Genomic DNA, 113513 nt, shown 5'->3' on the forward strand with positions numbered 1-113513 from the left:
CGGCTGCCCTTCTTCAGAGTCTCGGCCACCCGTGCCTCCTCGTGGGAAGTGCGCTCTGGACTTCTCATGATCACCCCTCCCCGGCTTCCTGGCCACCCATTCAGCAAGGTCGGTACGACGGCATTTCCCGAGCCGTGGACACCCGAGCAGAACGGAATCTCCCCTTCCGCTGCATGACTTCCGTCACACTCCGTCGACCGCCCGAGGAATCTCCAGGTCAGGGGCCGGACCGCGGAAGACCGACGACCCCGGCCGCGCACCCTCGCGGGCGCGGCCGGGGCCGTCGTACGACGCGCAACGGTACGAGACCGTCTCACTCAGATGACGGATCACCCCTGAGCCGAATGATCCATAAGGAACTGGATCAGTACCTCGGCGGGTCAGGCGAGGGCCACCAGGTCGCGGTAGTCCGGTCCCCACAGGTCCTCGACACCGTCCGGCAGCAGGATGATCCGCTCCGGTTCGAGGGCCTCGACGGCGCCCTCGTCGTGCGTGACCAGGATGACGGCGCCCTTGTACGTGCGCAGCGCTCCCAGGATCTCCTCACGGCTGGCCGGGTCGAGGTTGTTCGTGGGCTCGTCGAGCAGGAGCACGTTCGCCGAGGAGACGACCAGCGTGGCCAGGGCCAGGCGGGTCTTCTCGCCGCCGGAGAGCACGCCCGCGGGCTTGTCGACGTCGTCGCCGGAGAAGAGGAAGGAGCCGAGCGTCTTGCGCACGGCGACCAGGTCCAGGTCGGGTGCGGAGGAGCGCATGTTCTCCAGGACCGTGCGCTCCGGGTCCAGGGTCTCGTGCTCCTGGGCGTAGTAGCCGAGCTTGAGGCCGTGGCCTGCGACGACGGTGCCGGTGTCGGGCTTCTCGGTGCCCGAGAGCAGGCGGAGCAGGGTGGTCTTGCCGGCGCCGTTGAGGCCGAGGATGACGACGCGGGAGCCCTTGTCGATGGCCAGGTCGACGTCGGTGAAGATCTCCAGGGAGCCGTACGACTTCGACAGGCCCTCGGCGGTCAGCGGGGTCTTGCCGCAGGGCGCCGGGTCGGGGAAGCGCAGCTTGGCGACCTTGTCGGAGACCCGGACGGCCTCCAGGCCGGACAGCAGCCGCTCGGCCCGCTTGGCCATGTTCTGCGCGGCGACCGTCTTGGTGGCCTTGGCGCGCATCTTGTCGGCCTGCGAGTTCAGGGCCGCGGCCTTCTTCTCGGCGTTCTGGCGCTCGCGCTTGCGGCGCTTCTCGTCGGCCTCGCGCTGCTGCTGGTAGAGCTTCCAGCCCATGTTGTAGACGTCGATCTGGGCGCGGTTGGCGTCCAGATAGAACACCTTGTTCACGACCGTCTCGACGAGGTCGACGTCGTGGGAGATCACGACGAAGCCGCCGCGGTAGTTCTTGAGGTAGTCCCGCAGCCAGACGATCGAGTCGGCGTCGAGGTGGTTGGTGGGCTCGTCGAGGAGCAGGGTGTCGGCGTCCGAGAAGAGGATCCGGGCCAGCTCGACGCGGCGGCGCTGACCGCCGGAGAGGGTGTGCAGCGGCTGGCCGAGGACCCGCTCGGGCAGGCTGAGCGCGGCCGAGATCGTCGCGGCCTCGGACTCGGCGGCGTACCCGCCCTTGGTGAGGAACTCGGTCTCCTGGCGTTCGTACTGCTTGAGCGCCTTCTCGCGGGTGGCGCCGGAGCCGGTGGCGATGCGCTCCTCGTTCATCCGCATCTTCTTGATGAGGACGTCGAGGCCGCGCGCGGAGAGGATCCGGTCGCGGGCCAGTACGTCGAGGTCGCCGGTGCGCGGGTCCTGCGGCAGGTAGCCCACCTCACCCGAACGGGTGATGGAGCCGCCGGCGGGCTGGCCCTCCCCCGCGAGGCACTTGGTGAGGGTGGTCTTGCCGGCGCCGTTGCGGCCGACGAGGCCGATGCGGTCGCCCTTGGCGATGCGGAAAGAGGCGGACTCGATGAGGACGCGTGCGCCGGCGCGCAGCTCTACGCCGGTGGCGGTGATCACGGAAATACTCCAGGGCGGGTGGGGACGGCGGAAGGGGGCGGGACGCGAGGCTTCGACGCCGCTAATCCGCGAGGAGATTTGCCATGGGAGACATTCTACCGGGGGTGTGCAACTGGTTTCCGGGACGGCCGTGCCCGGGGAGGGCCGGGGCGCGGGTCCGGACGAATGGGTCGATACTCGCCGCAGGGCGGTCGCGCGACCGCGCCGGCTCCACGGCCGGCCGGATGGAGGGCGGTGCGGGTTGCAGTTCGACGACAACGCCGGTCTGGACACGTCCGAGGTCAAGGACGTGCGGGGCAGTCGCATCCCGGGCGGGAAGGCCACCGTCGGCGGCGGCCTCGTCGGCATCCTCGCGCTCGTCATGGCCCTGCTCTTCGGAGTGGGGCCCGAGCAGCTGGGGCTGTCCACCGGGGACGAGGAGCCGGCGCCGGCCGCGTCCTCCCTCAACCAGGTGCAGCAGGCGTGCAGGACGGGCCGGGACGCGAACGCGCGCGAGGACTGCCGGATGGTCGCGGTGGTGAACAGCACGCAGGACTTCTGGCGGCAGGAGTTCGCCCGGCGCGGCGGACAGTACGGTCCGGCCTCGACGGTCTTCTTCACCGGCCGGGTGAACACCGCCTGCGGGACCGCCACCTCGGCCGTGGGGCCCTTCTACTGCCCCGCCGACCGGCAGGTCTACCTGGACCTGAACTTCTTCGACGACCTGCGGACGAAGTTCGGGGCGAGCGGCGGCCCCTTCGCCCAGGCGTACGTGGTCGCCCACGAGTACGGGCACCACGTCCAGAACCAGCTGGGCACCCTCCAGCGGGCCCAGGACGGACGGCAGGGGGCCGACAGCAACGCCGTCAGGGTCGAGCTGCAGGCCGACTGCTACGCCGGGGTGTGGGCGCACAACGCGACGCGGACCCCGGACGAGTCGACCGGGCGGCCCCTGATCACGGACGTGACAGACGAGGACATCAGGGACGGTCTGAACGCGGCGGCGGCGGTCGGCGACGACCGCATCCAGGAGAAGCTCCAGGGCCGGGTGACCCCGGAGGCCTGGACGCACGGCTCGGCCGAGCAGCGCCGGCAGTGGTTCTACGAGGGCTACCGGACGGGCGACATGGCCCGGTGCGACACCTTCCGCTGACCGTCGCCGACGCCTGCCATGCTGTGTGACGCGGGTCACCGTCACGAGAGGGAGTGATCGTCATGGCAGGCGTTCCGTCCATCTGCCCCACACTGGTCTACCGCGACGCGAAGGCGGCGATCAAGCTGCTGACCGAGGCCTTCGGCTTCAGCCAGGTCGCGGTGTACGAGGGGGACGACGGCTCGGTCGTGCACGCGGAGCTGGCGTACGGCAGCGGTGTGGTGATGCTGGGCAGCAAGGGCACGGGCGGGGCCTTCGACAAGGCCATGGAGGGCGCCGGCCCTTCGGGGGTCTACGTCGTGGTCGACGACGTGGACGCCCACCACGGGCGGGCCGTCGAGCACGGGGTGGAGATCCTGATGGGACCCACCGACCAGGACTACGGCTCCCGTGACTACATGGCACGGGACGGCGAGGGCAACATCTGGAGCTTCGGCACGTACGCGCCGCAGGTCTGAGACCGATGGCCGGCGGCCGCGCGTACGACGGTGCGCCGGGCGCCGCGGGCCCGCCCGACGGGACCCCGCGGCGCGTACGGACGCGCGTAGCGTCAGGCGCCGCCGGTGTGCACCTGGAAGGCGGCCCGCCGGACCGCCTTGGCCAGGGCCGGGTCCGGGTGGGCCGCGGCCAGCGCGACGAGCACCTGCACGGTGCGCGGGTGGCCGACCGCCCTGACCTCGTCGAGCAGCCGCGGGACGGTGGTGCGCACCGCCGAGTCAAGGTGGCGGGCCAGCAGCTCGGCCTCGCCGTGGTCGGCGATGGCGGCGGCGGTGTCCACCCAGAGCCAGGTCGACTCCTCGGGGGTGAGCACGTCCTGGGCCTCGTCGGGGTCGACGCCGTCGTGCTCGGCGAGCCAGAGCAGCGCGTACGGCCGCAGTGCGGGCTCGCGTACGGTGGCGCGCACCTCGGGCTCCGCGGGGGCCCCGACCACGCGCAGCGCCTCGAAGGCGAGGCCGCGCAGCAGGGCGTCCTCACCCCGGGCGGCCTGGAGGAGCTCGGCCACGGCGTGGCCGACGGGCCGGGCCGCCAGCCAGGCCCGGTACTCGGCGCGGGCCGGTCCTGGGGTGAGCCGGGCGCAGCCGTGCAGCATGGCGGCGGCGGACTGCTCGATGTTCCCGGCGGGGCTCTGCGCCGCGACGCAGATCTGCTCCAGCTTGACCCAGACGGCCCAGCTGCCGAGCGGGGTCAGGGCCGCCCGCGCGGGGCCGAGGGTGACGGCGTCCACGGCGGCGAGGCCGCCGAGCGCCCAGCGCAGCAGCCGGGCGAGCGGGGCCTGGCGGGCCTCCGCGGAGGTGGGGGCGGCGGCGGGCGTTCCGGCCGCGGAGGTCCGCGCCGCCGCGGGCTCCGCGTCGTAGGGGATCTCGCAGCGCTCGTCGCGCAGTTCGGTGACGCGCTGCCCGAGCAGGTCGAGCAGGTCGGGGACGGTCACCGGGCCCGCGGACAGCTGGAGCAGGGAGAGGAGCTGGGGCATGGCCTCGACGACCTCGGCGACGGCCGCGGGGGCGATGTCGGCGGGGGCCGGGTGCACCAGGGACCAGGCGTCGAAGAGGGCGACCCAGCCGCGCAGGACGGCGGTGTCGTCGCGGTCCCAGGCGCGCAGCCGCCAGCCGGGGCGGGCGTGGCCGCCGTGCACCTCGACCAGGCCGGCGAGGCGGGCTCGGTCCCAGCCGACGCGGATCTGGCCGTGCGTCAGGCCCAGTTCGTCGGCGGCGCGTTCGACGTCGGCGGCGGGCAGGGCTCCCGAGGGGGCCGGCCGGCCGCCGTCCGCGGCACCGAGGTTGCGCTCGGCCCAGCGTGTCAGGCGCACGGCGTCCGCCAGCGAGGCCCGGGCCCGGTTCGCCAGGTCGGCGGTGGCCGGGGTGCCCGCCGGGGGCCGCGGGGCCGGGCGGGTCCGGCGGTCGGTCACCGCCTTGCGCGCCGCGGCGACGGAGCGCGGGGAGACGAGTCGGAGTCTGGAGTCGCGAGCCAACTGCTCATCAGGCTTTCGGGACGTCACGGAAGCAGTCTCGCCCGTCACTGGCCGAAAGCCCAAACGGAATCGGCTCCTTCCGCCACCTGCCCGAGGGGCAGACCGGGACAACCCGCCCGCAGGGCACGGTCCGTCACACGGCTTTCACATCAGAGGGGTGAGGAAGCGGCGCAGGGCTTCCTCGTAGCCGGCGGGATCGGCGTTCCACATCGCACCGTGTCCGGCTTCCCGCACCGTCTGCAGGGTGATCAGGTCGGGGCGGGCGGCGGCGAGCCTGCGGGAGGGCTCCCAGGGGGCGAGGGCGTCGTCCGGCCCGTGGAAGACGAGCACGGGGACCCGCAGCGCTCCGGGGTCGGCGCCCGGCGGCGGCCGGTCGGCGCGCAGGCCCGCCCGGCCCTCGGCGGCACGGACCGCCAGCGGCAGTACCGGGGCCGGGGTGCGGCGCGCCGCGGCGAGTGCGCGCAGGGTGGCGTGCCAGTCGAGCACGGGCGAGTCCAGCACCAGGCCGGCGATCCGGTCGGCGAGCGCGGAGCGTTCGACGGCGCGCAGGGCCATGGTGGCGCCGGTGGACCAGCCGTGCAGGATCACGCGCCGGGCGCCGTAGCGCAGGGCGTAGCGGATGGCGGCGTCCAGGTCCCGCCACTCGGACTCGCCGAGGTGGCCGAGGCCGTCGGGGGGCAGGGGCGCGCCGAGGTCGCCGCGGTAGCCGAGGTCGAGGACGGGCAGCCGCTGGCGGTGCAGGAAGGGCATGACCACCATCGGGTGCTCACGGCCGGCGCCGAGTCCGTGGACGGTGATCACCCAGGTGTCCCGGCCGGCGGGTACGAACCACGCGGGGAGGGCTCCGAGCTCGCCGGGGATGTCCACGTCGGCGTGGTCGAGGCCGAGCGCGGTGCGCGGGTTCCCCAGGTGGACCTGGGGGGTGAGGGTGACCCGGGCGCCGGGATGGAGCCTGCCGTGGGTGACGGAGAGGAGCCTGCGTACGACGGTGTCCGGGTCGTGGCCGGCGTCGTGGAGCACGGGCCCGACGACGGCGTGCACGCCAGGTGCGGCCAGGCCGTACGTACCGGGGCGCAGGGAGGCGAGGGAGCGGGTCAGCGCGATCCGGCCGTCGCCGGCGGAGTGGACGCTCAGCCGGGCCCCGCCGGGGAGCGGCGCGCCGGGCCGGGGCCGCAGGGCGGCGTCGGCGGCGTACCGGCCGGCCGCCACGGCTGCCACCCCCGCGCCGACGAGGGTCGTGGTGACGGCCGCTGCCGCCGCTGTAACGGTACGCACCGTCCCAGTGTCGTCGCGCAGCGTCGACCAGGCCACCGGAGTGGGCCGTTCCGGGTCTACGCGAGGAGAGTGATCTGGGTCACGTTCGACGGCGAAAGGGGTGGTCGGAGGCATCCGGGGGGACGCGCGGAGGGGTTCGTTCACCCGGCTTTGACATGCATTAATGCTGAAATCCACGCAAGAATCAGGACGAATGTCCCGATCGCGCCCCGTGCCCGTACACCCCTCCACCGGAGCCAGTTCACCTTCCGTTCATCCTGGTTGCCTACGTTCGCCGAGCCACTGACGCCAAACAGAAGCCTGGGTAAATGGAGCACATAACGCTTCTCCTCGGGATCGTGATCATCACCGCTCTCGTGTTCGACTTCACGAACGGCTTTCACGACACGGCCAACGCGATGGCCACCACCATCTCGACCGGCGCCCTCAAGCCCAAGACCGCGGTGGCCATGTCCGCCGTGCTCAACCTCGTCGGCGCGTTCCTGTCCGTGGAGGTCGCCAAGACGATCTCCAAGGGTCTCGTCAACGAGGAAGGCATCCAGCCAGAGGTGATCTTCGCCGCACTGGTCGGCGCGATCCTCTGGAACCTCGTCACCTGGCTGGTCGGACTCCCCTCCAGTTCCTCCCACGCCCTGATGGGCGGCCTGATCGGTGCCGCGGTCGCCTCCGCCGGCCTCGGCGCGGTCGACGGCGGGGTCCTCGTGACCAAGGTCCTCATCCCCGCGATCGCCGCGCCGCTGGTCGCCGGCATCGCCGCGTACGCGGCCGCCAAGCTCACCTACAAGCTGGGTGACAAGGTCGGCGAGAAGACCTCCGCCAAGGGCTACCGCACCGGTCAGATCGCCTCGGCCGGTCTGGTCTCCCTCGCGCACGGCACCAACGACGCGCAGAAGACGATGGGCATCATCACCCTGGCCCTCATCGCCGGCGGCGCGCTCGCGCCCGACGCGGACCCGCCGGTCTGGGTCATCGTCTCCGCCGGTCTGGCCATCGCGCTCGGTACCTACCTGGGCGGCTGGCGCATCATCCGCACCATGGGCAAGGGCCTGACCGACCTCCAGCCGCAGCAGGGCTTCGCCGCCCAGACCTCGGCCGCGTCCGTCATCCTCGCCTCCTCCAACCTGGGCTTCTCGCTCTCCACCACCCACTCGTGCTCCGGTGCGGTCATGGGTGCGGGCCTGGGCCGCAAGGGCGGTGTGGTCCGCTGGTCCACCGCGACCCGCATGTTCGTCGCCTGGGGCCTGACCCTGCCGGCCGCCGCGCTGGTCTCGGCCGGTGCCGAGCTGGTCATGCGCACCGGTGACATCGGCGTCGCCGCCGTCACCGTCTTCCTGGTCGGCTCCTGCCTCGCCATCTGGCTGATCTCGCGCCGCCAGGTCGTCGACCACAACAACGTCAACGACGCCGACGACGCCGCGAGGGCGGACGCCGAGGGACCGGGTGTCGTGACCACGGCCATCGCGGCCGTCACCGTCCCGCCGACCGTCGCCGCGGCCGGCACCACCGCCGCGATCACGGACGAGGACCTCAGGGCCACCATCCCGGCCGCGGCACAGGCCCCGGCGGCTCCGGCCGCCACGGTCTGACCGAGCCAGAGACACTAGAGGAATCGGCAGTATGAAGATCGACTGGGTAGCGCTCGGCTCCGTTTTCGGGGTCAGCCTCTTCGCCACCGTCGCCCTCGTGACCCTCTTCACCCTGGGTCTGGTGGGCCTGTCCAAGCACGAAGCCGCGACCGAGCAGGGCGGCAGCGCCACCCTGGCCCGCGGCGGCGCGTACCTGTGCTTCGCGCTCATCACGGCGGCCGTGACGTACGGGATCTACCTGATCGTCGCCTGACGGTCTGACCGCTTGGCCGCGAAAGCCCCTCCCGGGTCCGTCCCGGGAGGGGCTTTCGCGCCTCCCGGCCCAGCCGCACCGCAGGTCAACGGCGAGTTGACGGGCCTTCCGGCCGCGTGGTGGACTGCCCGAGCCAATACGGCGGCATGGAGAGGAAGTCCGGTGCGATTCCGGCGCGGTCCCGCCACTGTCACCGGGGAACGCACGCCGCGCGCGCGCCCCGGGAGCCAGGAACTCTCGCCGCCGGACACGTCGAACCAGGGCGCGGACCCTGAGTGAGGACATACCTGCCACCATGCGTGCCGATCGCGTCTTCGCGTACGGCGCCACGGCGGGCCTGATCGGCGACCGGATCCTCGGTGATCCCCGCCGAGGGCACCCCGTGGCCGCCTTCGGACGAGCCGCCGCCGCCGTCGAGCGTTCCCTGTGGCGTGACGACCGCGCCCGCGGCGTCCTTCACACCCTGCTGTGCGCCGGGGGCGCGACCGCCGTCGGCGCGCTGGCCGCCCGCTCCCTGCGCTCCCGGCCCGCGGCCGCCCGTATCGCCCTGACCGCCGCCGCCACCTGGGCCGTCGTGGGCGGCACCTCACTGGGCCGTGAGGCGCGTGCCATCGGCGGCGCGCTCGCCGCAGGGGACGTCGAGGTGGCGCGCGAGCGGCTGCCCCACCTGTGCGGCCGCGACCCACACGCCCTGGACGGGCAGCAGATGGCCCGCGCCGTCGTGGAGTCCGTCGCCGAGAACACCTCCGACGCGGTGGTCGGGGCCCTGGTGTGGGGTGCCGTCGCCGGGGTCCCCGGGCTGCTGGCCTTCCGCGCCGTCAACACGCTGGACGCGATGGTCGGCCACAAGTCCCCCCGCCACCTGCGCTACGGCTGGGCCTCCGCCCGGCTCGACGACCTCGCCGGCTGGCCGGGGGCCCGGCTGACGGCCCTGGCCGCCGTCGTGGCCGGACCCGACCGGCGCGGAGCCGTGCGCGCCTGGCGCGCGGACGCCGCCGCGCACCCGAGCCCCAACGCCGGGCCCGTCGAGGCCTCCTTCGCCGGGGCGCTCGGCGTCAGACTGGGCGGAACCCTGGCCTACGGCGGCCGGGTCGAGCACCGGCCGGTGCTGAACGGCGCGGCCGGACGGCCGGTCGAGGTCGCCGACATCGACCGGGCCGTACGGCTGTCACGCCAGGTGACCTGGCTCGCGCTGGGCGCCTGCGTGGCGGCACGGACCCTGGCGGCACGAGCACGAGCACGAGTACGAGGGGGACGCGCATGAGCGGCGCGAAGCGCGGCGGCGGACTGCTGGTCGCCGGAACGACGTCGGACGCGGGCAAGAGCGTGGTCACCGCGGGCATCTGCCGCTGGCTGGCCCGCCAGGGCGTGAAGGTCGCCCCCTTCAAGGCGCAGAACATGTCGCTGAACTCCTTCGTGACGCTGGAGGGCGCCGAGATCGGGCGCGCCCAGGCGATGCAGGCGCAGGCGGCCCGGGTGGAGCCGACGGCGCTGATGAACCCGGTGCTGCTCAAGCCCGGCGGCGACCGCAGCAGCCAGGTGGTGCTGCTGGGCAAACCGGTGGGCGAGATGAGCGCGCGCGGATTCTTCGGGGAGGCAGGGGGGTCCGGGGAGGCCGGGCCCGCGGCGCAGCCGCAATCAGGCGCGGTATCCCCCGGGAAGGCGCTGCGCGGCGGGCGGCAGGAGCAGCTGCTCGGTGTCGTCACGGACTGCCTGGAGCAGCTCCGGGGCACGTATGACGCCGTGATCTGCGAGGGGGCGGGCAGTCCGGCCGAGATCAACCTGCGCCGGACCGACATCGTGAACATGGGCATCGCGCGGGCCGCGCGCTTCCCGGTGGTCGTGGTCGGCGACATCGACCGCGGCGGGGTCTTCGCGTCCTTCTTCGGGACGACGGCGCTGCTCTCCCCGCAGGACCAGGAGCTGATCGCCGGGTACCTGGTCAACAAGTTCCGCGGCGACGTGTCGCTGCTGGAGCCGGGCATGGAAATGCTGCGCGGGCTGACCGGGCGGGCGACGTACGGGGTGCTGCCGTTCCGGCACGGGCTGGGCATCGACGAGGAGGACGGCCTGCGGGTCTCCCTGCGGGGTGCCGTACGCGAGTCCGTGGTGGCACCGCCCGTGGGCGAGGACGTGCTGCGGGTCGCCGTGTGCGCGGTGCCGCTGATGTCGAACTTCACGGACGTCGACGCGCTCGCGGCCGAGCCCGGGGTGGTGGTGCGCTTCGTGGACCGCGCCGAGGAGCTGGCCGACGCGGACCTGGTCGTCGTACCGGGCACCCGCGGCACGGTGAAGGCCCTGGCGTGGCTGCGGGAGCGCGGGCTGGCGGACGCGCTGGCCCGGCGGGCCGCCGAGGGCCGGCCGGTACTGGGCATCTGCGGCGGTTTCCAGGCGCTGGGCGAGCGCATCGAGGACGACGTCGAATCGCGGGCGGGCGAGGTCGAGGCGCTCGGGCTGCTCCCCGTACGGGTCCGCTTCGAGCGGGAGAAGACCCTGGCGCGGCCCACCGGGACGGCGCTCGGCGAGACCGTCACCGGCTACGAGATCCACCACGGGGTGGCCGAGGTCCTGGGCGGGGAGCCGTTCCTCGACGGGTGCCGGGTGGGCGCGGTGTGGGGTACGCACTGGCACGGCTCGCTGGAGTCGGACGGCTACCGCCGGGCGTTCCTGCGGGAGGTGGCTGCGGCCGCCGGGCGCCGCTTCGTACCGTCCCCGGACACCTCGTTCGCCGCGCTGCGCGAGGAACAGCTCGACCTGCTGGGCGACCTGATCGAGGAGCACGCCGACACCGACGCGCTGCTCCGCCTGATCGAGGGCGGCGCCCCGGCGGGCCTCCCGTTCCTCCCCCCGGGCGCCCCGTGAGGCGGCGCGCCCTGCGGGGCCGTCCCCCTGCCCACCCGCCCACCACCCCCAGCGGCCCCACCCCCGACCCGACGCCTCGGACGCCGGCGGGGCCGGAAAGCCGGGGCCGGGCCGCCGGCTCCGTGCCGCGGGCCACGCGCCCGTGGCACTCGGTCACCGCGCGGGCCGGTGCCTCGCTGCCCGGGATCCGCCGCATCCAGCCCAGCGGGCGTTGCAGGTGCGGGGTCCGGGGCGGAGCCCCGGGAAACGGTGAAAGCGCGGGGCGGGGACCGGCTCCGCGCAGCGGCACCCGCACCCCCGGCCGCCCCGCCCGCCGCGCGAGCCCCCGCACCGCGACCCCCGACAGCCCGCGCACGCGTACCCGTACCGGAGGAGTGAGCAACTCATGAGCACGCCCTATCCGTTCACCGCGGTGGTCGGCCAGACCGACCTGCGGCTGGCGCTCCTGCTGAACGCCGTGAGCCCGGCGGTCGGCGGGGTGCTCGTACGCGGCGAGAAGGGGACCGCCAAGTCCACCGCCGTGCGCGCGCTGTCGGCGCTGCTGCCGCAGGTGGAGGTCGTGCCCGGCTGCCGGTTCTCGTGCGCGCCCGCCGCGCCGGACCCGGACTGTCCGGACGGTCCGCACGGGGCCGGTCCGGGAGGCGCCCGGCCGGCGCGCATGGTGGAGCTGCCCGTCGGCGCCTCCGAGGACCGCCTCGTCGGTGCCCTCGACATCGAACGGGCCCTCGCCGAGGGCGTGAAGGCCTTCGAGCCGGGTCTGCTCGCCGACGCCCACCGCGGGATCCTGTACGTCGACGAGGTCAACCTCCTCCACGACCACCTGATCGATCTGCTGCTGGACGCCGCCGCGATGGGCGCCTCGTACGTGGAGCGCGAGGGCGTCTCCGTGCGGCACGCGGCCCGTTTCCTGCTCGTCGGCACCATGAACCCGGAGGAGGGAGAGCTGCGGCCGCAGCTCCTCGACCGCTTCGGGCTGACCGTGGAGGTCGCGGCCTCCCGCGAGCCCGCGCAGCGGGTGGAGGTGGTCCGCCGCCGGCTCGCCTACGAGGACGACCCCGCGGGCTTCGCCGCCCGCTGGTCGGGGGACGAGAGCGAGGTCCGCGCCCGGGTCGTGGCCGCGCGGGCGCTGCTGCCGCAGGTCCGCCTCGGGGACACCGCGCTGCTCCAGATCGCCGCGACCTGCGCCGGCTTCGAGGTCGACGGCATGCGGGCCGACATCGTGATGGCGCGGACCGCGACGGCGCTGGCCGCATGGGCGGGGCGGACGGTCGTGCTGAAGGAGGACGTACGGCAGGCCGCGCTGCTCGCGCTCCCCCACCGTCGGCGCCGCAACCCCTTCGACGCGCCGGGCCTGGACGAGGACAAGCTGGACGAGATCCTCGACCGGTTCCCCGACGAGGAGCCGGAGGACGACCCCGAGCCGGACCCGGAGCCCGACCCGGGCCCGGGTCCCGGCCCCGAGGGCCCCGAAGGCGGCCCGGACGACGGCGGACCCGACGGCGGCGGGGTGCCGCCGCAGGGCAGCGGCCCCCAGGACGCGCAGCCCCCGGCCGAGCCCGCCGAGGCCCCCGCGCACTCCCCCGAGGCGCCGCGGCAGCCCTCCGCCCAGGAGCCCGGCGGGCCCGAACAGGCCGCCGTGGGGGCGGGCGAGCCGTTCCGGACCAGGATGCTGAGCGTTCCGGGGCTCGGCGAGGGCGCCGCCGGTCGGCGTTCGCGCGCCCGGACCGCTCACGGCCGGACGACCGGAGCCCAGCGGCCGCGTGGCCAGCTCACGAAGCTGCACCTGGCGGCCACCGTGCACGCGGCCGCCCCGCACCAGAAGGCGCGCGGCCGCGCCGGGCGCGGGCTGGTGATCCGCAAGGACGACCTGCGCCAGGCCACCCGGGAGGGCCGCGAGGGCAACCTCGTCCTCTTCGTCGTCGACGCCTCCGGCTCGATGGCCGCCCGGCAGCGGATGAGCGCGGTCAAGGGCGCCGTGCTGTCGCTGCTGCTGGACGCCTACCAGCGCCGGGACAAGGTCGGCCTGGTCACCTTCCGCGGCGCCGCCGCCGAGCTGGCGCTGCCGCCCACCTCCTCGGTGGACGCGGCGGCCGCCCGGCTGGAGAAGCTGCCTACGGGCGGCCGCACCCCGCTGGGCCCCGGGCTGCTCAAGGCCCACGAGGTGTTGCGGATCGAGCGGCTGCGGGATCCGAGCCGCCGTCCGCTGCTGGTCGTGGTCACCGACGGGCGGGCCACCTCGGCCGGGGCCGTCGGCGGCGACCCGCGCGAGCTGACGGCGCGCAGTGCCCGGCTGCTGGCCTCCGAGGGGGTCGCTTCGGTGGTCGTGGACTGCGAGTCGGGGCCGGTCCGGCTGGGGCTGGCCGGGGCGCTGGCCGCCGACCTCGGCGGGCCTGCCGTCACCCTCGACGGGCTGCGGGCCGACTCGCTGGCCGGGCTCGTGAAGGACGTACGTACCGCAGTGACAACTCCCGCTTCCCACACCAACAGGAGGGCCGCGTAATGCCTCAGGGACAGCCGTCCGTCGTTCCGGACGACGGGCTCACCACGCGCCAGCGCCGCAACCGCCCGCTCGTCTTCGTCCACACCGGACCGGGCAAGGGCAAGTCCACGGCGGCTTTCGGGCTGGCGCTGCGCGCCTGGAACCAGGGCTGGCCGATCGGGGTGTTCCAGTTCGTCAAGTCGGCGAAGTGGAAGGTCGGCGAGGAGAACGCGCTGAAGGTGCTCGGTGCCTCCGGCGAGGGCGGCAGCGTCGTCTGGCACAAGATGGGCGAGGGCTGGTCCTGGGTCCAGCGGGACGCGCAGCTCGACAACGAGCAGGCGGCCAGGGAGGGCTGGGAGCAGGTCAAGCGGGATCTGGCCGCCGAGACGCACAAGCTGTACGTGCTCGACGAGTTCGCCTACCCGATGCACTGGGGCTGGATCGACGTCGACGAGGTCATCGAGGTGCTGCGCGGCCGTCCCGGCAGCCAGCACGTGGTGATCACCGGCCGCAACGCGCCGGAGAAGCTGGTGGAGTTCGCGGACCTGGTCACCGAGATGACCAAGGTGAAGCACCCGATGGACGCCGGCCAGAAGGGCCAGAAGGGCATCGAGTGGTGACGTCGTCCGACATGCCCCGGCTGGTCGTCGCCGCGCCGTCGTCCGGCAGCGGCAAGACCACCGTGGCCACGGGCCTGATGGCGGCCTTCGCGGAGCGCGGCCTCGCCGTGTCCCCGCACAAGGCCGGGCCCGACTACATCGACCCGGGCTACCACGCGCTGGCCACCGGCCGGCCGGGACGCAACCTCGACGCCTTCATGTGCGGGCCGGAGCTGGTGGCTCCGCTGTTCGCGCACGGGGCGGCGGGGTGTGATCTCGCCGTGGTCGAGGGTGTGATGGGGCTGTACGACGGGGCCGCGGGCCGGGGCGAGCTGGCGTCGACGGCACAGGTGGCGAAGCTGCTGCGGGCGCCGGTGGTGCTGGTGGTCGACGCCTCCTCGCAGTCGCGGTCGGTGGCGGCGCTGGTGCACGGTTTCGCCTCCTTCGACCCTCAGGTCCGCCTGGGCGGCGTGATCCTGAACAAGGTCGGCTCGGACCGGCACGAGGCGATGCTGCGGGAGGCACTGGAGGAGGCGGGGATGCCGGTGCTCGGCGTCCTGCGGCGGGCTCCTCAGGTGGCCACGCCCTCGCGCCATCTGGGGCTGGTGCCGGTGGCCGAGCGGCATGCCGACGCGCTGGCCGCAGTGGCGGCGCTGGCGGAGCAGGTCAGGGGCGGCTGCGATCTGGACGCGCTGATGGCGCTGGCCCGCACGGCGCCGCCGCTGTCCTGCGAGCCGTGGTCGCCTGAGGCCGCGTCGCCGGCGTTCGAGGCGGCGGCTTCGGGGCGCAAGCGCGGCGGCGCCGCAGCGTACGAGCGGCCCGTCGTCGCCGTCGCCGGCGGGGCCGCGTTCACGTTCTCGTACGCCGAGCACGCGGAACTGCTCACCGCCGCCGGGGCCGAGGTCGTCACCTTCGACCCGCTGCGGGACGAGGCGCTGCCCGAGGGGACCGGCGCCCTGGTCATCGGCGGCGGGTTCCCCGAGGTGTACGCGCCCGAGCTGTCCGCCAACGAACCGCTGAGGGCGGCCGTCTCGGCGTTCGCGTCGGCCGGCGGGCCGGTGGCGGCCGAGTGCGCCGGGCTGCTGTACCTGGCGCGGTCGCTGGACGGGAAGCCGATGTGCGGGGTGCTCGACGCGGACGCGCGGATGTCGGAGCGGCTGACGCTCGGCTACCGCGAGGCGGTGGCGGTGTCCGACAGCTCGCTGGCCGCGGCCGGTACGCGGCTGCGCGGGCACGAGTTCCACCGGACGCTGATCGAGCCGGGCGCCGGATCGGCTCCCGCGTGGGGGTTCACGCATCCGGAGCGCCGGGTCGAGGGCTTCGTCCGGCAGGGCGTGCACGCCAGCTACCTGCACACGCACTGGGCGGCCGAGCCGTCGGTCGCCGCCCGTTTCACCGGGGCCGCGGCCGCGTGGACGGCGGCCGTACGGGACGCCGCGGCAGCGCGGCCGTGAACCGTGCCGGCTCACTCCGCGATGCCCACCACGAGCCAGATCCCGGCCACCCCGCCCACCGTGCACATCAGCGTGGACAGGGCGGGGTGCCTGTGGTGTGCCTCGGGCAGGATCTCGGCGGCCGCCAGGTAGAGCAGGAGGCCGCCGAAGAAGCCGAGGTACGCGCCGAGGGGTTCCTCCGGAAGTGTGAACAGCAGAGTGGACGCGGCGCCCACCACGGGGGCGGCAGCGTCCGCGAACAGCATCATCAGGGCCTTGCGGCGGTCGTTGCCGTAGAGGCTGGTGAGCGTGTACGTGTTGAACCCGTCGGCGAAGTCGTGGGTGATCACGGCGAGCGCGACGGCCACGCCCATCCCGCCGCCGACCTGGAATGCCGCGCCCAGCGCCACGCCGTCGGCGAGGCTGTGGCCCACCATCGCGGCGGCCGCGGTGAGCCCGACCTGCGGGGTGCGCCCGCCGTCCTCGGCGCCGTGCGCGGCCTGACGTACGGCCAGGAGCCGCTCGACGACGTGGGCGACGAGGAAGCCGGCCACGAAGAGCAGCAGGGCGAGCGGGACGCCGAACACCTCCCCGCCCGCCGCGTGCAGGGCCTCGGGGAGCAGGTCCAGGCCGACGACGCCGAGCATCAGCCCGCCGGCCAGGCCCAGCACGAGGTGGCGGCGGTCGGTGACGCGCTGCGCCGTCCAACCGCCCAGCAGGGTCATCAGGAACGCGCCCAGCGCCACGATCACGGCCATGTGCCCTTGGATACAGACTCCTCGCCCCGAGCGCACGTCCGCGCGCGGGTGGCGGGCGTCGCGGTGTTGACGACTGACCGGTGTCCGGTGATGTGCCGGTGACCGTGACTACGGAGGGAGGCCCCCCGGTGGGCGAGTACACGACGCGGCTGGTGGTCGGGGTCGGCGGCCGGGCGGGGGTCTCCGCGGAGGAGGTCTGCGCCCTGGTCGAGGAGACGCTGCGGGGCGCGGGTCTGACCGCGGAGGCGGTCACGGCGCTGGCCACGGTGGAGTCGAAGGCGGGCGAGGCGGGGATCGCCGGTGCGGCGGAACGTTTCGGCGTGCCGGTCCTCGGCTATCCCGCGGACCGGCTGGCCGGCATCGACGTACCGCATCCCTCGGAGGCGGCGCGGGCCGCGGCCGGGACCCCCTCGGTGGCGGAGGCCGCCGCCCTCGTGGCGGGCGGGGAACTCCTCGTGCCCAAGCGGCGCTCGCTCTCCGCGACCTGCGCGGTCGCCACGGCGCAGGCGCACGACCTGCGCCACCACGGGGACGCCGAGGTGGTGGACGCGGGCTCCGCCCTGGAGGACCTCGCGGTCAACGTCCGGGCGCACACGCCCCCGCAGTGGCTCAGGCAGCGGATCGCCGCCTCCCTCGGGGACCTCGCCGCGTACCCCGACGGGCGGAGGGCCCGTGCGGCGGTGGCGGCCCGGCACGGCCTGCCGGTCGACCGGGTGCTGTTGACGGCGGGGGCGGCGGAGGCCTTCGTACTGATCGCGCGGGCGCTGGGCGCTGTGCGGCCCGTGGTGGTGCATCCGCAGTTCACCGAGCCGGAGGCGGCCCTGCGGGACGCCGGCCACCAGGTCGGGCGGGTGGTGCTGCGGGCCGAGGACGGCTTCCGGCTGGACCCGGCGGCCGTGCCGGAGGACGCGGACCTGGTGGTCGTCGGCAATCCCACGAACCCGACGTCGGTCCTGCACCCGGCGGCGGACCTGGCGCGGCTGGCGCGGCCGGGCCGGATCCTGGTGGTGGACGAGGCGTTCATGGACGCCGTCCCGGGCGAGCGGGAGGCCCTGGCGGGCCGGACGGACCTGCCCGGGCTGGTGGTGCTGCGCAGCCTGACCAAGACGTGGGGGCTGGCGGGACTGCGCATCGGATACGTGCTGGCCGAGCCCGGGGTGATCGCGAAGCTGGCGGCGGCGCAGCCGCTGTGGCCGGTGTCGACGCCCGCCCTGGTGGCGGCCGAGGCCTGTGTGGCTCCGGCGGCGCTGGCCGAGGCGGAGGAGGCGGCGCGGGGGATCGCGGTGGACCGGGCGCACCTGCTGGCCGGGCTCGCCGAGTTCGACGAGGTGAGGGTCGTGGGCGTGGCGGAGGGGCCGTTCGTCCTGATCCAGGTCGCGGACGGCGCGGAGGTCCGCACCCGGTTGCGGGCCCTCGGCTTCGCCGTCCGGCGCGGGGACACCTTCCCGGGGCTGGACCGGACCTGGCTGCGGCTGGCGGTGCGCGACCGGGCGACGACGGGCCGGCTGCTGCAGGCCCTGGACCGCGCCCTCGCCCTGACGTCGCGCTGAGCTCGCACAGGCGTCGCACTGGCGTCGCACTGGCGTCGCGCTGAGCTTCCGCCGGCCTCGCGCCGGCATCGGGAGGGGCCGGCGCCCGTCTGCCTGACCTGCGGGTTCCCATGAGGCTCCGGCCGGGGGTTCACTCGAACGGCCCACCTACGATGGCCGCGGGGGCGGGGCCGTTCGAGGATCCCCGCACGGGCGAGGAGATCCGGGGGTCGGGATGAAGGCATCCGCAGCGACAGGCGCGGCGCTGGCCGGACTGGTGGTCGTGGCCGGCGCGCTGTACGCCGTACCGCAGCTGCTGGACGGGGGCGGCGAGCCCGCCGCACGGCAGCGGCTGGGCGCCGAGCCCGGCCGGGCGGCGCCGTCCCGGCCGGCGTCTCCGGCCGCTCCCGCGGGGCAGCCGTTCACGCTGGTGGCGACCGGGGACATCATCCCGTACCCGTCGATCATCCAGCGGGCGGGGGACGACGCCGGCAAGGCCGGGGAGTACGACTTCCGGAAGATACTCGCGGGGGTCAAACCCCTGGTCTCCGCCGCCGACCTGGCGATATGCCACCACGAGATACCGTACGGGCGCCCCGGCGGCCCCTACACCGGCTACCCCACCTTCAAGGCCCCGCACCAGCTGGCGGACGCCCTCCGGGACACCGGGTACGACGCGTGTTCCACCGCCTCGAACCACACCCTGGACGACGGCTACGAGGGGCTGGCCCGCACCCTGGAGCACCTGGACCGGGTCGGCATCCCGCACGTCGGCTCGGCCCGCAGCGCGGAGGAGGCCAAGGCGCCGGCCCTGCTCTCGGCGGGCGGCGCGAAGGTCGCCCAGCTGTCGTACACGTACGGCACGAACGGCATCCCGCTCCCCCGGGACAAGCCCTGGGCCGTGAACCTGATCGACAAGGACCGGATCGTCGCCGACGCCCGCACGGCCCGGGCGGGCGGCGCGAACGTCGTGGTCCTCAGCGTCCACTGGGGCACCGAGTGGCAGACGGCGCCCGACGAGCAGCAGAAGGAGCTGGCGCAGGCGCTGACGGCGTCCCGCTCGGCCGACGGCCTCCCCGACATCGACCTGATCATCGGCACGCACAACCACGTCCCGCAGCCCTACGAGAAGATCAACGGCACCTGGGTGGTCTTCGGCATGGGCGACCAGGTCGCCAGCTTCGTGCCGGCCGACAAGCTGCGCGGCAACCAGTCCTCGGTCCCCCGCTTCACCTTCGCCCCGGCGGCTGACCGGCCGGGCCGGTGGGAGGTGGTGAAGGCGGAATTCCTCACGCAGTACTCGGACATGGGCCCGCCCTTCCGTGTCGTCTGCGCCTCCTGCGCGGCCTCGGACGAGGCGCTGCCGGCCGCGAAGCGGGCCGAGTACGCGCGGATCGACCGGCAGGTCACCGACGCCGTGATGTCACGGGGTGCGGACGGACAGGGACTGGCCCACGCCACCCGTTGAGCGGGCCCGGGCCCGTAGTGGTGCCGGGGCGGGGCCGGAGCCGCCCGGCGGTGCTACTGGGTCCTGCCCCGCCGGGTCAGGTAGAGCGCGCCGCCGCCGAGCGCGAGCAGCGTCAGCGCACCGCCCGTGATGAAGGGGGTGAGCGAGCCGCCGCCGGTCTCGGCGAGGTTGGCGCCGGTGGTTCCCGAGCCGGAGCCCGAGCCGGAGCCGCCGGTGGTGCCGGTGGTGCCGGTGGTGCCGGTACCCGTCCCGGTCTGGGCCTTGATGTCGGTCTGGGTCTTGGTGTCGGGCTGCTCGGGCGTCCCGTCCGTCGGCGCCGAGCCCTTCGGGGACTCGCAGTGCGCCTCTGCCAGGACGATCTCGCCGTCCACCCGCGCCACGTTGAGGTCCAGCGGGTTCACGGCCACCTTCAGGCGGAGCGCCGCGGCGGCGGCCGTGGCGGAGGTGGTCTGTGTGCCGGACAGCTGCATGTCGACCGTGCCCACCCCCGGGACCTCGACCTTGGTGGGCCCGCCCGCCGACAGGGTGGTCCTCTTGCCCAGCACGGTCACCTTGCCGAGCACGTTCGCACTGGCCACCGGCTTCTTGCCGGCTTCGCAGACGGCCTTGGAGGTGACCTTCTCCACCTCGATCAGCGAGAGCAGCGGCAGCCCGGGCACGTGCACGCGGGCCTTGGCCAGATTGGCCTCGGCCTCCGCCTTCGCCTTGTCCGCGGTGGCCTTGGAGGTGGCGACGTCCGCCCGCAGGACGCTGACCGGCTTGTTCCCCTCGACTCCGTCCAGGGTGACGGTCAGGGCAGTCTTCTCGGCCGCCGCGGGGGCGCTGACCTCGTTGAGGGTGGCCTTCATCGGGACGTGCACGGCGTTGAGCAGGCGTACGTCCAGCCCGGTGCGCAGGACGACGGCGCCGGACTTGCCCCCTCCGCTCGCGGGGGTGCCTCCCGTGGCGGAGGCGGGCGGCGCCGTGAGCAGGGCGACCGCTCCCGTGGCGAGCAGAACGGCCGCGGGCATGCGGAAGGTGTTGCTGTTCAAGGTGGTGGAACCCCCGGGGAGTTGGGTGCCGTCGGCGCGGCCAATGGGGGACATCGCACGCGCCGACGGCTTCGACCCTCGGAATCCTTACTCAATGTGGGTGACGGGACAGCTACCTGACGTCACTTCACCCCAAAGGGTGGTTTCCGCGCGGGGATTCGAATTGCGGCCCTGCTCGCCGCGCCGCGGTCAGGCCCTGATCGTGCCGTCGACGACCACGCGCCGCGGCTGCGCCAGCACCCGTACGTCGGCCCGCGGGTCGGCGTCGTAGACCACCAGGTCCGCCGGAGCGCCCTCGGTGAGGCCCGGCCGGCCGAGCCATTCGCGCGCCGCCCAGGCCGTCGCCGAGAGGGCGTCGAGCGCCGGGATCCCGGCCTTCACCAGCTCCGCGACCTCCGCCGCGACCAGCCCGTGCGGCAGGGAACCGCCCGCGTCGGTGCCGACGTAGACCTGGATGCCCGCGTCGTAGGCCGCCCGGACGGTGTCGTAGCGCCGCTCGTGGAGCCGGCGCATGTGCGCCGACCAGCGGGGGAACCTGGCGTCGCCGCCCGCCGCGAGCTTGGGGAAGGTCGCGATGTTGACGAGGGTGGGGACGATCGCGACCCCGCGCTGTGCGAACAGCGGGATGGTGTCCTCGGTGAGGCCCGTGGCGTGTTCGATGCAGTCGATGCCCGCCTCGACGAGGTCGCGCAGCGAGTCCTCGGCGAAGCAGTGAGCGGTGACGCGGGCTCCGAGCCGGTGCGCCTCGGCGATGGCCGCCTCGACCTCGGCGCGCGGCCAGCAGGCGGTCAGGTCGCCGGCGTCGCGGTCGATCCAGTCGCCGACGAGCTTGACCCAGCCGTCGCCGCGCCGCGCCTCGCGGCCGACGTACTCGACGAGGTCGGCCGGCTCGATCTCGTGCGCGTAGTTGCGGATGTAGCGGCGGGTGCGCGCGATGTGCCGGCCCGCCCGGATGATCTTCGGCAGGTCCTCGCGGTCGTCGATCCAGCGGGTGTCGGAGGGCGAACCGGCGTCGCGGATCAGGAGGGTGCCCGCGTCGCGGTCGGTGAGGGCCTGCCGCTCGGCGGTGCCGGCGTCGACCGGGCCGTGGGCGTCCAGCCCGACGTGGCAGTGCGCGTCGACCAGCCCGGGCAGCACCCAGCCGGTCACCGTGGCGGCCTCGCGGGCGCCGGGCGGGCGCGAGTAGGAGACGCGGCCGCCGACGACCCAGAGCTCGTCGCGGACCTCGTCGGGCCCGATCAGCACCCGCCCCTTCACGTGCAGCACATCGCTCACATCACTCATGGCGGCACTGTACGCGCGGCCCCGGGCGGGTCAGGAGGCGGAGAGGGCGTCCAGCAGCCGGTCCACCTCGGCCTCCGTGTTGTAGAGGTGGAACGAGGCCCGCAGCAGGCCCGCACGGGCCGAGGTGAGGACTCCGGCCGCCTGCAGGGCGGGCTGCCGGTCCGCCAGGCCCGGCACGGAGACGATGGCGGAGTCGCCGGGCACGGGCTCGTGGCCGAGGCGCGCGAGTCCGGCGCGGTAGCGGGCGGCCAGGGCGGTGTCGTGGGCGTGCACGGCCTCGATGCCGATCCGCTCGATCAGGGCGAGGGAGACCTCTGCCGCATGGTAGGCGAGGAAGGCCGGGGACTCGTCGAACCGCCGTGCGGAGTCGGCCAGTTCGGACACCGGGCCATAGACGGCGTCCCACATGGACCGCGCGGCCACCCAGCCCGCGTGCAGCGGGGTCAGGGTCTCCTGGGCCTCCCGCGACACGGTCATGAACGAGGCCCCCCGGACGCTGAGCAGCCATTTGAAGCCGACCGCGACCGTGTAGTCGTACGGGGAGGCGTCGAAGGGCAGCCAGCCCGCCGCCTGGGAGGCGTCCACGAGCATCCGGGCCCCGTGCGCGGCGGTCGCCGCGCGCACCGCCGCCAGGTCGGCCTTGCGCCCGTCCGCGGACTGTACGGCGCTCAGCGAGACCAGGGCGGTCTCCGGGCCCACCGCCTCGGCGAGGGACTCCAACGGCGCGAACCGCACCTTGAGGTCGCCCCGCACCACGAAGGGGTTGATCACGGAGGCGAAGTCGCCCTCCGGGCAGAGCACTTCGGCGCCGGAGGGCAGGGAGGCCGCGACGAGGCCGACGTGGGTGGAGACGGCGGAGCCGACGGCCACCCGGTCGGCGTCCACCCCGACCAGGCGGGCGAAGGAGGCGCGGGCGCGGTTCACGCGGTCGAAGTCGCCGAACCCGGCGGGGATCCCGGCCCCCGCCGCCTCGGCGAGCTCCTTCATCGCGGTTACGGCGGACCGCGGGACGACCCCGCAGGTGGCGGAGTTGAGGTAGGTGGTGGAGTGGGCGAACTCGGCACGGGTCGCTTCGGCGATCGGAAGATCCATGCCGTCAACTCTGCGCCAGGAACGACCCAAAGTCCATTGGTGAGTTTTACTCGTCCACCCCAAGCGATGCTTATACCTGCGGGACCGCGCACGCCCCGTCGGGCTCGCACGCGTCGGCCGCGGCCGGCTCGGCCGGCTCGCGCCCGGCCCAGGCCTGCTCCAGGGCCCGGGTGAACACCTCGGCCGGCTGTCCGCCGGAGATCCCGTAGCGGCGGTCGAGGACGAAGAACGGCACGGCGTTGGCGCCCAGCTCCGCGGCCTCGCGCTCGTCGGCGCGGACCTCCTCGGCGTAGGCGGAGCCGTCGGCGAGGACGGCGCGCGCCTCCGCCTCGTCCAGTCCGGCCTCGACCGCGAGCGCGAGCAGCACCTCGGGGTCGAAGACGGAGCGCTCCTCGGCGAAGTTGGCCCGGAAGGCGAGGTCGAGCAGTTCCTCCTGCCGGCCCCTGGCGTCGGCCAGGTGCAGCAGCCGGTGGATGTCGAAGGTGTTGCCGTGGTCCCGGCCGTCGGTCCGGTACGCCAGCCCCTCGGCGCGGGCGGCGGCGGCGACGTGCTCCTCCATGCCGCGCGCCTCCTCCAGGGTGCGGCCGTACTTCTTGGCGAGCATGTCCACCACGGGGGCGGTCACACCCTTGGGGCCGTTCGGGTCGAGCTCGAAGGACCGGAAGACGACCTCCACCTCGTCACGGTGCGCGAAGCCGGCCAGCCCCTTGGCGAAGCGGGCCTTTCCGATGTAGCACCAGGGGCAGGCGATGTCGCTCCAGATCTCGACGCGCATGATCCTTCTTCTCTCCGGGGTCGCTGACGGGACGGTTTGCTGTTCAACCATCACCGGTGTGAACCATCCGGCCGGCCGCACCATTCCCGCACCCCTACTTCTTCAGCCAGGCCTGCATCATCTTCTGTGCGATCGGCGCGGCCAGCTTGCCGCCGCCGATCTCGGAGCGGTCGGTGTCGGAGTTCTCGATCACCACGGCCACGGCGATCTGCTTGCCGTTCGCCTTGCCGTACGAGGTGAACCAGGCCAGCGGCGCCAGGCTGTTCTTGACACCGCGCTGGGCGGTGCCGGTCTTGCCGCCCACCTCGGCGCCCGGCACCTGGGCCGGCTTGCCGCCGCCCTCGGCGGCCACGGTGCGCATGGCGTCGCGGATCATCGAGGCCGTCTTCTCCTTCATGACCTGCTGGGACTTCGGGTTCCTGAAGCTCTCCAGCACGTTGCCGTTGGCGTCGGTGACCTCGGAGACCATGTGCGGGGCGACGAGCTTGCCGCCGTTCTCGATGGCGGCGGTGACCATCGCCATCTGGAGCGGGGTGGCCTGGACGTCGAACTGGCCGATGCCCGTCTGCGCGACCTGGTCGACCGACATCTTCTTGGACGGGTACTTGCTCGGCGGGTTGGTGCGGACCGGGGTGTCGATCTGCGTGTTGAAGCCGAGCTTCTCGGCGGTCGCGCGCATCTTGTCCTGGCCGAGCTTGGAGGCGAGCTCGGCGAAGACGTTGTTGCAGGACAGGCGCAGGGCGGTGCGTACCGAGGCGTTGTTGCAGGCCGCGGAGCCGGCCTCGCTGGGCAGCGCGGTGCGGGTGCCGGGGATCGTGTACGGGTCGGGGATGCCGGTCGGCTGGTCGATGTCGGTGACCAGGCCGTTCTCGATCGCCGCGGCGAGGGTGACCAGCTTGAAGGTGGAACCGGGCGCCTGCGGCTTGCGCAGCGCCACGTTCTCCATGGCCTTGCCCTTGTCGGCGGAGAGCGCGTCCCAGGCCTTCTGGTCGTTGGCGCCGGAGATGCTGCCCGGGTCGAAGGACGGGTTGTTCACGACGGCGAGGATCTCGCCGGTGGCCGGGTCGATGGCCACGGCGGCGCCCTGCTTGCCCTGGAGCGCGTCGTAGGCGGCCTTCTGGACGTCCTTGTCGATCGTGGTGAGGACGTTGCCGGGGGCGGCCCGCTTGTTGGTGAGCATGTCCATCACGGTCTTCAGCCGGCTGTCGGAGCCGTTGAGGACGTTCTTGTAGACGCCCTCCAGCATGCTGGTGCCGTAGGCCTGGGAGTTGTAGCCGGTGACGGGCGCGTAGAGCGGGCCGTCGACGTAGGTCCGCTTGTAGCCGAAGTCCTTGCCGCCCGTCTTCTCCGAGCCGGTGATCGCCTCCCCGCCCACGATGATGCTGCCCAGCGGGTTCTCGTACTGGCCGATGAGATTGCGGCGGTTGTGCTTGTCGTCTGCGAGGGCCTGGCCTTGGTACGCCTGCACCCAGGTGACGCGGACCAGCAGGGCCAGCACCAGGAGCAGACAGAAGACCGACGCACGCCTGATCGTCTTGTTCATCCCCCCGAAGGACGTCCCCGGGGCCGCAGGCGTTCCGCTCTGCCCCGATTGTGGCCGAGTTCTCAGCGTTTCCTCATGATGAACCCTCCCTCGTAGGCCGCGATGACCGCCTGGGTGCGATCGCGGGACCCGGTCTTGGTGAGGACCGACGCGACGTGTGTCTTGACCGTCTGGGGCCCGACCCCGAGGCGTTCGCTCATCTCGTGGTTGGACAGCCCGGTGGCCATCAGGCGCAGGACGTCGGCCTCGCGATCGGTGAGCCTGGCGATCCAGGGCGCGGTGTCGGGGGCGGGGGCCGCCGCGTGCGCGGCGGCGAGGGAGCGGACGGCGGCCGGGAAGAGCAGCGAGTCGCCGCGGGCGACGAGCCGGACCGCCCCGATCAGCTCGTCCGGGTCGGCGCGCTTGAGGAGGAAGCCGGCGGCTCCGGCGCGCAGCGCGTCGTAGACGTGGGCGTCGTTCTCGAAGGTCGTGACGACCACGATCCTGGGCGGCTCGGCCATGGTGGCGAGGATCTGCCCAGTGGCCCGGATGCCGTCGATCTCGGGCATCCGGACGTCCATCAGCACCACGTCGGGGGTGAGGGAGCGCACCAGCGGGACCGCTTCGGCTCCGGTGGCGGCCTCGCCGACGACCTCCAGGTCCGCCTCGGCCTCAAGGATGACCCGCAGCGCGGTGCGGACCATCCGTTCGTCGTCGCAGAGCACGATGCGCAGCGGCGCCCGGCCCGCCGGGGCGTGCGCCGTCACCGGTCGCCTCCGGTGAGCGGGAGGACCGCGCGCAGCCGCCACCGGTCCTCGTGCGGGCCCGCCTCGACGCTGCCGCCGAGCAGTGCGGCCCGCTCAGCGGCGCCGCGCAGCCCTCGGCCGCCGGTGGTGCGGGGTTCCCGGCCTGCGGGCGGGCCGGCGGGCGGATTGGTCATGCTGATCTCCAGTTCTCGCGGTTCGGTGCCGTGGCCGGCCCGGACCAGGATCCGCAGGTCCACGGGGCCGCCGCCGTGGCGCAGGGCGTTGCTGAGGCCTTCCTGGACGATCCGGTAGGCCTCGCGGGAGGTGATCTCCGGAAGCCGGTGCCAGTCCTCCACGGGCCCGGGGTCCTGGTGTGCGGTGATGGCGGCTCCCCCGGCCCGGGTGCGGGCCAGGAGGCCTTCGAGGTCGGCGGCGAGGGTGGGGGCGGGGACGTACGCGCCGTCCGGCCGGGCCGGATCCCCGTCGCGCAGCAGACCCAGGACGGCGTCCAGTTCCCCCACCGTCCGCCGGGTGGTGTCCTCGATCGCGGTGAGCGCCTGCCGTACGAAGTCGGGGTCGCGCTCCAGCATCCGCCGGGCGGCGGCCGCCTGGAGGGTGACGGCGCTGAGCGCGTGCCCGACCGCGTCGTGCAGTTCCCGGGCGAGCCGGTTGCGCACGGCCAGGTCGGCGGCCCGCTCCTCGGCCGCCGCGAGCCGGTCCGCCGCCGTCGGCCCGAGCAGTACGGGTGCCAGCCGGGCCAGCAGCTCCCCCGCTGCGGCCGCGCACAGGGCGAGAGCGACCAGGAGGCCGATCCCGAGGAGGGGGGCCGTGTACGTCTCCACTCCCGTGTTGAACCATCCGAACCCCAGCCGGACTTCGCGCAGCCCGCTCACGAAGGGCAGCACGAGCAGCACCACCGCCATGGGCGGCACCGCCAGTGTCATCCCGCTGACCAGCGCTCCGACCCCCAGATGCAGGGTCCACCAGGCGGAGGCCCGGCCCCGCGCGGCCCAGGTCCGCGCGGGCCCTTCGGCGAGCCGCTCCCCGGGCACCGCGCACATGGCCCGCACGGCGGTCACCGACAGCGGTCGGACCAGCCCGTACACCCCGGTGGCGGCGGCCAGCGGCAGGGCCGCGGCGTAGGAGGCGAGGCTCAGGGGAAGGGAGGACAGGGCGTTGGCTCCGCCTGCCGCCGCGCCGACCCCCACCGAGGCCAGGAGGAAGTACGGCATCAGCAGGGCGCCGCCGAGGATCTGGTGGAGCCATCGCAGCCGGGCCCGCGCACCCGGCAGCCGGCTCCGGCCGCCGCGCATCAGCTCTCGCGTCGGGATATGAGGAACCGGGTGAGGACGGCGGTGGCGAGCGCTCCGGTGGCCATCTGGCCAGCGTAGATCAACTGCCCTGCGGTGGACGGCCCCTCGGGGCCGTCCGGCTGGGGTGCCAGCGAAGCGATCAGCAGCCAGGCTCCCCAGGCCAGGGTCGCGGCGCCGCCCACCCAGGTGAGCCCGAGCGGCCACCGTGCCGGCAGCGTCCCGCCGCGGCTCAGGAGCCACACGCCCGATCCCGCGGCAAGGGCGCATGTCGCGTGGGCCACGGACGCCACGGCGCTCTCCACTCCATGCGCCTCGGCCCGCTCGGCGCTCAGTCCGGCGGTGCCGCCGAAGGCCCAGTAGAGGAACAGCGCCGCCAGGGCCAGGGCGGCCGAGGCCGCGGCTGCCGCCACCACCCCCGTGGGCGACGGCAGCCGCTCTCCCACCACGCCCTGCCACCGCCGGCCCCAGCGCTGCCGCGCATAGGGCACGAACAGCCCGGCCAGGGCGAGTCCTTGAAGGGTGAATCCCGTATACACGACCGTGAAGACCCAGTCGTCCAGGAAGGGCTGCCGTGCGGCCGCCTCGTCCGGGCCGGTCCCGAAGCCCAGGGCCCGTACGAGCAGCTGGCCGGGGAACCCGAGCAGGATCGGGGTCAGCAGTCCCGTGGCCGTGAACACCGGAACGGTCAGCATCCAGGCGGGCGTTCTCAGCCCCCAGGGTCGGGTGAGCACCAGGACGAGCACGATCACGGTCGCGTCCATGGCCAGGGTGACCGCATTGGCCGCGGTGAGGAACGGGCCGGCTTCCAGCAGCACGCTGCCGTCCGGTATCCCGATCCGGCTGCCGGACAGCCAGGCGGCCTTGAGCGCCAGATACGGCAGCGTGGCCGCCACGGCCGAGGCCGCGAGGACGCGCCTCCCGGCCCCCTGCGGCGGGGTGGAGGACCGCGGTTCGTACGTCGTGTGAACGCCTCGTGTGGTCATGCCCCAACGGTCCCGGTCACGGCGCCCCGCCACCTCCCCCGCAATGGGGAACCGCCTCCCCCGTACGGGGGAGGGGCAGCCGACCCGAGTGGCGCACGCGCCCCTCACATGCGGCGCGTCACCACCGCCAGCCGGTCGCGCGCCTCGAACAGCGCCGCCTTGATGACCTGCTCGTGCCCCGGCGTCAGCCGGGCCACCGGCACCGAGCAGCTCACCGCGTCACGGGCGGGCGTCCGGTAGGGCACGGCCACCCCGAAGCAGCGCAGCCCGAGCGTGTTCTCCTCCCGGTCCACCGCGTATCCCTGCTCCCGCACCAGCTCCAGCTCCTCGATGAGCTGCTCCCGGTCGGTGACGGTGTGCTCGGTGACCGCCTCCAGCCGCCGCGGCAGCAGCGCCCGTACCTCCGCGTCCGAGTGCGTGGCGAGCAGCGCCTTGCCGAGCGCCGTCGAGTGCACGGGCAGCCGCCGCCCGACCCGGGTGAAGGGCCTCAGGTAGTGCTGGGACTGCCGGGTGGCGAGGTACACCACGCTCGTCCCGTCGAGCCGGGCCAGGTGGATGGTCTCCGTCGTGTCGTCGGAGAGCCGGTCCAGGGTGGGCCGGGCAGCGGCGACCACCTCGTCACCGTCGATGTAGGAGCTGCCGACCAGCAGGGCCCGTACGCCGATGCCGTAGCGCGTGCCCGTCGCGTCCGTCTCCACCCACCCCAGGTTCACGAGCGTGCGCAGCAGCATGTAGAGGCTGGACTTGGGCAGGGAGAGGTCGTTCTGGATGTCGGCCAGGCTGTGCAGCCCCGGCCGGGCCGCGAAGTGCTCCAGCAGCAGGACCGTCCGGACCGCCGATTTGACCGGCGCCGCCGCAACAGGAATCCCCGGCTCGGTCGTCGTCATACGCCCGCTTCCCCTCTGGTCGACTCTGGTCGCCTCTTGTCACGCGGAGGACCCCGGAAATAGAGTCCGCAGCAGACGTGATCATTCATCCACCGGAACCGCGTTCAGAATACTGAACGATCCAGGAGGCAGTGGGCCATGACAACGACACCAGTCTGGAGTGTGGACCCCCGCACCGGGAAGCAGCGCGAGCAGGTTGCGGCGGAGGCCACATCCCGGGAGGTGGACGAAGCCGTACGGGCCGCCCATGCCGCCCGCGGCCCGCTCGCGGACGCCGCCGTCCGCGCGGCCTTCCTGCGCACCGCCGCCGCGCTGCTCGACGAGGCGGCCGCCCACGTCATCGAGGCCGCCGACGCCGAGACCGCGCTCGGCCCGGGCCGGCTCACCGGCGAACTGGCCCGCACCACCGGCCAGCTGCGCGCCTTCGCCGACGCCGTCGACGAGGGGTCCTACCTCGACGTCCGGATCGACCGCGCCGACCCCTCCCTCAGCCCGCCGCGCCCCGACCTGCGCCGCTACAAGGTCCCCCTCGGCGTCGTCGCGGTCTACGCCGCCTCCAACTTCCCGCTCGCCTTCTCCGTCCCCGGCGGGGACACCGCGAGCGCCCTGGCCGCGGGCTGCCCCGTGGTGGTCAAGGCGCACCCCGACCACCCGGCCACCTCCGAGCTGTGCGCGTCGCTGCTGCGCCGGGCGGCCGTCTCCAACGGGCTCCCGGCCGACGTGGTGGCCGTGGTGCACGGGTTCGACGCCGGCCTTGAGCTGATCCGCCACCCGCTGGTCGCGGCCGCCGGGTTCACCGGTTCCGTCCGGGGCGGGCGGGCGCTGTTCGACGCCGCCGCCGCCCGGCCGGTGCCCATCCCCTTCCACGGTGAGCTGGGCTCCCTCAACCCCGTCGTGGTCACCCCGGCCGCGGCGGCCGAGCGCGCCGAGGAGATCGGCGCCGGCCTCGCGGCCTCGGTCACCCTCGGCGTCGGCCAGTTCTGTGTGAAGCCCGGCCTGGTCCTGGTGCCCGAGGGCGCGGACGGCGACCGGCTCACGGCCGAGCTGGACAAGGCGCTCGGCGAGACCGAGCCCGGGGTGCTGCTCGACCACCGGATGCGGGAGAACTTCGTCTCCGGGGTCCGCGAGCGGGCCGCGCTGCCCGGCGTCGAGGCCCCGGTCACCCCGGGGTCCGGCGGCGACCACACGGTGGGCGCCGGCTATCTGACCGTGCGGGCGGGGGACCTCCTCGCCGGTGACGGGCACGACGTCCTGCTGGAGGAGTGCTTCGGGCCGGTCACCGTCGTCGTCCGGTACGCCGGCCAGGGCGAGGCGGGCGCGGTCCTCGGGCGGCTCGGCGGGAACCTGAGCGCCACCCTCCAGTTGTCCGCCGCCGAGACCGAGGGCGCCCCGGGCCCGGCCGCCGAGCTGATCGGGCAGGTCACCCGGCTGGCGGGACGGATCGTGGTCAACGGCTGGCCGACCGGGGTCGCGGTGGCCCCGGCCCAGCACCACGGCGGCCCGTACCCGGCTGCGACCTCTCACTCCACGTCGGTGGGCGGCACGGCGATCGAGCGCTGGCTGCGGCCGGTGGCCTACCAGTCGGTCCCGGACGCCCTCCTGCCGCCCGAGCTCCGCGACGCCAACCCCCTGGGCCTCCCCCGCCGCGTGACGGGCGGCTGAGCCGCCCGGCGCCGGGCGGCCGCCCGCCGCCGGTAATCCCGTTGCCTGCCCCGCGCCCCGCAGGGCAGGCTGCGGGGCATGCCGAGACCGCATGGATTCACCTACGACCGCCGGGGCGACGACTGCGTCGTCATCACCCACCACGGCCGCTCGGCGGCCACCCTGCGCGGTGCGCGTGCCGCCGCGTTCCTGGACGAGGTGGAATCGGGGGATCCGCAGCTCGTGATGGCCCGCTGGACCGGCTCGTACAAGTTCGGCAACGAACGCACCGCGAAGAACCACCCCCGCAACCGGCGCGGAAATATCCCGCGAGGGTAAGGGAACGGCAAAGCACCTCCGCTCGTTCTCCGGGCATGACCGCTATGACCCCTGGATCCAACCTGCCGCTCGATGGCGTCCGTGTGACGGTCGACGTGGCTGCGCCGGTGCGGCTCGACGTGTCCGCGCTGCTCCTCACGGCGGACGGCAAGGTGCGCTCCGACGCCGACTTCATCTTCTTCAACCAGCCCAGCGGGCCCGGTGTCACCTACCGGTCCGGTGGCGGCACGGCGCCCGACTCGGTCACCGTGGACACCTCCGCGGTGCCGCCGGGCATCGAGCGGATCGTGGTCACGGCCAGCCCGGACGCCGCCGGGCAGACGTTCCAGGGCATCGAGCCCACCGCCACCGTGCGCAACGCCGACGGCGGCGCGGTGATCGCCTCCTTCACCCCGCCGCAGCTGGCGACCGAGACCGCGCTCGTGGTCGTGGAGATCTATCTGCGCGGCGGTGTGTGGAAGGTGCGGGCGGTCGGCCAGGGGTATGCGAACGGGCTCGCCGGCATCGCCACCGACTTCGGAGTCAGCGTGGACGAGGAGCCGGCGCCCGCGGCCGCCGCCCCTCCCGCCCCCGCGGCGCCCCCCGCCCCGCCCGCCCCGCCCGTCACGCACCAGCCCTCCCCCTGGCTCACCGCCGGCGCCGGGACCCCCGCCCCGGTCACCCCGGCCCCGGTCACCCCCCCCCCCGCCGCGCCCCCGGCCGCCCCCGCCGCACCGCCCGCCACCGGCAAGATCAACTTGGACAAGGGCCGGGTCAGCCTCCAGAAGAACCAGACCGTCTCGCTGGTCAAGGGCGGCCGCCCGCTGCTCTCCCAGGTCAAGATGGGCCTGGGCTGGGAGCCGGCCTTCCGCGGCCGGGACATCGACCTCGACGCGTCCGTCATCGCCTACGGCCCCCAGCGCAACCACGTCGACAGCTGCTACTTCGGCAAGCTGTCCATCCTGAACGGTTCCGTCAAGCACTCCGGGGACAACCTCACGGGCGAGGGAGCGGGCGACGACGAGGTGATCGTCGTGGACCTCGGCCGGCTGCCCGCCGACGTCAGCGGCCTGGTCTTCACCGTCAACTCCTTCTCCGGCCAGAAGTTCACCGAGGTGGCCAAGGCCTACTGCCGCCTGATCGACGCGGCGAGCGGTGAGGAGCTGGTGCGCTTCGACCTCACCTCCGCCGAGCCGCAGACCGGTGTGATGATGGCGAAGCTGATCCGTCAGTTCTCCGGGGAGTGGGAGATGACGGCCATGGGCGACTTTGTGAAGTCGCGCACAGTGCGCGGCATGGTCAAGCCCGCCGCCCAGGCACTCTGAGCAGGTGGGCGGGCACGGAGGGCCACCGGAGCGGATCGCGGGTGATGGATTCCACGCGTAATCCGCGGGTGGCTGTCAGTGCCCGCCCGTAGCCTTGGAAGCATGCACGAGACACTCACGCCCACGGGACCTGCCCGCCCGTCCGCCGCCGAGGCGAACGAGGCGATACGGCTCCTCGTGGAGACCCGGGTGGACGGCGAGTGGCCTTCCGAGGCCTATGAGTTCCTGCTCGCCGAGTGGGCCGAGGCCTCCCGCACGGAGGTCTCCCCGGCCCCGTGAGGCCCGCGGTCCCGGCCGGGCGGGGCGTCAGCGCGCGCGCCGCCACGGCCCGGTGACGGCCAGCATGACCCCCGGGTCCTGCAGGTTCGCGTAGAGGGTCCGCCCGTCGGGTGAGAAGCAGACCCCGGTGAACTCCGAGTACTCGGGCTCCTGCGGCGTCCCGATGTTCAGCTCGTTGCGCGCCAGCGGGTAGGTGCGGCCCGATTCGGTCGCGCCGAAGAGGTGTTGCAGCCCCGAGCCGTCCTCGGCGATGACCAGGCCCCCGTAAGGCGACACGGTGATGTTGTCCGGCCCGTCGTAGCCTCCCTCCGCCGACGGGTCCGCGTTGACCCCGATGAGGACCGTCAGCCGCAGCGTGCGCCGCTTGGGGTCGTAGAACCAGACCTGGCCGTCGTGCGCCGCGCCCGGGCTCTCCTCGCGGGCGTAGGAGGACACGAAGTACGCGCCCCCGTCCGCCCACCACATGCCCTCCAGCTTGCGCCCGCGCGTCACCGCGCCGTCCGCGAACTGCCTCCGCACGGGCACGGTCCGCGCGTCACGGTCCGGGACGTCCACCCAGTCCACCCCGTATACGGTGCCGGTCCTGGTGGCGCGCGTCAGGTCGTCGACGAACCGGCCGGAGCTGTCGGTGCACTTGGCGGCCTGGAGCGCCCCCGCGTCGGCGGCGAGCGTGCGGAGCCTGCCGCGCCCGTGCCGGAAGCCGCGGGGCGGGGTCCAGCGGTAGAACAGCCCGTTGGGACCGGAGGCGTCCTCGGTCAGGTACGCGTGGCCCTGCCGCGGGTCGATGACGACGGCCTCGTGGTCGTAGCGGCCGAACGCCTTGACGGGGCGCGGGTCGCGGTTGGCACGGCGGTCGTGCGGGTCGACCTCGAAGACGTAGCCGTGGTCCCTGGTCATGCCGTTCATACCGGCGAGGTCGGAGTTCTCCTCGCAGGTCAGCCAGGTGCCCCAGGGGGTGGCGCCGCCCGCGCAGTTGGTCGACGTACCGGCGATGCCCACCCATTCGGCGACCTCGCCGCCGGGCCGGACCTCCACGACCGTGCAGCCGCCGGCCGCGGCCGGGTCGTAGACGAGGCCTTCGGTGAGGGGGACGGGGCGGGCCCAGTTCTCCCGCCTGCCCTTCAGCTCGTGGTTGTTGACGAGGAGGGTGGTGCCGCGGTGGCCCTCGAAGGCCGCGGTCCCGTCGTGGTGGGACGGGGTGGTCTCACCGGACTCCAGCCTGGTGACGCCGCTGTGCGTGATCACGCGGTACCGGAAGCCGGCGGGGAGGGCGAGGATGCCGGCCGGGTCGGGGACGAGCGGGCCGTAGCCGGGCTCGCAGGGCGGCCGCCCGTGCCCGTCGCCGCCCGTGCCGTTCCCGGCCGCGAGCGCGCCGGGAGCGGTGGCGAGGGCGCCGACCGTCCCGGTGAGCGCCACTCCCGCGCCGGCGATGACGGTACGGGCGGTGAAGTCTCTGCGGCTGAGCGGCATCAGGTCTCCCGGGGTGGGCGGCGGGTGTGCGGGTCGCGGGCGCACACGCTGCCGCCCGCACGTGAACGGCGGCTGAACTACCCACGAAGGGGAACCAGCCCCTCGCCGGCCAACGGCAATGGCCAACTCCGGCCCAGGAACGGCGCATTGTCAGCGCCCTCGCGGGCCTCCCGGTCCCGATGCCCGGCTCAGGGCCTGCGGGAGCGCGCCTTGAAGGCGGCCCTGCGGGCCTCCTTGGCCCTCCTGCGGTCGGGGTGCAGCCGTCCCATAGCCTCCAGCACCCGGACGGTCGAGGGGTGCTCGACGCGCCACACCTGGTCGAAGAAGCCCGTGTGGTGCGCGGTCAGGGTCTCCATCAGGAGGGGCAGCTCCTCGGTCTCGCCGTCCGCGGCGAGCTGCGCCGCGATCGTGTCGACGGTCAGCCAGAACACCATCTGCGGGGCGGGCGGCGGTACGTCGGCCACGCCGTGCTCCGCCAGCCAGACGCGGGCGAGCCCGCCGAGCTCCGCCTCGTCCAGCACCGAGCGGACCGCCGGCTCGGCCTGCGGCCCGGCCAGTGCGAGGGCCTGCTGGCAGCGCAGCCGCCGCAGCGGGCCGCCCTCGTCGTCCCCGCGGGCGGCGGCGAGCAGTTCGGTGACGGCGGCGGGCAGGTCGCGGCCCGCCATCCACTGCTCGATCTCGGCCTGCGCGGCGTGTTCGGGGTAGGAGGCGACGGCGTCGAGGAGGGCGTCGGCGCCCTTGCCTGCCAGTTCCCCGACCGCGGGGGCCTCGACGCCGCCCTCCAGCATCCGGGCGCGGATGCCGTAGAGGCCGAGCGGGGTCAGGCGGACCATGCCGTAGCGGGAGACGTCCCCGTCGTCCACGCCGTCCGACCCGTCCGAGCCGTCTGCGCCGTCTGCGCCGTCCGAGCCGTCCCTGCCGTCCGGCTGCGCCATCAGCTCCTCGTCGACGGGCCGGAACTCCACCAGCCCGATCGGCTCCAGCTGCCGGAACTGGCCGTCGAGGCGCATCATGGCGTCCGAGACCTGCTCCAGCACGGCGTCGGTCGGTTCGGCCATACCCTCGGGCGCGACCATCGACGCGGCCAGCACCGGAAGCGGAATTGATCGGTCCGTGCCGCCGGCCCCGGAGGCGGTCAGCAGGTAGAGGTTGGCGAGCACCGCGTCGAGCGCGTCCGCCTCACGGCCCGGGTTCCAGTCCAGCCGGTCGAAGTCGATTCCTCCGCCCGCCTCCAGCGCGTCGACCAGGTCCTCCAGGTCGGGCACCGCCGCGTCGGCGAGCACCGCCTCCAGGGCCGCCCGCCACAGGTCAAGCACGTCGCCGGGGGTGCCGCCGGTCACCAGCGCCAGGTCCTCGCCGGGCGCGGCGGTGCCGTACGGCTCCTCGCCCCGCGCCGCCCCCGATCCGCCCTCTGCGCTCCCGTCCGCGCCTTCCTCCGGTTCGGTCACGTCCACCAGCCCGGTGTCCACCGCCACCCGCCAGGCCTGGCTCGCGTACCCGGCGGCGTTCTCGTCCGCCGCGTCGAGACCGAGGTGGGCGGCGGCGCCGGGCAGCTGGTCGGCGGCCAGTTCGCCGCCCACGCCGACGCGGGTTTCCGGACCGGCCCAGCGGGCCAGCCGTACGGCGCGCGCGAACAGCGGGGCGCCGAGGGCGTCGCGCGCCAGCTCCGCATCGGAGTGCAGCCGTACCGGCGGCAGTGTGGGGTGCGACTCAGCGGACATGGGGCGGCTCTCCTCGCGGACGCGGTGGGGACGGGCGGGCCGAGACGGCCCGGCCGGGCGGCCGGACCGTCATACGCGTCCGAAAACCGGCGACATGGCCGACATGGCGGGGCAGGGCGGGCATGGCGGATGTGGCGCAGATGACAGCCGTGGCCGTCGTACGGCGACCCAGCGTAGACGCATATCGGGCGCCTCTGACGGGCCATCGCCTTCGGCTCATCCCACAGTCCGCAGCCGTCTCCTCTGTAGGGCTTGACAACTTTGCTGACAAGGCAGGAAATTGACGCGCGTAGACGTTTGGGGGCTGACCAACCCCCCGCAGATCTCGCTGTTCGCAGCCTCTCCCCGCCCCTCTCCCACACCGGAGTTTCCTGACCATGCGCTCCTCGCATCCCCGCTCCGCCGCCGTCGCGGCCCTCGTCGCCACCGCGCTGGCCACCGGCCTCCTCGCGGGCTCCGCCGACGCGGCCGAGGGCGCGGCGTCCGCCGACCCGGTACGCATCCACGACATCCAGGGCACCACCCGGATATCCCCGCTCAACGGCAAGCAGGTCTCCGACGTCGAGGGCATCGTGACGGGCGTGCGGACCTACGGTTCGCGCGGCTTCTGGATCCAGGACCCCGACGCCGACGACGACGCCGCGACGAGCGAGGGCGTCTTCGTCTTCACCAACTCCGTCCCGACGGTCGCCGTCGGCGACGCGGTCAAGGTCTCCGGCACGGTCGGCGAGTACATCCCGGGCGGCGTGAAATCGGGCAACCAGTCGGTGACCCAGATCTCCAAGCCGACGGTCACCGTGGTCTCCTCCGGCAACGCGCTGCCCGAGGCCGCCGCGATCAACGAGTACACGGTGCCCGCCGAGTACACCCCGGCCGGCGACCCGGCCGCCGACGGCAGCATCAACGGCCTGACGCTGGACCCGTCCCGCTACGCCCTGGACTTCTACGAGTCCCTGGAAGGCATGAACGTCCGCATCGGCACCTCGCGCGTGGTCGGCGCCACCGACCCGTACTCGGAGCTGTGGGTCACGGTCAAGGGCTGGGAGAACACCGCGAAGCGCGGCGGCACGGTCTACGGCTCCTACGAGTCGCAGAACACCGGCCGCCTGCAGATCCAGCAGCTCACGCCCATCGCGCAGCAGCCCTTCCCGGTGGCCAACGTCGGTGACAAGCTGACCGGCACCACCGAAGGTCCGCTGGACTTCAACCAGTTCGGCGGCTACACGCTGGTGGCCCGCACCCTCGGCACCGTCAAGGCGGGCACCATCGCCCCCGAGAAGACCAAGCCGCAGGCCGAGCAGGAGCTCGCGGTGGCCACGTACAACGTCGAGAACCTCGACCCGACCGACCCGCAGGAGAAGTTCGACGCGCTGGCCAAGGCCGTCGTCGAGAACCTGGCCTCCCCCGACATCCTCGCCCTGGAGGAGATCCAGGACGACAACGGCGCCAAGAACGACGGCACCGTCTCGGCGGAGCAGACGCTGACCAAGTTCGCCGCGGCCATCGCGGCGGCGGGCGGCCCGGCCTACCAGTGGCGGACCGTCAACCCGGAGGACAAGAAGGACGGCGGCGAGCCCGGCGGCAACATCCGCCAGGTGTTCCTCTTCAACCCGGCGCGGGTGTCCTTCACCGAGCGCGCCCCGGGCGACGCGGTGACGGCGACCGGCGTGGTCAAGGAGAAGGGCAAGACCCACCTGACCCACTCCCCCGGCCGCGTGGACCCCGCGAACCCGGCGTGGGCCGACAGCCGCAAGCCGCTCGCCGGCGAGTTCGTCTTCCGCGGCAAGACGGTCTTCGTGATCGCCAACCACTTCGGCTCCAAGGGCGGCGACGAGGGCCTGACCTCGCACCACCAGCCGCCGCTGCGCTCCTCGGAGGCCAAGCGGCTGCTCCAGGCGCAGGCCGTGAACGGCTTCGTCAAGCAGATCCTGGCGCAGGACAAGAACGCCAACGTGCTCGTCCTCGGCGACATCAACGACTTCGAGTTCTCGGCGACCACGGACGCGCTGGCGGACGGCGGGGCGCTGTACCCGGCGATCAAGTCGCTGCCGAAGGCCGAGCGCTACTCGTACGTCTACCAGGGCAACGCCCAGGTGCTGGACCAGATCCTGACCAGCCCGGCGATCAAGAAGTTCACGTACGACAGCGTGCACATCAACGCGGAGTTCGCCGCGCAGAACAGCGACCACGACCCGCAGGTGCTGCGCTTCCGCCCGTAACCGGGGCACGGAGCAGCAGGGGGCCCGGCCGCCGTCCCGGTGGCCGGGCCCCCTGCCACAAGGGCTTCGAGCCGCCGCCGGAGCGGCCGCAGGAGACCGGTCCCGGGCGAGATCGGGGGCTTTGGGCCCTGGCGTGACGCTCGCCACATCTCCGCCGAATCAGCCGGTTGTGGTGTTGAGTGTCTGCACGCCCGATCTTGTCCCGGCCCGGCTCCCGCCGCTCGCACTCCCTGGAGGATCCTGGTGTTCCCCTCGATCTCCGCCGCCCAGGAAATCGGCCTGGCCGCCCTGTTCGCGGCAGCGCTCCTCGGGGTGGCCGGCCTGGGCCGCAGGCTGTGGGCCGGCCGCCTGCGCCGACCGGAGCCCGTCGCCGCCGCGGCTCTCCCGATGATCCCGGCCCAGCGCGGCTCCGCCGGGCACCCGATGGAGTCGGTGCAGCTGACCGAGGCGGAGGAGCAGGCCTTCGCCGGCCTGATCCGCACGATCCCCCGCCCCTGAGCGCGCCGGCCCCGCCCGCGCCCGAACGACCAAGCGCCCTTCCGGGCCGGGTCCGGAAGGGCGCTCGGTGACGGTCGCGGCCGTCGGTTGTGGCCGTCGGTTGTGGCCGTCAGTTGTGGCTGTGCAGGACCTCGTTCAGGCCGCCCCAGTTCGCCTTGTAGGGGCGGGCCTCGACGGTTCCCGTGACCGAGTTGCGGCGGAAGAGGATGTTGTCGGCGCCGGAGAGCTCCAGGGCCTTGACGACCTGGCCGTCCGGCAGGGTGACGCGGGTGCCCGCGGTGACGTACAGGCCCGCCTCGACGACGCACTCGTCGCCGAGGGCGATGCCCACGCCCGCCTCGGCGCCGACCAGGGTGCGCTCGCCGATCGAGATGATCTGCTTGCCGCCGCCGGAGAGGGTGCCCATCGTGGAGGCGCCGCCGCCGATGTCGGAGCCGTCGCCGACGACGACGCCCGCGGAGATGCGGCCCTCGACCATGGAGGTGCCGAGGGTGCCGGCGTTGAAGTTGACGAAGCCCTCGTGCATGACGGTGGTGCCCTCGGCGAGGTGCGCGCCGAGGCGGACGCGGTCCGCGTCGGCGATGCGCACGCCCTTGGGGGCGACGTAGTCCGTCATCCGCGGGAACTTGTCGATCGAGGTGACCTGCAGGTGCAGGCCCTCGGCGCGGGCGTTGAGGCGGACGGTCTCGACCTGGTCGACGGCGACCGGGCCCAGCGAGGTCCAGGCGACGTTGGCCAGCAGGCCGAAGACACCGTCGAGGTTCTGGCCGTGCGGCTTGACCAGGCGGTGGCTGAGCAGGTGCAGGCGCAGGTACGCGTCGTGGGCGTCCAGCGGCTTGTCCTCCAGGGAGGCGATGACCGTGCGGACGGCCACGACCTCGACGCCGCGGACCGCGTCCGACCGGATCGCCTTGCCGGCGGCGGCGCCGAGGAGCTCCACGGCCTGCTCGGCGGTGAGGCGCTCGGTGCCGGCCGGGCCGGGCTCGGCGACCAGCTCGGGGGCGGGGAACCAGGTGTCGAGGACGGTGCCGTCGGCGGTGAGGGTGGCAAGTCCGGCGGCGACGGCGCCGGTGGTACGCGTAGCAGTCATGCCCGAAACCTAACCGGCGACGGCCCGAGGTCGCGAACCGGTCTCATGTGCCGGTCCGATCGCGTGTCGGGACGCGCGTCGCCGCTGCCGTGCCCACGCCCAGAGCACCGCCCCGCCCGCCGCCGTCGCGAGCCCGGCACACAGCGGCCACAGCAGGCCGGGGGCGGCCGAGTACAGCGCGCCGCCCAGCGGTGGCCCGAGGACGACCCCGCTGACGGAGATCCCCGCGTACAGGCTCTGGAACCGCCCGACGGCGTGCTCGGGCGCCTCGTCGGCGACGTAGGCGGTGGCTGTGGTCTTGTAGAGGATCTCCCCGAGGCTCAGCAGGACCATCATCACCACGGCGCTCGCCACCCCCGCCCCGAAGAGCAGCGCCCCGTACCCGGCCCCCACCAGCACCAGCCCGGCGGCGATCACCGGCAGCGCCGGCCGGTCGCGCAGCGCCACGGCGGCGGGCAGCTCAAGCAGCAGGATCACCGCGCCGTTGAGGGCGATGACGAGGCCGAAGGCGCGCGGGTCCAGGCCGTGGTCGGTGAGGAAGACGGGGAAGGTGGAGTACTGCTGGCGGTAGACGACGTCGGTCACCAGGATCGCGCCGAGCAGGACGAGCAGGGCCGGCCTGGCCCGTAGTTCGGCGAGGAGTCCGCGGCCCTGACCCCCGTCCGGGGCCGCGGATGCTTTGCGGGGTGCGCCGCGCGCCGGGACGACGCGGGCGGTCCAGATAGCGAAGGCGAGGGTACCGACGCCGTCGGCGACGAAGAGCCAGTCGTAGGAGAGCCCGGTCGCGACGAGGGCGCCGAGCGGCGGCCCGAGGGTGAATCCGCCGTTGGACGCGCAGCGGACGAGGGCGAAGGCCTGGCGGCGGCCGCCCTCCGGGACGGTGACCGCGACGAGGGCGGAGTTGGCGGCCCGGATCACGCCGGAGGCGTACTGGGCCACCGGGAGGGCCGCGAAGAGCAGCGGGGCGGGGAGCAGCGGCAGGGCCGCGAGGGTCGCCCCGGCGAGCGTGGCGGCGGCGAGGAGCACCCGGCGGTGGCCGAAGCGGTCCCCGTACCAGCCGCCGCTGAAGTTGCCCGCGACCAGGCCGATGCCGCCGATGCCGGTGACGAGGCCGGCCTGTGCGGCGCCGAGTCCGCGTGGGCCGGTCAGGTAGAGGAAGACGAAGACGAAGGTGAAGCTGACGACGGCGTTGACGAAGACCCCCGCAGCCAGCAGCCACACGACCCTCGGTATGTCCTTGAACCCCTGCAGCACACCCGTGCCCCCGCCCTGATGAGTAAGTTCCTTTTGGGAACGGACTATGTCACCATGACAGCCTTGGGTCAACGGACGAAGGAGTTCCCATGGCCCAGCGCACACACCTCGGCGACGCGGACTGCGCCATCGCCCAGGCCCTCGACGTGGTGGGCGACTGGTGGACGCTGCTGATCGTGCGCGACACCGCGCGCGGCCTGCACCGCTTCGACGAGCTCCAGCGCGAGCTGGGGGTGTCCCGCAAGGTGCTCGCAGAACGGCTGAAGCTGCTCGTGGAGGCCGGGGTGCTGTCGCGCGAGCCGTACCAGGAGCGCCCGGTGCGGCACGAGTACCGGCTGACCCCGCGCGGGCGGGGGCTGCTGCCGGTCCTGGTGGCCCTCCAGGACTGGGGAGACACCTGGGTCCTGGGAGAGGGAGAGATGACGGCGACGACCGACGGAGCATCGCGCGAGGCGGAACGGGTGCACTCGCTGCTCGGCACGCGGGTGCCGCCACTGCTGCTGCCGGACCGTTTCGGCGGGATGGGCGACCCGGTGGCGGACACCCCGTTCACGGTCCTGTACTTCTTCCCGGGCGCCTACGCGCGGGCCGAGGCCTACCCTCCCGGCTGGGCCGGGATCCCGGGCGCCAAGGGCTGTACGTTCGAGTCGTGCACGTACCGCGACCAGCTCGCCGAGTTCACCGCGGCCGGCGCCACCGTGCACGGCGTCTCCACCCAGCGCCCGGACGAGCAGCGGGAGTTCGCGGAGGCGGAGCGGCTGCGTTTCCCGCTCCTGTCGGACGCCGACCTGGCGCTGACCGCCGCGCTGCGCCTGCCGACGTTCCGCGCGGCGGGCGTGAGCCGGATCAAGCGGCTGACCCTGGTCGTCGACCGCGACCGCACCGTGCGCGAGGTGGTCTACCCCATCCGCGACATCGAGGCGAGCGTGCAGACGGCCCTGGCGGCCGTCCGCACCCCCACCCCCGCCGGCTGAGCCGGGACGCGGCGCTCAGGCGGCCCGCTCCCCCAGGACGCGGGCCAGCACCTCACGGGCGTACGGCTCGTCGTACTCGGCGTCCGTCAGCAGGACCTGCAGGCTGATGCCGTCCATCGCGGCCACCAGCGCCCGGGCCGTCACCGGGTCGGTCCGCGGCGCCAGCGCCCGGCACGCGGCCTCGCACCACTCGGCGGCCACCGGCCGCAGGGCGGGGCGGCGCAGCGCCGCGACGTAGAGCTCGTACTCCAGCTCCGCCCGGCGCCGGTCCGCCGTCAGGAACTCGCCCAGGAGGCGGGCCAGCGCCGCGGCGAGGTCCGCCTCCGGGTCGGCCAGCTCCGGGGCGTGTGCCAGCGCCCGGGCGAAGCCCTCGTCGGCCTGCCGCAGCGCCGCCACCAGCAGGTCGTCCAGCGTCTTGAAGTGGTACGTCGTCGACCCCAGCGGTACGTCCGCCTCCGCGGCCGCGCTGCGGTGGCTCAGCCCCGCGATGCCCTTGGCACCCACCACGCGGATCGCGGCGTCGATGATCCGCCGGCGCCGGTCCGGGTCGTGGCGCCGCCGCGCGCCCTGCGGCATCAGTGCGCCCCGCCCAGGTTCAGCAGGACCACCCCGCCGATCACGAGGGCGATCCCCGCGATCTTCGCGGCGGTGGCCGCCTCCCCCATGAACACCATGCCGATCGCGGCGATGGCGGCGGTGCCGACTCCGGCCCATATCGCGTAGGCCGTACCGACCGGCATCGATTTCAGCGCCTGCGCGAGCAGGGTGAAGGCGATGGCGTATCCCAGCAGGGTGCCGAGCGAGGGCCACAGCTTCGTGAAGCCGTCGCTGTACTTCATGGCGGTGGTGCCGGCGACCTCGGCGGCGATGGCTGCGGCGAGCAGGGCATAGGGCATGTGTACAAGGGTACACATCGATGCGTACACCTGTACGCATGACGAGCGCCCATCCGCCCGGGGGACCGGCCGGGAAACACCGAGGGCCCCCGGCACGCGCGTGCCGGGGGCCCTCCTGTGCGAGCGGGGTGCTCAGACGTTGAAGCCGAGCGCGCGAAGCTGCTCGCGGCCGTCGTCCGTGATCTTGTCCGGGCCCCACGGCGGCATCCAGACCCAGTTGATCCGGAGTTCGTTGACGATGCCGTCCGTGGCCGACTTCGCCTGGTCCTCGATGACGTCCGTCAGCGGGCAGGCCGCCGAGGTGAGCGTCATGTCGAGGGTGGCGATGTTCGCGTCGTCGATGTGGATGCCGTAGATCAGGCCCAGGTTGACGACATCGATGCCCAGCTCGGGGTCGACCACGTCGTAGAGGGCCTCGCGGACCTCCTCCTCGGTGGCCGGCTTGGTCGACGCCTCGGGCGTCGCGTTCTCGGTCATGCCGTCTTCCTCTCCGCGTCGCCCAGAGCCTGGGCCGTCGCGTCCTTCCACGCCATCCAGCTCAGCAGGGCGCACTTCACACGGGCCGGGTACTTGGAGACGCCGACGAACGCGACCGCGTCCTCCAGCACCTCCTCCATGGCCTCGTCGGGCTCGATCTTGCCCTTGGACTGCATCATCTCCAGGAACACGGCCTGGATCTTCTGCGCCTCGGCCAGTTCCTTGCCCACGAGCAGCTCGTTCAGTACGGAGGCGCTGGCCTGGCTGATGGAGCAGCCCTGGCCCTCGTAGCTGACATCCGTCAGCGTCTCACCGTCGTACTTCACGCGCAGCGTGATCTCGTCACCGCAGGTCGGGTTGACGTGGTGCACCTCGGCGTCGCCGTCGCGCAGGCCACGCCCGTGCGGGTGCTTGTAGTGGTCCAGGATCAGTTCCTGGTACATCGAATCCAGCTTCACTGCGTCCTCGTCGCCTCGTCCGTCAGCCGAAGAAGTTCCGTACGTGCTCCAGCCCGTCGACCAGTGCGTCGACATCGGCCGGAGTGGAGTACAGGTAGAAAGACGCTCGCGTCGTCGCCGGAATTCCGTAGCGCAGGCAGACGGGGCGCGCGCAGTGGTGTCCCACGCGGACCGCGATGCCCTGCTCGTCCAGGACCTGGCCGACATCGTGCGGGTGGATGTCGCCGAGCACGAAGGAGATCGCGGCGCCGCGGTCCTCGGCCGTGGTGGGGCCGATGATCCGCAGGTCGGGCACCTCGGCGAGGCGCTTGATCGCGTACTCGGTGATCGCGTGCTCGTGCGCGGCGATCCTGTCCATGCCGATCGCGGAGAGGTAGTCCACGGCCGCACCGAGGCCGACGGCCTGGGCGATCGGGGGCGTACCCGCCTCGAACTTGTGCGGCGCCGGGGCGTAGGTCGAGGCGTGCATCGACACGGTCTCGATCATCTCGCCGCCGCCGAGGAACGGAGGCAGGTCCTCCAGCAGCTCCTGGCGGCCCCACAGGACGCCGATGCCGGTCGGGCCGCACATCTTGTGGCCGGTGAAGGCCACGAAGTCGGCGCCGAGCGCCTGCACGTCGAGCGGCATGTGCGGAGCGGCCTGGGAGGCGTCGATCAGCACCAGCGCGCCGACGTCCTGGGCGCGCCGGACGATCGCCTCGACCGGGTTGACCGTGCCCATGATGTTGGAGACCAGCGTGAAGGAGACGATCTTCGTCTGCTCCGTGATGACCTCTTCGATGTTGGACAGGTCGAGCCGGCCGTCGTCGGTGAGGCCGAACCACTTCAGCTTCGCGCCGGTGCGCTGCGCGAGCAGCTGCCACGGAACGATGTTGGAGTGGTGCTCCATCTCCGTGATGGCGATCTCGGTCTCGCGGTCGACCCGGTAGGGCTCGTCCGCCCAGCCGAGCATGTTCGCGACGAGGTTGAGCGACTCCGAGGCGTTCTTGGTGAAGATCACCTCGTCGCGGCTCGGCGCGTTGATGAAGGCGGCGACCTTGTCGCGGGCGCCCTCGTACAGCGCCGTGGCCTCCTCGGCGAGCACGTGCACGCCGCGGTGGACGTTCGCGTTGTGCTGCTCGTAGTACTCGCTCAGCGCGTCGAGTACCTGGCGCGGCTTCTGCGAGGTCGCGGCGTTGTCCAGGTAAACGATCTTCTTCCCGTCGTGGACCACACGATCCAGCAGGGGGAAGTCCTTGCGGATCGCCTCGCCAAGCAGATGAGACCCGGTGAGGAGGCCAGGCAGCTGTGTCACGCGGTCGCGCCACCCTTCACGTACTTGTCGTAGCCCTCGTTCTCCAGCTGGTCGGCGAGCTCGGCGCCGCCGGACTCGGCGATGCGGCCGTTCGCGAACACGTGCACGAAGTCGGGCTTGATGTAGCGCAGGATGCGCGTGTAGTGGGTGATCAGCAGGGTGCCGACCTCACCGCTCTCGCGGACGCGGTTGACGCCCTCGGAGACGATGCGCAGGGCGTCGACGTCCAGGCCGGAGTCGGTCTCGTCGAGGATGGCGATCTTCGGCTTGAGGAGCTCCAGCTGGAGGATCTCGTGGCGCTTCTTCTCACCGCCGGAGAAGCCCTCGTTGACGTTGCGCTCGGCGAAGGCCGGGTCCATCTGGAGCTGCTCCATCGCGGACTTGACCTCCTTCACCCAGGTGCGCAGCTTGGGGGCCTCGCCGCGGATGGCGGTGGCGGAGGTGCGCAGGAAGTTGGAGACCGAGACGCCGGGGACCTCGACCGGGTACTGCATGGCGAGGAAGACGCCGGCGCGGGCGCGCTCGTCGACGGACATCTCCAGGACGTCCTCGCCGTCGAGGGTCACGGTGCCACCGGTGATGGTGTACTTCGGGTGACCGGCCAGGGAGTACGCCAGCGTGGACTTGCCGGAGCCGTTCGGACCCATGATGGCGTGCGTCTCACCCTGCTTGACGGTGAGGTCGACGCCCTTGAGGATCTCGCGGGCGCCGTTCTCGGCCTCGACGGAGACGTGCAGGTCGTGGATTTCAAGCGTTGCCATGGATACCTCAGGACTCCTGGGTGAGGGAGACGAGCACGTCGTCCCCTTCGATCTTTACGGGGTATACGGGGACGGGGCGCGTCGCGGGCAGACCGGAGGGCTTTCCGGTGCGCAGGTCGAAGGCCGACCCGTGCAGCCAGCACTCGATCATGCAGTCCTCGACCTCGCCCTCCGAGAGCGAGACGTTCGCGTGCGAGCAGATGTCGTTGATCGCGAACACCTCCCCGTCGGTGGAGACGATGGACACCGGCGTGCCGTCGAGTTCCACCCGCTTGGGGGTGTTCTCCTCCAGCTCGCTCAGCGCGCAGGCCTTGACGTAGTTCATCAGACGGAACCCTGGAGCTCGGCCTCGATCTTGGCGATCAGGCGCTCTTCGATGTCGTCGACACCGATCTGCTGGACGAGCTCGGCGAAGAAGCCGCGGACGACCAGGCGGCGGGCCTCGTCGGCCGGGATGCCGCGGGCCTGCAGGTAGAAGAGCTGCTCGTCGTCGAAGCGGCCGGTGGCGGAGGCGTGGCCGGCGCCGACGATCTCGCCGGTCTCGATCTCCAGGTTCGGCACGGAGTCGACCCGCGCGCCGTCCGTGAGGACGAGGTTGCGGTTCATCTCGTACGTGTCGGTGCCCTCGGCGCTCTTCTCGATGAGCACGTCGCCGATCCAGACGGCGTGGGCGTCCTGGCCCTGGAGGGCGCCCTTGTAGACGACGTTCGACTTGCAGTGCGGGGCGTCGTGCGTGACGAGGAGGCGGTGCTCCTGGTGCTGGCCGGCGTCCGTGAAGTACAGGCCGAGCATCTCGGCCTCGCCGCCGGGGCCCGCGTAGGTGACGCGCGGGTGCAGGCGGACGACGTCGCCGCCGAAGGTGACGACCACGGACTTGAAGCTCGCGTCGCGGCCGACGAGGGCGTTGTGCTGCGAGGTGTGGACGGCGGTGTCGTCCCAGTCCTGGACGGACACGAAGGTCACCTTCGCGCCGTCGCCGACGAGGATGTCCACGTTGGCGGCGCGCACGCCGTCGCCGGTGTGGTCGATCACGATGATCGCCTCGGCGAAGGGCTTCACGTCGAAGACGGTGTGGCCGAAGGTCGTGCCGCCTTCGCCGTGCAGGGCGACCCGGATGGGCTCGGTGAGCACGGTCTCCTTGGGCACGGTGACGACCGTGGCCTTGGCGAAGGAGGAGAAGGCCTGTGCGGCGACGCGGTCGACGGGCGTGCCGGCCTTGCCGATCCGCTCGTCGCCGCGCTCCACGGACTCGACCGTGACGCCCTCGGGGGCGTCGATCTGGGCCTTCATGGTGCCGTCGGCGACGGCGGTGCCGTCGTGCAGGCCCTTGAGGCGGGCGAGCGGCGTGAAGCGCCACTCCTCCTCGCGGCCGTGCGGGACCGGGAAGTCGGCCACGTCGAAGGACGGGGGCGCGCTCGTCCGGGTGGCGACGGTGGACTCGGCGGCCACCGCGATCGCGCCGGCGGTGGTGGAGCCCGCCGGAATATTCTGAGCCTCAGCCATGGCTGTCGTCTTGCTCGCTCTCTTAAAAGAACACGTCTACGTCTGTGAATGTGCTGCGGGCGGGGGCCGGACTAGCCGACCGAGCCCTCCATCTGCAGCTCGATCAGCCGGTTGAGCTCCAGCGCGTACTCCATCGGCAGCTCCTTCGCGATCGGCTCGACGAAGCCGCGCACGATCATGGCCATGGCCTCGAACTCGGTGAGGCCGCGCTGCATCAGGTAGAAGAGCTGGTCGTCGGAGACCTTGGAGACGGTGGCCTCGTGGCCCATCGTCACGTCGTCCTCGCGGACGTCCACGTACGGGTACGTGTCCGAGCGGGAGACGGTGTCCACGAGCAGTGCGTCGCACAGGACGTTGGACTTCGAGCCGGCGGCGCCCTCGCCGATCTCGACCAGGCCCCGGTAGGAGGTGCGGCCGCCGCCTCGGGCCACCGACTTGGAGACGATGTTCGAGGAGGTGTTCGGCGCCATGTGGACCATCTTGGAGCCGGCGTCCTGGTGCTGGCCCTCGCCCGCGAAGGCGATGGACAGGGTCTCGCCCTTGGCGTGCTCGCCCATCAGGTACACGGCCGGGTACTTCATGGTGACCTTGGAGCCGATGTTGCCGTCGATCCACTCCATGGTCGCGCCCTCGTACGCCACGGCACGCTTGGTGACCAGGTTGTAGACGTTGTTCGACCAGTTCTGGATCGTCGTGTAGCGGCAGCGGCCGCCCTTCTTCACGATGATCTCGACGACGGCGCTGTGCAGCGAGTCCGAGGAGTAGATCGGGGCGGTGCAGCCCTCGACGTAGTGGACGTAGGCGTCCTCGTCGACGATGATCAGCGTCCGCTCGAACTGGCCCATGTTCTCCGTGTTGATACGGAAGTAGGCCTGCAGCGGGATGTCCACGCGGACGCCCTTGGGGACGTAGATGAACGAGCCGCCGGACCACACCGCGGTGTTCAGCGAGGCGAACTTGTTGTCGCCGACCGGGATGACCGTGCCGAAGTACTCCTGGAAGAGCTCCGGGTGCTCCTTGAGCGCGGTGTCCGTGTCGAGGAAGATCACGCCCTGCTCCTCCAGGTCCTCACGGATCTGGTGGTAGACGACCTCGGACTCGTACTGGGCCGCGACACCGGCGACGAGGCGCTGCTTCTCCGCCTCCGGGATGCCGAGCTTGTCGTACGTGTTCTTGATGTCCTCGGGCAGTTCCTCCCAGGAAGCGGCCTGCTTCTCGGTGGAGCGCACGAAGTACTTGATGTTGTCGAAGTCGATGCCCGACAGGTCGGAGCCCCACATCGGCATGGGCTTCTTGTCGAACAGCCTCAGGCCCTTGAGGCGGAGGTTCAGCATCCACTCCGGCTCGGACTTCTTCTCCGAGATGTCGCGGACGACAGCCTCGGACAGACCCCGCTTGGCAGCGGCGCCGGCCGCGTCGGAGTCGGCCCAGCCGTATTCATAGGTGCCCAGGCCATCGAGCTCAGGGTGAGCGGTCTCCGTGGTCATGCGGGGTTCCTCCCGGCCGTACTTGCAGATACTGATGTGTCGGTCTGTGTGGTGCCCGCGCTGCGCGGGATGAACGTCGTGCACACTCCGTCGCCGTGGGCGATCGTGGCGAGGCGCTGCACATGCGTCCCGAGCAGGCGTGAGAAGACCTCGGTCTCCGCCTCGCAGAGCTGCGGGAACTGCTCGGCCACGTGGGCGACCGGGCAGTGGTGCTGGCAGAGCTGTTCACCGCTGTGCGGACCGGGAGCGCTCTTCGCCGTAGCAGCGTACCCGTCTTGCGTCAACGCCCTGGCAAGAGCCTCCGTGCGGCCCTCGGGGGCGGCCGCCTCGACGGCTGCCCGGTAGGCCTCGGCCTGCGACTCCATGCGCGCCCTGGCGAAGGCGGCGACGGCCGCCTCGCCCTGTTCGCCGCCGCCCACGGACTGCGCGATCCAGCGCAGGGCGTCCGCGGCGAGCTTGTCGTAGGACTGGTCGAAGGCGTCGCGGCCGCAGTCGGTGAGCGCGAAGACCTTGGCCGGCCGACCCCGGGTCCGCGCTCCGTACACGCGCTGCTCACGGGCTTCGACCACGTCGTCGGCGACGAGCGTGTCGAGGTGGCGGCGGACGGCGGCCTGGGTGAGGCCGAGGCGCTGGGCGAGGTCGGCGACGGTGGACGGGCCGTGGTCCAGGATCGAGCGCGCCACGCGGTTGCGGGTTGACCGCTCCCCGGTGGCGAGCTCCCCCTGGGGGGCCTCGTTCTGCCGTTCGCCGTATTTCACAACACCATTGTTGCGTAATTAACCGAGCCCGGACAAGCCGTGACGGAGGCCACGCCTGGTGGCCTCCATCACTAAGGGTTACCTTATTTATCGACGGAGAGTTATTCGGACTGATTGATTCCGCTCACCTTCCGGGCCCCTCGTTCGGCCGCATTCCCCGCCGCCACCAGCACTCACGCACTCTCGGCGGCACCCCGCGCCGGCAGGCCCGGCGCTACGAACGATCACCGAAAACGAAGGGGCCGTCCGGGGGCCGCCGGACCGAAAAAAAGCCGTTCCCGCGATCCGTCGTTCGATACTCCGGCCGCCGGGCCCCGGCGCCGGGGGCCCGTCCCGCGGCTCCGTAGACTCACCCACCATGAGCAACGACCCCGCGGTGGAGATCCGCGGACTGGTGAAGCGGTACGGCGCCAAGACGGCGGTGGACGGACTGGACCTCACCGTCCGCGCGGGCTCCGTCACCGCGGTCCTCGGTCCCAATGGCGCGGGCAAGACGACCACGGTGGAGACGTGCGAGGGCTACCACCGCCCCGACGCCGGCACCGTCCGCGTCCTCGGTCTCGACCCGGTCGCCCAGGCGGAGGCCCTGCGCCCCCGGATCGGCGTGATGCTCCAGTCCGGAGGCGTGTACTCCGGGGCCCGCGCCGTCGAGATGCTCCGCCACATGGCCAAGCTGTACGCCGACCCGCTCGACCCGGACACCCTGGTGGACCGCCTCGGACTCGGCAGCTGCGGCCGCACCCCCTACCGCCGGCTCTCCGGCGGCCAGCAGCAGCGCCTCGCCCTGGCCATGGCCGTCGTGGGCCGCCCCGAGCTGGTCTTCCTCGACGAACCCACCGCCGGCCTGGACCCGCAGGCCCGCCGCGCCACCTGGGACCTCGTACGGGAGCTGCGCGCCGACGGGGTCACCGTCGTCCTCACCACCCACCACATGGACGAGGCCGAACAGCTCTCGGACGAGGTCGCCATCGTGGACGCGGGCCGGGTCATCGCCCACGGCAGCCCTGAGCAGCTGTGCCGCGGCGGCGCCGAGAACACCCTGCGCTTCACCGGCCGCCCGTCCCTCGACCTGGCCTCGCTGCTGAAGGCACTGCCCGACGGCACCCAGGCGGCCGAGGCCGCCCCCGGCGTCTACCGGGTGACCGGCGAGGTCGACCCGCAGCTGCTGGCCACCGTCGCGTCCTGGTGCGCGCAGAACGGCGTGCTCGCGGACAGCCTCGCGGTGCAGCGGCACACCCTCGAAGACGTCTTCCTCGAACTGACCGGTAAGGAGCTGCGCGCATGAGCGCCGGCACGTTCACCCCCCGGCCGGGGGCCGCGCCCGTGTCCCGCATGATCCTCGCGCAGGCGGCGCTGGAGACGCGGATGCTGCTGCGCAACGGCGAGCAGCTGCTGCTGACCGTGATCATCCCGGCGCTGCTCCTGGTGCTGTTCTCCGCCGTCGACATCGTCGACACGGGCGCCGGTGAGCCCGTGGACTTCCTCGCCCCCGGCGTCATCGCCCTCGCCGTGATGTCCACCGCCTTCACCGGCCAGGCCATCGCCACCGGCTTCGACCGCCGCTACGGGGTCCTCAAGCGGCTCGGCGCCTCCCCGCTGCCGCGCTGGGCGCTGATGGCGGCCAAAACCCTCTCGGTGCTGGTCACCGAGGTGCTGCAGATCGCCCTGCTGACGGTGATCGCCCTCGCCCTGGGCTGGTCCCCGCAAGGGGATCCGCTGTCGGTCGCCGCGCTGGTGCTGCTGGGCACCGCCGCCTTCTCGGGGCTCGGCCTGCTGATGGCGGGCACGCTGCGGGCCGAGGCCACCCTCGCCGCCGCCAACCTGGTCTTCCTGCTGCTGCTGGTCGGCGGCGGAGTGGTCGTGCCGCTCGACAAATTCCCGGAGGCGGTGCGGTCCGTCCTGGAACTGCTGCCGATCTCCGCGCTGTCCGACGGGCTGCGCGACGTGCTCCGGCACGGGGCCGTGCTGCCGTGGGGCGACGCGGCCGTCCTCGCCGCCTGGGCCGTGCTGGGCCTGGGCGCCGCGGCACGGCTCTTCCGCTGGGAATGAAACCCTTTCCCCCGCGGCGGCGCAGCCGCGAGGATGGGCGCCTCCACACATGAAGCCGGGGGGCGGACATGGTGCAGCGGGAGGCCGTTCTTCGGCTGGACGAGCGGTGGGCGCGGGTGCGGGCGGGGGCCGCGCGGCCGGAGCCGGCGGCGCGTGAAGCGCTCCTGGACGAGCTGATCGGCGCCCTGCGCACGCTCCCCGAGGATCCCGAGTGCACCGCCCTGCTCGGCCTGCGCCTCGCCGACCGGGCGGCCCTGCGCTTCGCCGCGGGGGACCGCGCGGGCGCCCTCGCCACCATCGAGGAGGGCCTGCGCAGTTCCGAACGCGCCGCCCCGCACGCCCCGGAGTACGCCCGCTGGTACGCCCGCGGGCTGATCAACCACGGGGTGTGGCTGGCCTGGCCGCTGAGTGACGCGGACCGGCTGCCGAAACACCCGCTGGGCCCGGCCTCCGCCGACGGCCCGAGCGCCATGGAGCGGGCCGCAGGTGAGCGCGCCCGCGACCTGACCCGTACCGCGGTGGGGGTGTGGGCGGGACTGGACCAGGCCGACCCGGTCAACCGGCGGGGCCTCGCCCAGGCCAAGGTGTTCCTCGGGGACCGGCTCGCCGAGCTGGGCTCCACCGAGGACGCGGTGGCGTGGGCCGTGGACGCGGAGTGCGACTTCCGGCGGCTGCTGCTGGCCGACCCGGCCGCGGAGGAGGCCGAGGCCGCCGAGGAGGCGCTGGACCACATCGGCCGCCAGCTGGAACTGCGCCTGCGCCACCTGGCCTTCGACGAGCTGGTCGGCCTGCGTACCCGGGGGCTGCTGCCCGAACGGCTGCTGCCGCGGGCCGTGGTGGCCGCCCGTATCCGGTCGGTGGCGGAGCCGGAGATCGCCGCCCGGCTGCACCTGGACGCCGAGCAGGTGCGCACGATGCTGGAGGTCACCCCCTGGCTCGCGGTGTGGCGCTTCGACGTCCGAGGCCCCGACGGGCTGTGGAGCGCGCTTCCCCGTCCCTGGCACAGCGCCACAGAGGTGAGGAACAGGACGGCCGAGGACGTAGCGGGCGAACTTCTACGGGAGTTCGCGCGCTCGCCGTACCACCCGGGCGACGGGGCGCATTGGCGCGTCCTGCTGTGGTGGGAGGAGGAGGGCGATCCCGCCGCCGCCCGGTTCCGGCTGCTCGCCGGTCCCGACGCCCCCTCCCCCACCCCCTCGTGAAAGTTTGCACAAGGGGTCGCCTACGATATGGGGCGTGTTGAACCCCCTCGCATACATCGCCGGCCGCTGGACTCCGTCACCCCGGATCGTCCGGCGGGCCGCGCTCGCCGCGCTCGTCATGAGCGTGGCCATCGTCATCACCGGCGGCGCGGTACGGCTGACCGGATCCGGTCTCGGCTGCGACACCTGGCCCAAGTGCACCGACGACAGCCTGATCGCGACCCAGGAGCAGGGCTTCCACGGCGCCGTCGAGTTCGGCAACCGCATGCTGACGTACGTGCTCAGCGCAGCCGTCGGCTGGTTGATCATCGCGGCCCGGTCGGCCGAGCCCTGGCGCCGCTCGCTGACGAAGCTCGGCTGGATCCAGTTCGCCATCGTGATGTGCAACGCCGTCCTCGGCGGCATCACCGTCATGACGGGCCTCAACCCGTACAGCGTGGCCGGGCACTTCCTGCTCGCCACCTCGCTGATCGCCGTGACGACCGTCACCTGGCAGCGCGTCGGCGAGGGCGACACCGCGCCCCGCCCGCGCGTCCCCGGCCCGGTCCGCAAGCTGTCGTGGGCCCTGACCACGACCACCCTCGTACTGATCGCCGCGGGCACCGTCGTCACCGGTTCCGGACCGCACGCCGGCGACAGCAGCGAGATCAAGCGGATGCCGTTCGACTGGGAGACCACCGCGCACGTGCACGCGATCGCCGCCTGGGTGGTCTGCGCCCTGGCCGTCGCGATGTGGCTGGTGCTGCGCGTGGTCGACGCCCCCGTCGACACCCGGGCACGTGCCCGCGACCTGCTTCTCGTACTGCTGGCCCAGGGCGGTATCGGCTACGTGCAGTACTTCACCGACGTGCCCGAGGTCCTCGTCGCCGTGCACATGCTGGGCTCCTGCCTGGTGTGGATCGCGGTGGTCCGGCTCGCCCTGAGCCTGCGTGAGCGGCCGTCGGACGAGGCGGCGGGCCAGGCACCGGCGGACGACGCCCGGCTCTCCTCCGTCTGAGCCGGCCCGCCCGCCCACACGCCCGCCTCTACCGCCTGGACCGGCCGGCACCCGCTCACGGCCGGTCCAGCCGGTAGAGGCGGCGGGCGTTGCCCGCCGCGACCATGGCCGCCACCCGCTCCGCGTCCCGCCAGGACCAGGACCCTTCGGCGACCCAGCCGCCCAGCACCCGGGCCAGTGCCTCCCGGAACACCAGGGCGCCCACCGCGTGCAGTTCCGGCAGCCGCCGTCCCCCGCTGGAGAAGAGCAGCTTCCCGAACGGCGCGAGCTCCAGCAGCTCGGCCAGGACCGCCGCCGCCCGCGCCCCGGTCCGCCCGAGGCCCGCGCCCGCGTCGGCGTAGACGTGCGGGAAGGCCTCCGCGAGCCGCGCCGCGTGCCGGTGGTGCGGATACCCGCCGAGCAGCACCAGCCGTGTACCCGGGCCGGCTGTGGCCCGTACGAAACCGGTCAGCGCCGAGGGGTCCCCCGTACCCGTGCGCAGCTGGAGCGGCAGCCCGGACGCCACCGCGCTCCAGAGCAGGTGCCGCAGGAGTACGGGGTCCCGCAGCGCTCCCCCGCGCGGCCGCCCGGCCAGCCACCGGCCGGCCGCCCCGCGCACCTCGCCCGGGCCGGGTGGTTCGGGATCGAGGGGCGGGCCGCCGGCCAGGCCGGGCGCGGCGGCGCAGGAGAAGGCGGCGGCGCCGGCGGCGCCGTGGTGCACGGCCTCGGCGAGTCGGGCGAGGAAGGAGGCCACCGTCCCGGAGGTGTCGGCGGCCTGTTCGGCCAGCGACTCCAGGCGGACCGTCTCGAAGGCCTCGGCGCCGGCGGCGAGCGCCATGTCCTTGGGACCCGTGAGGTCCCCGGCCGTCCCGCTGTCGACCAGGTAGGCGGCGACGTGCGACCCCCGCAGCAGCCGCCGGGCGGACTCGTCCGGGCCCAGCTCGCGGCGCCGGGCCAGGTAGCGGGCGGGGGCGGCGTGCGGCTCCAGTCCCAGCAGGGGCGGACACCAGCGGCGGACGGCGAAGCCGGTCTGGGTGTCGAAGAAGGTCGTGCCCGCGGCGGGCGGGCCGGCGGAGTGGATCAGCTGGGCCTCGAAGGTGCCCAGTCCCAGCTCCGTGCGGAGGAATCCGTGGCAGTACTGGTCCACCAGGGGCGGCGTTTCGATCATCCGGGCATCCCGTTGCGGACGTGGGGAAGGCGCTTCCACACGTCCTAACGGGTGAGCGGGGTGTGAGGTGTTGCTCGGGCTGTTGACCGAGACCGTGTGGCGGTCCCCCGGACGCCGGTCCGGGGGTCAGGCCGCCGGGTTCTCGGATCCGCCGAGCTGGAGGCCGGCCATCCGCGACCACTCGTACGGGCCGGTGCGCACGCGCGCGGCGAACTCCCCGTCGAACTCCTCGTGGAGGGCCAGCCCGGCCTTCTCCGCGGCGAGCTGCGCCACCGCGAAGGACGGGGCGACCAGGTCGCCCCAGCCGCCGTCCGCGCCCACGAGCACGATGCGGGTGCCGGCCTGGCCGATGTGGGCGAGCTGGCCCTCGGCGCCGCCGTGCTGCTTGGCGAAGGCGCCGATCTGCCTGGCCAGCTTCGCGGCGGTACGGTCCTGCTTCTTGTCCGCGGCGCCTGCGGCGGCCGCGCTGTCTGCGGTGTCTCCCATGGAAGCCATGCTACCGGCGAGTAATCAGCGGAGGAAGGGATCCACGGCCACCGCGACGAACAGCAGCGACACATAGGTGATCGACCAGTGGAACAGGCGCATCTCCTTGAGCTTCGCGCCCGTCACGCCCGCCTTGGCCCGCGCGTGCAGCGCGTGCGCCTCCCACAGCCACCATCCGCCGGCCAGCAGCGCGACCGAGGTGTAGAACCAGCCGGTGTACCCCAGCGGGGTCAGCAGCAGCGAGACGCCGACCATCACCCAGCTGTAGAGGACGATCTGGCGCGCCACGACCTTGTTGCCCGCGACGACGGGGAGCATCGGCACACCGACGCGCGCGTAGTCGTCGGCCACCTTCATCGACAGCGGCCAGTAGTGCGGCGGCGTCCAGAAGAAGATGACGAGGAAGAGGATGACCGCGGCCCAGGAGACCTCGTTGCGGACCGCGGACCAGCCGATGAGCACCGGCAGGCAGCCCGCGATGCCGCCCCAGACGATGTTCTGGGTCGTGCGCCGCTTCAGCAGCATCGTGTAGACGACGACGTAGAAGAGGAGCGCCCCGAGTGACAGCGCGGCCGACAGCCAGTTGACGAGCAGGCCGAAGAACAGGGTGGAGACCACGCCGAGCGTGATGCCGAAGACCAGGCACTCACGCGGGCTGACCATGCCGGTCACCAGCGGGCGCTGCGAGGTGCGGTCCATCAGCGCGTCGATGTCGCGGTCGATGTACATGTTCAGCGCGTTCGCGCCGCCCGCGGACAGGTATCCGCCGACGCATGTCACCAGGACCAGCCACAGCGACGGAACGCCCTGCTCCGCGAGGAACATCACCGGCACTGTGGTGATCAGCAGAAGTTCGATGATCCGCGGCTTGGTCAATGCCACGAAAGCCATGACGCGGGTCCCGAACGGCCGGTGACCGGGGTTCGTCCCGAGCACCCCCGCTGGACGGGATTCGACGGCCGTCACGCACACCCCTGAGAGAGAATCCAGCAAGCTCCGACTCGGGCCGTTCACAAACATGGAGGCCCGGTTGAGGCTTGCGCGTACCACGCCACTCTAGACGTTGCGCTTACGTCGCCCCGCGCCGGGGTCGCCTCGTGTTGGGCCGATCGGACCGTGCATACATACGGGGGACGGCCGCGCCCGCGGCCCCGCGGCCGGGCGGACACCGGTCGGCGCGGCGGTGACGGACCGCCTGCACTCGAATAACTGCACGCCGTTGCGGGGGTAGGCTCGGAATCGCCGGTGCACCGTTCGTCACCGGGATACGAACATGTGGAGAGGAGCCCTGACTCACGGTGAGCACCAAGCCGACCACCACAGAGCTCGAATGGACCGAACTGGACCAGCGGGCCGTCGACACCGCCCGCGTCCTGGCCGCTGACGCGGTCCAGAAGGTCGGAAACGGCCACCCCGGTACGGCGATGAGCCTGGCCCCCGCCGCCTACACCCTCTTCCAGAAGGTGATGCGGCACGACCCGGCGGACCCCGAGTGGGTGGGCCGCGACCGCTTCGTGCTCTCCGCGGGGCACTCGTCCCTGACCCTCTACACCCAGCTGTACCTGGGCGGGTTCGGGCTGGAACTGGACGACCTGAAGTCCTTCCGCACCTGGGGCTCCAAGACCCCCGGCCACCCGGAGTACGGCCACACGGCCGGCGTCGAGACCACCACCGGCCCCCTCGGCCAGGGTGTCGCCAACGCCGTCGGCATGGCCATGGCCGCCCGCTACGAGCGCGGCCTCTTCGACCCGGAGGCCGCCCCCGGCACCTCCCCGTTCGACCACATGGTCTACGCGATCGCGGGCGACGGCTGCCTCCAGGAGGGCATCTCCCACGAGGCGTCCGCACTGGCCGGCCACCAGAAGCTGGGCAACCTCGTCCTGCTGTGGGACGACAACCACATCTCCATCGAGGGTGACACGGAGACGGCCGTCTCCGAGGACACCGTCAAGCGCTACGAGGCGTACGGCTGGCACGTCCAGCGCGTCGAGCAGCAGGAGAACGGCGACCTCGACCCGAAGGCGCTGTTCGCCGCGCTCCAGGCCGCCAAGGCCGTCACGGACCGCCCGTCCTTCATCGCGGCCCGCTCGATCATCGCCTGGCCCGCCCCGCACGCCCAGAACACCGAGGCCGCCCACGGCTCGGCGCTCGGCGACGACGAGGTCGCGGCCACCAAGCGCGTGCTCGGCTTCGACCCGGAGCAGACCTTCGAGGTCTCCGACGAGGTCATCGCCCACACCCGCAAGGCGCTGGACCGTGGCCGCGAGGCCAAGGCCGCGTGGGAGAAGGACTTCTCCGCCTGGCGCACCGCCAACCCGGAGCGCGCCGCCGAGTTCGACCGCATCAACGCCAACGAGCTGCCCGCCGGCTGGGAGGACGAGCTCCCCGTCTTCGAGGCCGGCAAGGGCGTCGCCACCCGCGCCGCGTCCGGCAAGGTCCTGCAGGCGCTCGGCGCGGTCATCCCGGAGCTGTGGGGCGGCTCGGCCGACCTGGCAGGCTCCAACAACACCACCATCGACAAGGAGTCCTCCTTCCTGCCGGTGGGCAACCCGCTGCCGGAGGCCGACCCGTACGGCCGCACCATCCACTTCGGCATCCGCGAGCACGCCATGGCCGCGGCCATGAACGGCATCGCCCTGCACGGCCACACCCGTATCTACGGCGGCACCTTCCTGGTGTTCTCCGACTACATGCGCAACGCCGTGCGCCTGTCCGCGCTGATGCACCTGCCGGTGACGTACGTGTGGACGCACGACTCCATCGGCCTCGGCGAGGACGGCCCGACCCACCAGCCGGTCGAGCACCTCGCGTCGCTGCGCGCGATCCCGGGCCTGAACATCGTGCGCCCGGCCGACGCCAACGAGACCGCCGTCGCCTGGCGCGAGATCCTGCGCCGCCACACCAAGGTCTTCGGCAAGGGCGCCCCGCACGGCCTGGCGCTGACCCGCCAGGGCGTGCCGACCTACGAGCGCAACGAGGCCGCCGCCAAGGGCGGGTACGTCCTGTTCGAGGCCGAGGGCGGTCCGGCGCAGGTCCTCCTCATCGCCACCGGCTCCGAGGTGCACGTGGCCGTCGAGGCCCGCGAGCAGCTCCAGGCCCAGGGCGTCCCGACCCGTGTCGTCTCGATGCCGTCGGTGGAGTGGTTCGAGGAGCAGGGCCAGGAGTACAAGGACAGCGTGCTGCCGCCGTCGGTCAAGGCGCGCGTCGCGGTCGAGGCGGGCATCGGCCTGACCTGGCACCGCTACGTGGGCGACGCCGGCCGGATCGTGTCGCTGGAGCACTTCGGCGCCTCCGCCGACGCGAAGGTGCTCTTCCGCGAGTTCGGCTTCACGCCCGAGAACGTGGTGGCCGCCGCCAACGAATCCCTCGCCGCCGCGCGCTGACGCCGGTCCGGAACCAAGTAGGAGATGTAATCCCATGACAGACGCACTCAAGCGCCTCTCCGACGAAGGCGTCGCGATCTGGCTGGACGACCTGTCCCGCAAGCGCATCACCTCCGGCAATCTGGCCGAGCTCATCGACCAGTCGCACGTGGTCGGTGTCACCACCAACCCGGCGATCTTCCAGAAGGCCATCAGCGGTGGCGAGGGCTACGAGCAGCAGCTCACCGACCTCGCGACCCGCCGGGTCACCGTGGAAGAGGCCCTGCGCATGATCACGACGGCGGACGTCAGGGACGCCGCCGACATCCTGCGCCCGGTCTACGACCGCACCGACGGCCAGGACGGCCGCGTGTCCATCGAGGTGGACCCCCGGCTGGCGCACGACACCGCGGCGACGGTCGCCGAGGCCAAGCAGCTCGCCTGGCTGGTGGACCGCCCGAACACGCTCATCAAGATCCCGGCGACGAAGGCCGGCCTGCCGGCGATCACCGAGGTCATCGGCCGGGGCATCAGCGTCAACGTCACGCTGATCTTCTCGCTGGAGCGCTACCGCGAGGTCATGGACGCGTACCTGGCCGGTCTGGAGAAGGCGAAGGCCGCCGGCCTGGACCTCTCCCTGATCCACTCGGTCGCCTCCTTCTTCGTGTCCCGCGTGGACACCGAGATCGACAAGCGCCTGGACGCCGTCGGCACCGACGAGGCGAAGGCCCTCAAGGGCAAGGCGGCGCTCGCCAACGCCCGTCTGGCCTACCAGGCCTACGAGGAGGTCTTCTCCTCCGAGCGCTGGACCGCCCTGGAGCGCGCCGGCGCCAACAAGCAGCGTGCGCTGTGGGCCTCGACCGGCGTCAAGGACCCGGCGTACAAGGACACCCTGTACGTGGACGACCTGGTCGCCCCGAACACGGTGAACACCATGCCGGAGGCCACCCTGGAGGCCACCGCGGACCACGGTTCCATCACGGGTGACACCGTCCGCGGCTCCTACGAGCAGGCCCGCGCCGAGCTCGACGCGGTCGCGAAGCTGGGCATCTCGTACGACGATGTCGTTCAGCTGCTGGAAGACGAGGGCGTCGAGAAGTTCGAGGCGTCCTGGAACGACCTGCTGAAGTCGACCGAGGCGGAGCTGCAGCGCCTTGCCCCCACGGAGGCCTGAACACCTTGTCTGTAAACGGAGCGAACCCGCTTCGTGACGCACAGGACCGGCGGCTCCCGCGCATCGCGGGGCCGTCCGGCCTGGTCATTTTCGGCGTTACGGGTGACCTGTCGCGCAAGAAGCTGATGCCTGCCGTCTACGACCTCGCCAACCGCGGCCTGCTGCCGCCGGGCTTCTCCCTCATCGGGTTCGCCCGCAGGGAGTGGGAGCACGAGGACTTCGCCCAGGAGGTGTACGAGGCGGTCAAGGAGCACTCGCGCACCCCCTTCCGTGAGGAGGTCTGGCAGCAGCTCGTGCAGGGCTGCCGCTTCGTCCAGGGCGACTTCGACGACGACACCGCCTTCGAGACGCTGAAGGCGACGATCGACGAACTCGACAAGGCGCAGGGCACGGGCGGCAACTTCGCCTTCTACCTGTCCGTCCCTCCGAAGTTCTTCCCCAAGGTGGTCCAGCAGCTCAAGGACCACGGTCTGGCGCAGAAGGAGGGCTCCTGGCGGCGTGCCGTCATCGAGAAGCCCTTCGGCCACGACCTGAAGAGCGCCGAGGAGCTCAACAAGGTCGTCCACGAGGTCTTCCCGCGTGACGAGGTCTTCCGGATCGACCACTACCTCGGCAAGGAGACCGTCCAGAACATCCTTGCCCTGCGCTTCGCCAACACGATGTTCGAGCCGATCTGGAACCGGTCGTACGTCGACCACGTGCAGATCACCATGGCCGAGGACATCGGCATCGGGGGCCGGGCGGGCTACTACGACGGCATCGGCGCGGCCCGTGACGTCATCCAGAACCACCTGCTCCAGCTGCTCGCGCTGACCGCGATGGAGGAGCCCGGCTCCTTCCACCCCAAGGCGCTCGTGGCGGAGAAGCTCAAGGTCCTCACGGCGGTCCAGCTGCCGGAGGATCTGGGCAAGCACACCGTGCGCGGCCAGTACGCGGCGGCCTGGCAGGGCGGCGAGAAGGTCGTCGGGTACCTCGAAGAGGACGGCATCGACCCCAAGTCGAAGACCGACACCTACGCGGCGATCCGCCTGGAGATCAACAACCGCCGCTGGGCGGGCGTCCCCTTCTACCTGCGGACGGGCAAGCGCCTGGGCCGCCGGGTGACCGAGATCGCCGTGGTCTTCAAGCGGGCCCCGTACCTGCCCTTCGAGTCGGGCGCGACCGAGGAGCTGGGGCAGAACGCCCTCGTCATCCGGGTCCAGCCGGACGAGGGCGTGACGGTGCGCTTCGGTTCCAAGGTTCCGGGCACCTCCATGGAGGTCCGGGACGTCACGATGGACTTCGCCTACGGCGAGTCCTTCACGGAGTCGAGCCCCGAGGCGTACGAGCGGCTCATCCTCGACGTGCTCCTCGGCGACGCGAACCTCTTCCCGCGCCACCAGGAGGTGGAGCTGTCCTGGAACATCCTCGACCCCATCGAGGAGTACTGGGACAGGCACGGCAAGCCCGCGCAGTACCCGGCGGGCACCTGGGGACCGGTCGAGGCGGACGAGATGCTCGCACGAGACGGACGGAGCTGGCGCCGGCCATGAAGATCGACCTCACGGAGACCAACTCCAGCAAGATCAATGCCGCGATGGTGCAGGCACGCCGGGACATCGGCACGCCGGCCGTCGGCATGGTCCTCACGCTGGTGATCGTGACCGACGAGGAGAACGCGTACGACGCGCTCAAGTCGGCGAACGACGCGTCCCACGAACACCCCTCGCGGATCGTCGTCGTCATCAAGCGGGCCAGCCGCTCGCCCCGCAGCCGCCGTGACGCCCGGCTCGACGCGGAAGTCCGCGTCGGGGCGGACGCGGGCAGCGGCGAGACGGTCGTGCTGCGCCTTCACGGCGAACTGGTCGACCACGCCCAGTCGGTGGTTCTCCCGCTGCTCCTTCCGGATGCGCCTGTGGTCGTCTGGTGGCCGGACGGTGCTCCCACGGACCTGGCGGGCGATCCGCTGGGTGCGCTCGGGCAGCGCCGCATCACGGACACGTACTCCTGCGAGGACCCGGTCGGGACGCTCGGCTCCCGGGCCGGGGCGTACGCCCCCGGGGACACGGACCTGTCGTGGACCCGGATCACGCCGTGGCGCTCCATGCTGGCGGCGGCGCTGGACCAGCAGGCGGTGACGGTCGTCTCGGCGACCGTGGAGGGCGAGGGCGACAACCCGAGCTGTGAACTGCTGGCCATGTGGCTGGCGGACCGGCTCCAGGTCCCCGTCCGCCGCACGCTGTCGGCGGGGCCTGGCCTGACCGCCGTACGTCTGGCGACGAAGGACGGCGACATCGTCCTGAACCGCGCGGACGGCGGGCTCGCCACGCTGTGCATGCCGGGCCAGCCCGACCGGAACGTGGCGCTCAAGCGCCGCGACACGGCCGAGCTCCTGGCGGAGGAGCTGCGCCGGCTGGACCCGGACAACACGTACGCGGCCTCCCTGAAGTACGGGGTGTCCCATCTGGCGGCGGCGACGCCGGAGCCGGAGGCTCCCGCCGAGGCCGAGTCCGCGAAGCCGGCGGCCAAGCCGGCCGCCAAGCCGGCGAAGAAGGCCCCGGCCAAGTAGTCCGGCCCGCTGCGCGGAGCCCTTCCCCACCCCGGAAAATCCAGCCTCGCCGGCGTTTGAGGCGCGTGGTCTGGGGCGGAGCCCCAGGAAACGGTGAAGGGGCGGGGCGGGGAGCGGCTCCGCGCAGCGGCACCACACCACCCCAGGACCACCACGAAGGCGGCAGCACATGGGTATGACGACTCCTCAGGTCGTCGTCCACCGGGACAAGGAACTGATGGCCCAGGCCACCGCGGCCCGGCTCATCACGAAGATCGTGGACGCTCAGACGGCCCGCGGCACCGCGTCCGTGGTCCTCACCGGCGGACGCAACGGCAACGGACTCCTCGCCGCACTGGCCACCGCCCCTGCCCGCGACGCGATCGACTGGCAGCGGCTCGACCTGTGGTGGGGCGACGAGCGGTACGTGCCCGCCGACGACCCCGAGCGCAACCACACCCAGGCCCGCCAGGCCCTCCTGGACTCCGTCCCGGTCGACCCCGCGCGCGTGCACGCCATGCCCGCCTCGGACGGCCCGTACGGCGCCGACGTGGACGCGGCGGCCGCCGCGTACGCGGCGGAGCTGGCGAAGGCGGCCGGTCCGGAGGACCACGGCCCGGTGCCCACCTTCGACGTGCTGATGCTGGGCGTCGGCCCGGACACGCACGTGGCCTCGCTGTTCCCCGAGCACCCGGCGGCCCGGGAGACCGACCGCACGGTGGTCGGCGTGCACGGCGCGCCCAAGCCCCCGCCCACCCGGGTCTCGCTGACCCTCCCGGCCATCCGGGCGGCCCGCGAGGTCTGGCTGCTGGCGGCCGGCGAGGACAAGGCCGGGGCGGTATCCATCGCCCTCGGCGGGGCGGGCGGGGTGCAGGCGCCGGCCGCGCAGGCGTACGGGCGCTCACGCACCCTGTGGCTCCTGGACCGTGCGGCGGCGGCGAAACTGCCGTCCGGGATGTATCCCCCGGCCTCCTGACGGTCCGCCCGTACTGGGCGGAAGACGGAAGAACACCGCGACGGGCCCGCCCTTCTCCATGAGGGCGGGCCCGTCGCGCAGGTGTCAGGCGCGTCCGCGCAGCTTGCGGTAGGTGGTCACCAGCGACTGCGTCGAGGCGTCCAGGCCGGGCACGTCCACGCCTTCGGTCAGGGCGGGCTCGACGCGCTTGGCGAGGACCTTGCCGAGCTCGACGCCCCACTGGTCGAAGGAGTCGATGTTCCACACGGCGCCCTGTACGAACACCTTGTGCTCGTACAGGGCGATGAGCTGGCCGAGCACCCCGGGGGTGAGCTCGGTGGCCAGGATGGTGGTCGTGGGGTGGTTGCCGTGGAAGGTCTTGTGCGGGACCAGCGACTCCGGCGCCCCTTCCGCGCGGACCTCGTCGGCCGTCTTGCCGAAGGCCAGGGCCTGGGTCTGCGCGAAGAAGTTGGCCATCAGCAGGTCGTGCTGGGCCGCCGGGGCCGCTTCCAGCTCGGCGACCGGGTTCGCGAAGCCGATGAAGTCCGCCGGGATCACCTTCGTCCCCTGGTGGATGAGCTGGTAGTAGGCGTGCTGGCCGTTGGTGCCGGGCGTGCCCCAGACCACGGGGCCCGTCTGCCACTGGACCGGATCGCCGTCGCGGTCCACGGACTTGCCGTTGGACTCCATGTCCAGCTGCTGCAGGTACGCCGTGAAACGCGAGAGGTAGTGGCTGTACGGGAGCACCGCGTGCGACTGCGCGTCGAAGAAGGCGCCGTACCAGATCCCCAACAGGCCCATCAGGAGCGGGGCGTTCTCCTCGGCGGGCGCGGTGCGGAAGTGCTGGTCCATCAGGTGGAAGCCGGCGAGCAGGTCGCGGAAGGCGCCCGGGCCGATCGCGATCATCAGGGAGAGCCCGATGGCCGAGTCGAAGGAGTAGCGCCCGCCGACCCAGTCCCAGAACTCGAACATGTTGGCCGGGTCGATGCCGAACTCGGTGACCTTCTCCGCGTTGGTCGACAGCGCCACGAAGTGCCGCGCCACGGCGGCCTGGTCGCCGCCCAGACCCGCGAGCAGCCAGCCGCGCGCCGACGTGGCGTTGGTGATGGTCTCGATGGTGGTGAAGGTCTTGGAGGCGATGATGAACAGCGTCTCGGCCGGGTCCAGGTCGCGCACGGCCTCGTGCAGGTCCGCGCCGTCGACGTTGGAGACGAAGCGGACGGTCAGGCCGCGGTCGGTGAAGGCGCGCAGGGCCTCGTAGGCCATGGCGGGGCCCAGGTCGGAGCCGCCGATGCCGATGTTGACGACGTTCCTGATGCGCTGCCCGGTGAAGCCGGTCCACTTCCCGGACCTGATCTGCTCGGAGAAGGCCGCCATCTTGTCGAGGACCGCGTGCACGCCGGGGACGACGTCCTCGCCGTCCACCTCGACCACGGTGTCGGCCGGTGCGCGCAGCGCGGTGTGCAGCACCGCCCGGTCCTCGGTCGTGTTGATCTTCTCGCCGCGGAACATGGCCTCGCGCAGCTCGGCCACGCCCGTGGCCGCCGCCAGTTCGCGCAGCAGCTCCAGCGTCTCGTCGGTGACGAGGTGCTTGGAGTAGTCGATGTGCAGGTCGCCGACCTGCAGGGTGTATCCGGCGCCGCGGCCGGGGTTCTCCTCGAACAGCTGCCGCAGGTGCGTGTGCCCGAACTCCTCCCGGTGCTTGCCGAGTGCCAGCCACTCCGGCATGCGGTTGAGCTTCGCCCTGCTCTCTGCGTTCATCTCGGACATCAACCCGTTTCTTCCGTCCTGTCGTGCCCCGCCGCCCTCCAACTTAAGGGATCACAAGCGGCGCAACGCACACAAAGAGGCCCGGCCCCGCAGGAGAGATTCCTGCGGGGCCGGGCCTCACGTCACATTCGCCGGGCGGGGTCAGATCTCGCCCCGGAGCTTGGCGAGCGCCTCGGCGAGGATCGCCTCGCCGTCGGCGTCGGAGCGCCGCTCCCGTACGTACGCCAGGTGCGTCTTGTACGGTTCGGTGCGCGGCGGCGCGGGCGGGTTGTCCCGGTCCTGGCCGGCCGGGAACCCGCAGCGCGGGCAGTCCCAGGTGTCCGGCACCTGCGCGTCGCTGGCGAAGCTCGGCTGCGTCTCGTGCCCGTTCGAGCACCAGAAGGAGATGCGCAGGCGGGGTGCGGACTCGCCGCGCTCCGCCTCACCCATCGGCCCCGCTCCGACCCGGCTACCACGGATCGCGTTGCCACTTGCCACGGTCGTAACTCCCTGCGTGATGGTGCCGCGGAGTGTGAGTGGATGTCCGCCGCGGAGCGCCCAAGTCTACGTAAGGCCCAACGCGCGTCCAGCGAGCGGAGTTACTGATTCCACGTCGTGAACGCCAGCCTCATGATAGGCCGGACGACGCCGACCGGACTGCCGGAATGGCGAGAACGGTCAGCTGGTCGACTTCACCACGAGGCCGAGCGCGACGATGCACGCGAACCAGAGCAGGCCCACCACGACGGTGATGCGGTCCAGGTTCCGCTCCGCGACGGAGGAGCCGCCGACCGACGACTGCATGCCGCCGCCGAACATGTCGGAGAGGCCGCCGCCCTTGCCCTTGTGCATCAGCACGAGCAGCATCAGCAGGGCGCTGAAGACGATCAGGGCGATCGAGAACCCCATAATCACGGCTGATTCCTACTTTCTGGCTTTTTCAGGCTTTCCGGCTTTGCGGGACGTGCGCGGGGGCCATCGGCTGGTGGTGCAGCCTCTGGCCCCCGCAAGGGTACGACGGATCGGCCCTACCGCATACTCACTGGTCGCGGAAGCGGACGATCTTGACGAACTCGTCCGCGTCGAGCGCCGCGCCGCCGATCAGGGCGCCGTCGACGTCGGGCTGCGCCATGATCGCCGCGATGTTCCCGGACTTCACCGAGCCGCCGTACTGGATGCGGACCTTGTCGGCCAGCTCCTGCGAGTACAGCTCCGCGAGGCGGCGGCGGATCGCCCCGCAGACCTCCTGGGCGTCCTCGGGGGTGGCGACCTCGCCGGTGCCGATGGCCCAGACGGGCTCGTAGGCGATCACGATGGACTCGGCCTGCTCGGCCGGGATGTCCTTCAGGCCGCCGTCGACCTGGGCCAGGGTGTGGGCGACCTGGTTGCCGGCCTTGCGGACGTCCAGGCCCTCGCCGACGCACAGGATCGGGGTGAGGCCGTGCCGGTAGGCGGCCTTGACCTTGGCGTTGCAGACCTCGTCGCTCTCGCCGTGGTACTGGCGGCGCTCGCTGTGGCCGACGGCCACGAACGTGCACTTCAGCTTGGCGAGCATGGAGCCGGAGATCTCGCCGGTGTAGGCGCCCGAGTCGTGCGCGGAGACGTCCTGGGCGCCGTACTTGATCTTCAGCTTGTCGCCTTCGACCAGCGTGTGGACGGAGCGCAGGTCGACGAAGGGCGGCAGGACCGCGACCTCGACGGCGTCGTAGTCCTTGTCGGCGAGCGCGAAGGCGAGCTTCTGGACGTGGGCGATGGCCTCAAGGTGGTTGAGGTTCATCTTCCAGTTGCCCGCCATGAGCGGGGTGCGGGTGGTCATGCGGTTCAGCCCTCCAGGGCGGCGAGGCCGGGGAGCGTCTTGCCCTCAAGGTATTCGAGGGAGGCGCCACCGCCGGTGGAAATGTGGCCGAAAGCGTTCTCGTCGAAGCCGAGCGTGCGGACCGCGGCGGCGCTGTCGCCACCGCCGACCACGGTGAAGGCGTCGCTGTCGACGAGAGCCTGCGCGATCGCGCGGGTGCCGCCGGCGTAGTCGGGGTGCTCGAAGACGCCAAGCGGGCCGTTCCAGAAAACGGTCTCCGCGTCGGCGATCTTCGAGGCGTACAGCTCGCGGGTCTTCGGACCGATGTCCAGACCCTCCTTGTCGGCGGGGATCTTGTCCGCGTCGACGGTGGTGTACTCGGCCGGGGCCTTGGTCTTCAGGTCGGGGAAGTCCGACGCGGCCAGGATGTCGACCGGCAGGACGAGCTCGACGCCGGTGGACTCGGCCCGGGCCATGTACTCCTTGACCTTGTCGACCTGGTCCTTCTGGAGCAGTGAGATGCCGACCTCGTGGCCCTTGGCGTAGAGGAAGGTGTAGGCCATGCCTCCGCCGATGAGGATGCGGTCGGCCTTGCCGAGGAGTTCGTCGATGACGGCGAGCTTGTCGGAGACCTTGGCGCCGCCGAGGACGACGACGTAGGGGCGCTTGACCTCGTCCGTCAGCTTCTTCAGGACGCCGACCTCGGTGGCGATGAGCTGGCCGGCCGCGTGCGGGAGCCGCGCGGGCAGGTCGAAGACCGAGGCGTGCTTGCGGTGGACCGCGCCGAAGCCGTCGCCGACGTAGATGTCCGCGAGCCCCGCGAGCTGGTCGGCGAAGGCGGCGCGCTCGGCGTCGTCCTTCGAGGTCTCGCCGGCGTTGAAGCGGAGGTTCTCGATGACGGCCACCTGGCCGTCGGTGAGGGCGGCGACGGTCTCCTTGGCGGAGGAGCCCACCGTGTCGGTGGCGAACGCGACGTCCGCGCCGAGCAGTTCACCGAGGCGCACGGCGGCCGGGGCGAGCGAGAAGGCCGCCTCCGGGGCGCCCTTGGGGCGGCCGAGGTGCGAGGCCACGACGACGCGGGCGCCGGCTTCGGCGAGCTTCGCGATCGTGGGCTGGACGGCGCGGATACGGCCGTCGTCGGTGATCGTGCCCTCGGCGAGCGGGACGTTGAGGTCCGCGCGGACGAAGACCCGCTTGCCCTTGACGCCTTCGGCGAGCAGTTCGTCGATCGTCTTCATGTGTTTCTGACTCCTTTGGGCGCCCGTGTCGGGGGCGAAGAACGACTGGCAAGCTACAGGGTCCGGACTGCGCATCGTCGCGCGGCCCGGACCCTGTGCTTCACATCGTGGTGTCAGCCCTGGAACTCAGAGCCGGCCGCCGACGAAGACCGTCAGGTCCACGAGGCGGTTGGAGTAGCCCCACTCGTTGTCGTACCAGCCGACGACCTTGACCTGCTTGCCCTGGACCATGGTCAGGGAGGAGTCGAAGGTGCAGGACGCCGGCCAGTTCACGATGTCGGAGGAGACGATCGCGTCCTCGGTGTAGTCGAGGATGCCCTTCAGCTGGCCCTCCGAGGCCTTCTGGAAGGCGGCGTTGATCTCGTCCTTGGTGACCTCGCGGTCGAGCTCCAGCACGAGGTCGGTGACCGAGCCGGTCGGGACCGGGACGCGCATCGCGATGCCGTCGAGCTTGCCCTTGAGCTGCGGCAGGACCAGCGCGGTGGCCTTGGCGGCACCCGTGGAGGTCGGGATGATGTTCTCGGCGGCGGCGCGGGCGCGGCGCAGGTCCGAGTGCGGGAAGTCCAGGATGCGCTGGTCGTTCGTGTAGGCGTGGACCGTCGTCATCATGCCCTTGACGATGCCGAAGTTCTCGTCGAGGACCTTGGCCATCGGCGCCACGCAGTTCGTGGTGCAGGACGCGTTGGAGATGACGTGGTGGTTGGCCGCGTCGTACTTGTCCTGGTTGACGCCCATCACGATGGTGATGTCCTCGTCCTTGGCCGGAGCCGAGATGAGGACCTTCTTCGCACCGGCCGCGATGTGCTTGGCGGCGTCGGCCTTCTTCGTGAAGATGCCGGTCGACTCGATGACGATGTCGGCGCCCAGTTCGCCCCAGGGGAGGTTCGCGGGGTCGCGCTCGGCGAAGGTCTTGAAGGTGTTGCCGCCGACGGTGATGGTGTCGTCGGTGTGGGAGACCTCGGCCTTGAGGCGGCCCAGGATGGTGTCGTACTTGAGAAGGTGCACCAGGGTGGCGTTGTCAGTCAGGTCGTTGACACCGACGATCTCGATGTCCGCTCCCTGCTCCAGGAGGGCCCGGAAGTAGTTGCGGCCGATACGGCCAAAACCGTTGATGCCTACGCGGATCGTCACGAACCGATCTCCTCGTTGGTGCGCCGGTGAGAGCGCCGGCGAGCTGTAAATGGGATGTCCCCGACCGCTTACGACCCTACCTCTCCGTGAGCTTCTGGGTGACATCGGTCGAGGGCTGACACTCCCCGCACTTCGCCGGGTACCCTCCGCCGAGGCCCGCCGCGGACGGTCCGTAGCGGGCCTCGGGGACCTCGGTCCCGGTCACCGTGGGTGAGCGTCAGGAGTGGCGCTGTTCAACGGTTGAGCGTGCGGAGCGCCTTACCGACGAGTAGGGCTCGGTCCGCCGCCGCGGGCAGGTGTTCCAGGCCGAAGCCCAGAAGTACGGTGTCACGCGTGGTCACCGACGCGTAGGACCGGAAGAGCTCTCCCGTGCGGGCCCAGTCGCCCGGCACGTCGGGGCTTCCGGCGGGTGCGCCCTGGGCCGTCCAGGCGCCGAGCGAGGTCTCGAACCCCTCGGCCGGCTGCTCTCCGGCGGCGGTCGACAGCCGTACCTCGTCCGCGAAGACGCCGCGTCCGCCGGTGCCGGGGTCGGTGATGGTGGAGAGCGAGAGTTCGACGGAGCGGCCGGCGTAGGCGCTCAGGTCGAAGGAGACCTGCTTCCAGCCGCCGGAGGAGCCGGTGAAGGTGTTCCACTGGCCGCTGGTGCCGTGCGGGGTGCAGCCGCCGCCCTCCAGGGTGAGGTAGCGGCGCAGGAACGGGTGGCCGTTGACGAAGAACCCTGCCGCGCACTCCTCCGGGACGGCCGGGCTGCTCAGCCCGCCGGCCTCCGGCAGCATGGTCCAGTCGTCGCCGCCGGCGCTGCGGGCCTCCAGTGCGGCGTGGTCGTAGCCGTTCTCCAGGTTCCAGTTGAGGGCGAGCCTGAGCTGCGGCCGGTCGGCCGCGGTGACGCCGGTGAGGTCGATGGTGCGGACGAGCCGCTTCCAGTCGCTGTCGGCGTGCAGCGCGGAGGCCATCTGGCCGCCGGCGTAGGGCGCGTACGGGTTCTTGATGCCGGTGTACCCGCCCGCCTGGGCGCTGGTGAACTGCGGGAACTGCGCGGGAGCCAGGGTTTCGGAGGTCACCGTGTAGGAGCCGGGGGTGTTCAGCGGGTTGCCGGCGGCGTCGCCGAGGCCGCCGTTCGCGCCGTGCAGGGCGCCGGCGCCGGTGAAGCCGGTGGCGCCGGGGGTGCTGGTGCGGCCGTAGGCGCCGAGCCAGTACTGGCTGAAGTCGTTGGTCAGGGCGGGGCCGACCTGGGCGTTGCCGCCGGCCTGCTCGCCGGCCTCGATCAGCCTGCCGCCCTCGTTGAGGAAGTCGCGGACCGCCAGCTGGGTGTCCCCGCCGGGCGTCTTGGCGCCGGTGTGGTGGACGGCCGTGGCGAAGTGGGACAGGACCCCGAGGTGGTGCGGGACGCCCTGGACGGCGACGTCCCAGACCGCGGCGGAGCGGCCGTTGGCGCGCAGCGCGTCGACGTACGTTTGGGCGTGCTGGGCGGCGGCGCCCTCCTCGGCGATCACCAGGACGTCCGCGCGGGGCCGCTCGGCCACCGTGTAGGTGAAGTGCTCGCTGGAGACCCGCCGGCCGGAGCGGTCGCGGCCGGTGAACCAGACCTCGACCTCGTCGCCCGGTTTCGTGCCCTCGACCTCGGCGCGGTACTCGTCGAACCAGTTGTTGTCCTCGCCGCCGTAGACGTCGCCGCCCTTCCAGGCCTTGAGGTCCTCGTCGTGCGTGCGGCCGCCGTTGATCCGGTAGTTGAGCTCCTTGTCCTTCAGCGACTTGCGGGCCGTGACGGCGACCTGCTGGTCCTGGCCGCGGGCCGCGTAGGAGGTGGTGAAGGGGTCGAGGGTGAAGTCGGGCGCGCTCAGGCCGACGGGCGACGAGGGCCGGTCGGGGTGCGCGGCGCTCTCGCCGACGGCGAGGGCGAAGGGGACGTTCTTGGCGAACTCCGCCTGGATGAGCTTCTCGTCGTCGGGGAAGTTGAAGCCGGAGGCGCAGTCCTCGGGCTTCCACGGGTCGTCCGGGTCGGCGGCCGAGGCGGTCTGGCAGGTGGTCATCTCCGGCGTGAACATCATGATGCCGTTGACGTTGGAGGCGTGGCCGTCGGCCTCGCCGTTGGTGGTGTACAGCTCGGAGGACACCTGGGGGTGGTAGCCGGGGACGCCCGGGTTCTCGGGGGTGCCGGCGAGGGTTTTGTAGGCCACGTCGTCGGGCGTGGGGGTGGCCACCTGCCAGCCCACGCCGTAGAGCAGCAGCTCGGCGGCGGAGTGGTAGTTGACGGCGTACTCGAAGCCGATGCGCTTCTGGAAGGCGTCGAGGGCGGCGGTCTCGGGCTCGGAGGAGGCCTTGGGGCCGCGGTAGGTCTCACTGGCCTGGTTCGGCGAGGAGCCCTCGTTGTCGTAGCCCCACTTGTAGGCGAAGTTGCGGTTGAGGTCGACGCCGTCGCCCGCGGTGACGGTGCCGTCGCCGTTGTTGTCGCGCAGGTTCTTGCGCCACAGCCGCCGGCCGTCGGGGGCGTGCGTGTAGTCGTAGCCGTCGGGGTTGGCGCTGAGCAGGAACCACAGCTCGCTGGAGTCCACCAGGCCGGTGATCCGCTGGTCCTTGCCGTAGTTGTCGAGCGTGTGGTGCATCAGCCGCCGGGTCATCTCGGGGGTGATCCACTCGCGGGCGTGCTGGTTGGACATGTACAGCACGGAGGGCTTGTGGCCGTCCTTGGTCTTCTTCGCGTTCTTGCTGACCTTCAGGGCGAGGATGTCCTTGCCCTGGACGGTCTTGCCGATGGAGACGACCTTGGTGAGCGCCGGGTGCTCCCGGGCCGTGCGCAGGATCTCCTCCTGGAGGCCGCCCTTGCCGCTGTACGGGCGGAACACGCCGTCGCCGGCCGCCTTGGCCCGGGCCAGGCCCTGGGCCGGGACGACGCGCTCGGCGAGCTTGACGCCCTGGGCGGCGAGCTCGCCGGCCTGCGCCCCGGTGAGGAAGAGCTCGACCCGGGCGGTCCCGGCGTCGGGGGCGCGTTCGCTGAGCTCGTGGGCGTCCTGGCCGGCCGCGAGGACGAGCGGTACCTGCTCCCGCGTGATGTCGGCGTCGTAGACCCGCACCTCCTCCGCGCCGGACGCGGGGCCGGGTGCGGGGCCCGGCGAGGCGGTGCCCGGAGCGGGGCCCGGCCGGGCCTGGGCGGTCGCGGGCAGAGCGGCGAGTGTGGTTCCGAGAACGAGTGCGCTTGCGGCGAGGACGACTCTCGCGCGGTGACTCATGTGCCCCCCTGGGCGTCGGCTGCCACGAAAGGTTCGGACGCCAGACTCAAGACCGGCCCATGCTCATGTCAATGGGGCATGCCGCGAAGGGGCCCGCACGAGTGATCGCGCGAGCCCCTTCCGACGTAGCCGTCCCGGCGGTGCCGGTGCCTATCCGGCCATGTTGTCGGCCATCTCCTCGCTGAGGTCGAGGTTCGACTCGGTGCCGGGGATGCCGAGGTCCTGGGCCCGCTTGTCGGCCATCGCCAGCAGACGCCGGATCCGGCCGGCGACGGCGTCCTTGGTCAGCGGCGGGTCGGCGAGGGCGCCCAGCTCCTCCAGGGAAGCCTGCTTGTGCTCCATGCGCAGCCGGCCGGCCGCGGCGAGGTGCTCGGGGACCTCCTCGCCGAGGATCTCCAGCGCGCGCTGCACACGGGCTCCGGCGGCCACGGCGGCCCGCGCCGAGCGGCGCAGGTTGGCGTCGTCGAAGTTGGCCAGGCGGTTGGCGGTGGCGCGCACCTCGCGCCGCATCCGCCGCTCCTCCCAGGCCAGCACCGACTCGTGCGCGCCGAGCCGGGTCAGCAGGGCGCCGATCGCGTCGCCGTCGCGGACCACGACCCGGTCCACGCCGCGCACCTCGCGCGCCTTGGCGGCGATGGAGAGCCTGCGGGCGGCGCCCACCAGGGCCAGGGCGGCCTCCGGGCCGGGGCAGGTGACCTCCAGGGAGGAGGACCGGCCCGGCTCGGTGAGCGAGCCGTGGGCCAGGAAGGCGCCGCGCCACGCCGCCTCGGCGTCACAGGTGGCCCCGGAGACCACCTGGGGCGGCAGCCCCCGGATGGGACGCCCGCGGCCGTCCACGAGGCCCGTCTGGCGGGCCAGCTGATCGCCTCCGGCCACGACGCGGACCACGTAGCGGCTGCCGCGGCGCAGTCCGCCGGGCGCCATCACGACGAGGTCCGAGGAGTGGCCGAAGATCTCCAGGATGTCCTTGCGAAGACGTCTGGCGGCGATCCCGGTGTCGAGCTCCGCCTCGATGACGATGCGGCCGCTCACCAGGTGCAGCCCGCCCGCGAACCGAAGGATCGCCGAGACCTCCGCCTTCCTGCAGCAGGTCCGGGTGACGGGCAGGCGGGAGATCTCGTCCTTCACCGCAGGCGTCATCGCCATGGGCCGATCCTTCCATGCATCCGAAAAATACGGTCGTACGCGGCGGCCAGCAGCTCCGGGTCGTGCTTCGGCGAGCCGTCCTGCCTGGCCACGGGGGCCAGCTCGACCGCGGCACCGAACCGTTTCGCGGCATCGGCAAGGGACTCGCGGTCGGGCACGGCGGCCTCGTCGGCCAGCACCACGTCCAGGGCGAGTTTAGGGGCGTGTCGGGCCAAAACCTCCAAATGACGCTGCGGAGAGAAGCCCTCTGTTTCGCCGGGCTGCGGCGCGAGGTTCAGCGAGAGGACCCGCCGGGCCTTCGTCTCCGTCAGCGCGTCCAGCAGTTCCGGCACCAGCAGGTGCGGAATCACGGACGAGAACCACGATCCGGGGCCCAACACCACCCAGTCGGCGTCCAGGACGGCCGCGACGGCCTCCGGCACGGCGGGCGGGGCGCTCGGCACCACCTGCACGGACAGCACCTCGCCCGGGGTCAGCGCCACCGTGGCCTGCCCGCGGACGGTGTCGACGTCCTCGGGACGCGCCGGGTCGTGGCCCCTGACCAGGGCCTGGAGCTCCAGCGGCACCGCCGACATGGGCAGCACCCGGCCGTGGGCGCCCAACAGGCGCCCCACCAGGTCGAGGGCCTGGACGGGGTCCCCGAGCTGTTCCCACAGGGCGACGATCAGCAGGTTGCCGACGGCGTGTCCGTGCAGGTCGCCCTCGGACTGGAAGCGGTGCTGGATGACCCGGGCCCAGGTCTGCCCCCAGTCGTCGTCACCGCACAGCGCCGCCAGCGCCTTGCGCAGGTCGCCGGGCGGCAGCACGCCGAGCTCCTCCCGGAGCCGCCCGCTGGAGCCGCCGTCGTCGGCGACGGTGACCACGGCCGTGAGGTCCCCGGTGATCCGGCGCAGGGCGGCGAGGGAGGCCGACAGGCCCTGGCCTCCGCCGAGCGCGACCACCTTGGGCGTGGTGCCTCTGCGGCGGCCGGAACGGCCGGAGCGGCCCGCGCCGTCCTCTCCCCGGCCCGGGGTGAGACGGCGCAGGCGGCTCAGCCGCGGCGTCCGTGCGGTCACTCGCGCCCCATGTCCCGGTGGACGACGACGGTCTCGACTCCCTCGGAGGCGAGGCGGGCGGCGAGCTTCTCGGACATGGCCACGCTGCGGTGCTTGCCGCCCGTGCACCCGACCGCGATGGTCACGTACCGCTTGCCCTCGCGGCGGTAGCCGGTGGCGATGAGCTGGAGCAGCTCGGTGTAGCGGTCCAGGAACTCCTTGGCGCCGGGCTGGCTGAAGACGTACCCCGACACCTCCTCGTTGAGCCCGGTGAAGGGGCGCAGCTCCGGGACCCAGTGCGGGTTCGGGATGAAGCGGCAGTCGACGACGAGGTCGGCGTCGACGGGGAGGCCGTACTTGAAGCCGAAGGACATGACGGTGGCCCGCAGCTCGGGCTCCTCGTCCCCGGCGAACTGGGCGTCCATCTTGGCGCGCAGCTCGTGCACGTTGAGGCTGGAGGTGTCGATCACCAGGTCGGCGTCGCCGCGCAGCTCGCGCAGCAGGTCGCGCTCGGCGGCGATGCCGTCGGTGATGCGCCCGTCGCCCTGGAGGGGGTGCGGGCGGCGGACCGACTCGAAGCGGCGGACCAGCGCGTCGTCGGAGGACTCCAGGAAGACGATGCGGCGGGTGACGCCCTTGCTGTCGAGGTCGGCGAGGGACTCGCGCAGCGCGTCGAAGAACTGCCGGCCGCGGACGTCGACGACGACCGCGATGCGGGCCACGTTGCCCTGGGAGCGGGCGCCCAGCTCCACCATGGTGGGGATCAGGGCCGGCGGCAGGTTGTCGACGACGAACCAGCCGAGGTCCTCCAGACACTTGGCCGCCGTGCTGCGGCCGGCGCCGGACATACCGGAGATGATCACCAGCTCGGGGATGGCCGCCTCGGCGGTCTCGCCGGGCTCCGCTGTCGTGCCCGTACTCACCTGTGCTCCGTCTCGGTCGTGCGTGGTCTCGTGCTCGGTCATTGCTCGGTCCCCCGTTCGGACGATGCTCCCGCTGGCGCGGGGTTCTCATCCTCAATGATCTCTCCTGTGGCCGTGTTGACGGCGGGACCGGCGGGGACCGCTCCGGCGAGGGCCGCGGCCACGGTCTCGGCCGTCTTCCGTCCTATGCCCGGGACCTCGCAGATCTGCTCGATTGTCGCCTGTCTCAGCTTCTTCACCGAACCGAAGTGCTTGATCAGGGCGTGCTTGCGGCTCTCGCCGAGGCCGGGCACCTCGTCCAACGGCCCCGACTTCAGGCGCTTGCCGCGCTTGCTGCGCTGGTACTGGATGGCGAAGCGGTGGGCTTCGTCACGTACCCGCTGGAGCAGGTAGAGGCCCTCGCTGGTGCGGGGCAGGACGACGGGGTCGTCCTCGCCGGGCACCCAGACCTCCTCCAGCCGCTTGGCGAGGCCGCAGACGGCGACGTCGTCGATGCCGAGCTCGTCCAGGGCCCGCTTGGCGGCGGCCACCTGCGGCTGTCCGCCGTCGACGACGACGAGCTGGGGCGGGTAGGCGAAGCGCTTGGGCCTGCCGTCGTCCTCGGGCGGCCCGTCCGCGCCGGTCGCCCCGGTCACCCCGTCCGCGCCGGTCGCCTGGGTCACGCCGGTCGCGCCGGTCGCCCCGGTCACGCCGGCCGACCCGTCCGCGCCGTCCTGTGGGTCCCACTCCCCCGTCCTGGTCTTCTCCAGCAGGTAGCGCCGGAAGCGCCGGGAGACCACCTCGTGCATGGACCGGACGTCGTCCTGCCCCTCGAAGGATTTGACCTGGAAGCGCCGGTACTCGCTCTTGCGGGCCAGTCCGTCCTCGAAGACGACCATGGACGCGACGACGTCGTCGCCCTGGAGGTGGGAGATGTCGAAGCACTCGATGCGCAGCGGTGCGCTGTCCAGCTCCAGCGCCTCGGCGATCTCCTCCAGCGCCCGGGAGCGGGTGGTGAGGTCGCTGGCGCGCTTGGTCTTGTGCAGGGCGAGGGACTGCTGCGCGTTGCGGTGGACGGTCTCCATGAGGGCCTTCTTGTCGCCGCGCTGCGGTATCCGCAGGCTGACCTGGGACCCGCGGCGCTCGGCGAGCCACTGGGCCAGCGCGGGCGTGTCCTCGGGGAGCGCGGGGACCAGCACCTCCTTGGGGACGGCCTCGCCCTTCTCCTCGCCGTAGAGCTGCTGGAGCGCGTGCTCGACGAGCCCCGCGGTGTCGACGGCCTCGACCTTGTCGGTGACCCAGCCGCGCTGGCCGCGGACACGGCCGCCGCGGACGTGGAAGATCTGCACGGCGGCTTCGAGCTCGTCCTCGGCGACGGCGATCAGGTCGGCGTCGGTGGCGTCGGCGAGCACCACGGCGTTCTTCTCCATGGCGCGGCGCAGCGCACCGATGTCGTCGCGCAGCCGGGCGGCCTTCTCGTACTCCATCTCCTCGGCCGCCGCGTGCATCTCCTTCTCCAGCCGGGAGAGGTAGGCGCCGGTGCGGCCGGCCATGAAGTCACAGAAGTCCTCGGCCAGTTCGCGGTGCTCCTCGGGGGTGACCCGGCCGACGCAGGGTGCGGAGCACTTGCCGATGTAGCCGAGCAGGCAGGGGCGGCCGATCTGGGCGGAGCGCTTGAACACCCCGGCCGAGCAGGTCCGCACCGGGAACACCCGGAGCATGAGGTCGACGGTCTCGCGGATCGCCCAGGCGTGGGCGTACGGGCCGAAGTAGCGCACGCCCTTCTTCTTGGGGCCCCGCATGACCTGGACTCGCGGGTACTGCTCGTTCAGCGTGACGGCGAGGGAGGGGTAGCTCTTGTCGTCGCGGTACTTGACGTTGAACCGGGGGTCGTACTCCTTGATCCAGGAGTACTCCAGCTGCAGCGCCTCGACCTCCGTGGAGACCACGGTCCACTCGACGGAAGCGGCCGTGGTCACCATGGTGGCGGTACGGGGGTGCAGCCCCGCGACGTCCTGGAAGTAGTTGGCCAGCCGCTGGCGCAGGCTCTTGGCCTTCCCGACGTAGATCACCCGGCGGTGCTCGTCGCGGAACCTGTAGACCCCCGGCGAGTCGGGGACCTGCCCCGGCTGGGGGCGGTAGCTGGAAGGGTCGGCCATGCCAACCACCCTACTGGCGCGCACCGACAACCCCCCGCAGCCTCCGGCCCGCCCTTCCCAGCCCCGTCGGCGTTCGAGGCGCGGGGTCCGGGGCGGAGCCACGGGAAACGGCGAAAAGGGCGGGGCGGGGAGAGCTGCCCGCAGGGCCCGGCCCTGGCGGGAGCCGGGCCCTGCGGGGAGGGGCTACGCGGTGGCGACCCGGCGGCGACGCAGAAGCGGCACGACGGCCGCGCCCAGCGCCAGCGCCCCGGCTCCGGCCAACAGCCCACCCGGTCCGGCACCCCGCCCGCGCTCGGCGCCGCCCGCCCCGGCTCCGCCGCCCTCGGCGAAGCCACCCGCCGCGCCCCGCTCGGCGTACGGGGACCCGGGGAGCTTGTCCCCGTACGCCTCGGCGACCCGCACCCGGTAGGCACTCAGCGTCGTGCCCCCGGCACCCACGGCCCGCACGCCGTCCTCGTCCAGCGGCAGCACCCGCCCGCCCCCGGCCACGTACCAGGCGTCGATCTGCGGTTCCCGGAAGACGGTCCCGCCGGGCAGTTTCGCGGCTCCCAGTCCCGCGTAGCGGAACTCGTCGTCGCCGGTGGCGATGTTCACCACCTGCCAGCCCTGCTCCGTCCGCGCGGTCCACAGCGCGGCCCGCTGCCCGTCGGAGGAGACCGCCCGGCTGGCGAGGAACTCCAGACGGGCGACGGCCGCACCCGGCCGGCCGGCGACGAAGTCCGGGGAGAGGTGGTTGACGGCTATGGCCTCACCCTCGATGCGGGGCCGCGCGGCGGCGAGGGAGACCCTGCCCTCCCGGGCGAAGAACCGGGAGAGCGTGGCCAGGGTCTCGGGGGCGGCGGCCGCCTGGCCGGCGGCGGCCCGGTGCTCGGCGGTGGCCGCCTCCGGCTGCGGCGCGGGCGGGGACACGAGCTGGGGCTCGGGCGGGGACACGGGCTGCGGCACCGGGGCCGCGACGGCCTGCGGGGCGAGTCCGAGGAGGGCGGTGGCGGCGAGGACGGCCGCGGCGGCCGAGGCGCGCAGGGTCATGGCGCTCACGCCCCGATCCGGTAGAGGGAGTGGGTCCAGGAGAAGGTGTTGTTGTTGACATACCAGGCGTGCGAGGCCCAGTTGTAGCGGTCGCTGGAGGGCCAGGGGTCGCCCCAGTAGACCCAGCTGTTCGCGGTGTCGTAGCCGTAGACGACGTGCATGTGGCCGCCTCCGTTCGACCACTGGATGCGGGTCTCGATCGGCCGGCCGGCGTTGATCTCGGTCTGGACGGTGGAGTACTGCAGCCAGCCGGTGACGTACGAGCCGGGGTTGATGCCCGCCCAGCGCAGGCCGGTCTGGACGTTGCCGAGGGTGGCCTGGTTGTTGGGGCATTCGGTGCCCTGCGGGCGGTTGAAGGCGGCGTTGCAGAACTGGTTCTGCGAGTGGTTCCGGCCGAACCAGGCGGCGATGGTGTTGCCGCCGGCGGCCCAGCACCAGTTGGTCTTCGCCTGCGCCTGCATGGTGATGTTGAGGCGTTTGTAGGCGAGGGCGGAGTCGGTGCCGGCCTCCGCGGCGGTGGCGGTGCCGGCGGGCAGGGCGAGGATCAGGGCGCTGAGCAGGGCGGTGAGGACGGCGGCCGGGGAAAGCCGCCGGTTTCGATCGCGCATCGCGTTCCTCCCGAGGTGGGGAATGGGGGGATGGAGGAGCGCGTCCGGACGCTGTGGAGGAGCATCAGGGAGTTGTCGGGTTCAGGTCAACGCGCTTCAATACGCGATGACGTTGCAGTGTGAACGGTGGGGCTGCGGTGTGAATGGTTGCTGCCGTTCCACCTGGCCCCCCGGGGCTGCCGCCGTGATCCCCCACCCCGGCGCGTGTGAACGTTCACAGAGGAGTCGCCATGCGGCCTTCCACGGACCCTGCGGGCATGGCCGAACTGGACCGGCTCTTGCGCGGCGGCCCCTTCCACCTCGCCCTGCGCGCCGCCCTCGCCGCCCGCGGGCTGCCGCTTCAGCGGGTGCAGCACCGGCTCGCGGCGCAGGGCATCAAGGTGGGGGTGACCAGCCTCAGTTACTGGCAGCAGGGCGCCCGCAGGCCGCGCCATCCGGAGTCCCTGCGGGCCGTCACAGCTCTGGAGCGGATCCTGGAGCTGCCCGACGGCTCCCTGGTCCGGCTGCTGGCGGTCCCGGGACCGGGTGCCGGGCAGGACCGGCCCGCCGGACGTTCCTACCGGGCCCTGTTCAGCGGCGGCGGGACGGTGGAGCGGCTGCTCGACGGGATGGAGCTCCCGCCGGACGGCGGTCTGCACTCGCTCGGCCACCACGAGCGGGTCCGCATCGGGCCGGCGGGCGAGCTGCGGATCCGCGAGTCGCAGCAGATCGTCCGGGCGCACCGGGACGGGGTCGACCGCTACCTCGCCGTCCACCACGGCGACCCGGGCTGCGACGTGTCGCGGGTGCGCGTGACGGCGTACGAGAACTGCCGCACGGGCCGGGTCAGAGGCCATCCGGAGGCCGGGGTGGTGGTCGCCGAGCTGCTTTTCGACGCCCGGCTGAGGCGCGGCGACACCTACGTCTTCGGTTACGGCGTCGAGGACGGCACGGGGGCCCGCAGCGGCGAGTACGTGCGCGGTTTCAGCTACGCGGGCGGCCAGTACGTGCTCCAGGTCCGCTTCGACGAGGCGGCCCTTCCGGTGCGCTGCCGGCGTTTCACCCGCAGCGGGCCGGACGCGCCGCGCACCGGCCTGGCGGACCTGACGCCGAGCGGTCGGCACCGGGCGGTGCACCTGGTGGAGCAGTCCGTGCGGCGCGGGATCCTCGGGATCGCCTGGGACTGGGACTGACCGGCGGCGCGTGACGGGCGGCTGACGGGCGGCAGCTGACCGGCGGCGCGTGACGGGCGGCTGACGGGTGACGGTGACGGTGACGGCCCGCCGGTCGGCGCCCGGTGGCGGGCGCGGGTCAGCCCGCGACGAGCCTGCCGTTCTCCGCGCGGACCGGCACCTCCGGAAGCGGCCGGTCGGCCGGCCCGCGCAGGACCTTGCCCGTCGCCACGTCGAACCGGCTGCCGTGGCAGGGGCAGTTCCCCTCCCCGTCGTCGATCTTGTCGAGGACGCAGCCCGCGTGGGTGCACTGGGCGCTGAACGCCTTGTACTGTCCCTCCGCCGGGCAGCTGACGACGAGCTTCCGCTCCCGGTAGAGCTTCGCGCCGCCCACGGGCACGTCGGCCGCGGCGCCCAGCTCGACGGGGGCGGTGGGGGTGGCGGGGGTGTTGCCGCCGCTGTTGGTCTCGGTGGAGCAGGCCGTGAGCGCCGCCCCGGCGCCCGCGGCTCCCGCGAGCGCGGCGGCGCCCTTGAGGACGGTACGGCGGGCGGCGGACTGCGGCGCTGACATGCGGTTCTCCTGAGGTGCACGGGCGGGGGCCACGGGCCGGGCGGCCCAGGGGCGACGATACCGCCGCCGAATGGAGTAGCTTCCTCCGCGTGATCGTCGTCGGCGGAGAAGCCCTCATCGACCTGGTTCCCGCGGCCGGGCCGCCGGGCGCGCTGCTGCCCCGGCCGGGCGGCGGACCGTACAACACCGCGCGCGCCCTCGGCCGCCTCGGCGCGGAGGTCGCCTTCTGCTCCCGGGTCTCGGCGGACGGTTTCGGCGAGAGCCTGCTCGCCGGGCTGCGGGCGGCGGGGGTGGACGTGTCGCTGGTGCAGCGCGGGCCGGAGCCGACCACCCTTGCCGTGCCGTCGCTGGCTCCGGACGGCTCGGCCTCGTACGGGTTCTACGTCGAGGGCACCGCGGACCGGCTGTTCACCCTGCCGCCCGCCCTTCCCGAGGGGGTACGGGCTCTCGCGCTCGGCACCTGCTCCCTCGTGCTGGAGCCGGGCGCGAGCGCGTACGAGGCCCTGCTGCGCCGGGAGTCGCGGCGCGGGCTGCTGACCCTGCTGGACCCGAACATCCGGCCGGCCCTGATCGCGGACCCGGCAGGGTACCGCGCCCGGTTCGGGGAGCGGCTGCTGCCGCACACGGGCGTGCTGAAGCTGTCGGAGGAGGACGCGGCCTGGTTGGGCGGGCGGGTCGGCGACTGGCTGGCGGCGGGTCCCTGGGCGGTGGTGGTGACCCGCGGCCCGGCGGGCCTGACGGTCTTCACGCGGGAGGGCGCCGAGTACTCGGCGGCGGCCCGGCCGGTAGCGGTGGCGGACACGATCGGGGCGGGCGACACGGTCAACGCCGCCCTGCTGCACCGCCTCGCCGCGGCGCCGGGAGGTCCGGTGGACTGGCCGGACGTCCTGGCGTATGCCGCGCACGCGGCGGCGCTGACCTGCACCCGCCCCGGGGCGGAGCCCCCGTACGCGGCGGAGCTCAACGGATAGCGGCCCAGACGCCGCGGGTCCGCGGGGGCGGCACCGCGCAGCGGTGCCGCCCCCGCGGACCTCCGTGACGACTGGGGGGAGTTGCGAAAGTGGCGTCGTCCGCCCGGCGAGCCAGACGGGACTTTCTCAACACGCCCTACGCCTTGCGGGCCCGCGTCGCCGTCTTCTTCGCCGCCGTCTTCTTCGCCGGAGCCGCCTTCTTCGCCGCGGTCGCCTTCCTGGCGGGGGCCTTCTTCGCCGCGGCCCGCACCGGGGAGGCCCCGGCGTCGGAGACCCGGTCCGCGCCCAGGATGTCCCGCAGGAACTTGCCCGTGTGGCTCGCGCCCACCGAGGCCACCTGCTCGGGCGTGCCCTCGGCCACCACCAGGCCGCCGCCGTAACCGCCTTCGGGGCCCATGTCGATGACCCAGTCCGCGGTCTTGATGACGTCCAGGTTGTGCTCGATGACGATCACCGAGTTGCCCTTGTCGACCAGCCCGGACAGCACCTTGATCAGCTTCGAGATGTCCTCGAAGTGCAGACCCGTCGTCGGCTCGTCCAGCACGTACACCGTCCGGCCCGTGGAGCGCTTCTGCAGCTCGGAGGCCAGCTTCACGCGCTGCGCCTCGCCGCCCGACAGCGTCGGCGCCGACTGGCCGAGGCGGACGTAGCCCAGTCCGACCTCGTTGAGCGTCTTGAGGTGCCGCGCGATCGTCGGAACCGCCTCGAAGAAGTCCAGTGCCTCCTCGATCGGCATGTTCAGGACTTCCGCGATGGACTTGCCCTTGTAGTGGACCTCCAGCGTCTCCCGGTTGTACCGGTCGCCGTGGCAGACCTCGCACGGGACGTAGACGTCCGGCAGGAAGTTCATCTCGATCTTGATCGTGCCGTCGCCGGAGCAGTTCTCGCACCGGCCGCCCTTGACGTTGAAGGAGAAGCGGCCCGGCAGGTAGCCGCGCACCTTCGCCTCCATCGTCTCCGCGAAGAGCCTGCGCACGTGGTCGAAGACACCGGTGTACGTCGCCGGATTCGACCGGGGGGTCCGGCCGATGGGCGACTGGTCGACGTGGACCACCTTGTCGACGAGGTCGTCGCCCTCCACCCGGGTGTGGCGGCCCGGCACCGAGCGGGCGCCGTTCAGCTCGCGCGCCAGGTGGGTGTAGAGGATGTCGTTGACCAGGGTCGACTTCCCGGAGCCGGAGACGCCGGTCACGGCCGTGAGCACGCCCAGCGGGAAGGACACGTCGATGTCCCGCAGGTTGTTCTCCTTGGCGCCGTGGACGGTCAGCTTCCGCTCGCCGTTCACCGGCCGGCGGATGTCGGGGATCTCGATGGACTTCTTGCCCGACAGGTACTGCCCGGTCATCGACTCGGTGTTCTTCAGGAGCTCCTTGAGGGAACCGCTGTGGACCACCTTGCCGCCGTGCTCGCCGGCGCCCGGGCCGATGTCCACGACCCAGTCGGCCACCTTGATGGTGTCCTCGTCGTGCTCGACGACGATGAGGGTGTTGCCCATGTCCCGCAGCCGCACCAGCGTCTCGATCAGCCGGTGGTTGTCGCGCTGGTGCAGGCCGATGGAGGGCTCGTCCAGGACGTAGAGCACGCCGACGAGGCCGGAGCCGATCTGGGTGGCGAGGCGGATGCGCTGGGCCTCGCCGCCGGACAGCGTGCCGGCGGCCCGGTTGAGGGAGAGGTAGTCCAGCCCGACGTCCACGAGGAAGCGGAGCCGCTCGTTGACCTCCTTCAGGACCCGCTCGGCGATCTTCTTGTCGCGGGCGTCGAGGCGCATCCGCCCCAGGAAGTCCGCGCACTCGCTGATCGACATGGCCGCGACCTCCGCGATGGACTTCTCCATCACCGTCACGGCGAGCACGATCGGCTTGAGGCGGGTGCCCTCACAGGTGGGGCAGGGGACCTCGCGCATGTAGCCCTCGAAGCGCTCGCGGCTGGCGTCGCTCTCGGACTCCGCGTGCCGGCGCTTCACGAACGGCACGGCGCCCTCGAAGGCCGTGGTGTAGGCCCTCTCGCGCCCGTAGCGGTTGCGGTAGCGCACTTCGATCTGCGTGCGGTGGCCGTAGAGCAGGGCCTTCTTCGCGCGCACCGGCAGCCCGGCCCACGGGATGTCCGTACGGAAGCCCAGCTCCCCGGCCAGCGCGCCGATCAGCCGCTGGAAGTAGTCCTTGGTGTGGCCGAGCGACCACGGTGAGACCGCGCCCTCGTCGAGGGACTTCTCCTCGTCGGGGACGATCAGCTCCGGGTCCACCTCCATGCGCGTGCCGATGCCGGTGCACTCGGGGCAGGCGCCGAAGGGCGAGTTGAAGGAGAAGGAGCGCGGCTCCAGCTCCTCGAAGGACAGGTCGTCGTACGGGCAGTAGAGGTGCTCGGAATACATCCGCTCACGCTCGGGGTCGTCCTCGGCGAGGTCGACGAAGTCCAGGATCACCATGCCGCCGGAGAGACCGAGGGCCGTCTCCACGGAGTCGGTGAGCCGCCGCTTGGCGCTGTCCTTGACGGTGAGGCGGTCGACGACCACCTCGATCGTGTGCTTCTCCTGCTTCTTCAGGGTCGGCGGCTCGGAGAGCTGGATGGTCTCCCCGTCCACCCGCGCCCGGCTGTAGCCCTTGGTCTGGAGATCGGCGAAGAGGTCGACGAACTCCCCCTTGCGCTCGCGCACCAGCGGCGAGAGCACCTGGAAGCGGCTGCCCTCGGGCAGCGCGAGCACCTTGTCCACGATCGCCTGCGGCGACTGGCGCGAGATGGGCCGGCGGCACTCCGGGCAGTGCGGCTTGCCGATGCGGGCGAAGAGGAGGCGCAGGTAGTCGTAGACCTCGGTGATGGTGCCGACCGTCGAGCGCGGGTTGCGCGAGGTGGACTTCTGGTCGATCGAGACGGCCGGCGAGAGGCCCTCGATGAAGTCGACGTCGGGCTTGTCCATCTGCCCGAGGAACTGACGGGCGTACGACGAGAGCGACTCGACGTAGCGGCGCTGGCCCTCGGCGAAGATCGTGTCGAAGGCCAGGGAGGACTTGCCCGACCCGGAGAGTCCGGTGAAGACGATGAGAGAGTCGCGGGGCAGGTCGAGCGAGACGTTCTTGAGGTTGTGCTCGCGAGCGCCACGAACGATGAGACGGTCGGTCACGCCGGTCCGCACCTTTCTTGAGAGAGCGGGGGGCACGGCCCCCGTCCCAGGGTATGGGGGGCGCCTCTGCGGTGGAGATGGAGCTTGGACTTCGAGCGTATAGCACGCACATTCGATTTACGGCACTCCGCGGACCGCTTCACCCGATCGTGTGGCCGCCGCCTCCGAGCACTAGGCTCGAAGTCATGACTGATCATGTGCACGACCTGCGATCTGTACGTGAAGCCACGGACCGGCTGCTGACCGCTGTCGCGAAACTGGACAACGGCGCCCTCTCCGAGGAGTCACACCTCCCCGGCTGGACCCGCGGCCACATCCTGGCCCACCTCGCGCGCAACGCCGACGCCCTCCTCAACGTCCTGGAGGGCCGGCCGATGTATGAGAGCGGCGAGGCGCGTGACGCGGACATCGCCCGCGACGCCGGCCGGCCCCTGGTGGAACACCTGGCGGACCTCCGTGATTCCGCGGACCGCTTCCTGGCCGCCACGGAGCACGCCCAGGACTGGTCGCGCACCGTCGAGCTGCGGGGCGGCGTCACCGACCTCGCGGCGAACGTGCCCTTCCGCCGCTGGGTCGAGGTGGACCTGCACCACGTCGACCTGAACATCGGCTACGAGCTCTCCGACCTCCCGGAGGAGTTCACCGACCGCGAGATCACCTTCCTCGCCGACCGCTGGTCCGGGCGCCCGGAGGTGCCCGCGACGGCCCTGGCCGCCGCCGACGGGCGCGGCTGGCGCACCGGCTCCGCCGGGGACCCGGCCGTGACCGTCTCCGGCTCCCCCGCCGCGCTGCTCGCCTGGCTCGCCGGCCGCGGCGACAAGGGCGCCTCCCTGACCACCACGGGCGGCCCGCTCCCCGAGCTCCCGCCGTTGTAGGAAGACACCTCTAGGATCAACACATGACGTACACCGGAGAGGTCAAGGTCGGCGGTCCGGCCGACGTGCACGAGCTCGCGGACCTGATGATTTCCAAGGTCGCGGTGGGCTCGATGAACAACAACGCGTACCTGCTGCGCTGCCGGGCCACGGACGAGCAGCTGCTCATCGACGCGGCCGCCGAACCGCAGACGCTGCTGAACCTGATCGGCGACGACGGCATCGCCTCCGTCGTCACCACCCACCGGCACGGCGACCACTGGGGCGCGCTCGCGGAGGTCGTGGCGGCCACGGGGGCGAGGACCTACGCGGGCGCCCTCGACGCCGAGGGCATCCCGGTCGCGACCGACGTCCCCGTCGCGGACGGGGACACCGTGCGCGTCGGGCGGGTCGAGCTGACCGCGCGGCACCTGGTCGGCCACACCCCCGGCTCGATCGCGCTCGTCTACGACGACCCGCACGGCCACGCGCACGTCTTCACCGGGGACTGCCTGTTCCCGGGCGGCGTGGGCAACACCCACGACGACCCGGAGGCCTTCAAGAGCCTCCTCGACGACGTCCAGCACAAGCTCTTCGAGCAGCTGCCGGACGAGACCTGGGTCTACCCGGGCCACGGCAACGACACCACGCTCGGTGCGGAGCGCCCGCACCTGGCGGAGTGGCGCGAGCGCGGCTGGTAGGGGCCGCAACGCGTCAACTTCCGGCCACGGAGCACTCCTTCCGGTCGTTGACGGCCGAATCCATGTCCCGGCGGGCGGGGAGGCGGTATCTGGTGCGGCATGCGACAGGACCCCTCCCCGCCACCCGCCCCAGCCGCCTCTCCCGCACCGGCCCCGCCGGCCGCTGACGACGGCGGCCCCGCCCGGCGGCCCGGCATGCTGCGTCTCGCCTCCGCCGCGCTCGCCGGTACCGCCATCGAGTTCTACGACTTCTTCGTCTACGGCACGGCCGCGGCGCTCGTCCTCGGGCCGCTGTTCTTCCCGTCCTTCTCCCCGCTCGCCGGGACCCTCGCCGCCTTCGGCACCTTCGGCGTCGGCTTCCTCGCCCGCCCGCTGGGGTCCGCCCTCTTCGGCCACATCGGCGACCGGTACGGCCGGCGCCCGGTCCTGCTGGCCTCCCTGCTGCTCACAGGCATCGCCACGGTCGCCGTCGGCTGCGTACCGACGTACGGGACGATCGGCATCGCCGCGCCGGTCCTGCTGCTCCTGCTGCGCTTCCTCCAGGGCCTCGGGCTCGGCGGGGAGTGGGGCGGGGCGGTGCTGCTGACCGCCGAGCACGCGCCGGAACGGCGGCGCGGCCTGTGGGCGAGCTTCCCGCAGATCGGCCCGGCGGTGGGATTCCTGCTGGCCAACGGTCTGATGCTGGGGCTGTCGGCCGCGCTGACCGACGCCCAGTTCACCTCCTGGGGGTGGCGGGTGCCGTTCTGGGCGGCCGGGCTGCTGGCCCTGGCCGGGCTGTGGCTGCGCCGCTCGGTGGAGGAGACCCCGCAGTTCCGTGAGCTCGCGGCGGCCGGGCGGCGGGCCGACGCCCCGCTGGCCGAGGTGCTACGGGGCCACTGGCGGCTGCTCCTGCTGACCGGCGGAGCCCTCGCGGTCGGCTACGCCGTCTTCTACGCGGTCACCACCTGGTCCCTCGCCTACGCCACCGAACACCTGTCGGTGAGCCGTACGACGATGCTGGCCTGCATCATGGCGGCGGTGGCGTTCAAGGGCCTGATGACGCCGCTGATGGCTGTGCTCGGCGACCGCTACGGGCGGCGGCCGCTGTGCCTGGCCGGGTGCGCGGCCAGCGCCGTGTGGATGTTCCCGCTGGTGGCGCTGATGCGGACGGCCGACCCGCTGCTGATGACGCTGGGCTTCGCGGTGGCGCTGCTGGGCATGGTGACGATGTTCTCGGTGGTGGGCGCGTACCTGCCGGAGCTGTACGCCCCGCGCATCCGCTGTACGGGTGCGGCCGTCGGGTACAACCTGGGCGGGGTGCTCGGAGGGGCGCTGACCCCGATCGTGGCGACGGCGCTGGCGGACGGCTCCGGTCCGCCGTGGGGCGTGGCGGCGTACCTCACCGGGATCGCCCTGGTCAGCCTCGCCTGCTTCGCGCTGCTGCCGGAGACCAGCCCGCTGGTGGTGCGCAAGCGGTCGGGCGCGCCGGACGAGGCGAAGGAAACCGAAACGGGGGCGGCCCGTACGGCCGCCCCCGTCTAGTGCTGCGACCCGAAAGGTTCACCGGGTCACAGCACCAGGGCTGAGGCCGGACTCAGGCGTCGATGCTCTCGGTGCGGGCGGCGGCCTCGGCCGCGGCCCGCCTCTTCGTGGCGATCAGGCTGGTGATCGTGGTGATCACCAGGACGCCGCAGATGACGCCGAGGGAGAGCGGGATGGAGATCTCCGGGACGTGCACGCCGGACTCGTGCAGGGCGTGCAGCACCAGCTTGACGCCGATGAAGCCGAGGATGATCGACAGGCCGTAGCTGAGGTGGACCAGCTTCTCCAGCAGGCCGCCGATGAGGAAGTACAGCTGGCGCAGGCCCATCAGCGCGAAGGCGTTGGCCGTGAAGACGATGTACGGGTCCTGGGTGAGGCCGAAGATGGCGGGGATCGAGTCCAGCGCGAACAGCACGTCGGTGGTGCCGATGGCGAGCATGACGATCATCAGCGGCGTCAGCACGCGCTTGCCGTTGTTGACGATGAAGAGCTTGGTGCCGTGGTACCGGTCGGCGACACCGAACTTCTTCTCGACGGACTTCAGGAGGCGGTTCTCCTCGAACTCGTCCTCGTCCTCGTCCTTGCGGGCCTCCTGGATCAGCTTCCAGGCGGTGTAGATCAGGAACGCGCCGAAGATGTAGAAGACCCAGCTGAAGCTGGCGATGATCGCGGCGCCGGCGGCGATGAAGACGGCGCGCAGGACGAGCGCGATCAGCACGCCCACGAGCAGCACGCGCTGCTGGAGGTGGGAGGGCACCGCGAACTTCGCCATGATCAGGACGAAGACGAAGAGGTTGTCGACGCTGAGTGACTTCTCGGTGATGAAGCCCGCGAAGAACTCCTGCGAGGCCTGCGGGGTCCCGAAGAACCACAGGCCGAGGCCGAAGAGCGCGGCGAGGACGATCCAGACGACCGTCCAGGTGCCCGCTTCCTTGATCGACACGTCGTGGGGCTTGCGGCCGATGAGGAAATCGACCGCGATGAGGAGGGACAGACCGAGAACGGTCGCGGCCCAAAGGGCCCAGGAAACTTCCATGGTGAACACGCCTCCGGCGGATGGCTCAGCACTTCGTCAGCGTCATCGCTGCCGGAGGTCTCTTCCGCCCGGGCGACCTGGAGGCCGTGGGCCGACGCCCCGGGACCTGCACCGCGCGCTCGTGGTGTCGCGGTGGTCCGTATTGACGGGTACGCCGTAGCAGGAAAGCAGGAATACTCCCCTCCGCGCTGACGAGCTTACCCGCTGAAGGCGGTGAAGGTAAAGGGAATGCCAAAGGACGGTCATGGACGGGTAGTGCGCCGGGCCTCCGCCACCCGGTCGAGTGCCTCGTCGAGGACCCTGCTGCCCTGCGGCGGGAGGCTCGGTTCGAAGGTCCAGGCGTGTTGCACCCAGGGGTCCGCGAGGTGGTTGTCCGGGACCGGCGACAGCCGCATCAGGGAGCGCCACAGCGGGTCCAGCAGCGGCCCGTAGGCGGAGGCCTCGTCGCGGTCCGCGACCATCAGCAGGTGCACGCCGACCGCCGCACCCTCGTCGGCGAGGTAGCGCAACTGGGTCACGGCCCGGTCGTCGAAACCGTGCGGGAAGTCGTGCACGATGAGCAGCTGCTCGGCCGTGTCGACGTCCGGCGGCAGGTCCTCGGGGGCCCCGGCCCGAAGGGCCATCTGTACGAGGTCGACCCGCCGGGTCAGCTCGGCCAGCGTCCGGGTGACTCCGGCGGCCCCGGCGGCGGGCGGCCCTGCCAGTACCCCGGCCCGTACCAGCGGGGCCAGGGAGGGGGCGCCCGCCCCGGCCGCGTCGATGACGTGGACGGAGAACCGGTCGGCGGGGTGGACCGCGAGCAGCCGCACCGCGTGGGCGACGGCCATGTCCATGGCGGCCCGACGCAGCCGGTCGGTGTCCATGGCCATCGCGGCCTCGGAACCGGTACGGCCGTTGTCGATCCACAGTCCTCGCTCCAGCGGGAGCCGGACCAGCATGGGGATGCGCAGGTCGGGCCGCTCGGGCAGGTGCAGGTCACCCAGGCGCAGGGCGAGCGGGCCCTCCTCGGGCGTGCGGTGGCCGTGCCAGACCGGGTTGTCCCAGCGGGCGTACGAGGCCGGCAGTGCGGGCTCGACGACCTCGGCCTCGGCGATCAGCTGGGCGAGGTCCCGGTCGAGGACGGCCTGGGCCTGACCGACCAGCTCCTCGCGGCGGGCCCGGGCGGTGTCACGGGCGGCGTTGCCGGTGCCGCCGAGGCGGTGGCGCGGGTCGGAGAGGGCTTCGTCGAGTTCGCGGTCCATGCGGTTGTCGGCGAACTCCACGGCGCTGCGGTAGGCGGCGACCGTGCGGGCCAGGTCCTCGAACATCCCCCAGACCTGGTTGTAGAGCCGTTCGTCCATGGACCAGCCGCCGGCGTCGCCGGCGACCGGCCGCGGGGGCTGCCCCGGTTCCGGCGGGGCGGCGGGCCGCGGGGCCGGCTCGGGCGGCTCGCTGCTGGTGCGGCGGCGGCGCGGGTGGGTGTAGCTGATCGTGGGCGGGGAGCCGTCGCCGCCGGGCGCGGGCGCGGGGCCGGGCGTACCGGCGTACGGGACGCCGGAGGCCGGGACCGGGTCCGGGGGCTCCGGGGCGGGCGCCGGGGCCTGGGCGGGGGGCTGCGGGGCGCGCAGGTCGCCGACGAGGGTGGGCCTGGCGGGGAGCGTCGCGTCGGCCTCCTTCGCCGGCGCGGCGGTGCGCAGCACGGTGGCGGCCAGTTCCCCGGCGGCCGGTGCGGGCAGTCCGCCGTCGGCGAGCAGCGCGCCGAGGCCGTCGGCGTAGCCCTGGCCGACGGCGCGGACCTTCCAGGCGCCCTGGCGCCGGTAGAGCTCCAGGGCGATCACGGCGTTCTCGGCGTCCAGTCCGGTCAGGGTGTAGCCGGCGATCTCGCCTCCGCCGTCGGGGGCGGCCACGGCCACGTGCGAGGCCGGGACCGCGCCGAAGCGGACCGGGCCGCCGGGCGGCAGTACGAGCAGTACGCCGACGCGGTGGACGTCCGCCGCGACGGCGTCGAGGTCCACGGGGAAGGTGTGCCGGTCGGCGAGTTCCGCCGGGGCCCGGACGCCGGGGAGGGCCCTGGCGCCCGGGTGTGCCAGGACCCCGCTGCCGGAGAGCCGGCCCTGTTCGTCGGCGAGCGAGGCCAGGGCCAGCACGGGCGTACCCGCCGAGACCCTGATCTCCACCCGGCTCTCGGACACGGGGTGGTTCTGCCCCCGGACCAGTTCGGCCGTCATCGTGCAGCCCCTCCCCCGTGCCTTCTTCTCTTCTTCCGGTACTGCTACAGGTGCGGCAGGATCGCCGGCATCAGGTCCTGGAAGGTCCGGCCGTTGGCCGGGTTGCCCAGGGCCGTCATCTGCCAGCCGGATCCGGCGCGGGACACCTTCGCCATGATCTGCGCGGTGTAGGCGCCGCCGCCGTCGAGGGTGTATCGGGCCAGTTCCTGGCCGTTGGTCTCGTCGACGATGCGGCAGAAGGCGTTCTGCACCTCCTGGAACGTCTGGCCGGTGAAGGAGTTCACCGTGAAGACGATCTGGTCGATGTGGACCGGGACGCGCTGGAGGTCGACGAGGATCGCCTCGTCGTCCCCGCCCTGGCCGACGCCGCCGACGAGGTTGTCGCCGGTGTGGCGCACCGAGCCGTCGTCGCTCTGCAGGTGGCGGAAGAAGACCACGTCGACCGGCTGCTTGTCGGCGAAGAGCACCGCCGACGCGTCGAGGTCGATCTCCCGCGTCCGCGAGCCGAACAGCCCGCGGCGCTTCGCCGCCTGCCAGCCCAGGCCCATCCGGACCGCCGTCAGCGTCCCTCCGTCCGACTTCTGCAGACTGATGGCCTGACCCTTGGTCATGTTGACCGTCACGCGCGTCCCCTCTCCGTTGCCCGCCCCAGTTGACTGGTGCGCAGCGTGTTCCTGCGGCTGTGACCCAACCCTACTGACCGGCCCCGGCTCAGGCGAGGCCCGCTTCCTTCATCTGCCGGAGCTCCTTCTTCAGCTCGCCGACCTCGTCCCGGATCCGGGCCGCGACCTCGAACTGGAGCTCCGCGGCGGCGGCGCGCATGCGGTCGGTCATCTGCTCGATGAGCGAGGCGAGTTCGGCGGCGGGGCGGTCGGTGAGCACTGCGGCGCCCTGCGCGCCCTTGGCCGATTTCGCACCCTTGCCGCCGTTCTTGGCGGCCTTGGCGCCCACCGGGGAGTGCGGGGCGAGGCCGCCGAGCGCCGGGACGGGTGCCTTGGCGCCCTTGCCCTCCTTCGCCTGCCGGTATCCGGTGCCGAGGAGCTGTTCGGTGTCCAGTTCCTCGCGGGCGATGGTGGCGACGATGTCGTTGATCTTCTTGCGGAGGGGCTGGGGGTCGATCCCGTTCGCCGTGTTGTAGGCGATCTGCTTCTCGCGGCGCCGGTTGGTCTCCTCGATGGCCTTCTCCATGCCCGGCGTGATCTTGTCCGCGTACATGTGGACCTGGCCGGAGACGTTGCGCGCGGCGCGGCCGATGGTCTGGATCAGGGAGGTGCCCGAGCGCAGGAAGCCCTCCTTGTCGGCGTCGAGGATCGCCACCAGGGACACCTCGGGCAGGTCCAGGCCCTCGCGCAGCAGGTTGATGCCGACCAGGACGTCGTACTCGCCGGCGCGCAGCTCGCGCAGCAGCTCGATGCGGCGCAGGGTGTCGACGTCGCTGTGCAGGTAGCGGACCTGGATGCCGAGCTCCAGGAAGTAGTCCGTGAGGTCCTCGGCCATCTTCTTGGTCAGGGTGGTGACCAGGACGCGCTCGTCCTTCTCGACGCGCTTGCGGATCTCGTGCACCAGGTCGTCGATCTGGCCCTCGGTGGGCTTGACCACGACCTCGGGGTCGATGAGGCCGGTGGGGCGGATGATCTGCTCGACGAAGCCGTCGCCGCGGGAGAGCTCGTACTTTCCGGGGGTCGCCGACAGGTAGACGGTCTGGCCGATGCGCTCCTGGAACTCCTCCCACTTCAGCGGCCGGTTGTCGAGCGCGGAGGGCAGCCGGAAGCCGTGGTCGACCAGGGTCCGCTTGCGGGAGGCGTCGCCCTCGTACATGGCGCCGATCTGCGGCACGGTGACGTGCGACTCGTCGATGACCAGGAGGAAGTCCTCCGGGAAGTAGTCGATGAGGGTGTTGGGCGCCGATCCCCGCTCGCGGTCGTCCATGTGCAGCGAGTAGTTCTCGATGCCGGAGCAGGAGCCGATCTGGCGCATCATCTCCAGGTCGTAGGTGGTGCGCATGCGCAGGCGCTGCGCCTCCAGCATCTTGCCCTGCTTCTCCAGCTCGTCCAGGCGCTCGGCCAGCTCGGCCTCGATACCGGCGATCGCCTTCTCCATGCGCTCCGGGCCGGCGACGTAGTGGCTGGCGGGGAAGACGTAGAGCTCGCGGTCCTCGCTGATGACCTCGCCGGTCAGCGGGTGCAGGGTGGAGAGGGCCTCGATCTCGTCGCCGAACATCTCGATGCGGACGGCCAGTTCCTCGTAGACCGGGAAGATCTCGATGGTGTCGCCGCGGACCCGGAAAGTACCGCGGGTGAAGGCGACGTCGTTGCGCGTGTACTGGATGTCGACGAAGCGGCGCAGCAGCTGGTCCCGGTCGATCTCCTCGCCCACCTTGAGCGCGACCATCCGGTCGACGTACTCCTGGGGGGTGCCGAGGCCGTAGATGCAGGACACGGAGGCGACGACGACGACGTCCCGCCGGGTCAGCAGCGAGTTGGTGGCGGAGTGGCGCAGCCGCTCCACCTCCTCGTTGATCGAGGAGTCCTTCTCGATGTAGGTGTCCGACTGCGGTACGTAGGCCTCGGGCTGGTAGTAGTCGTAGTACGAGACGAAGTACTCGACGGCGTTGTTCGGCAGGAGCTCGCGGAACTCGTTCGCCAGCTGGGCGGCGAGGGTCTTGTTCGGCGCCATGACCAGGGTGGGGCGCTGAAGCTTCTCGATCATCCAGGCGGTGGTCGCCGACTTGCCGGTGCCGGTCGCACCCAGCAGGACGACATCCTTCTCACCTGCGCGGATGCGCTTCTCCAGCTCGGCGATGGCCGCCGGCTGGTCGCCGCTGGGCTGGTAGGGGCTGACGACCTCGAAAGGCGCCACCGTGCGTTCGATCTTCGATACGGGCCGCATGACTCAACCGTACGACCCTCCACTGACACTCACGCCTCCCGCCGGGCCCCGGCACGCTCCGGGCCGCGCCGCCGGGCGGGGCGGGGCTGCGCCGCCGGGCGGGGCGGGCGTCATCCGTTCTGGTCCGTTTGTCGTAGTTCGGTGGCGGCTCGGTGATCTTCAACCCCATGATCGCGGTGAAGTGCATCGCCACAACGTCTGCCGCTCCGCATCCGTCTGACGCAGGAACAGGGCTCACGACCCGAGGAGAACGCACATGTACGTCCGACCCGCCGCCGCGGCCGCCGCCGCATTCCTGGGCCTCACCCTCACCCTGCTGGGCGGGACGGCGTCGTCCGCCGCCACCGGCCCGGGATCCGCCCCCGGCCCGGGATCCGCCGCCGGACCGTTCGGGCTCGGGGGGCCCGTCGTGTACGCCCACCGGGGGGCCTCGGCGTACGCCCCGGAGAACACCCTCGCAGCGGTCGACCTGGCGATGCGCCTGGGCTTCGACTGGGTCGAGAACGACGTGCAGCGCACCAAGGACGGCGAGCTCGTCGTGATCCACGACGACACCCTGGCCCGGACCACGGACGTCGAACAGCTCTTCCCGGACCGCAAGCCCTGGAGGGTCAAGGACTTCACGGCGGCCGAGATCGCCCGGCTCGACGCGGGCGGCTGGTTCGGCGAGGAGTACGCGGGCGCCTCCGTGCCGACCCTGCGGCAGTACCTCGACCGGGTGCAGCGCAACCGGCAGCGGCTGCTGCTGGAGATCAAGAAGCCGGAGCTCTACCCGGGGATCGAGGAGCAGACCCTGAAGGTGCTGGGCGAGGCGGGCTGGCTCGACGCGCGCCACGTCTCGCAGCGCCTGGTGGTGCAGAGCTTCAGCGCGGACTCCGTACGCATCGTGCACGGGCTGCGCCCCGACGTGGTGACCGCGTTCCTGGGAACCCCGCCGGTGGCGGACCTGCCCCGGTACGCGGAGTTCACCGACCGGATCAACCCGTGGCACACCACCATCTCGGCCGACTGGGTCGCGGCGGTGCACGGCCTGCTGGGGGCGCACGGCAGGGCGATGGAGGTGGACACCTGGATCGTGGACGACGCGGCGACCGCCCGGAAGGTCCAGGAGATGGGCGTGGACGGCATCATCACCAACGCCCCGGACGTGGTACGGGAGGCGGTCGGCGGCTTCTGACCGGCCCTGTCGGAGCCGGGCCGTACCGTGGACGGGTGGACAGCACCGAGCGCCCCCGCGGGCCGCACCTCGAATGGACCGTCGTAGCCGGCGACATCGGCCCCCTGCTCCTGGCCGCGACCCCGGAGGGGCTGGTCCGGGTCGAGTTCCATGCCGGCCCGGACCGGGTCGACAGGATGGTCGGCCCGCTCGTCTCCCGGCTGGGCGCCGACGCCCGGCGCCCCGAGCCGGGCGAGGAGGTGCTGCTGGCCGAGCCGGTGCGCCAGATCGCCGCCTACTTCGCCGGTTCGCTGCGGCGCTTCGACCTGCCGCTGGACTGGCGCCTCAGCTCCGGCTTCAACCGGCAGGTGCTCCAGGAGCTGGACCGCTCCGTGCCCTACGGGTCGGTCGTCGGCTACGGGGAGCTGGCCGCCCGCACCGGACAGCCCGGCGCCGCCCAGGCCGTGGGCAACGCGATGGGATCGAACCCGCTGCCCCTGGTGGTGCCCTGCCACCGGGTCGTGGAGAACGACGGCGGCATCGGGGGGTTCGGCGGCGGCGTGGAGACCAAGCGGCAGCTGCTCGCGCTGGAGGGAGTGCTCCCGCAGCCGCTGTTCTGAGCGTCCCCGTGCCCGCAGGTTCCGCCGGGGCCGGGCGGGACGCCCCTGGCAGCATGGGGCATACACGGCTGTGACGGCTGTGACCTGCGAGAGCAGCCATGAGGACGGCACGGTTCCGCCCAGCGGTAAGGGGTGGCACACTGCGGCGGTGACTACTGCTGCCGCCGCACCCGGCCCCACCACCTCCCCCGCGCCCCGCGCCGCGCGCCCGCGAGGGCGGGGCCCGGCGTGACCGCCTCGCCCGGCACGGACCGGCCCGCCCCGCCACTCGGCCTTCCCGACATCGCGCGGCTCCGCAAACGCACCTCCCGCGTGCTCATGGCCGGCCAGATACTCGGCGGCCTCGGCGTGCCCATCAGCATCGCCCTGGCCCCCGTGCTCGCCACCGAGGTCAGCGGCACCGAGGCACTGTCCGGCTTCGCCTCGACCGCCTCGGTGATCGGCACCGCACTGGTCTCGCTGCCGCTCGCCGCCCTGATGACCGCGCGCGGCCGGCGCCCGGGTCTGGTCCTGGCCTACGGGATCGGGGCCGTCGGCGCGGGCCTCGTCGTCCTGGCCGCCACGATCAGGAGCTTCCCGCTGCTGCTGCTCGGCATGGCGGCCTTCGGCGCCGCCTCCTCCGCCAACCTCCAGGCCCGGTTCGCCGCCGCGGACCTCGCCGCCCCCGACCACCGGGCCCGGGCCATCTCGGTCGTCGTGTGGGCGTCCACCCTCGGCGCGGTGCTCGGCCCGAACCTGTCCGCTCCGGCGAGCCGCAGCTTCGCGGGGACCTCCATACCCGAGACGGCGGGCCCCTTCGTGTGGGCCGCCGTCGTGTTCGTGCTGACCGGGGCGCTGATCGCCGTACTCCTGCGCCCCGACCCCCTGCTGACGGCGCGGGCGCTCGCCGCACCCGGGGAGCAGGGCCGCGAGGCCCGCTCGATCCGCGCCGGGATCGCCGCCGTGCGGTCCTCGCCACGGGCCCGGCTCGCCCTCCTCACCGTCGCCGTGTCCCACACCACCATGGTCTCGATCATGGTCATGACCCCGGTGGACCTGGGCCACCACGGCGCCGGGCTGGAGCTCGTGGGGCTGGTGATCAGCGGTCACATCGCGGGCATGTTCGCCTTCTCCCCGCTCATGGGCTGGCTCGCGGACCGGCTCGGACGGCTGTCCGTGATCGGCCTCGCCGCGGGACTGCTGTCGGTCGCCGCGCTGCTCGCCGGGACGGCCGGTCCCAGCCACGGCCGGAGCGCGCTCGGCCTCTTCCTGCTCGGCCTCGGCTGGTCCGCGGGGATGGTGTCCGGATCGGCCCTGCTGACCGACTCGGTGCCGCAGGCCGCGCGGGCGGCCGTACAGGGCCTGAGCGACCTCACGATGAACACCGCCGCGGGGGTCGGCGGGGCCGCCGCCGGCGTGATCATGTCCCAGGCGGGCTACGGCTGGTTGAACGCCGTCGGTGCCTCGCTGTTGCTGCCGATGGGGGCGCTCGCCCTGTACACCGCGCGACGCCACCCCGCGGATTCCAAGGGGGTCAGCAGCTGATGTGGTAGGCCTTGCGGAGCGTCTCGTGGACGGTCCAGACGGTCTTGTCCCCCTCGCGCAGGACGCAGGCCGAGCCCGGGCCCACCTCCAGCGTCGCCCCGCCCTCGACATCGACGGTCGCGCGTCCGCTGACCACCACGAACAGCTCGTTCGCCTCGACGTCGGTGACCACGCCCGGGGTGATCTGCCAGATCCCGCGCACCTGGGTGCCGTCGGCCGACTCCCACAGGACCTTGCCGGTGACGACCGGGTCGCCGGAGACGATCTGTGCGGGGTCGAGGTCCTCGGGCTCCAGCTCCACGTCCGCCACGTCGACGGCGAAGGAGGCGGGGGCGGAAGCGGAGGCGGGGGCCGGGGCGGGGGCGGGGGCGTCGGAGTGATCGCTGGTGCTCATGGCGCGCCAGCCTAGTTCGGTCCGCCCGGGCGGCGCGGTGGCCACAGCGTCCAGGAACGGACCGGCCCGCGAGTCACCCTGTCCATTGGGGACCGGCGCGGGGGCGGCGGGCGGCGCTACTCGGACAGCTTTGGTGCGGGTGTGACAGGAGTGCGTTTGGGGGCGCCGACCGCGTGCCATGGATGGGTACATGTCACAGCACAGAGCAACCGCAGCCCCGTCCGGTGTACCGGTCCTGTCGGAAGAGGTGCGTGAGGCGCTCGACCGGGGCAGGCCCGTGGTGGCCCTGGAGTCGACGATCATCGCGCACGGCCTGCCCCGCCCCCGCAACCTGGAGGTGGGCCTCGAACTGGAGGAGCTGGTCCGCGCGGAGGGCGCCGTTCCGGCGACCGTCGCGGTCGTCGACGGCGTGTCCCGGGCGGGCCTGGACAAGGCCTCGCTGGAGCGGATCGCGACCGGCGACGGTGTGCGCAAGCTCGGCCACCGGGACCTGGCACCCGCGCTGGCGGCGGGCGCGACCGGGGCGACGACGGTGTCCGCGACGGCCTTCCTCGCGGCCAGGGCGGGCCTGCGGGTCTTCGCGACGGGCGGCCTGGGCGGCGTACACCGCGAATGGGCGCAGACGCAGGACGAGTCGGCGGACCTCTCCCTGCTGGCCCGGACCCGGATCACGGTGGTGTGCGCGGGGGTGAAGTCGATCCTGGACGTGCCGGCCACCCTGCAGCGGCTGGAGACGCTGGGGGTGGGGGTGCTGGGGTACGGCACGGAGCGGTTCCCCGGGTTCTACCTGGCCGATTCGGGTGAGCCGGTGGACTGGACCGTGCACCGCCCGGAGGAGGTCGCGGCGGTGATGGCCGCTCAGGACGCGCTGGGCGGCCCGGAGTCGGCGCTGCTCGTGGCCAACCCGGTGGCGGCCGCCGAGCAGCTGGATCCGCAGCTGCACGACCGGGTGCTGGCCGAGGCGCTCACCGAGTGCCGCAAGCAGGGTGTGACGGGGCAGGCGGTGACGCCGTTCCTGCTGGGGTACCTGGTACGGGCCACGGGCGGAGCCTCGCTGGAGGCCAACCTGGCGGCGGTACGCGGCAACGTGCGGCTCGGAGCCCGGATCGCCGGGGCCTGGGCGGCGCGGGCGTGACCGCGCCGGGTGCGCTGCTCGTCGTCGGGGACGTGGTGACGGACGTGGTGGCCGTCCACACGGAGCCGCTGGCTCCGGCCACCGACACGGCGGCCCGCATCCGCACCCTGCCGGGCGGGGCGGGGGCCAACGCGGCGTGCTGGGCCGCCCGTACGGGGGGCGCGGAGGTACGCCTCCTCGCGCGGGTGGGCGCGGAGTCGGCGCGGTGGCACGAGCGGGCCCTGGTGGACGCGGGGGTGCGGCCGCGGCTGGTGGTCGATCCGGAGGAGCCGACCGGGACGGTGGTGGTCCTCGTCGGCAAGGACGCGGAGCGGACCTTCCTGACCGACAGCGGTGCCTCGCTGCGGCTGTGCCCGGCCGACTGGGATCCGTCCCTGCTGGACGGTGTGGCGCACCTGCACCTGTCCGGTTATCTGTTCTTCGCGGACGGCAGCCGGGAGCTGGCCACGGTCGCGCTGCGGGCGGCGCGGACGCGGGGGGTGCCGGTGAGCGTGGATCCCGCGTCGGCGGGGTTCCTGGCGGCGCTGGGCCCGCGGCGCTTCCTGGACGCCGGGGCGGGGGCGGAGGTGCTGCTGCCGAACGAGGACGAGGCCCGGCTGCTGGCGGGGCTGCCGCGGGGGGCGGGGACAGGGGTGGCAGCGGCGGCGGCGGCGCTGAGCCGGCGGGTGCCGCTGGTGGTGGTGACCCGGGGCCCTGCGGGGGCGCTCGTGGCCGAGCGGGGCCGGATCACGGCGGAGGTGGCTGCCACCGAGCCGGCCGGGCCGGTGGTGGACTCCACGGGCGCCGGCGACGCCTTCACCGGCGCCTTCCTCGCCTCCCGCCTGACCGGAGCGGACCCGACGGAGTCGGCCCGCGCCGGCTGCCGCGCGGCAGCCGCCGCCATAACCCACCCGGGCGCCCGCCCCTGACCCCCGACTCCCCACTTCAGCCCTGCCGCCGTTGCGCGGCTCAGGGCCGGACCCCGCGCCAAGCCCAGCCGGGGCCACCCGACTTCAGCCCCCGCCGGCGCTCCAGGCGCGGGCCCGGGCAGCGCCCGGCTCCTGGCCCCACCCAACCCACCACACCCCCGGCCGGGCCGCCCCACTTCAGCCCGCCGACGCTTGAGGCGCGGGCCCGGACAACGCCCAGCTCCTGGCCCCACCCAGCCCCGCCACCACACCCCCGGCCGGGCCGCCCCACTTCAGCCCCGCCGGCGCTTGAGGCGCGGGCCCGGACAACGCCCGCCTCCCGGCCCCACCCAACCCACCGCACCGCCCGGCCCCGCCGTCCGACTTCAGCCCCGCCGGCGCTTGAGGCGCAGGTCCGGACAGCGCCCGCCTCCCGGCCCCACCCAGCCCACCACACCCCCGGCCGGGCTGCCCCTACTTCCAGCCCGCCGGCGTTTGAGGCGCGGGCCCGGGCAGCGCCCGGCTCCTGGCCCCACCCAGCCCCGCCACCGCACCGCCCGGCCCCGCCGTCCGACTTCAGCCCCGCCGGCGCTTGAGGCGCGGGTCCGGGCAGCGCCCGGGGAACGGTGGAAGGGCGGGGTGGGGCGGAAGCCCCGCGCAGCGGTACCGCGTCACCGCCCCCGGATCCCGGTCCAGGCGGGATGCCTGGGATCATCCGCGCGCACCACCACGTCGGCGGCGGCGCCCGGATCCACCTCCGCCTCGTAGCGGGCGAACGCCGCCCCCGTCCACCGCTCGGACTCCTCGGTGCGCCGCGCGAGCGCCCCCGCGGAGAGCCGGACGTGGACCGTCAGGTCGAAGGGGAACCACCGCCCCAGCAGCAGCGGACCGTGCACCAGCAGCACACCGCCGGCCGGGAGTTCGGCGTAGGGGCTGCGGGTGGCCCGGTCGGTCACCGGGTCCCACAGGTCCGGCAGCACGCGTCCCGTCCCGCCGGGGTCGGTCGGTCCGAACACCTCCCGCCAGAGCGCGGCCGTGTCGTACCAGCCGTCCAGGTACGCGTCCACGTCCTGCCGGCCGAACTCGAAGCGGAGGGAGGCCGGCCGCAGGAAGCCGGCGGTCGGCACCACCAGGACCGAACGCCCTCGCAGCCTCAGCTCGTCCGCGAGCCGCCCGGCGAGGGCGCCGGTGTCGGCCGCGGGCGCTCCGTCGATGCCCACGCGCTGCCAGGCGCCGGGCCCGGGGGTGTGGTCCGGGTCGTCGAGGTGGCCGGCGAGCCGCTCGGCCATCCGCTGCCATGTGATCGCTTCCCACTGCACCGGCCCATTGTCAGTGCTCGGCCGTAGCTTTTTCTCACGAGGGATCACCGCGGAAACGGCGCCGGTGGACCGGTTTTCGGGGAGGGGTCTGTCATGGCTCGGGAGACGACGTATCTGGAGCTGTCGCAGGACGGCGGCGGGGCGCACAAGTTCTACGAGGTGACCGTGGACGGCACGGCCGTCTCGGTGCGCTACGGCCGCATCGGCGCGCCGGGCCAGTTGCAGAGCTCTTCCTTCCCGACCGCGGAGAAGGCCCGGGCGGCCGCCGCGAAGAAGATCGGGGAGAAGGTCCGCAAGGGGTACGCGCCGGCCGTGCAGGGGCAGCGCGCCGCCCGGGCGGTGACGCGCCGCCAGGTGGCGTCGGCGCCGTCGACGGCGCGTGCCGTGGCGCCGGTGCTGTGGCGTTTCCGCACCGGTTCCGCCGCCTTCGGGATCCATGTCGACGAGGACCGCTGCTGGGTCGGCAACCAGGCCGGCGACGTGTACACGCTGAGCCACGGCGGTGAGGTGCTGGCGCGCTATTCACTGCCGGACGGGGTGAAGTGCCTGGTGGCGGACGAGTTCTGGATATACGCGGGCTGTGACGACGGCACGGTGTACGACCTGTCGTCGAAGGTTCCCTTCGGTGCCTACGCCATCGCGGCGGACGTGGACATCTACTGGCTGGACATCCACGAGGGCGTGCTCAACGTCTCCGACGCGAACGGCGGCCTGACCGTCATCGACCACGAGGACGAGCACCAGTGGTCGCGGAAGTCCGCCGGGAGGGGTGCGTGGATGGTCCGGGCCGACGAGCGGGCGGTCTACCACGGGCACAGCGGCGGTGTGACGGCCTACGCGGCGGACGGCACCGGGCAGTTGTGGCACAGCGCCACCCCCGGCGGTGTCCTGTTCGGCTGGCAGGAGGAGCACTCGGTGTACGCGGGCACGGTCCGCAACACCGTGCAGCGGCTGTCGAAGGCCTCGGGGGCGACGGAGGCCGTGTACCGGTGCGACGCGGCGGTGTATTCGTGCGCGACCTCGCCGGACGGCCGCCACGTCTTCGCGGGCGACTCCTCCTCCTCGGTCTACTGCTTCGACGCGGAGGGGAACCGGCTGTGGAAGCTGGGGACCGGGGGCGGTTCGGCGCTGTCGATGCAGTATCTGGACGGGCGGCTGTACCTCGTCACCACGGACGGCTCGCTGGTCTGCGTGGACGCGAGCGAGCAGGCGATCGCGGCGGCCCAGCAGGGTTCGGTGCCGGCGCCGATGGACGTGAAGTCGGCTGCCGCTCTGCCGGTGTTCACCCCGGCCGCGTCGGCTGCGGCGGTGGCGACGGTGTCCATGGCCGCGGTGGCCTCGGAGCCGGCGGGGGGCGTGGTGGTGGAGTGCGTCCAGCAGGGCGGCCGGGTGCGGGTGCAGGTGGTGTCGAGCGGCTTCGAGCCGTCCTGGAACGTGCAGTTCCCGCGGGGGATCCGGGAAGCCGGCGCCCGGTACGTGGTGGACGGTCTGCACGCGGCCTCCGGGGGCTTCTACCGGGTCCGCGGGGAGATACGCCGACTGGTGTGAGGCGGGCCGCCCGGCTCGGCCGGCGGCTGCGGCGGCTGCGGGGGGTGCCGGCGGCACACGTCCCGGGTGGCACCGGCGGGGGCGGGCACGGGTATGGAGAAGGGCGTCCCCTCGGGAAGCCGGGGGGTGACGTGGAGCACGACCGGCTCGGTGCCGAGGTTGTGTCCCAGGTGTATGTGCCCGATGCCCGCGGGCTCCAGGAAGGTGGTGCCGGGCCGGTGCACCTCTTCGGTGAGGTCGTGCAGGACCCGGGTCAGGGTGCCCGACAGGACGACGGCTTCGAGCCGCACGCGGTGGAAGTGCCAGCCCGTGCAGCCGCCCGGTGGGATGACGATCTCCCGGCCGGCGGGGATCGTGGTGACGCAGGACCTGCCGGTGCCGATGTCGAAGCCGAAGCCGGTCACCTGCGGCCGTGCCGTCGTCGTCCGCCGTGTGCCCATGTGCTCCTCCTCGGTGGACCGGCCCCGGTGGTCCCCGGTCCACGGCCCACGGTAGGAGGGATCAGGCCGATCAAGGAAGAGTGGGCGAAACCCCAACCTCCCGTGCCCACCAGGTGATATGAGGGGCGGGGGGCGGTATCACACCTGTATGAGCCTGGTCGTCTTCGAGTCGGTGAAGCAGATCCACTGCGCGGAGTGCCGGAGCGGTCCGCTCCGGCACCTGGTGCGCGAGGCCGGTGTGCCCAGGTGCCTGGACTGCGCGGACCTGGGGCACCTCGTCTACCTGCCGCGCGGGGACACCGCGCTCACGCGGCGTGCCCGCGAGGCCAGTTCACTGTCCGCGGTCGTGGTCCGCTTCCACAGGCGGCGCCGCCGGTACGAGCGCCTCGGGCTGCTCGTCGAGGATGCCGCGCTGGCCGGCGCGGAACGCGCCTGTCTCGCGGACTCCGAGGCCCGGGCCCGCCGCCGGGAGCGCGACCGGCTGCGTCGTGCGGCGGAGGACGTCCGCTTCACGGCGGCCTTCGCCGCCGAGATAGTGCGGCTGTTCCCCGGCTGCCCGGCCGACCGGGCCGTGGCCATCGCCACGCACGCCTCGGTGCGCGGCAGCGGCCGGGTGGGCCGCACCGCCGCCGGGCGGTCCCTGGACGAGACGGCGGTCTCGGTGGCGGTCCGCGCGGCGGTCCGGCACACCGACACCGAGTACGACGCGCTGCTGATGGCGGGCGTCCCCCGCTTCACCGCTCGCGCCCGGCTCGCCCCGCGGATCGACGCCATCCTCGACGGATGGCGCAGCGTGCCGCGGGATCGGGCTCAACGAGGGTGGGCTAGTTGAGCCGGAAGCGGCGGTAGAGCATGGCGCCGCCGAGCAGCAGCGCGCCGCCGGCGGGCAGCATGTAGCCGACGCCGTCCGCTCCGGTCTGGGCGAGTGCCTCGCTGTGCCGCGGGGGCTCGGGCGGGGTGACCTCGGTGACGGGCGAGTTCGGCGAGGTCGGGACGGCCGGGGTGACCGGCTGCTCCACGACGGGCGGCTGCACGGGCTTGCCGGGGCCGGGCTGTTCGGCGTTGACGGACGTGTTGCCGTGCGAGGGGTTCCCGATGCCGACCACGTTGACGGAGTTGCCGCTGACGTTGACCGGGAGGTCCACGGGGAGCTGGAGGCCGTTGCCGGACAGCACTCCGGGGGAGTTGGCCGTCTGACCGCTCGCGACCGCTCCGCCGCCGTTGCCCGCCGCCGGCGTCGACCGGTCCGACCCGCTCTGGCCGGAGTGCGCGCCGCCGCCCTGCGAGGTGTTCGTACAGCGGTTGCCGGCGGCCGGGTTCAGCAGGCCGACGACGTTCACCGTGTTCCCGCATGCGCTGACCGGTACGTTCACCGGGAGCTGCACCAGGTTCCCGGACAGCAGTCCCGGCGAGCGCTCGGCCGTGCCGCCCGCGTCCGCGTCGGCGTGGGCGAGCCCGCTCACGCCCGCGACCGCCAGACCGCCGCCCGCGACGACCGCCGCGATCAAGCCATTTCGACGACTGTGACGCATCACTTTCCTGCCTTCCGGTGGATTAAGGGGCCTTGCCCCACCGGTAAACAACGCCTCCAAACCCATACGGGTTATAGAGTCGGTAGATATTTCACTCCATCGTGTGCTGGGTACTGGACACTTCATGACTGAACGCCCGCTGCTCCTCCTCGATGTGGACGGCCCGCTGAACCCGTTCCGTTCGCCCTTCGCCGGACTGCGCGGGTACAAGAGCCATCGCATGTGGCCGGAGGTCTGGCTCTCCTACCGCGACCCGGAATCCCGCAGGGCCCGGCGCGGCGCGCGGATCCGCCTCCATCCGTCCCACGGTTCCCGGCTGTTGTCCCTGCCGTTCGAACTCGCCTGGGCCACCGCCTGGACGCATCAGGCCAACACCCTGATCTCGCCGCACATCGGGCTTCCCGGCGACCTGTCCGTCGTCGAATGGCCCGAACTGTTCGCCAAGGACCCCGACGGTCTCTCGTGGAAGACCCGCCACCTGCGGGACTGGGCGGCGGGCCGCCCCTTCGCCTGGGTCGACGACATGATCACCCCGCTCGACCGGGCCTGGGTCGCCGCCCATCATCCGGCACCGGCCCTCCTGTTGCGGATCCATCCGCGCCACGGGCTGAGGGACCGCGACTTCACCGCCCTGACCCGCTGGGCGGAGGGCCTCAGCCCAGCAGGGCGGTGACCGGGTCCGGGGAGGGGCGGCCCGTGGGCCACCAGTCCTCGTGGTCCGGGCGGGACTCGTAGGCGTACCAGAGGGCGTCGCGGCCGAGCCGGAGCTGGCGGGTGCGGGCCGTGAGGCGGTTGCGGTCGGGGCGGAAGGAGCCCTGGGACGCGGCGAGGAGCGCGGGGCGGGCCCGGTCGAAGGGGCCGGCCGGCGGGTCCCAGGGCTCTTCGAGCGCGGCGAGGGCCGGCCGGCCGCCCTGGCGCCAGGCCGCCGCCGCCCGCGCGAGGTCGGTGGTGGTGCGGCCGGTGGCACGGGCCAGGTCCCGGTAGAGGGTGCGGGCCGTGCCCGTCAGGCCGGCCGTGGGGTGTGCGGAGGCCAGCCGTACGGCGTCGTGCCAGAGGGAGAGCCCGGCGATCGGGTCCTCGCCGGTGGTGAGCAGGGTGAGGGCGCGGGCGGCGGCGTCGGAGGCGAGCTGGTCGAGGGCGAGCGGGTCCGGTGCCGCCGGGTCGGCCGGGTAGGCGGGCGGGAGGCCGGCCGCCGCGGGTGCGGCGAGCGGTACGGGCAGCGGCGGGACCGCCCTGCGGGCGAGGGCCGCCCGGGCGGGGACCCCGGGGAAGTCGGGTGCCGTGCCGGGCTGTTCCCGCGCGGCGTGGGCGGCGTTGCGGCGGGTGAGGTCTTCGAGGAGTTCCCGCTCGCCGCGGCCGCGCACGAGGAGCAGGACGAAGGGGTCCTCGTCGAGGAGGCGGGCCGCCCGGTAGCAGAGGGCGGCGGCGTGTTTGCAGGGCGGACGCCCGACGTCCGGGCAGGAGCAGTGCGGGACCAGCTCGCCCGCGCCGGGCAGGACCGTCCCCGCCAGGGACTGCGGGACCTCCCGCTCCAGCAGGGCGCCGAGCGCCGCCGGGTCGGCGGCGACGTCCTCCAGCAGCTCGCTCCACCGCGCGTCCGCGAAGGCGGGCAGGGTCAGCTCGGTGCGGTACGGGCGGGGCCTGCTGCCCCGGACGTACGCGACGATCCGGCCGGGGGTGACGGTCACGGCGTCGACGTGCCCGGACTCGGCGTACGTACGGCCGCGGGCCAGGCGGGCCGGGTCGCCGGAGGTCTCCTCCAGTGCGGCCACCCAGGCGCGGCCCCACCAGCTGACCGCCGCCGCCCCGGCGGGCACGGTCTCGAAGGTGCGGCGGCGGTCGTCCCGCGCGGTGATCATGCGGGCCTCCGCAGGGACACGAGGTCGGCGAGTTCGCGGTCGGTCAGCTCGGTGAGCGCCGCCTCCCCGGATCCGAGGACCGCGTCGGCCAGGGCCCGCTTGGCCTCCAGCATCTCGGCGATGCGGTCCTCGACGGTGCCTTCGGCGATGATCCGGTGGACCTGGACGGGCTGGGTCTGGCCGATCCGGTAGGCGCGGTCGGTGGCCTGCTCCTCGACGGCCGGGTTCCACCAGCGGTCGAAGTGGACGACATGGCCGGCGCGGGTGAGGTTCAGGCCGGTTCCGGCGGCTTTGAGGGAGAGCAGGAAGACGGGGACCTCGCCGGCCTGGAAGCGGTCCACGAGTTCTTCGCGGCGCGGCACCGGCGTGCCGCCGTGCAGGAGTTGTGTCGCGATGCCCCGGGCGGACAGGTGCCGCTCGATGAGCCGGGCCATCGTCACGTACTGCGTGAACACCAGCACCGAACCGCCCTCGGCGACGATGGTGTCCAGCAGCTCGTCGAGGAGGGCGAGCTTGCCCGAGCGGTGCGGGAGCCGGGGGTGCTCCTCCTTGAGGTACTGCGCGGGGTGGTTGCAGATCTGCTTGAGCGAGGCCAGCAACTTCATGATCATGCCGCGTCTCTCGATGCCCTCGCTCTCCCCGATGACGGCCATCGCCTCGTCCACCGCGGCCTGGTAGAGGGAGGCCTGCTCCCGGGTGAGGGACACGGGGTGGTCGGTCTCGGTCTTCGGCGGCAGCTCGGGCGCGATCCCCGGGTCGGACTTCTTGCGCCGCAGCAGGAACGGCCTCACCAGCGCCGCCAGCCGGGCGACCGCCGCCTCGTTGCCGCCGTCCTCCTCCTGCTGGTGCTCCACGGGGCGGGCGTGGCGGGCCCGGAAGGTGGTCAGCGGCCCCAGCAGCCCCGGCGTGGTCCAGTCGAGGAGCGCCCACAGCTCGGAGAGGTTGTTCTCCACCGGGGTGCCGGTCAGCGCCACCCTGGCCGGGGCCGGGATGGTGCGCAGGGCCTTCGCCGTCGCCGAGTGGGGGTTCTTGACGTGCTGCGCCTCGTCGGCGACGACCATGCCCCAGGGCTGCTCGGCGAGCAGGGCGGCGCTGGCGCGCATCGTCGCGTAGGTGGTGAGGACGAACCCGCCCTCGCAGGACGTCAGGTCCTCGGTGCTGCGGCCGCCGCCGTGGAAGCGGCGCACGGGGGTGCCGGGGGCGAACTTCTCGATCTCCCGCTGCCAGTTGCCCAGGAGGGAGGCGGGGCACACCACGAGGGTCGGCTCGCGGCGGCCGCGGTGCAGGTGCAGCGCGATGAGGGTGACGGTCTTGCCCAGGCCCATGTCGTCGGCGAGGCAGCCGCCGAGCCCGAGGGAGGTCATCAGGTCGAGCCAGGCCAGGCCGCGCGCCTGGTAGTCGCGCAGGACGGCCTTGAGCCCGGCGGGCTGCGGGAGGGGGGTGAGCTCGGCCGTCAGCCGTTCCCGCAGGGCGGCCAGGGCGCCCACCGGTACCGCCTCGACGGGCTCGCCGTCGACCTCGGCCGTCCCCGACAGGGCGGCGGCCAGCGCGTCGACCGGGTCCAGCAGGCCGAGCTCCCGTTTGCGTGCCTTGCGCACCAGCTCCGGGTCGACCCGCACCCACTGGTCCCGCAGCCGTACGACGGGCCGGTGGGCCTGTGCCAGCGCGTCCATCTCCCCCGGGGTGAGCCGGTCTCCTCCGAGGGCCAGTTCCCAGGAGAAGGCGAAGAGGTGTTCGGCGTCGAAGAAGGCGGTCCCGTCGGTGGCGGACCCGGGCGCGGTGGACCGCACGACGGCGGTCGCGGACAGCGTACGGGCCAGGTCGCGGGGCCAGTGGACGACGACCCCGGCGGCCGCCAGCCGGTTCGCGGCCGTCCCCAGCAGGTCCTCCAGCTCCGGGTCGGACAGCGCCAGGGCGTCGGGGACGGGCTGGTCCAACAGCCGCAGCAGGGGCGGCCAGACGCGTGCGGCCCGGCGCAGCGCGAGCACGGCGTCGATGCGGGCGCGCGGACCGAAGCCGGCCCCGGCCGTGCCGGCCCACAGCTGTGCCGCGTCGGTGACGAGCGTGGGATCGGCGAGGCTGTGGACCTGGACGACGGCGGCGCCGGCCCGCCGGGTGTCCTCCGGCTCGGCCTCGTCGAAGAGGCGGAAGGAGGACAGGTCGAGCCGGAGCGAGAGCCCGACTCCGGTGTCGGCGCCGGCCGCGACCTGGGCGGCCCACTCCTGTATCCCGGGCACCCGCTGCGCCTCCCGCGCGGCGAACGGCCGCCCCGCGGCCACCGGCGCCGCCGGGGTGCGGGGCAGGCTGTCGGCGACGGCGTCGACGAACGCCCGGACCAGTGCCTCCGGTTCGGGCAGCTGGAGCGGTCGGCGCCCGGCGAGGGGTGTCGCGTGCCCCTCGTGGGGCAGGGCGGCGGCGACCGCCCGGAGGTGGGCGATGTCGTCGGCGTCGAGCGGGCCCGCGCGCCATGCGTCGACGCCTTCGGCGGTGAGCCCCGGCAGCAGCCGGCCGCGCGCGGCCAGGGTGAGGGCCTGCGTGGCGGCGGTCCCCCAGGCCCGGGTGGCGGGGTGCGCGGAGGGGCTGCGTGGGGCTCTCAGGAGCAGGGGCAGGGCGTCGGCGACGGAGAACGCCACCGAGGGCACGGTCCGGCTGCGGATCCCGCTGCCGTGCGGACGTACGACGGTGAGCGGACCGGATGCGCCCGCTTCGGGGAGGGGGTCCCCGTCGGGCGACCAGAAGGCGATCCGCCCCTCCCGGGGGACGGCGGCGGGCAGGAAGACGGCGGCATGGCGCAGCAGCGCGGATGCCTGCGGCTGCGTCTGCGGCTGCGACGGCTGCGGCTGTGGCTGCGGCTGTCGCGGTGCCCAGGCCCGTGTCTGCGCTGTCATGCCCTCCCCCTCCCTCAAGCTCGTCCTCGCGGAGCTGTCAGCCCCTTGCCCACGATTTTAGGTGCGGCCACTGACAATGCCCCTGGCCTGCGGTTTCACCGGGCCCAGCGGCCCTGTTCCAGGGCGTAGCCGTACACGGGCCGGCCGGTGGAGGCACTCGTGCGCAGCGGGCGGCCGCCGTCGTCGACGCGCAGGGTTCCCGAACCGGCCGGCGAGGTCCACCTCAGGTCGAGGGACCAGTCGCAGTCGCAGCCCGTGGTGGCGGCCTCCACCCGCAGGACGACCGGCTCGTCGGCCGAGACCCGCATCGGGAAGGCCGGGGCCGGCAGCCGGTTTCCGGCGTCGTTCCCGGCGACGGGGCGGGCCAGCGGGCGCGGCGCGTCCAGGTTGACGGCGAAGACGGCCGGGGTGAGACCCCCGCCGCAGCCCTGCGACATCTGGTAGACGTTCCAGGCGGGCGGTGTGCGGCGAGCGACCACCCGTACCTCCAGCCCCTCCAGGACCACCGTGCCCCCGCCTGCGCCGTGCAGGGTGACCTCCACGATCTGGCTCCCGGCGTGCACGGCGCGCTGCGCCGTCGCCCAGGCGGCCGCGTCCGCCTGCACGGGTGGCGGGGCCACCGACCCGGGCCCCCGCTCGGACAGGTAGGCGTGGTCGCAGCCGGCGGCCCACACGTGCGGCCGCACCGACGCCTTGAGGGGTACCGCCGGCGCCCGTCCGGGTGCCGGCACGGGCGGCGGGGCGGAGTCCGGGGCCGGTTCCGTGGCCCCTCCCCCCGCCGGGGCCGCAGGCTGTGCCGGACCGGTCGCCGGATCCGCCGGCGGGGACCCCGGCGCGGGCGGGGTCGCCGCGGCGGCGGAGCCGCCGGCTCCGCGCGTACCGGCGCCCGCACCCGGCCCCGGCGCCGGTCCGGTGTGCGGCGCACCCCGGTCGGGACCGGTCACCGCCAGCAGCGCCACAGCCGCCGCGCCCGCCGCCAGCCCCGCCGCGGCGACCACGACGGCCCTGCGCCGGTACCAGGACGAGCGGGCTCCGGCCCCCGCCGCGGCCCGCCCCACCGACCCCACGACGACGGCCGGAACCGCCGGGTCCGACTCCCCGCCCGCGCCCGCCGGGTCCGACTCCCCGCCCGCGCCCGCCGGGTCCGACTCCCCGCCCGCGCCCGCCGGTACCGGCTCCGGGACGGCCGCCCCCGGCTCCCCCCACGCCCGTGACGGCTCCGCCGCGGCCGTTCCCGCCCGCCGCCGGGCGTCCGCCAGCAACCAGGCCCGGTGCAGGTCGACCGCCTCCGCCGCCGAAGCCCCGCAGGCCCGCGCGAAGCGGTCCAGCACCGCGAACTCCACCGGCAGCGCCTCCCCGTTGCAGTACCGGTGCAGCGTCGACGTACTCGTGTGCAGCCGCCGCGCGAGGACTCCGTAGCTCAGCCCCCCGCGCTCCTTCAGCTCCCGCATCAGCCGTGCGAAATCCTCCGCCTCACTCACGGTGTCCCCCCGTCCCACGTCCCCTGGCTCCGTTCCAGGCGTCCGTTCCATGCCTGGGATGTTCCCCCAGGTGACAGCGCGCACGGGCGTTCCAGTGTCCCGATTTCGCCCCGAACCGTGGCCCCGCGCCCGCGCCGGGGAACAGGCTTCTCACGCACCACCGATGCCGCATCCACGGGGAGAACCGACATGTTCCGACGTACCGACACCGCCGCCACCGTCGCCACCGCGCTGGTCGCGGCGGCCGCCACCCTCGCCCTGACCGCCCCGGCCTCCGCCGCACCCGCCGGCGCGCCCGGCTTCCTGAACGGCACCGACCTGCCTGCGCACCCCTCGTCCCCCTGGTACGCCGGAGAGATCACCAAGGGGCTGCCCGAGACGGAGACGTTCTGCCTGGACGGGGTGCTTCCGACGGCGGGCAGCTGGCACCGCGCGTTCGGCACCGAGTACGACACCGGCGCCGTGCAGATCTCCGTACGCTCCGCCTCGCCCGCGGCGGCCGCCAAGCTCGCCGGCGCACTGGAGCGCAAGGTAGCCGCCTGCGCCGCCGACTGGCTGCGCACCACCCCGGGCGGCACGGCGTCCTGGCAGGACTACGGGACCCTGCCCGTCGAGGAGGGCGCGCACGTCTACGGGGTCCACACCTCGATCCCGGAGTCCGAGCCGGGCGTCCACCTGTACGGGATCGGGCGGGACGGCTCGACCGTGACCGTGGTCAAGTGGGGGCAGATGGGCGACCTGTCACAGGCCCCGGTCGCCCCCTTCAGGAAGACGACCACCAAGGCCGTGGACAAGCTCAATCCGTAGCAGCGGGGAAGCCCGGACGAACGGCGCCCGCACGGCCGAACAGCCGGGCGGGCGCCGGTGGGACCATGGACAGGGAGAGGCGGTGCCATGCGTTCCGGAAACGAGCCGGCGACAGCGCGCAGCCCGCTGCGGCTGCGGTTCTGGCTGGGAGTCTGGGGTCTGGTCTGGGCCGCCGCGGGCACGGTCGCCTTCGCGCTGGCGGGCCGACCCGGATGGGCGGCCGCGTGCGGGGTGCTGGCGGTCGTGGTGGGCGTGGACCTCGTCATGATCGTGCGCCACATCCGGCAGGGCCCCCACTACCAGCCCGGCCGGGACATCCCACCGTACGAGCCGCCCCACAGTCGCTGAGCGGTCCCCCGGGGCGGCCGGATCAGGCCTGGTCCTCGAAGCGCGCCGCCGCCAGGTACTCCGGCTGCGGGTCGAGGGCCGCGGCCAGCCTGAAGTGCTTGCGCGCCTGCTCGGGCCGGCCCGAGCGCTCGTGCGTGCGGGCCAGCGCGAAGTGGGCGAAGGCGTTGTCCGGTTCACGTTCCAGAACCAGCTCGAACTCAAGCTCCGCCGGGCGCAGTTGGGCCGCGGCGAAGAAGGCCCTGGCGCGCAGCAGCCGGGCCGCGGTGTTCTCCGGGTGGGCGGCCACGACCGAGTCGAGGAGCTTGACCGCACCGCGCGGGTCGCGTGCGGCGAGCAGCTGCTCGGCCGCCCGGAAGTCGATGACGTGTGTTTCCGGGGTGGACGGCGTGGGGCGCGTGGTCTCGGACACGGTATGGATCCTTCCCTCTACCGGCGCCTTCAACGCCCCCGCCCCGCGCACTATTCCATGCACACGTCAGGTGGGGCCGTCGTCCGTGGACCTCGGGGCCGACGCCCGTGGGGCCGACGCCCCTGGGGCCGACGCCCGTGCCGTGAGCTCTTCCCAGACCTTGCGGACCTGCGGCTCCAGCGCCTCCAGCGGCCCGTCGTTGTCGATCACGAGGGTGGCCACCGCCAGGCGCTGCTCGCGCGTGGCCTGCGTGGCCATCCGGGCCCGGGCCTCCTCCTCAAGCATCCCGCGCGGCCCGGTCAGCCGGGCCAGCTGCGTGGACGGGGCCGCGTCCACCACGACGACCAGGTCGTAGAGGGGTGCGAGGCCGTTCTCGGTGAGCAGCGGTACGTCGTGCACGACGATGGCGCCGGGGCCGGCGGCGGCCTCCAGCTCGGCGGACCGGGCGCCGACCAGCGGGTGCACGATCGCGTTGAGCGTGCGCAGCTTCTCCGGGTCCGCGAACACGACGGATCCCAGCTTCGGCCGGTCCAGGGTGCCTTCGGGGGTCAGCACCTCCTCTCCGAAGGCCGCGACGACGGCCGCGAGCCCCGGCGTACCGGGCTCCACGACCTCCCGTGCGATCCGATCGGCGTCGACGACGACCGCCCCGTACCCGGCCAGCAGTCGCGAGACCTCGCTCTTGCCGGCACCGATTCCGCCCGTCAGGCCCACCTTCAACATGCCCCGCAGCTTAAGCGCTGCCGTGTGGTGGTCGGCGGGCGCGTCAGCCCTCTCCCTCGCGCTCCGCCAGGAAGCGCTCGAACTCGCGGCCGATCTCGTCCGCCGACGGCAGGTCCGCCGGCTCGGCGA

The 113513-nt window shown here is 73.0% G+C and carries 102 protein-coding genes and 1 riboswitch (2 of these 103 running past the window's edge); of the genes, 42 read left to right on the forward strand and 60 right to left on the reverse strand.

Features of this window, described 5'->3' with window-relative positions:
• Together BSL84_RS08040 and BSL84_RS08045 are read right to left on the reverse strand one after the other, a co-directional pair.
• Window positions 1–29 carry the beginning of a helix-turn-helix domain-containing protein gene (locus BSL84_RS08040; protein ID WP_030010789.1) on the reverse strand. 193 nt of this gene lie to the left of the window's left edge, so 29 of the gene's 222 nt are visible here — the first part of the coding sequence; its start codon is at window positions 27–29; its stop codon lies off the left edge, out of view.
• A gap of 351 nt (window positions 30–380) precedes the next feature.
• Window positions 381–1979, reverse strand: coding sequence for an ABC-F family ATP-binding cassette domain-containing protein (locus BSL84_RS08045; protein WP_030029785.1), 1599 nt, complete (start codon window positions 1977–1979; stop codon window positions 381–383).
• Window positions 1980–2220: 241 nt separating this feature from the next.
• Here BSL84_RS08045 and BSL84_RS08050 point away from each other — a divergent pair, with 241 nt between their 5' ends.
• Together BSL84_RS08050 and BSL84_RS08055 are read left to right on the forward strand one after the other, a co-directional pair.
• Window positions 2221–3111 carry a neutral zinc metallopeptidase gene (locus BSL84_RS08050; protein ID WP_030029784.1) on the forward strand — a complete coding sequence of 297 codons (891 nt, stop codon included), beginning with the start codon at window positions 2221–2223 and terminating at the stop codon, window positions 3109–3111.
• Window positions 3112–3173: 62 nt separating this feature from the next.
• Window positions 3174–3569 (forward strand): VOC family protein, encoded by a 396-nt coding sequence (locus tag BSL84_RS08055; RefSeq protein WP_037662802.1) that lies wholly within the window; start codon window positions 3174–3176, stop codon window positions 3567–3569.
• Between the two features lie 92 nt (window positions 3570–3661).
• Here BSL84_RS08055 and BSL84_RS08060 read toward each other — a convergent pair whose 3' ends face one another.
• Both BSL84_RS08060 and BSL84_RS08065 read right to left on the reverse strand, forming a co-directional pair.
• A complete protein-coding gene (locus BSL84_RS08060) occupies window positions 3662–5107 on the reverse strand; it encodes a hypothetical protein (RefSeq protein WP_079273423.1) in 1446 nt (481 codons plus the stop codon).
• A gap of 117 nt (window positions 5108–5224) precedes the next feature.
• Window positions 5225–6355: an alpha/beta hydrolase family protein gene (locus BSL84_RS08065; RefSeq protein ID WP_045322327.1), complete on the reverse strand. Its 1131-nt coding sequence runs from the start codon at window positions 6353–6355 to the stop codon at window positions 5225–5227.
• A gap of 308 nt (window positions 6356–6663) precedes the next feature.
• Here BSL84_RS08065 and BSL84_RS08070 point away from each other — a divergent pair, with 308 nt between their 5' ends.
• The 7 genes from BSL84_RS08070 (at window position 6664) to BSL84_RS08100 (ending at window position 15588) form a co-directional block, all read left to right on the forward strand.
• Window positions 6664–7941, forward strand: a complete 1278-nt coding sequence (locus BSL84_RS08070; protein ID WP_045322318.1) for an inorganic phosphate transporter — start codon at window positions 6664–6666, stop codon at window positions 7939–7941.
• Between the two features lie 31 nt (window positions 7942–7972).
• Window positions 7973–8194: a hypothetical protein gene (locus tag BSL84_RS08075; RefSeq protein ID WP_030032264.1), complete on the forward strand. Its 222-nt coding sequence runs from the start codon at window positions 7973–7975 to the stop codon at window positions 8192–8194.
• Window positions 8195–8344: 150 nt separating this feature from the next.
• Window positions 8345–8431, forward strand: a riboswitch (cobalamin riboswitch).
• 58 nt (window positions 8432–8489) lie between these two features.
• Window positions 8490–9458, forward strand: coding sequence for a cobalamin biosynthesis protein (locus BSL84_RS08080; protein WP_075970075.1), 969 nt, complete (start codon window positions 8490–8492; stop codon window positions 9456–9458).
• The gene (locus BSL84_RS08085) at window positions 9455–11056 is read left to right on the forward strand and encodes a cobyric acid synthase (RefSeq protein ID WP_075970076.1); all 1602 of its coding nucleotides are present in this window, start codon (window positions 9455–9457) and stop codon (window positions 11054–11056) included. The genes BSL84_RS08080 and BSL84_RS08085 overlap by 4 nt, the downstream gene beginning before the upstream one ends.
• A gap of 385 nt (window positions 11057–11441) precedes the next feature.
• A complete protein-coding gene (locus tag BSL84_RS08090; protein WP_075970077.1) occupies window positions 11442–13556 on the forward strand; it encodes a putative cobaltochelatase in 2115 nt (704 codons plus the stop codon).
• Window positions 13556–14155: a cob(I)yrinic acid a,c-diamide adenosyltransferase gene (gene cobO, locus BSL84_RS08095; RefSeq protein WP_030033260.1), complete on the forward strand. Its 600-nt coding sequence runs from the start codon at window positions 13556–13558 to the stop codon at window positions 14153–14155. The genes BSL84_RS08090 and cobO overlap by 1 nt, the downstream gene beginning before the upstream one ends.
• Before the next feature lie 11 nt (window positions 14156–14166).
• Window positions 14167–15588, forward strand: a complete 1422-nt coding sequence (locus BSL84_RS08100) for a cobyrinate a,c-diamide synthase (RefSeq protein WP_075972013.1) — start codon at window positions 14167–14169, stop codon at window positions 15586–15588.
• Between the two features lie 11 nt (window positions 15589–15599).
• Here the strand turns inward: BSL84_RS08100 and BSL84_RS08105 are convergent, their stop codons facing one another.
• The gene (locus BSL84_RS08105; protein ID WP_030032807.1) at window positions 15600–16325 is read right to left on the reverse strand and encodes a ZIP family metal transporter; all 726 of its coding nucleotides are present in this window, start codon (window positions 16323–16325) and stop codon (window positions 15600–15602) included.
• 128 nt (window positions 16326–16453) lie between these two features.
• Between BSL84_RS08105 and cobC the strand changes: the two genes are divergently transcribed.
• Complete coding sequence (gene cobC / locus BSL84_RS08110; protein WP_234308571.1) at window positions 16454–17875, forward strand: Rv2231c family pyridoxal phosphate-dependent protein CobC; 1422 nt, start codon at window positions 16454–16456, stop codon at window positions 17873–17875.
• A gap of 214 nt (window positions 17876–18089) precedes the next feature.
• On the forward strand, window positions 18090–19322 hold the full coding sequence (locus BSL84_RS08115; RefSeq protein ID WP_045323824.1) for a CapA family protein: 1233 nt from the start codon (window positions 18090–18092) through the stop codon (window positions 19320–19322).
• A 53-nt stretch (window positions 19323–19375) separates the two neighbouring features.
• Here BSL84_RS08115 and BSL84_RS08120 read toward each other — a convergent pair whose 3' ends face one another.
• The 9 genes from BSL84_RS08120 to BSL84_RS08160 all read right to left on the reverse strand — a co-directional run bounded on the left by BSL84_RS08120 (window position 19376) and on the right by BSL84_RS08160 (window position 28955).
• Complete coding sequence (locus BSL84_RS08120; RefSeq protein ID WP_078849240.1) at window positions 19376–20353, reverse strand: SCO1860 family LAETG-anchored protein; 978 nt, start codon at window positions 20351–20353, stop codon at window positions 19376–19378.
• A 189-nt stretch (window positions 20354–20542) separates the two neighbouring features.
• Window positions 20543–21637, reverse strand: coding sequence for an amidohydrolase family protein (locus BSL84_RS08125; protein ID WP_030029357.1), 1095 nt, complete (start codon window positions 21635–21637; stop codon window positions 20543–20545).
• A gap of 30 nt (window positions 21638–21667) precedes the next feature.
• Window positions 21668–22729: an aminotransferase class V-fold PLP-dependent enzyme gene (locus BSL84_RS08130; RefSeq protein ID WP_075970079.1), complete on the reverse strand. Its 1062-nt coding sequence runs from the start codon at window positions 22727–22729 to the stop codon at window positions 21668–21670.
• 70 nt (window positions 22730–22799) lie between these two features.
• Window positions 22800–23504: a DsbA family oxidoreductase gene (locus tag BSL84_RS08135; RefSeq protein WP_030029355.1), complete on the reverse strand. Its 705-nt coding sequence runs from the start codon at window positions 23502–23504 to the stop codon at window positions 22800–22802.
• 94 nt (window positions 23505–23598) lie between these two features.
• Window positions 23599–25047 carry a peptidoglycan D,D-transpeptidase FtsI family protein gene (locus BSL84_RS08140; RefSeq protein WP_030029353.1) on the reverse strand — a complete coding sequence of 483 codons (1449 nt, stop codon included), beginning with the start codon at window positions 25045–25047 and terminating at the stop codon, window positions 23599–23601.
• Window positions 25048–25109: 62 nt separating this feature from the next.
• Window positions 25110–25793, reverse strand: coding sequence for a response regulator (locus tag BSL84_RS08145; protein WP_420711222.1), 684 nt, complete (start codon window positions 25791–25793; stop codon window positions 25110–25112).
• The gene (locus BSL84_RS08150; protein WP_045323829.1) at window positions 25790–27085 is read right to left on the reverse strand and encodes a sensor histidine kinase; all 1296 of its coding nucleotides are present in this window, start codon (window positions 27083–27085) and stop codon (window positions 25790–25792) included. Before BSL84_RS08150 ends, BSL84_RS08145 begins: the two co-directional genes overlap by 4 nt.
• Entirely contained in the window at window positions 27085–28068 is a 984-nt protein-coding gene (locus tag BSL84_RS08155) for a hypothetical protein (protein ID WP_075970080.1), read from the reverse strand. Before BSL84_RS08155 ends, BSL84_RS08150 begins: the two co-directional genes overlap by 1 nt.
• A 104-nt stretch (window positions 28069–28172) precedes the next feature.
• On the reverse strand, window positions 28173–28955 hold the full coding sequence (locus BSL84_RS08160) for an IclR family transcriptional regulator (protein ID WP_030031663.1): 783 nt from the start codon (window positions 28953–28955) through the stop codon (window positions 28173–28175).
• 138 nt (window positions 28956–29093) lie between these two features.
• Between BSL84_RS08160 and BSL84_RS08165 the strand changes: the two genes are divergently transcribed.
• The 4 genes from BSL84_RS08165 to BSL84_RS36450 all read left to right on the forward strand — a co-directional run bounded on the left by BSL84_RS08165 (window position 29094) and on the right by BSL84_RS36450 (window position 32518).
• Window positions 29094–30617: an aldehyde dehydrogenase (NADP(+)) gene (locus BSL84_RS08165; protein WP_075970081.1), complete on the forward strand. Its 1524-nt coding sequence runs from the start codon at window positions 29094–29096 to the stop codon at window positions 30615–30617.
• A gap of 78 nt (window positions 30618–30695) precedes the next feature.
• Window positions 30696–30935 carry a hypothetical protein gene (locus BSL84_RS08170; RefSeq protein WP_030034215.1) on the forward strand — a complete coding sequence of 80 codons (240 nt, stop codon included), beginning with the start codon at window positions 30696–30698 and terminating at the stop codon, window positions 30933–30935.
• A gap of 44 nt (window positions 30936–30979) precedes the next feature.
• A complete protein-coding gene (locus BSL84_RS08175; RefSeq protein WP_075970082.1) occupies window positions 30980–32239 on the forward strand; it encodes a TerD family protein in 1260 nt (419 codons plus the stop codon).
• Window positions 32240–32341: 102 nt separating this feature from the next.
• Complete coding sequence (locus tag BSL84_RS36450; protein ID WP_199816129.1) at window positions 32342–32518, forward strand: hypothetical protein; 177 nt, start codon at window positions 32342–32344, stop codon at window positions 32516–32518.
• Between the two features lie 27 nt (window positions 32519–32545).
• Here the strand turns inward: BSL84_RS36450 and BSL84_RS08180 are convergent, their stop codons facing one another.
• Both BSL84_RS08180 and BSL84_RS08185 read right to left on the reverse strand, forming a co-directional pair.
• Window positions 32546–33988, reverse strand: a complete 1443-nt coding sequence (locus BSL84_RS08180; RefSeq protein ID WP_075970083.1) for an alkaline phosphatase PhoX — start codon at window positions 33986–33988, stop codon at window positions 32546–32548.
• Between the two features lie 188 nt (window positions 33989–34176).
• On the reverse strand, window positions 34177–35709 hold the full coding sequence (locus tag BSL84_RS08185; RefSeq protein WP_075970084.1) for a hypothetical protein: 1533 nt from the start codon (window positions 35707–35709) through the stop codon (window positions 34177–34179).
• A 377-nt stretch (window positions 35710–36086) separates the two neighbouring features.
• On the opposite strand from BSL84_RS08185, the gene BSL84_RS08190 reads away from it, so the two are divergent.
• Both BSL84_RS08190 and BSL84_RS08195 read left to right on the forward strand, forming a co-directional pair.
• On the forward strand, window positions 36087–37928 hold the full coding sequence (locus BSL84_RS08190; RefSeq protein WP_075970085.1) for an endonuclease/exonuclease/phosphatase family protein: 1842 nt from the start codon (window positions 36087–36089) through the stop codon (window positions 37926–37928).
• Window positions 37929–38171: 243 nt separating this feature from the next.
• Complete coding sequence (locus BSL84_RS08195) at window positions 38172–38426, forward strand: hypothetical protein (protein ID WP_030030822.1); 255 nt, start codon at window positions 38172–38174, stop codon at window positions 38424–38426.
• 109 nt (window positions 38427–38535) lie between these two features.
• On the opposite strand, the gene dapD is transcribed toward BSL84_RS08195, so the two are convergent.
• Window positions 38536–39516: a 2,3,4,5-tetrahydropyridine-2,6-dicarboxylate N-succinyltransferase gene (gene dapD / locus BSL84_RS08200; RefSeq protein ID WP_045321597.1), complete on the reverse strand. Its 981-nt coding sequence runs from the start codon at window positions 39514–39516 to the stop codon at window positions 38536–38538.
• Between the two features lie 9 nt (window positions 39517–39525).
• Window positions 39526–40767, reverse strand: a complete 1242-nt coding sequence (locus BSL84_RS08205) for an MFS transporter (RefSeq protein WP_052680514.1) — start codon at window positions 40765–40767, stop codon at window positions 39526–39528.
• 92 nt (window positions 40768–40859) lie between these two features.
• Between BSL84_RS08205 and BSL84_RS08210 the strand changes: the two genes are divergently transcribed.
• Window positions 40860–41744 carry a winged helix-turn-helix transcriptional regulator gene (locus BSL84_RS08210; protein WP_075970086.1) on the forward strand — a complete coding sequence of 295 codons (885 nt, stop codon included), beginning with the start codon at window positions 40860–40862 and terminating at the stop codon, window positions 41742–41744.
• Window positions 41745–41759: 15 nt separating this feature from the next.
• Here BSL84_RS08210 and BSL84_RS08215 read toward each other — a convergent pair whose 3' ends face one another.
• The 10 genes from BSL84_RS08215 to BSL84_RS08260 form a co-directional block, all read right to left on the reverse strand.
• The gene (locus tag BSL84_RS08215) at window positions 41760–42320 is read right to left on the reverse strand and encodes a TetR/AcrR family transcriptional regulator (RefSeq protein WP_075970087.1); all 561 of its coding nucleotides are present in this window, start codon (window positions 42318–42320) and stop codon (window positions 41760–41762) included.
• Complete coding sequence (locus BSL84_RS08220) at window positions 42320–42640, reverse strand: DMT family transporter (protein WP_045321594.1); 321 nt, start codon at window positions 42638–42640, stop codon at window positions 42320–42322. The genes BSL84_RS08215 and BSL84_RS08220 overlap by 1 nt, the downstream gene beginning before the upstream one ends.
• 132 nt (window positions 42641–42772) lie before the next feature.
• Complete coding sequence (locus BSL84_RS08225) at window positions 42773–43117, reverse strand: metal-sulfur cluster assembly factor (protein WP_030027092.1); 345 nt, start codon at window positions 43115–43117, stop codon at window positions 42773–42775.
• Window positions 43114–43575: a Fe-S cluster assembly sulfur transfer protein SufU gene (gene sufU / locus BSL84_RS08230; protein WP_030027090.1), complete on the reverse strand. Its 462-nt coding sequence runs from the start codon at window positions 43573–43575 to the stop codon at window positions 43114–43116. The genes BSL84_RS08225 and sufU overlap by 4 nt, the downstream gene beginning before the upstream one ends.
• A gap of 22 nt (window positions 43576–43597) precedes the next feature.
• Window positions 43598–44869 (reverse strand): cysteine desulfurase, encoded by a 1272-nt coding sequence (locus BSL84_RS08235; protein ID WP_030027088.1) that lies wholly within the window; start codon window positions 44867–44869, stop codon window positions 43598–43600.
• Window positions 44866–45630 carry a Fe-S cluster assembly ATPase SufC gene (gene sufC, locus BSL84_RS08240; RefSeq protein ID WP_030027085.1) on the reverse strand — a complete coding sequence of 255 codons (765 nt, stop codon included), beginning with the start codon at window positions 45628–45630 and terminating at the stop codon, window positions 44866–44868. Before sufC ends, BSL84_RS08235 begins: the two co-directional genes overlap by 4 nt.
• 7 nt (window positions 45631–45637) lie before the next feature.
• Window positions 45638–45955, reverse strand: a complete 318-nt coding sequence (locus tag BSL84_RS08245) for a bifunctional 3-phenylpropionate/cinnamic acid dioxygenase ferredoxin subunit (protein WP_030027083.1) — start codon at window positions 45953–45955, stop codon at window positions 45638–45640.
• Window positions 45955–47133 carry a Fe-S cluster assembly protein SufD gene (sufD, locus tag BSL84_RS08250; RefSeq protein ID WP_075970088.1) on the reverse strand — a complete coding sequence of 393 codons (1179 nt, stop codon included), beginning with the start codon at window positions 47131–47133 and terminating at the stop codon, window positions 45955–45957. Before sufD ends, BSL84_RS08245 begins: the two co-directional genes overlap by 1 nt.
• 71 nt (window positions 47134–47204) lie before the next feature.
• Window positions 47205–48620, reverse strand: a complete 1416-nt coding sequence (gene sufB / locus BSL84_RS08255) for a Fe-S cluster assembly protein SufB (RefSeq protein WP_075970089.1) — start codon at window positions 48618–48620, stop codon at window positions 47205–47207.
• Entirely contained in the window at window positions 48617–49378 is a 762-nt protein-coding gene (locus tag BSL84_RS08260) for a helix-turn-helix transcriptional regulator (RefSeq protein WP_075970090.1), read from the reverse strand. The genes sufB and BSL84_RS08260 overlap by 4 nt, the downstream gene beginning before the upstream one ends.
• 358 nt (window positions 49379–49736) lie before the next feature.
• Here BSL84_RS08260 and BSL84_RS08265 point away from each other — a divergent pair, with 358 nt between their 5' ends.
• The 4 genes from BSL84_RS08265 to BSL84_RS08280 all read left to right on the forward strand — a co-directional run bounded on the left by BSL84_RS08265 (window position 49737) and on the right by BSL84_RS08280 (window position 53626).
• Window positions 49737–50663 (forward strand): ABC transporter ATP-binding protein, encoded by a 927-nt coding sequence (locus BSL84_RS08265; protein ID WP_075970091.1) that lies wholly within the window; start codon window positions 49737–49739, stop codon window positions 50661–50663.
• A complete protein-coding gene (locus BSL84_RS08270) occupies window positions 50660–51427 on the forward strand; it encodes an ABC transporter permease (RefSeq protein WP_030027073.1) in 768 nt (255 codons plus the stop codon). The genes BSL84_RS08265 and BSL84_RS08270 overlap by 4 nt, the downstream gene beginning before the upstream one ends.
• Window positions 51428–51495: 68 nt before the next feature.
• Window positions 51496–52629 carry a hypothetical protein gene (locus BSL84_RS08275; RefSeq protein ID WP_052680512.1) on the forward strand — a complete coding sequence of 378 codons (1134 nt, stop codon included), beginning with the start codon at window positions 51496–51498 and terminating at the stop codon, window positions 52627–52629.
• Between the two features lie 34 nt (window positions 52630–52663).
• Window positions 52664–53626, forward strand: a complete 963-nt coding sequence (locus tag BSL84_RS08280; RefSeq protein ID WP_051873080.1) for a COX15/CtaA family protein — start codon at window positions 52664–52666, stop codon at window positions 53624–53626.
• A gap of 55 nt (window positions 53627–53681) precedes the next feature.
• Here BSL84_RS08280 and BSL84_RS08285 read toward each other — a convergent pair whose 3' ends face one another.
• The 3 genes from BSL84_RS08285 to BSL84_RS08295 form a co-directional block, all read right to left on the reverse strand.
• Window positions 53682–54773 carry an amidohydrolase family protein gene (locus BSL84_RS08285; protein WP_045321589.1) on the reverse strand — a complete coding sequence of 364 codons (1092 nt, stop codon included), beginning with the start codon at window positions 54771–54773 and terminating at the stop codon, window positions 53682–53684.
• A gap of 126 nt (window positions 54774–54899) precedes the next feature.
• The gene (locus tag BSL84_RS08290) at window positions 54900–55259 is read right to left on the reverse strand and encodes a hypothetical protein (protein ID WP_107484895.1); all 360 of its coding nucleotides are present in this window, start codon (window positions 55257–55259) and stop codon (window positions 54900–54902) included.
• 24 nt (window positions 55260–55283) lie between these two features.
• Window positions 55284–56231 (reverse strand): heme o synthase, encoded by a 948-nt coding sequence (locus BSL84_RS08295; protein ID WP_075970093.1) that lies wholly within the window; start codon window positions 56229–56231, stop codon window positions 55284–55286.
• A 326-nt stretch (window positions 56232–56557) separates the two neighbouring features.
• Between BSL84_RS08295 and tkt the strand changes: the two genes are divergently transcribed.
• The 5 genes from tkt to pgl all read left to right on the forward strand — a co-directional run bounded on the left by tkt (window position 56558) and on the right by pgl (window position 63298).
• The gene (gene tkt / locus BSL84_RS08300; RefSeq protein ID WP_030028503.1) at window positions 56558–58642 is read left to right on the forward strand and encodes a transketolase; all 2085 of its coding nucleotides are present in this window, start codon (window positions 56558–56560) and stop codon (window positions 58640–58642) included.
• Between the two features lie 34 nt (window positions 58643–58676).
• Complete coding sequence (gene tal / locus BSL84_RS08305; protein ID WP_030028502.1) at window positions 58677–59795, forward strand: transaldolase; 1119 nt, start codon at window positions 58677–58679, stop codon at window positions 59793–59795.
• A gap of 5 nt (window positions 59796–59800) precedes the next feature.
• Window positions 59801–61327, forward strand: a complete 1527-nt coding sequence (gene zwf, locus BSL84_RS08310; RefSeq protein ID WP_030028501.1) for a glucose-6-phosphate dehydrogenase — start codon at window positions 59801–59803, stop codon at window positions 61325–61327.
• Window positions 61324–62343 (forward strand): glucose-6-phosphate dehydrogenase assembly protein OpcA, encoded by a 1020-nt coding sequence (gene opcA, locus BSL84_RS08315; RefSeq protein ID WP_075970094.1) that lies wholly within the window; start codon window positions 61324–61326, stop codon window positions 62341–62343. Before zwf ends, opcA begins: the two co-directional genes overlap by 4 nt.
• Window positions 62344–62518: 175 nt before the next feature.
• The gene (gene pgl / locus BSL84_RS08320; RefSeq protein WP_030026866.1) at window positions 62519–63298 is read left to right on the forward strand and encodes a 6-phosphogluconolactonase; all 780 of its coding nucleotides are present in this window, start codon (window positions 62519–62521) and stop codon (window positions 63296–63298) included.
• Between the two features lie 84 nt (window positions 63299–63382).
• Here pgl and pgi read toward each other — a convergent pair whose 3' ends face one another.
• From pgi to BSL84_RS08385, 13 genes are all read right to left on the reverse strand, one after another.
• Window positions 63383–65038 (reverse strand): glucose-6-phosphate isomerase, encoded by a 1656-nt coding sequence (gene pgi / locus BSL84_RS08325; RefSeq protein ID WP_075972016.1) that lies wholly within the window; start codon window positions 65036–65038, stop codon window positions 63383–63385.
• A 150-nt stretch (window positions 65039–65188) separates the two neighbouring features.
• Complete coding sequence (locus BSL84_RS08330; protein ID WP_010352468.1) at window positions 65189–65524, reverse strand: RNA polymerase-binding protein RbpA; 336 nt, start codon at window positions 65522–65524, stop codon at window positions 65189–65191.
• A gap of 180 nt (window positions 65525–65704) precedes the next feature.
• Window positions 65705–65935 carry a preprotein translocase subunit SecG gene (secG, locus tag BSL84_RS08335; RefSeq protein ID WP_030026864.1) on the reverse strand — a complete coding sequence of 77 codons (231 nt, stop codon included), beginning with the start codon at window positions 65933–65935 and terminating at the stop codon, window positions 65705–65707.
• A gap of 130 nt (window positions 65936–66065) precedes the next feature.
• Window positions 66066–66842, reverse strand: coding sequence for a triose-phosphate isomerase (tpiA, locus tag BSL84_RS08340; RefSeq protein WP_030026863.1), 777 nt, complete (start codon window positions 66840–66842; stop codon window positions 66066–66068).
• A gap of 5 nt (window positions 66843–66847) precedes the next feature.
• Window positions 66848–68059 (reverse strand): phosphoglycerate kinase, encoded by a 1212-nt coding sequence (locus BSL84_RS08345; RefSeq protein WP_075970095.1) that lies wholly within the window; start codon window positions 68057–68059, stop codon window positions 66848–66850.
• Between the two features lie 126 nt (window positions 68060–68185).
• On the reverse strand, window positions 68186–69190 hold the full coding sequence (gap, locus tag BSL84_RS08350; RefSeq protein WP_030026861.1) for a type I glyceraldehyde-3-phosphate dehydrogenase: 1005 nt from the start codon (window positions 69188–69190) through the stop codon (window positions 68186–68188).
• A gap of 233 nt (window positions 69191–69423) precedes the next feature.
• Window positions 69424–72417: a M14 family metallopeptidase gene (locus tag BSL84_RS08355; RefSeq protein WP_075970096.1), complete on the reverse strand. Its 2994-nt coding sequence runs from the start codon at window positions 72415–72417 to the stop codon at window positions 69424–69426.
• Between the two features lie 150 nt (window positions 72418–72567).
• The gene (whiA, locus tag BSL84_RS08360; RefSeq protein WP_030009075.1) at window positions 72568–73563 is read right to left on the reverse strand and encodes a DNA-binding protein WhiA; all 996 of its coding nucleotides are present in this window, start codon (window positions 73561–73563) and stop codon (window positions 72568–72570) included.
• The gene (locus tag BSL84_RS08365; protein ID WP_030026859.1) at window positions 73554–74618 is read right to left on the reverse strand and encodes a gluconeogenesis factor YvcK family protein; all 1065 of its coding nucleotides are present in this window, start codon (window positions 74616–74618) and stop codon (window positions 73554–73556) included. The genes whiA and BSL84_RS08365 overlap by 10 nt, the downstream gene beginning before the upstream one ends.
• Window positions 74615–75562, reverse strand: coding sequence for an RNase adapter RapZ (gene rapZ / locus BSL84_RS08370; RefSeq protein ID WP_030026858.1), 948 nt, complete (start codon window positions 75560–75562; stop codon window positions 74615–74617). The genes BSL84_RS08365 and rapZ overlap by 4 nt, the downstream gene beginning before the upstream one ends.
• Window positions 75559–77658: an excinuclease ABC subunit UvrC gene (gene uvrC, locus BSL84_RS08375; RefSeq protein WP_045321583.1), complete on the reverse strand. Its 2100-nt coding sequence runs from the start codon at window positions 77656–77658 to the stop codon at window positions 75559–75561. The genes rapZ and uvrC overlap by 4 nt, the downstream gene beginning before the upstream one ends.
• Before the next feature lie 183 nt (window positions 77659–77841).
• On the reverse strand, window positions 77842–78687 hold the full coding sequence (locus BSL84_RS08380; RefSeq protein WP_045321604.1) for a hypothetical protein: 846 nt from the start codon (window positions 78685–78687) through the stop codon (window positions 77842–77844).
• Window positions 78688–78692: 5 nt separating this feature from the next.
• The gene (locus BSL84_RS08385) at window positions 78693–79295 is read right to left on the reverse strand and encodes a papain-like cysteine protease family protein (RefSeq protein WP_030032687.1); all 603 of its coding nucleotides are present in this window, start codon (window positions 79293–79295) and stop codon (window positions 78693–78695) included.
• Window positions 79296–79525: 230 nt separating this feature from the next.
• On the opposite strand from BSL84_RS08385, the gene BSL84_RS08390 reads away from it, so the two are divergent.
• Window positions 79526–80467, forward strand: a complete 942-nt coding sequence (locus BSL84_RS08390) for a hypothetical protein (protein ID WP_045321582.1) — start codon at window positions 79526–79528, stop codon at window positions 80465–80467.
• Window positions 80468–80585: 118 nt separating this feature from the next.
• Here BSL84_RS08390 and BSL84_RS08395 read toward each other — a convergent pair whose 3' ends face one another.
• On the reverse strand, window positions 80586–81017 hold the full coding sequence (locus tag BSL84_RS08395; protein ID WP_075970098.1) for a Rieske (2Fe-2S) protein: 432 nt from the start codon (window positions 81015–81017) through the stop codon (window positions 80586–80588).
• Between the two features lie 89 nt (window positions 81018–81106).
• Here BSL84_RS08395 and BSL84_RS08400 point away from each other — a divergent pair, with 89 nt between their 5' ends.
• Window positions 81107–81988 (forward strand): carbohydrate kinase family protein, encoded by an 882-nt coding sequence (locus BSL84_RS08400; protein ID WP_045321580.1) that lies wholly within the window; start codon window positions 81107–81109, stop codon window positions 81986–81988.
• Between the two features lie 136 nt (window positions 81989–82124).
• On the opposite strand, the gene uvrA is transcribed toward BSL84_RS08400, so the two are convergent.
• Window positions 82125–85106, reverse strand: a complete 2982-nt coding sequence (gene uvrA, locus BSL84_RS08405) for an excinuclease ABC subunit UvrA (RefSeq protein WP_030030609.1) — start codon at window positions 85104–85106, stop codon at window positions 82125–82127.
• 185 nt (window positions 85107–85291) lie between these two features.
• On the opposite strand from uvrA, the gene BSL84_RS08410 reads away from it, so the two are divergent.
• The 3 genes from BSL84_RS08410 to BSL84_RS08420 all read left to right on the forward strand — a co-directional run bounded on the left by BSL84_RS08410 (window position 85292) and on the right by BSL84_RS08420 (window position 88182).
• Window positions 85292–85981, forward strand: a complete 690-nt coding sequence (locus tag BSL84_RS08410; RefSeq protein WP_045321579.1) for a maleylpyruvate isomerase family mycothiol-dependent enzyme — start codon at window positions 85292–85294, stop codon at window positions 85979–85981.
• 23 nt (window positions 85982–86004) lie between these two features.
• Window positions 86005–86661 (forward strand): MBL fold metallo-hydrolase, encoded by a 657-nt coding sequence (locus BSL84_RS08415; protein WP_030030532.1) that lies wholly within the window; start codon window positions 86005–86007, stop codon window positions 86659–86661.
• Window positions 86662–86856: 195 nt separating this feature from the next.
• A complete protein-coding gene (locus BSL84_RS08420) occupies window positions 86857–88182 on the forward strand; it encodes an MFS transporter (protein ID WP_045321578.1) in 1326 nt (441 codons plus the stop codon).
• Between the two features lie 52 nt (window positions 88183–88234).
• Here the strand turns inward: BSL84_RS08420 and BSL84_RS08425 are convergent, their stop codons facing one another.
• The 4 genes from BSL84_RS08425 to uvrB all read right to left on the reverse strand — a co-directional run bounded on the left by BSL84_RS08425 (window position 88235) and on the right by uvrB (window position 94314).
• A complete protein-coding gene (locus tag BSL84_RS08425; RefSeq protein WP_045321603.1) occupies window positions 88235–89218 on the reverse strand; it encodes a TerC family protein in 984 nt (327 codons plus the stop codon).
• Between the two features lie 242 nt (window positions 89219–89460).
• Window positions 89461–91425 carry a TerD family protein gene (locus tag BSL84_RS08430; RefSeq protein WP_045321577.1) on the reverse strand — a complete coding sequence of 655 codons (1965 nt, stop codon included), beginning with the start codon at window positions 91423–91425 and terminating at the stop codon, window positions 89461–89463.
• 44 nt (window positions 91426–91469) lie between these two features.
• On the reverse strand, window positions 91470–92048 hold the full coding sequence (locus tag BSL84_RS08435) for a TerD family protein (protein WP_030028963.1): 579 nt from the start codon (window positions 92046–92048) through the stop codon (window positions 91470–91472).
• Between the two features lie 88 nt (window positions 92049–92136).
• A complete protein-coding gene (gene uvrB, locus BSL84_RS08440) occupies window positions 92137–94314 on the reverse strand; it encodes an excinuclease ABC subunit UvrB (RefSeq protein WP_030028961.1) in 2178 nt (725 codons plus the stop codon).
• A gap of 256 nt (window positions 94315–94570) precedes the next feature.
• Between uvrB and BSL84_RS08445 the strand changes: the two genes are divergently transcribed.
• The 3 genes from BSL84_RS08445 to BSL84_RS08455 all read left to right on the forward strand — a co-directional run bounded on the left by BSL84_RS08445 (window position 94571) and on the right by BSL84_RS08455 (window position 97614).
• On the forward strand, window positions 94571–95491 hold the full coding sequence (locus BSL84_RS08445; protein ID WP_030028960.1) for a glycerophosphodiester phosphodiesterase: 921 nt from the start codon (window positions 94571–94573) through the stop codon (window positions 95489–95491).
• A gap of 35 nt (window positions 95492–95526) precedes the next feature.
• On the forward strand, window positions 95527–96090 hold the full coding sequence (locus tag BSL84_RS08450) for a methylated-DNA--[protein]-cysteine S-methyltransferase (RefSeq protein WP_075970099.1): 564 nt from the start codon (window positions 95527–95529) through the stop codon (window positions 96088–96090).
• Window positions 96091–96408: 318 nt separating this feature from the next.
• On the forward strand, window positions 96409–97614 hold the full coding sequence (locus tag BSL84_RS08455; protein WP_078848903.1) for an MFS transporter: 1206 nt from the start codon (window positions 96409–96411) through the stop codon (window positions 97612–97614).
• On the opposite strand, the gene BSL84_RS08460 is transcribed toward BSL84_RS08455, so the two are convergent.
• Complete coding sequence (locus BSL84_RS08460; RefSeq protein ID WP_075970100.1) at window positions 97604–98008, reverse strand: cupin domain-containing protein; 405 nt, start codon at window positions 98006–98008, stop codon at window positions 97604–97606. The genes BSL84_RS08455 and BSL84_RS08460 overlap by 11 nt on opposite strands.
• A gap of 190 nt (window positions 98009–98198) precedes the next feature.
• Between BSL84_RS08460 and BSL84_RS08465 the strand changes: the two genes are divergently transcribed.
• Together BSL84_RS08465 and BSL84_RS08470 are read left to right on the forward strand one after the other, a co-directional pair.
• On the forward strand, window positions 98199–99143 hold the full coding sequence (locus BSL84_RS08465) for a pseudouridine-5'-phosphate glycosidase (protein WP_075970101.1): 945 nt from the start codon (window positions 98199–98201) through the stop codon (window positions 99141–99143).
• Window positions 99140–100051, forward strand: a complete 912-nt coding sequence (locus BSL84_RS08470) for a carbohydrate kinase family protein (protein WP_075970102.1) — start codon at window positions 99140–99142, stop codon at window positions 100049–100051. The genes BSL84_RS08465 and BSL84_RS08470 overlap by 4 nt, the downstream gene beginning before the upstream one ends.
• Window positions 100052–100701: 650 nt before the next feature.
• Here the strand turns inward: BSL84_RS08470 and BSL84_RS08475 are convergent.
• Window positions 100702–101349 (reverse strand): uridine kinase, encoded by a 648-nt coding sequence (locus BSL84_RS08475; RefSeq protein ID WP_075970103.1) that lies wholly within the window; start codon window positions 101347–101349, stop codon window positions 100702–100704.
• Between the two features lie 93 nt (window positions 101350–101442).
• On the opposite strand from BSL84_RS08475, the gene BSL84_RS08480 reads away from it, so the two are divergent.
• Window positions 101443–102897: a WGR domain-containing protein gene (locus BSL84_RS08480; RefSeq protein ID WP_030032231.1), complete on the forward strand. Its 1455-nt coding sequence runs from the start codon at window positions 101443–101445 to the stop codon at window positions 102895–102897.
• Here the strand turns inward: BSL84_RS08480 and BSL84_RS08485 are convergent.
• On the reverse strand, window positions 102861–103337 hold the full coding sequence (locus BSL84_RS08485; RefSeq protein ID WP_052680576.1) for a cupin domain-containing protein: 477 nt from the start codon (window positions 103335–103337) through the stop codon (window positions 102861–102863). The genes BSL84_RS08480 and BSL84_RS08485 overlap by 37 nt on opposite strands.
• A gap of 148 nt (window positions 103338–103485) precedes the next feature.
• Here BSL84_RS08485 and BSL84_RS08490 point away from each other — a divergent pair, with 148 nt between their 5' ends.
• The gene (locus BSL84_RS08490) at window positions 103486–104169 is read left to right on the forward strand and encodes a DUF2293 domain-containing protein (RefSeq protein ID WP_075970104.1); all 684 of its coding nucleotides are present in this window, start codon (window positions 103486–103488) and stop codon (window positions 104167–104169) included.
• Here the strand turns inward: BSL84_RS08490 and BSL84_RS37610 are convergent.
• Window positions 104162–104845 carry a chaplin gene (locus tag BSL84_RS37610; protein ID WP_324616519.1) on the reverse strand — a complete coding sequence of 228 codons (684 nt, stop codon included), beginning with the start codon at window positions 104843–104845 and terminating at the stop codon, window positions 104162–104164. The genes BSL84_RS08490 and BSL84_RS37610 overlap by 8 nt on opposite strands.
• Window positions 104846–104993: 148 nt before the next feature.
• Here BSL84_RS37610 and BSL84_RS08500 point away from each other — a divergent pair, with 148 nt between their 5' ends.
• Window positions 104994–105542 (forward strand): hypothetical protein, encoded by a 549-nt coding sequence (locus BSL84_RS08500; protein WP_030032862.1) that lies wholly within the window; start codon window positions 104994–104996, stop codon window positions 105540–105542.
• On the opposite strand, the gene BSL84_RS08505 is transcribed toward BSL84_RS08500, so the two are convergent.
• From BSL84_RS08505 to BSL84_RS37465, 3 genes are all read right to left on the reverse strand, one after another.
• Entirely contained in the window at window positions 105523–106728 is a 1206-nt protein-coding gene (locus BSL84_RS08505; RefSeq protein ID WP_045322434.1) for an SWIM zinc finger family protein, read from the reverse strand. The two genes, BSL84_RS08500 and BSL84_RS08505, sit on opposite strands and share 20 nt — an antisense overlap.
• Window positions 106725–109616: a DEAD/DEAH box helicase gene (locus tag BSL84_RS08510; RefSeq protein ID WP_234363424.1), complete on the reverse strand. Its 2892-nt coding sequence runs from the start codon at window positions 109614–109616 to the stop codon at window positions 106725–106727. Before BSL84_RS08510 ends, BSL84_RS08505 begins: the two co-directional genes overlap by 4 nt.
• A 95-nt stretch (window positions 109617–109711) precedes the next feature.
• Window positions 109712–111097, reverse strand: a complete 1386-nt coding sequence (locus tag BSL84_RS37465; RefSeq protein WP_267894037.1) for a helix-turn-helix domain-containing protein — start codon at window positions 111095–111097, stop codon at window positions 109712–109714.
• Window positions 111098–111286: 189 nt separating this feature from the next.
• On the opposite strand from BSL84_RS37465, the gene BSL84_RS08520 reads away from it, so the two are divergent.
• Together BSL84_RS08520 and BSL84_RS08525 are read left to right on the forward strand one after the other, a co-directional pair.
• Window positions 111287–111904, forward strand: a complete 618-nt coding sequence (locus tag BSL84_RS08520) for a hypothetical protein (protein ID WP_075970106.1) — start codon at window positions 111287–111289, stop codon at window positions 111902–111904.
• Between the two features lie 87 nt (window positions 111905–111991).
• A complete protein-coding gene (locus tag BSL84_RS08525) occupies window positions 111992–112252 on the forward strand; it encodes a DUF6343 family protein (RefSeq protein WP_030028713.1) in 261 nt (86 codons plus the stop codon).
• A gap of 22 nt (window positions 112253–112274) precedes the next feature.
• On the opposite strand, the gene BSL84_RS08530 is transcribed toward BSL84_RS08525, so the two are convergent.
• The 3 genes from BSL84_RS08530 to BSL84_RS08540 all read right to left on the reverse strand — a co-directional run.
• The gene (locus BSL84_RS08530) at window positions 112275–112661 is read right to left on the reverse strand and encodes a tetratricopeptide repeat protein (RefSeq protein WP_030028712.1); all 387 of its coding nucleotides are present in this window, start codon (window positions 112659–112661) and stop codon (window positions 112275–112277) included.
• 66 nt (window positions 112662–112727) lie between these two features.
• Window positions 112728–113384, reverse strand: a complete 657-nt coding sequence (gene coaE / locus BSL84_RS08535) for a dephospho-CoA kinase (protein WP_051873186.1) — start codon at window positions 113382–113384, stop codon at window positions 112728–112730.
• A gap of 43 nt (window positions 113385–113427) precedes the next feature.
• Window positions 113428–113513: the final stretch of a PAC2 family protein gene (locus BSL84_RS08540; protein WP_030028709.1), read on the reverse strand. Its footprint extends 853 nt past the window's final position; 86 of the gene's 939 nt are visible here — the last part of the coding sequence; its start codon lies off the right edge, out of view; it ends in the stop codon at window positions 113428–113430.

Source organism: Streptomyces sp. TN58, from assembly GCF_001941845.1.
GTDB lineage: Bacteria > Actinomycetota > Actinomycetes > Streptomycetales > Streptomycetaceae > Streptomyces.

Bases quoted from the DNA above. Each gene is read 5' to 3' on its own strand.
- BSL84_RS08055 (WP_037662802.1), top strand. From the start codon at position 3,174: ATGGCAGGCGTTCCGTCCATCTGCCCCACACTGGTCTACCGCGACGCG.
- BSL84_RS08070 (WP_045322318.1), top strand. From the start codon at position 6,664: ATGGAGCACATAACGCTTCTCCTCGGGATCGTGATCATCACCGCTCTC.
- BSL84_RS08075 (WP_030032264.1), top strand. From the start codon at position 7,973: ATGAAGATCGACTGGGTAGCGCTCGGCTCCGTTTTCGGGGTCAGCCTC.
- BSL84_RS08080 (WP_075970075.1), top strand. From the start codon at position 8,490: ATGCGTGCCGATCGCGTCTTCGCGTACGGCGCCACGGCGGGCCTGATC.
- BSL84_RS08085 (WP_075970076.1), top strand. From the start codon at position 9,455: ATGAGCGGCGCGAAGCGCGGCGGCGGACTGCTGGTCGCCGGAACGACG.
- BSL84_RS08090 (WP_075970077.1), top strand. From the start codon at position 11,442: ATGAGCACGCCCTATCCGTTCACCGCGGTGGTCGGCCAGACCGACCTG.
- cobO (WP_030033260.1), top strand. From the start codon at position 13,556: ATGCCTCAGGGACAGCCGTCCGTCGTTCCGGACGACGGGCTCACCACG.
- BSL84_RS08100 (WP_075972013.1), top strand. From the start codon at position 14,167: ATGCCCCGGCTGGTCGTCGCCGCGCCGTCGTCCGGCAGCGGCAAGACC.
- BSL84_RS08105 (WP_030032807.1), bottom strand. From the start codon at position 16,325: ATGGCCGTGATCGTGGCGCTGGGCGCGTTCCTGATGACCCTGCTGGGC.
- BSL84_RS08115 (WP_045323824.1), top strand. From the start codon at position 18,090: ATGAAGGCATCCGCAGCGACAGGCGCGGCGCTGGCCGGACTGGTGGTC.
- BSL84_RS08125 (WP_030029357.1), bottom strand. From the start codon at position 21,637: ATGAGTGATGTGAGCGATGTGCTGCACGTGAAGGGGCGGGTGCTGATC.
- BSL84_RS08130 (WP_075970079.1), bottom strand. From the start codon at position 22,729: ATGGATCTTCCGATCGCCGAAGCGACCCGTGCCGAGTTCGCCCACTCC.
- BSL84_RS08135 (WP_030029355.1), bottom strand. From the start codon at position 23,504: ATGCGCGTCGAGATCTGGAGCGACATCGCCTGCCCCTGGTGCTACATC.
- BSL84_RS08140 (WP_030029353.1), bottom strand. From the start codon at position 25,047: ATGAACAAGACGATCAGGCGTGCGTCGGTCTTCTGTCTGCTCCTGGTG.
- BSL84_RS08150 (WP_045323829.1), bottom strand. From the start codon at position 27,085: ATGCGCGGCGGCCGGAGCCGGCTGCCGGGTGCGCGGGCCCGGCTGCGA.
- BSL84_RS08155 (WP_075970080.1), bottom strand. From the start codon at position 28,068: ATGACCACACGAGGCGTTCACACGACGTACGAACCGCGGTCCTCCACC.
- BSL84_RS08160 (WP_030031663.1), bottom strand. From the start codon at position 28,955: ATGACGACGACCGAGCCGGGGATTCCTGTTGCGGCGGCGCCGGTCAAA.
- BSL84_RS08165 (WP_075970081.1), top strand. From the start codon at position 29,094: ATGACAACGACACCAGTCTGGAGTGTGGACCCCCGCACCGGGAAGCAG.
- BSL84_RS08170 (WP_030034215.1), top strand. From the start codon at position 30,696: ATGCCGAGACCGCATGGATTCACCTACGACCGCCGGGGCGACGACTGC.
- BSL84_RS08175 (WP_075970082.1), top strand. From the start codon at position 30,980: ATGACCCCTGGATCCAACCTGCCGCTCGATGGCGTCCGTGTGACGGTC.
- BSL84_RS36450 (WP_199816129.1), top strand. From the start codon at position 32,342: ATGCACGAGACACTCACGCCCACGGGACCTGCCCGCCCGTCCGCCGCC.
- BSL84_RS08180 (WP_075970083.1), bottom strand. From the start codon at position 33,988: ATGCCGCTCAGCCGCAGAGACTTCACCGCCCGTACCGTCATCGCCGGC.
- BSL84_RS08185 (WP_075970084.1), bottom strand. From the start codon at position 35,709: ATGTCCGCTGAGTCGCACCCCACACTGCCGCCGGTACGGCTGCACTCC.
- BSL84_RS08190 (WP_075970085.1), top strand. From the start codon at position 36,087: ATGCGCTCCTCGCATCCCCGCTCCGCCGCCGTCGCGGCCCTCGTCGCC.
- dapD (WP_045321597.1), bottom strand. From the start codon at position 39,516: ATGACTGCTACGCGTACCACCGGCGCCGTCGCCGCCGGACTTGCCACC.
- BSL84_RS08210 (WP_075970086.1), top strand. From the start codon at position 40,860: ATGGCCCAGCGCACACACCTCGGCGACGCGGACTGCGCCATCGCCCAG.
- BSL84_RS08215 (WP_075970087.1), bottom strand. From the start codon at position 42,320: ATGCCGCAGGGCGCGCGGCGGCGCCACGACCCGGACCGGCGCCGGCGG.
- BSL84_RS08220 (WP_045321594.1), bottom strand. From the start codon at position 42,640: ATGCCCTATGCCCTGCTCGCCGCAGCCATCGCCGCCGAGGTCGCCGGC.
- BSL84_RS08225 (WP_030027092.1), bottom strand. From the start codon at position 43,117: ATGACCGAGAACGCGACGCCCGAGGCGTCGACCAAGCCGGCCACCGAG.
- sufC (WP_030027085.1), bottom strand. From the start codon at position 45,630: ATGGCAACGCTTGAAATCCACGACCTGCACGTCTCCGTCGAGGCCGAG.
- BSL84_RS08245 (WP_030027083.1), bottom strand. From the start codon at position 45,955: ATGAACTACGTCAAGGCCTGCGCGCTGAGCGAGCTGGAGGAGAACACC.
- sufD (WP_075970088.1), bottom strand. From the start codon at position 47,133: ATGGCTGAGGCTCAGAATATTCCGGCGGGCTCCACCACCGCCGGCGCG.
- sufB (WP_075970089.1), bottom strand. From the start codon at position 48,620: ATGACCACGGAGACCGCTCACCCTGAGCTCGATGGCCTGGGCACCTAT.
- BSL84_RS08265 (WP_075970091.1), top strand. From the start codon at position 49,737: ATGAGCAACGACCCCGCGGTGGAGATCCGCGGACTGGTGAAGCGGTAC.
- BSL84_RS08270 (WP_030027073.1), top strand. From the start codon at position 50,660: ATGAGCGCCGGCACGTTCACCCCCCGGCCGGGGGCCGCGCCCGTGTCC.
- BSL84_RS08275 (WP_052680512.1), top strand. From the start codon at position 51,496: ATGGTGCAGCGGGAGGCCGTTCTTCGGCTGGACGAGCGGTGGGCGCGG.
- BSL84_RS08285 (WP_045321589.1), bottom strand. From the start codon at position 54,773: ATGATCGAAACGCCGCCCCTGGTGGACCAGTACTGCCACGGATTCCTC.
- BSL84_RS08290 (WP_107484895.1), bottom strand. From the start codon at position 55,259: ATGGGAGACACCGCAGACAGCGCGGCCGCCGCAGGCGCCGCGGACAAG.
- tal (WP_030028502.1), top strand. From the start codon at position 58,677: ATGACAGACGCACTCAAGCGCCTCTCCGACGAAGGCGTCGCGATCTGG.
- opcA (WP_075970094.1), top strand. From the start codon at position 61,324: ATGAAGATCGACCTCACGGAGACCAACTCCAGCAAGATCAATGCCGCG.
- pgl (WP_030026866.1), top strand. From the start codon at position 62,519: ATGACGACTCCTCAGGTCGTCGTCCACCGGGACAAGGAACTGATGGCC.
- pgi (WP_075972016.1), bottom strand. From the start codon at position 65,038: ATGAACGCAGAGAGCAGGGCGAAGCTCAACCGCATGCCGGAGTGGCTG.
- secG (WP_030026864.1), bottom strand. From the start codon at position 65,935: ATGGGGTTCTCGATCGCCCTGATCGTCTTCAGCGCCCTGCTGATGCTG.
- tpiA (WP_030026863.1), bottom strand. From the start codon at position 66,842: ATGACCACCCGCACCCCGCTCATGGCGGGCAACTGGAAGATGAACCTC.
- BSL84_RS08345 (WP_075970095.1), bottom strand. From the start codon at position 68,059: ATGAAGACGATCGACGAACTGCTCGCCGAAGGCGTCAAGGGCAAGCGG.
- BSL84_RS08355 (WP_075970096.1), bottom strand. From the start codon at position 72,417: ATGAGTCACCGCGCGAGAGTCGTCCTCGCCGCAAGCGCACTCGTTCTC.
- whiA (WP_030009075.1), bottom strand. From the start codon at position 73,563: ATGGCGATGACGCCTGCGGTGAAGGACGAGATCTCCCGCCTGCCCGTC.
- rapZ (WP_030026858.1), bottom strand. From the start codon at position 75,562: ATGACCGAGCACGAGACCACGCACGACCGAGACGGAGCACAGGTGAGT.
- uvrC (WP_045321583.1), bottom strand. From the start codon at position 77,658: ATGGCCGACCCTTCCAGCTACCGCCCCCAGCCGGGGCAGGTCCCCGAC.
- BSL84_RS08380 (WP_045321604.1), bottom strand. From the start codon at position 78,687: ATGACCCTGCGCGCCTCGGCCGCCGCGGCCGTCCTCGCCGCCACCGCC.
- BSL84_RS08385 (WP_030032687.1), bottom strand. From the start codon at position 79,295: ATGCGCGATCGAAACCGGCGGCTTTCCCCGGCCGCCGTCCTCACCGCC.
- BSL84_RS08390 (WP_045321582.1), top strand. From the start codon at position 79,526: ATGCGGCCTTCCACGGACCCTGCGGGCATGGCCGAACTGGACCGGCTC.
- BSL84_RS08395 (WP_075970098.1), bottom strand. From the start codon at position 81,017: ATGTCAGCGCCGCAGTCCGCCGCCCGCCGTACCGTCCTCAAGGGCGCC.
- BSL84_RS08410 (WP_045321579.1), top strand. From the start codon at position 85,292: ATGACTGATCATGTGCACGACCTGCGATCTGTACGTGAAGCCACGGAC.
- BSL84_RS08415 (WP_030030532.1), top strand. From the start codon at position 86,005: ATGACGTACACCGGAGAGGTCAAGGTCGGCGGTCCGGCCGACGTGCAC.
- BSL84_RS08420 (WP_045321578.1), top strand. From the start codon at position 86,857: ATGCTGCGTCTCGCCTCCGCCGCGCTCGCCGGTACCGCCATCGAGTTC.
- BSL84_RS08425 (WP_045321603.1), bottom strand. From the start codon at position 89,218: ATGGAAGTTTCCTGGGCCCTTTGGGCCGCGACCGTTCTCGGTCTGTCC.
- BSL84_RS08430 (WP_045321577.1), bottom strand. From the start codon at position 91,425: ATGACGGCCGAACTGGTCCGGGGGCAGAACCACCCCGTGTCCGAGAGC.
- uvrB (WP_030028961.1), bottom strand. From the start codon at position 94,314: ATGCGGCCCGTATCGAAGATCGAACGCACGGTGGCGCCTTTCGAGGTC.
- BSL84_RS08445 (WP_030028960.1), top strand. From the start codon at position 94,571: ATGTACGTCCGACCCGCCGCCGCGGCCGCCGCCGCATTCCTGGGCCTC.
- BSL84_RS08455 (WP_078848903.1), top strand. From the start codon at position 96,409: ATGGCCGGCCAGATACTCGGCGGCCTCGGCGTGCCCATCAGCATCGCC.
- BSL84_RS08460 (WP_075970100.1), bottom strand. From the start codon at position 98,008: ATGAGCACCAGCGATCACTCCGACGCCCCCGCCCCCGCCCCGGCCCCC.
- BSL84_RS08465 (WP_075970101.1), top strand. From the start codon at position 98,199: ATGTCACAGCACAGAGCAACCGCAGCCCCGTCCGGTGTACCGGTCCTG.
- BSL84_RS08480 (WP_030032231.1), top strand. From the start codon at position 101,443: ATGGCTCGGGAGACGACGTATCTGGAGCTGTCGCAGGACGGCGGCGGG.
- BSL84_RS08485 (WP_052680576.1), bottom strand. From the start codon at position 103,337: ATGGGCACACGGCGGACGACGACGGCACGGCCGCAGGTGACCGGCTTC.
- BSL84_RS08490 (WP_075970104.1), top strand. From the start codon at position 103,486: ATGAGCCTGGTCGTCTTCGAGTCGGTGAAGCAGATCCACTGCGCGGAG.
- BSL84_RS08500 (WP_030032862.1), top strand. From the start codon at position 104,994: ATGACTGAACGCCCGCTGCTCCTCCTCGATGTGGACGGCCCGCTGAAC.
- BSL84_RS08505 (WP_045322434.1), bottom strand. From the start codon at position 106,728: ATGATCACCGCGCGGGACGACCGCCGCCGCACCTTCGAGACCGTGCCC.
- BSL84_RS08510 (WP_234363424.1), bottom strand. From the start codon at position 109,616: ATGACAGCGCAGACACGGGCCTGGGCACCGCGACAGCCGCAGCCACAG.
- BSL84_RS08520 (WP_075970106.1), top strand. From the start codon at position 111,287: ATGTTCCGACGTACCGACACCGCCGCCACCGTCGCCACCGCGCTGGTC.
- BSL84_RS08525 (WP_030028713.1), top strand. From the start codon at position 111,992: ATGCGTTCCGGAAACGAGCCGGCGACAGCGCGCAGCCCGCTGCGGCTG.
- coaE (WP_051873186.1), bottom strand. From the start codon at position 113,384: ATGTTGAAGGTGGGCCTGACGGGCGGAATCGGTGCCGGCAAGAGCGAG.